At 56.7% G+C, this 88,194-nt stretch carries 88 protein-coding genes and 1 riboswitch (1 of these 89 only partly in view); of the genes, 50 read left to right on the forward strand and 38 right to left on the reverse strand.

Going from position 1 to position 88,194, the window contains the following annotated elements; all coding sequences use genetic code 11:
- The 4 genes in view from C1Y41_RS15395 to C1Y41_RS15410 are tightly spaced (at most 12 nt apart) and all read right to left on the reverse strand, a layout consistent with a single transcriptional unit that may run on beyond the window.
- Positions 1-33: the start of a phytoene desaturase gene (locus C1Y41_RS15395; RefSeq protein WP_104085790.1), read on the reverse strand. Its footprint begins 1,449 nt before the window's first position; only the first 33 of its 1,482 coding nucleotides appear in the window; its start codon is at positions 31-33; the stop codon falls past the left edge of the window.
- Positions 30-1,202: a lycopene beta-cyclase CrtY gene (gene crtY, locus C1Y41_RS15400; RefSeq protein WP_104085791.1), complete on the reverse strand. Its 1,173-nt coding sequence runs from the start codon at positions 1,200-1,202 to the stop codon at positions 30-32. The genes C1Y41_RS15395 and crtY overlap by 4 nt, the downstream gene beginning before the upstream one ends.
- Positions 1,202-2,479: a glycosyltransferase gene (locus C1Y41_RS15405; RefSeq protein ID WP_071668404.1), complete on the reverse strand. Its 1,278-nt coding sequence runs from the start codon at positions 2,477-2,479 to the stop codon at positions 1,202-1,204. Before C1Y41_RS15405 ends, crtY begins: the two co-directional genes overlap by 1 nt.
- Before the next feature lie 12 nt (positions 2,480-2,491).
- Positions 2,492-3,397: a polyprenyl synthetase family protein gene (locus C1Y41_RS15410; RefSeq protein WP_071668403.1), complete on the reverse strand. Its 906-nt coding sequence runs from the start codon at positions 3,395-3,397 to the stop codon at positions 2,492-2,494.
- Positions 3,398-3,726: 329 nt separating this feature from the next.
- Here C1Y41_RS15410 and C1Y41_RS15415 point away from each other — a divergent pair, with 329 nt between their 5' ends.
- Entirely contained in the window at positions 3,727-3,945 is a 219-nt protein-coding gene (locus C1Y41_RS15415) for a hypothetical protein (protein ID WP_040113660.1), read from the forward strand.
- A gap of 38 nt (positions 3,946-3,983) precedes the next feature.
- Here the strand turns inward: C1Y41_RS15415 and C1Y41_RS15420 are convergent, their stop codons facing one another.
- Positions 3,984-4,691: a phage antirepressor KilAC domain-containing protein gene (locus C1Y41_RS15420; protein WP_104085792.1), complete on the reverse strand. Its 708-nt coding sequence runs from the start codon at positions 4,689-4,691 to the stop codon at positions 3,984-3,986.
- 264 nt (positions 4,692-4,955) lie between these two features.
- Here C1Y41_RS15420 and C1Y41_RS15425 point away from each other — a divergent pair, with 264 nt between their 5' ends.
- The gene (locus C1Y41_RS15425; RefSeq protein WP_040113656.1) at positions 4,956-6,149 is read left to right on the forward strand and encodes a zinc-dependent alcohol dehydrogenase; all 1,194 of its coding nucleotides are present in this window, start codon (positions 4,956-4,958) and stop codon (positions 6,147-6,149) included.
- A 41-nt stretch (positions 6,150-6,190) separates the two neighbouring features.
- On the opposite strand, the gene C1Y41_RS15430 is transcribed toward C1Y41_RS15425, so the two are convergent.
- The 3 genes from C1Y41_RS15430 to C1Y41_RS15435 are packed head-to-tail and all read right to left on the reverse strand — an operon-like array spanning position 6,191 to position 7,663.
- Positions 6,191-6,538 (reverse strand): hypothetical protein, encoded by a 348-nt coding sequence (locus C1Y41_RS15430; protein WP_071668401.1) that lies wholly within the window; start codon positions 6,536-6,538, stop codon positions 6,191-6,193.
- 21 nt (positions 6,539-6,559) lie between these two features.
- Positions 6,560-6,733: a hypothetical protein gene (locus C1Y41_RS20145; protein WP_166714220.1), complete on the reverse strand. Its 174-nt coding sequence runs from the start codon at positions 6,731-6,733 to the stop codon at positions 6,560-6,562.
- 36 nt (positions 6,734-6,769) lie between these two features.
- Positions 6,770-7,663 (reverse strand): helix-turn-helix transcriptional regulator, encoded by an 894-nt coding sequence (locus C1Y41_RS15435; protein ID WP_052246563.1) that lies wholly within the window; start codon positions 7,661-7,663, stop codon positions 6,770-6,772.
- Between the two features lie 117 nt (positions 7,664-7,780).
- Between C1Y41_RS15435 and C1Y41_RS15440 the strand changes: the two genes are divergently transcribed.
- On the forward strand, positions 7,781-9,190 hold the full coding sequence (locus C1Y41_RS15440) for an MFS transporter (protein ID WP_104085837.1): 1,410 nt from the start codon (positions 7,781-7,783) through the stop codon (positions 9,188-9,190).
- A 3-nt stretch (positions 9,191-9,193) separates the two neighbouring features.
- Here C1Y41_RS15440 and C1Y41_RS15445 read toward each other — a convergent pair whose 3' ends face one another.
- The 5 genes from C1Y41_RS15445 to C1Y41_RS15465 are packed head-to-tail and all read right to left on the reverse strand — an operon-like array spanning position 9,194 to position 14,212.
- Positions 9,194-10,282, reverse strand: a complete 1,089-nt coding sequence (locus C1Y41_RS15445; protein ID WP_104085793.1) for an ABC transporter ATP-binding protein — start codon at positions 10,280-10,282, stop codon at positions 9,194-9,196.
- A 3-nt stretch (positions 10,283-10,285) separates the two neighbouring features.
- Positions 10,286-11,233: a carbohydrate kinase family protein gene (locus C1Y41_RS15450; protein ID WP_104085794.1), complete on the reverse strand. Its 948-nt coding sequence runs from the start codon at positions 11,231-11,233 to the stop codon at positions 10,286-10,288.
- On the reverse strand, positions 11,230-12,069 hold the full coding sequence (locus C1Y41_RS15455) for a carbohydrate ABC transporter permease (protein ID WP_040113648.1): 840 nt from the start codon (positions 12,067-12,069) through the stop codon (positions 11,230-11,232). Before C1Y41_RS15455 ends, C1Y41_RS15450 begins: the two co-directional genes overlap by 4 nt.
- Positions 12,059-12,967, reverse strand: coding sequence for a carbohydrate ABC transporter permease (locus C1Y41_RS15460; RefSeq protein ID WP_071668397.1), 909 nt, complete (start codon positions 12,965-12,967; stop codon positions 12,059-12,061). Before C1Y41_RS15460 ends, C1Y41_RS15455 begins: the two co-directional genes overlap by 11 nt.
- A 9-nt stretch (positions 12,968-12,976) precedes the next feature.
- A complete protein-coding gene (locus C1Y41_RS15465; protein ID WP_071668396.1) occupies positions 12,977-14,212 on the reverse strand; it encodes an extracellular solute-binding protein in 1,236 nt (411 codons plus the stop codon).
- A gap of 255 nt (positions 14,213-14,467) precedes the next feature.
- Here C1Y41_RS15465 and C1Y41_RS15470 point away from each other — a divergent pair, with 255 nt between their 5' ends.
- Both C1Y41_RS15470 and C1Y41_RS15475 read left to right on the forward strand, forming a co-directional pair.
- Positions 14,468-15,637: an ROK family transcriptional regulator gene (locus C1Y41_RS15470; protein WP_104085795.1), complete on the forward strand. Its 1,170-nt coding sequence runs from the start codon at positions 14,468-14,470 to the stop codon at positions 15,635-15,637.
- A 162-nt stretch (positions 15,638-15,799) separates the two neighbouring features.
- Positions 15,800-16,735, forward strand: coding sequence for an ROK family protein (locus C1Y41_RS15475; protein ID WP_040113640.1), 936 nt, complete (start codon positions 15,800-15,802; stop codon positions 16,733-16,735).
- Here the strand turns inward: C1Y41_RS15475 and C1Y41_RS15480 are convergent.
- Positions 16,729-17,610: a LysR family transcriptional regulator gene (locus C1Y41_RS15480; RefSeq protein WP_071668393.1), complete on the reverse strand. Its 882-nt coding sequence runs from the start codon at positions 17,608-17,610 to the stop codon at positions 16,729-16,731. The two genes, C1Y41_RS15475 and C1Y41_RS15480, sit on opposite strands and share 7 nt — an antisense overlap.
- Before the next feature lie 120 nt (positions 17,611-17,730).
- Here C1Y41_RS15480 and C1Y41_RS15485 point away from each other — a divergent pair, with 120 nt between their 5' ends.
- Complete coding sequence (locus tag C1Y41_RS15485) at positions 17,731-18,456, forward strand: pirin family protein (RefSeq protein WP_040113632.1); 726 nt, start codon at positions 17,731-17,733, stop codon at positions 18,454-18,456.
- A gap of 266 nt (positions 18,457-18,722) precedes the next feature.
- Positions 18,723-18,935: a glycine zipper 2TM domain-containing protein gene (locus C1Y41_RS15490; protein WP_040113630.1), complete on the forward strand. Its 213-nt coding sequence runs from the start codon at positions 18,723-18,725 to the stop codon at positions 18,933-18,935.
- A gap of 116 nt (positions 18,936-19,051) precedes the next feature.
- On the opposite strand, the gene C1Y41_RS15495 is transcribed toward C1Y41_RS15490, so the two are convergent.
- Positions 19,052-19,489, reverse strand: coding sequence for a 6,7-dimethyl-8-ribityllumazine synthase (locus C1Y41_RS15495; protein ID WP_040113628.1), 438 nt, complete (start codon positions 19,487-19,489; stop codon positions 19,052-19,054).
- A gap of 548 nt (positions 19,490-20,037) precedes the next feature.
- Here C1Y41_RS15495 and C1Y41_RS15500 point away from each other — a divergent pair.
- The 8 genes from C1Y41_RS15500 (at position 20,038) to C1Y41_RS15530 (ending at position 24,809) form a co-directional block, all read left to right on the forward strand.
- Positions 20,038-20,283, forward strand: coding sequence for a type II toxin-antitoxin system Phd/YefM family antitoxin (locus C1Y41_RS15500; RefSeq protein ID WP_040113898.1), 246 nt, complete (start codon positions 20,038-20,040; stop codon positions 20,281-20,283).
- On the forward strand, positions 20,276-20,707 hold the full coding sequence (locus C1Y41_RS15505; protein ID WP_104085796.1) for a type II toxin-antitoxin system VapC family toxin: 432 nt from the start codon (positions 20,276-20,278) through the stop codon (positions 20,705-20,707). The genes C1Y41_RS15500 and C1Y41_RS15505 overlap by 8 nt, the downstream gene beginning before the upstream one ends.
- Before the next feature lie 44 nt (positions 20,708-20,751).
- Positions 20,752-20,874, forward strand: a complete 123-nt coding sequence (locus C1Y41_RS20365) for a hypothetical protein (RefSeq protein WP_255402151.1) — start codon at positions 20,752-20,754, stop codon at positions 20,872-20,874.
- Between the two features lie 261 nt (positions 20,875-21,135).
- Positions 21,136-21,256: riboswitch (TPP riboswitch) on the forward strand.
- A gap of 122 nt (positions 21,257-21,378) precedes the next feature.
- The gene (locus C1Y41_RS15510) at positions 21,379-22,323 is read left to right on the forward strand and encodes an FAD-dependent oxidoreductase (protein ID WP_104085797.1); all 945 of its coding nucleotides are present in this window, start codon (positions 21,379-21,381) and stop codon (positions 22,321-22,323) included.
- The gene (gene thiS / locus C1Y41_RS15515) at positions 22,307-22,504 is read left to right on the forward strand and encodes a sulfur carrier protein ThiS (protein WP_040113622.1); all 198 of its coding nucleotides are present in this window, start codon (positions 22,307-22,309) and stop codon (positions 22,502-22,504) included. The genes C1Y41_RS15510 and thiS overlap by 17 nt, the downstream gene beginning before the upstream one ends.
- 3 nt (positions 22,505-22,507) lie before the next feature.
- Positions 22,508-23,266, forward strand: coding sequence for a thiazole synthase (locus C1Y41_RS15520; RefSeq protein WP_040113620.1), 759 nt, complete (start codon positions 22,508-22,510; stop codon positions 23,264-23,266).
- A 10-nt stretch (positions 23,267-23,276) separates the two neighbouring features.
- The gene (locus C1Y41_RS15525; RefSeq protein WP_104085798.1) at positions 23,277-24,245 is read left to right on the forward strand and encodes a HesA/MoeB/ThiF family protein; all 969 of its coding nucleotides are present in this window, start codon (positions 23,277-23,279) and stop codon (positions 24,243-24,245) included.
- A gap of 105 nt (positions 24,246-24,350) precedes the next feature.
- Entirely contained in the window at positions 24,351-24,809 is a 459-nt protein-coding gene (locus tag C1Y41_RS15530) for a hypothetical protein (protein ID WP_104085799.1), read from the forward strand.
- A 403-nt stretch (positions 24,810-25,212) separates the two neighbouring features.
- On the opposite strand, the gene C1Y41_RS15535 is transcribed toward C1Y41_RS15530, so the two are convergent.
- Entirely contained in the window at positions 25,213-26,127 is a 915-nt protein-coding gene (locus C1Y41_RS15535) for a LysR family transcriptional regulator (RefSeq protein WP_040113614.1), read from the reverse strand.
- A gap of 137 nt (positions 26,128-26,264) precedes the next feature.
- Between C1Y41_RS15535 and C1Y41_RS15540 the strand changes: the two genes are divergently transcribed.
- From C1Y41_RS15540 to C1Y41_RS15550, 3 genes are all read left to right on the forward strand, one after another.
- A complete protein-coding gene (locus C1Y41_RS15540) occupies positions 26,265-27,266 on the forward strand; it encodes a zinc-binding alcohol dehydrogenase family protein (RefSeq protein ID WP_071668389.1) in 1,002 nt (333 codons plus the stop codon).
- 218 nt (positions 27,267-27,484) lie between these two features.
- Positions 27,485-28,252, forward strand: coding sequence for a transporter substrate-binding domain-containing protein (locus tag C1Y41_RS15545; RefSeq protein WP_071668388.1), 768 nt, complete (start codon positions 27,485-27,487; stop codon positions 28,250-28,252).
- A gap of 39 nt (positions 28,253-28,291) precedes the next feature.
- Positions 28,292-29,395 carry a DUF2817 domain-containing protein gene (locus tag C1Y41_RS15550; RefSeq protein ID WP_071668387.1) on the forward strand — a complete coding sequence of 368 codons (1,104 nt, stop codon included), beginning with the start codon at positions 28,292-28,294 and terminating at the stop codon, positions 29,393-29,395.
- Here the strand turns inward: C1Y41_RS15550 and C1Y41_RS15555 are convergent.
- Complete coding sequence (locus tag C1Y41_RS15555; RefSeq protein ID WP_104085800.1) at positions 29,357-30,127, reverse strand: 2OG-Fe(II) oxygenase family protein; 771 nt, start codon at positions 30,125-30,127, stop codon at positions 29,357-29,359. The genes C1Y41_RS15550 and C1Y41_RS15555 overlap by 39 nt on opposite strands.
- 97 nt (positions 30,128-30,224) lie before the next feature.
- Here C1Y41_RS15555 and C1Y41_RS15560 point away from each other — a divergent pair, with 97 nt between their 5' ends.
- Genes C1Y41_RS15560 through C1Y41_RS15570 form a run of 3 tightly spaced genes read left to right on the forward strand, consistent with a single transcriptional unit; the run spans position 30,225 to position 32,482 of the window.
- Positions 30,225-31,127 (forward strand): LysR substrate-binding domain-containing protein, encoded by a 903-nt coding sequence (locus C1Y41_RS15560; RefSeq protein ID WP_040113604.1) that lies wholly within the window; start codon positions 30,225-30,227, stop codon positions 31,125-31,127.
- Between the two features lie 56 nt (positions 31,128-31,183).
- Positions 31,184-32,041 (forward strand): AraC family transcriptional regulator, encoded by an 858-nt coding sequence (locus tag C1Y41_RS15565; protein ID WP_071668385.1) that lies wholly within the window; start codon positions 31,184-31,186, stop codon positions 32,039-32,041.
- Positions 32,042-32,074: 33 nt separating this feature from the next.
- Positions 32,075-32,482 carry a DUF2000 domain-containing protein gene (locus C1Y41_RS15570; RefSeq protein ID WP_040113600.1) on the forward strand — a complete coding sequence of 136 codons (408 nt, stop codon included), beginning with the start codon at positions 32,075-32,077 and terminating at the stop codon, positions 32,480-32,482.
- A gap of 20 nt (positions 32,483-32,502) precedes the next feature.
- Here C1Y41_RS15570 and C1Y41_RS15575 read toward each other — a convergent pair whose 3' ends face one another.
- On the reverse strand, positions 32,503-33,537 hold the full coding sequence (locus tag C1Y41_RS15575) for a LacI family DNA-binding transcriptional regulator (RefSeq protein WP_104085801.1): 1,035 nt from the start codon (positions 33,535-33,537) through the stop codon (positions 32,503-32,505).
- A 210-nt stretch (positions 33,538-33,747) separates the two neighbouring features.
- On the opposite strand from C1Y41_RS15575, the gene C1Y41_RS15580 reads away from it, so the two are divergent.
- The 5 genes from C1Y41_RS15580 to C1Y41_RS15600 all read left to right on the forward strand — a co-directional run bounded on the left by C1Y41_RS15580 (position 33,748) and on the right by C1Y41_RS15600 (position 39,985).
- Positions 33,748-34,776 (forward strand): ABC transporter substrate-binding protein, encoded by a 1,029-nt coding sequence (locus C1Y41_RS15580; RefSeq protein WP_040113596.1) that lies wholly within the window; start codon positions 33,748-33,750, stop codon positions 34,774-34,776.
- Positions 34,777-34,850: 74 nt separating this feature from the next.
- A complete protein-coding gene (locus C1Y41_RS15585; RefSeq protein ID WP_104085802.1) occupies positions 34,851-37,073 on the forward strand; it encodes an iron ABC transporter permease in 2,223 nt (740 codons plus the stop codon).
- Positions 37,070-38,131 carry an ABC transporter ATP-binding protein gene (locus tag C1Y41_RS15590; protein ID WP_104085803.1) on the forward strand — a complete coding sequence of 354 codons (1,062 nt, stop codon included), beginning with the start codon at positions 37,070-37,072 and terminating at the stop codon, positions 38,129-38,131. The genes C1Y41_RS15585 and C1Y41_RS15590 overlap by 4 nt, the downstream gene beginning before the upstream one ends.
- 14 nt (positions 38,132-38,145) lie before the next feature.
- Positions 38,146-38,946 carry an inositol monophosphatase family protein gene (locus tag C1Y41_RS15595; RefSeq protein WP_040113590.1) on the forward strand — a complete coding sequence of 267 codons (801 nt, stop codon included), beginning with the start codon at positions 38,146-38,148 and terminating at the stop codon, positions 38,944-38,946.
- A gap of 271 nt (positions 38,947-39,217) precedes the next feature.
- Positions 39,218-39,985 carry an N-acetylmuramoyl-L-alanine amidase gene (locus C1Y41_RS15600; protein WP_040113588.1) on the forward strand — a complete coding sequence of 256 codons (768 nt, stop codon included), beginning with the start codon at positions 39,218-39,220 and terminating at the stop codon, positions 39,983-39,985.
- A 40-nt stretch (positions 39,986-40,025) separates the two neighbouring features.
- On the opposite strand, the gene C1Y41_RS15605 is transcribed toward C1Y41_RS15600, so the two are convergent.
- Complete coding sequence (locus tag C1Y41_RS15605; RefSeq protein WP_104085804.1) at positions 40,026-40,664, reverse strand: LysE family translocator; 639 nt, start codon at positions 40,662-40,664, stop codon at positions 40,026-40,028.
- 263 nt (positions 40,665-40,927) lie between these two features.
- Here C1Y41_RS15605 and C1Y41_RS15610 point away from each other — a divergent pair, with 263 nt between their 5' ends.
- Positions 40,928-42,046: a lactonase family protein gene (locus tag C1Y41_RS15610; protein WP_071668379.1), complete on the forward strand. Its 1,119-nt coding sequence runs from the start codon at positions 40,928-40,930 to the stop codon at positions 42,044-42,046.
- Between the two features lie 4 nt (positions 42,047-42,050).
- On the opposite strand, the gene C1Y41_RS15615 is transcribed toward C1Y41_RS15610, so the two are convergent.
- The gene (locus C1Y41_RS15615; RefSeq protein WP_040113582.1) at positions 42,051-42,953 is read right to left on the reverse strand and encodes a LysR family transcriptional regulator; all 903 of its coding nucleotides are present in this window, start codon (positions 42,951-42,953) and stop codon (positions 42,051-42,053) included.
- 101 nt (positions 42,954-43,054) lie between these two features.
- Here C1Y41_RS15615 and C1Y41_RS15620 point away from each other — a divergent pair, with 101 nt between their 5' ends.
- From C1Y41_RS15620 to C1Y41_RS15635, 5 genes are all read left to right on the forward strand, one after another.
- The gene (locus tag C1Y41_RS15620) at positions 43,055-44,122 is read left to right on the forward strand and encodes an SDR family oxidoreductase (protein ID WP_071668378.1); all 1,068 of its coding nucleotides are present in this window, start codon (positions 43,055-43,057) and stop codon (positions 44,120-44,122) included.
- 240 nt (positions 44,123-44,362) lie between these two features.
- Positions 44,363-44,518 carry a hypothetical protein gene (locus C1Y41_RS20045; RefSeq protein WP_158249873.1) on the forward strand — a complete coding sequence of 52 codons (156 nt, stop codon included), beginning with the start codon at positions 44,363-44,365 and terminating at the stop codon, positions 44,516-44,518.
- Positions 44,519-44,834: 316 nt separating this feature from the next.
- A complete protein-coding gene (locus C1Y41_RS15625; protein ID WP_040113578.1) occupies positions 44,835-45,386 on the forward strand; it encodes a C40 family peptidase in 552 nt (183 codons plus the stop codon).
- A 374-nt stretch (positions 45,387-45,760) separates the two neighbouring features.
- Entirely contained in the window at positions 45,761-45,976 is a 216-nt protein-coding gene (locus tag C1Y41_RS15630; RefSeq protein ID WP_104085805.1) for a YdgH/BhsA/McbA-like domain containing protein, read from the forward strand.
- Positions 45,977-46,400: 424 nt separating this feature from the next.
- Positions 46,401-46,613: a hypothetical protein gene (locus C1Y41_RS15635; RefSeq protein ID WP_040113892.1), complete on the forward strand. Its 213-nt coding sequence runs from the start codon at positions 46,401-46,403 to the stop codon at positions 46,611-46,613.
- A 42-nt stretch (positions 46,614-46,655) separates the two neighbouring features.
- On the opposite strand, the gene C1Y41_RS15640 is transcribed toward C1Y41_RS15635, so the two are convergent.
- The 3 genes from C1Y41_RS15640 to C1Y41_RS15650 form a co-directional block, all read right to left on the reverse strand.
- Entirely contained in the window at positions 46,656-46,934 is a 279-nt protein-coding gene (locus C1Y41_RS15640; protein WP_094111816.1) for a VF530 family DNA-binding protein, read from the reverse strand.
- A 90-nt stretch (positions 46,935-47,024) separates the two neighbouring features.
- Complete coding sequence (blc, locus tag C1Y41_RS15645) at positions 47,025-47,552, reverse strand: outer membrane lipoprotein Blc (RefSeq protein WP_104085806.1); 528 nt, start codon at positions 47,550-47,552, stop codon at positions 47,025-47,027.
- 111 nt (positions 47,553-47,663) lie between these two features.
- On the reverse strand, positions 47,664-48,353 hold the full coding sequence (locus C1Y41_RS15650) for a hypothetical protein (protein ID WP_104085807.1): 690 nt from the start codon (positions 48,351-48,353) through the stop codon (positions 47,664-47,666).
- 206 nt (positions 48,354-48,559) lie between these two features.
- On the opposite strand from C1Y41_RS15650, the gene C1Y41_RS15655 reads away from it, so the two are divergent.
- Positions 48,560-49,396, forward strand: coding sequence for a substrate-binding domain-containing protein (locus C1Y41_RS15655; RefSeq protein ID WP_104085808.1), 837 nt, complete (start codon positions 48,560-48,562; stop codon positions 49,394-49,396).
- 44 nt (positions 49,397-49,440) lie between these two features.
- Here the strand turns inward: C1Y41_RS15655 and C1Y41_RS15660 are convergent, their stop codons facing one another.
- Complete coding sequence (locus tag C1Y41_RS15660; protein WP_104085809.1) at positions 49,441-51,768, reverse strand: FdhF/YdeP family oxidoreductase; 2,328 nt, start codon at positions 51,766-51,768, stop codon at positions 49,441-49,443.
- A 217-nt stretch (positions 51,769-51,985) separates the two neighbouring features.
- Between C1Y41_RS15660 and C1Y41_RS15665 the strand changes: the two genes are divergently transcribed.
- On the forward strand, positions 51,986-53,182 hold the full coding sequence (locus C1Y41_RS15665) for an FAD-dependent oxidoreductase (protein WP_104085810.1): 1,197 nt from the start codon (positions 51,986-51,988) through the stop codon (positions 53,180-53,182).
- A gap of 178 nt (positions 53,183-53,360) precedes the next feature.
- Here the strand turns inward: C1Y41_RS15665 and C1Y41_RS15670 are convergent, their stop codons facing one another.
- Together C1Y41_RS15670 and C1Y41_RS15675 are read right to left on the reverse strand one after the other, a co-directional pair.
- Positions 53,361-53,648: a DUF1330 domain-containing protein gene (locus C1Y41_RS15670; protein ID WP_040113562.1), complete on the reverse strand. Its 288-nt coding sequence runs from the start codon at positions 53,646-53,648 to the stop codon at positions 53,361-53,363.
- 2 nt (positions 53,649-53,650) lie between these two features.
- The gene (locus C1Y41_RS15675; RefSeq protein ID WP_040113561.1) at positions 53,651-54,328 is read right to left on the reverse strand and encodes a GntR family transcriptional regulator; all 678 of its coding nucleotides are present in this window, start codon (positions 54,326-54,328) and stop codon (positions 53,651-53,653) included.
- 534 nt (positions 54,329-54,862) lie between these two features.
- Here C1Y41_RS15675 and C1Y41_RS15680 point away from each other — a divergent pair.
- The 8 genes from C1Y41_RS15680 to C1Y41_RS15715 all read left to right on the forward strand — a co-directional run bounded on the left by C1Y41_RS15680 (position 54,863) and on the right by C1Y41_RS15715 (position 63,064).
- The gene (locus tag C1Y41_RS15680; RefSeq protein ID WP_040113559.1) at positions 54,863-55,465 is read left to right on the forward strand and encodes an amino acid synthesis family protein; all 603 of its coding nucleotides are present in this window, start codon (positions 54,863-54,865) and stop codon (positions 55,463-55,465) included.
- Positions 55,437-56,264 carry an alpha/beta fold hydrolase gene (locus tag C1Y41_RS15685; RefSeq protein ID WP_071668374.1) on the forward strand — a complete coding sequence of 276 codons (828 nt, stop codon included), beginning with the start codon at positions 55,437-55,439 and terminating at the stop codon, positions 56,262-56,264. Before C1Y41_RS15680 ends, C1Y41_RS15685 begins: the two co-directional genes overlap by 29 nt.
- Positions 56,265-56,267: 3 nt before the next feature.
- Positions 56,268-57,209 carry a flavin reductase family protein gene (locus tag C1Y41_RS15690; protein ID WP_104085811.1) on the forward strand — a complete coding sequence of 314 codons (942 nt, stop codon included), beginning with the start codon at positions 56,268-56,270 and terminating at the stop codon, positions 57,207-57,209.
- Entirely contained in the window at positions 57,206-58,243 is a 1,038-nt protein-coding gene (locus C1Y41_RS15695; RefSeq protein ID WP_040113552.1) for an LLM class flavin-dependent oxidoreductase, read from the forward strand. The genes C1Y41_RS15690 and C1Y41_RS15695 overlap by 4 nt, the downstream gene beginning before the upstream one ends.
- 12 nt (positions 58,244-58,255) lie before the next feature.
- Positions 58,256-59,722, forward strand: a complete 1,467-nt coding sequence (locus C1Y41_RS15700) for an aldehyde dehydrogenase (protein WP_040113550.1) — start codon at positions 58,256-58,258, stop codon at positions 59,720-59,722.
- Between the two features lie 183 nt (positions 59,723-59,905).
- On the forward strand, positions 59,906-61,303 hold the full coding sequence (locus C1Y41_RS15705; RefSeq protein WP_071668371.1) for a cytosine permease: 1,398 nt from the start codon (positions 59,906-59,908) through the stop codon (positions 61,301-61,303).
- 223 nt (positions 61,304-61,526) lie between these two features.
- Positions 61,527-62,165 (forward strand): leucine efflux protein LeuE, encoded by a 639-nt coding sequence (gene leuE, locus C1Y41_RS15710; RefSeq protein ID WP_040113891.1) that lies wholly within the window; start codon positions 61,527-61,529, stop codon positions 62,163-62,165.
- Between the two features lie 32 nt (positions 62,166-62,197).
- A complete protein-coding gene (locus tag C1Y41_RS15715; protein WP_104085838.1) occupies positions 62,198-63,064 on the forward strand; it encodes a DMT family transporter in 867 nt (288 codons plus the stop codon).
- Positions 63,065-63,068: 4 nt separating this feature from the next.
- Here the strand turns inward: C1Y41_RS15715 and C1Y41_RS15720 are convergent, their stop codons facing one another.
- On the reverse strand, positions 63,069-64,400 hold the full coding sequence (locus tag C1Y41_RS15720) for an aspartate aminotransferase family protein (protein WP_040113546.1): 1,332 nt from the start codon (positions 64,398-64,400) through the stop codon (positions 63,069-63,071).
- Positions 64,401-64,498: 98 nt separating this feature from the next.
- On the opposite strand from C1Y41_RS15720, the gene C1Y41_RS15725 reads away from it, so the two are divergent.
- The gene (locus C1Y41_RS15725; RefSeq protein WP_104085812.1) at positions 64,499-65,425 is read left to right on the forward strand and encodes a LysR family transcriptional regulator; all 927 of its coding nucleotides are present in this window, start codon (positions 64,499-64,501) and stop codon (positions 65,423-65,425) included.
- Between the two features lie 140 nt (positions 65,426-65,565).
- Here C1Y41_RS15725 and betA read toward each other — a convergent pair whose 3' ends face one another.
- The 3 genes from betA to betI are packed head-to-tail and all read right to left on the reverse strand — an operon-like array spanning position 65,566 to position 69,352.
- Entirely contained in the window at positions 65,566-67,245 is a 1,680-nt protein-coding gene (gene betA, locus C1Y41_RS15730; protein ID WP_071668369.1) for a choline dehydrogenase, read from the reverse strand.
- A 24-nt stretch (positions 67,246-67,269) separates the two neighbouring features.
- Entirely contained in the window at positions 67,270-68,742 is a 1,473-nt protein-coding gene (betB, locus tag C1Y41_RS15735) for a betaine-aldehyde dehydrogenase (RefSeq protein ID WP_104085813.1), read from the reverse strand.
- Between the two features lie 13 nt (positions 68,743-68,755).
- Positions 68,756-69,352: a transcriptional regulator BetI gene (gene betI / locus C1Y41_RS15740; protein ID WP_104085814.1), complete on the reverse strand. Its 597-nt coding sequence runs from the start codon at positions 69,350-69,352 to the stop codon at positions 68,756-68,758.
- Positions 69,353-69,601: 249 nt separating this feature from the next.
- On the opposite strand from betI, the gene C1Y41_RS15745 reads away from it, so the two are divergent.
- Positions 69,602-71,632 carry a choline transporter gene (locus C1Y41_RS15745; RefSeq protein ID WP_104085815.1) on the forward strand — a complete coding sequence of 677 codons (2,031 nt, stop codon included), beginning with the start codon at positions 69,602-69,604 and terminating at the stop codon, positions 71,630-71,632.
- A gap of 105 nt (positions 71,633-71,737) precedes the next feature.
- Positions 71,738-72,715, forward strand: coding sequence for a UV damage endonuclease UvsE (locus C1Y41_RS15750; protein WP_104085816.1), 978 nt, complete (start codon positions 71,738-71,740; stop codon positions 72,713-72,715).
- On the opposite strand, the gene C1Y41_RS15755 is transcribed toward C1Y41_RS15750, so the two are convergent.
- The 6 genes from C1Y41_RS15755 to ascF form a co-directional block, all read right to left on the reverse strand.
- Positions 72,702-73,172, reverse strand: a complete 471-nt coding sequence (locus C1Y41_RS15755) for an OmpA family protein (RefSeq protein WP_369826821.1) — start codon at positions 73,170-73,172, stop codon at positions 72,702-72,704. The two genes, C1Y41_RS15750 and C1Y41_RS15755, sit on opposite strands and share 14 nt — an antisense overlap.
- Positions 73,169-74,383: a diguanylate cyclase domain-containing protein gene (locus tag C1Y41_RS15760; protein ID WP_071668366.1), complete on the reverse strand. Its 1,215-nt coding sequence runs from the start codon at positions 74,381-74,383 to the stop codon at positions 73,169-73,171. The genes C1Y41_RS15755 and C1Y41_RS15760 overlap by 4 nt, the downstream gene beginning before the upstream one ends.
- Position 74,384: 1 nt before the next feature.
- Complete coding sequence (locus C1Y41_RS15765; RefSeq protein ID WP_040113531.1) at positions 74,385-74,942, reverse strand: YfiR family protein; 558 nt, start codon at positions 74,940-74,942, stop codon at positions 74,385-74,387.
- 134 nt (positions 74,943-75,076) lie between these two features.
- On the reverse strand, positions 75,077-77,116 hold the full coding sequence (locus C1Y41_RS15770; RefSeq protein WP_104085817.1) for a hypothetical protein: 2,040 nt from the start codon (positions 77,114-77,116) through the stop codon (positions 75,077-75,079).
- Positions 77,117-77,369: 253 nt separating this feature from the next.
- Positions 77,370-78,806, reverse strand: a complete 1,437-nt coding sequence (locus C1Y41_RS15775; protein WP_071668364.1) for a 6-phospho-beta-glucosidase — start codon at positions 78,804-78,806, stop codon at positions 77,370-77,372.
- 15 nt (positions 78,807-78,821) lie between these two features.
- Positions 78,822-80,264 (reverse strand): PTS cellobiose/arbutin/salicin transporter subunit IIBC, encoded by a 1,443-nt coding sequence (gene ascF, locus C1Y41_RS15780; RefSeq protein ID WP_040113527.1) that lies wholly within the window; start codon positions 80,262-80,264, stop codon positions 78,822-78,824.
- 239 nt (positions 80,265-80,503) lie between these two features.
- Here ascF and C1Y41_RS15785 point away from each other — a divergent pair, with 239 nt between their 5' ends.
- Entirely contained in the window at positions 80,504-81,532 is a 1,029-nt protein-coding gene (locus C1Y41_RS15785) for a LacI family DNA-binding transcriptional regulator (RefSeq protein ID WP_104085818.1), read from the forward strand.
- Here the strand turns inward: C1Y41_RS15785 and C1Y41_RS15790 are convergent.
- Positions 81,526-82,200 (reverse strand): GntR family transcriptional regulator, encoded by a 675-nt coding sequence (locus C1Y41_RS15790; RefSeq protein ID WP_104085819.1) that lies wholly within the window; start codon positions 82,198-82,200, stop codon positions 81,526-81,528. The two genes, C1Y41_RS15785 and C1Y41_RS15790, sit on opposite strands and share 7 nt — an antisense overlap.
- 114 nt (positions 82,201-82,314) lie before the next feature.
- On the opposite strand from C1Y41_RS15790, the gene C1Y41_RS15795 reads away from it, so the two are divergent.
- The 4 genes from C1Y41_RS15795 to C1Y41_RS15810 are packed head-to-tail and all read left to right on the forward strand — an operon-like array spanning position 82,315 to position 86,311.
- Positions 82,315-82,995 (forward strand): DUF2848 domain-containing protein, encoded by a 681-nt coding sequence (locus C1Y41_RS15795; RefSeq protein WP_104085820.1) that lies wholly within the window; start codon positions 82,315-82,317, stop codon positions 82,993-82,995.
- A gap of 14 nt (positions 82,996-83,009) precedes the next feature.
- On the forward strand, positions 83,010-84,359 hold the full coding sequence (locus tag C1Y41_RS15800; RefSeq protein ID WP_104085839.1) for an amidase: 1,350 nt from the start codon (positions 83,010-83,012) through the stop codon (positions 84,357-84,359).
- On the forward strand, positions 84,352-84,987 hold the full coding sequence (locus C1Y41_RS15805) for a DUF4286 family protein (RefSeq protein WP_104085821.1): 636 nt from the start codon (positions 84,352-84,354) through the stop codon (positions 84,985-84,987). The genes C1Y41_RS15800 and C1Y41_RS15805 overlap by 8 nt, the downstream gene beginning before the upstream one ends.
- A complete protein-coding gene (locus C1Y41_RS15810; RefSeq protein WP_040113522.1) occupies positions 84,980-86,311 on the forward strand; it encodes an MFS transporter in 1,332 nt (443 codons plus the stop codon). The genes C1Y41_RS15805 and C1Y41_RS15810 overlap by 8 nt, the downstream gene beginning before the upstream one ends.
- On the opposite strand, the gene C1Y41_RS15815 is transcribed toward C1Y41_RS15810, so the two are convergent.
- Positions 86,306-88,194: bifunctional diguanylate cyclase/phosphodiesterase (locus C1Y41_RS15815; protein ID WP_104085822.1), on the reverse strand; the 1,889-nt coding region annotated here is incomplete at its 5' end. The genes C1Y41_RS15810 and C1Y41_RS15815 overlap by 6 nt on opposite strands.

The following is an 88,194-nucleotide window of genomic DNA, read 5'->3' on the forward strand; positions in this document are numbered from 1 at the left end:
AAAGCCCGCGCCAATCACATAAGTACGTTTCATTCTTTCTTCCCTGGTAGCGAAGGAGTCATCAACAGTGCGCGCAGCGCTTCTCCCACCGGCACCGGTGGTTTACCGCATAATATGCGTGCTTTATCCCTGAGAAAGAGCTCTCCGGCGTAAAAGCGACTGATAAGACCGGCATCAAGCCGGTAAAAACGTTGCATAACCTGCCAGCGTTTTTCCGGCCGTCCGGCAAGGAACAGCATACGATTGAGCAGGCGGAAAAAATGCTGCTCGCGCCACTGGCGGCGGGCAAACTGTTCAATACGCTGGCTGAGCATTTCTGCATTACAGGGCAGAGCAGCCGCGATCTCATCCGCCAGCGCAACGGCAGAGGGCAGCGAATAGCCCGTAGTCGCATGAAACAGTCCGGCGCGCAGCCCGCTGCAGGGCTGACCCTGCTGCTGCTGCCAGAAGCGTTCAATATCACCATCAAGCGTGATCGGCAGGGAACCCTGTTCTTCACGCAACAGGCGGCTTAGCTGCCAGCCCTGCTGCTCTGCATAGTGCATGATGTTTTGTCGTGCCTGTTCGCTATCGAGCGTGGCGTGATTGATATAGTGGGTATCTTCAATCAGCAGCCGTTCAGCGCTGAGCGGCAGGGTATAGACAAAGCGATAGCCGCTGTGCTGATCGACCGTGGCATCCATCAGTACCGGCTGCTGCAGGCCGTGCGGACGCGCCAGATGCCACTCCTGACCGACAAACGACTGATAACCAAGCCGCAGATGTGGCGTGGGCTGCAGGCCGCGTCCATCAATCACGGCGCGGGCGTGCAGCACGTCGCCGTTTTCCAGGGTTACGCTTTGCGGTGTTACGCTGCGCACGGGCGCTGCGGTGCGCAACCTGTCTCCCAGCGTTTCGCGCAGATGGCGGGCGAAGTCCTGTGAGGCGATGGAACAATACTCCCCGCGCAGATTACGCCGCAGCGCCGGAAAGCGGACCTGATAGCCTGGCCAGCGCGCGGATAGCAGCGGCTCCAGCCAGGTAAACTGTGCGTCACTGACATCGTCGCGGTGAAACGACCAGGTATGATTGCCTGCCGGCTGAGCGGCACTCTCCAGCAGCAGAATGTCAGGGGCCGGCTGCAGCTGCATCAGCCGCAGGGCGATCAGCCCGTTTGCCAGCCCGGCCCCCACCAGAATAAGATCGGCATGCGTTTCTGACATCAGGTCGCCTCCGCCAGCACAATCTGTTGCCGGCACAGCGCCTGTTCAGCGATATCAGCCGCACGCTGACAGCCGCCGGCGCGCTGCAGCTGCGCCTGAATCGCGGACATGCGCAGACGGTAGTGAGAATCGGACAGCAGCAGTTGCAAATGTGTCTCCAGCTGATGAGTGCGGCTGAAGCGTGAGGCGCGACGCCCCACGCCATGCCATTCGATACGCGATGCCACACCGGGCTGGTCAAACGCAATAGGCAGCGCCAGCATTGGAATGCCCTGAGCCAGTGCTTCCAGCGCGCTATTCAGTCCGGCGTGCGTAATAAACACCTGGGCATGCTGCAGGGCAGCGTGCTGGTCGAGAAAATCGGTTACCCAGGCCGCCCCGGCCAGCTCCAGCTTGCGTACCTGATGCGCGGTCAGCCCGCCGCAGTGGGCAACAACCAGTGATAATCCGAGATTGCAGCAGGCGCGCGCCAGGCGCAGAAAGAGCCGAAAGCGGCGTCCCTGAAGTGTACCCAGCGAAGCGTAAACCACCGGCTGACGCAGCGCGGGCCACGGCGGCGGCAGATGAGTCGTGATACTCTGCTGACGCAGCGGCCCTACGGCGTGATAGCAGGCGGGAAGCTGATGGCGCGGAAAATCAAATGCCGGCACCAGCTGGCTGATTTGGGCCAGCGATGAGAGACAATCCTGCAGGCCTGAACGTGGCGATAAACCAAATGCGCGCGCATGGTAAGCGATAACGTGGCGATGACGACGCATGATGCGGTCATACATGCGGCTGCTGGCCGCAAAACGCTTCAGCGCCTTCTCATCCTGACCATAGCGAAACGACATCACCGCCAGCGGAATGCCCGCTTCGCGATTAACCGGCAGCGCGCAGGCAACGGAAATAAACGGCAGGCCCAGCGCCTCAGCTACCAGCCCGCCCGCTGCCTCCATCTGATCGGCAATCACGCCATCCACCTGCAGTTTTTTCAATACCGCCGGTAATTCACGACACAGCATATCGGTGGTTTCAGCCATATCATTGATTACACGAAACAGGGAAAGGCCGCCGGGCGCGGCCAGGCGTTGCAGAGCCGCCGCCAGAGAGCCGGCCGGATGAGTTTGTTCACCCACCGGGGTAAAGGCGATGCGTTCATCGGTCAGCAGCGTACGTGCGTCGGCCTGCTGGATAAAGGTAATATGATGCCCGCGGCTGATAAGGGTCTGTGCCAGTGACTGCAGCGCGTGAAAATGGCTATAGAGTGGCGGCGCAATAACGGCAAAATGCCCCATAAATGATCCGCGTTAGTTGAACATTGCCAGCTGCTGATTAAACAGGGCATGCATATATTGACGGGTTGCAACGCCGCGGTGACAGGCGCAGGCAAGATGTTCATCAGCGCTGCGCAGATGCTCACGCAAACGGCGCTCCGCACCGTCAGCACCCAGCATCTGAACCAGCGTCGATTTGCCCTGATCTTTATGAATATCTTTACCGGTATGTTTGCAGCCATCAGCAAGATCGTCCAGGAGCTGAAAAGCCTGGCCCAGATCCTGCGCAAAGTAGCTGAGTTTCTGACGCATTACCGGCGCAGCATCAGTCACAATCGCCGCCATCTGCAGCGCAGCGCGAAAAAGCACGCTGGTTTTCAGTTCGTTGGTTATGGCAATCGCTTCCGGGCTGCGGCTCTGTCCACCTTCATGCAGATCCTGAAACTGACCCTGAACCAGCCCCTGCAAACCTACCGCCGCAGAGAGTTCAGCAATGGCGTCTGTTTTGTGCTGGGAGGGCAAATCCGGCGCGAGCGCGATAACTTCATAAGCGCGGCTGAGCAGCGCGACTGCTGCCAGGATAGCCACGTTTTCGCCAAACTCGCGATGCACGGTGGGACGACCGCGTCGCATCAGCGCATCGTCCATGCAGGGAATATCATCCAGTATCAGCGAGGCCGCATGCACCATTTCAACCGCGCAGGCGAGATCGAGAATGCCACGCTTTGTCAGGTCATAGCCCATGTCACGCGCCGCCAGTAACAGCAGCAGCGGACGTATGCGCTTACCGCTCGGCAGCGTGCCGGCACGCATAGCGGCCCGCACGCGATCGGAGGGCTGTCCGGCTGGCAGTAGCAGCTCAAGATTCTCCTGCAGAGCATGGCAAAGCTGGCGAAGATCGTTTTCCTGATTTGCTGCAATTTCGGCATGGGCGGTCATAGCGGCTATCCATGGTTAATAAACGTGGCGCTTTTTTTATTAACCGTAGACTGCGCAGGGGAAGAATGCCAGCGGTGATGACTCGTTAAGTCTCAGAAACCAATTATTTATATTAATTTACCGTTCCGGCTGGCTGGTATGGCATCAGGCCCGGCAGATCGGAATACATTGCTGTCAGCATCCTCAGAAACAGCAGCGCGCAGAGCAGGGAAGAGAGGCAGAAGAGGTTATTTTTTGACCTGAAAAAACGAACTTGCCGATCGCGATCAAATTTCAGCCATCAGCATTGCAGGAAGATACCTGTAGTCAGGAAATAACCGGAGGCAGCAATGAGCAAATCACTAATGCGTTTATCGGATATGGCGCGCTACCTGGGCGTCTCTCCCGCCGTGCTGATTCGCGCTATCTGTAATCGCGGCACGCTGGAGAAGGTGCCGCTCCCCTCTGCAATTGATGAAGAGCTGCCGCTCTCCAGCCGGTGCTGGTCACCGCAGGAGGTCAGGCAGTTTCGCCATCAGCTACAGCGTCAGCGGCATCAGCACAAGTAAGCAGGCAGAGCCGATGTCTGTTCATCGGCTCTGCTGTATCAGGCGGCGACGCCTGCAGGATGAGAGGCCAGGTGACCCGCCCACAGGCTTGCAACCCATTTCACGCCTTTCGCGGTAAAGCGGGCCTGTGAGAACGCGTGCTGATTTTCACCCGTACCGGTGCGGAAAGAGAAATAGCCCGCCTGCACATGGTGTTTCTGTGGCGCCAGCGTATTTTTCTCCCGGTACATAATATTGCGTTCAAGCAGGAATTGCCGGAAGTCAGTCTCTTTGACCTTCAGCATTTTACAGAGCTGACGAAATCCCAGCGCTTCATTGACCTCAGTGAAACGGTCAAAAAACTCCGCTTTTGGTGCAGAGAGTGCCAGCTGCTGCTCTACGCGCCGCCGCTGTTCAAATTGCTCCGCCCAGGCACGGGCTGCTTCGGCCGGATCCGTGAAGTCCGGCAGCTGAGCGATCTTTTCTTTCTCCTGCCAGCGATCGAGCAGATCGGCAGTAAAGCCGGGCGAAAGTCGGGCTACGGCGAGTAACGAGTCGCGTTTATTGAGCAGAAACTCCTGACGGCTCTCACCTTCATGCTCGTAAAGACTGACCGTAACAGGCTGGGAAAGGCGCTGTGCGGTTTCCAGGCTTTTAATCAGGCGCTTCACTTCGCCGTGCGTGATGCCAGTCAGTCTGGCAAGGTCACGGCTGCTCATCAGCAGAGATGCGGTTTGAGCAGCAAGAATTTCCGTTGAGATCATCATTCGTATCACCTCTTAAAACGTCATTCAGTCATCAAGACTGCTGGATAAGTATACAACTTACTGTAGTTATATCCAGTGTTTTTTTTAACCAATTCGGTAGTTTTTCTGCTGCTGTGCGCCACGTTCCGGCGCAGCTGCAACCCGGTTGCACCACGCGGGCAGAACTGCCGATGCGCTTGCCTAATCAGCAATTGATGCCAGGCTCAGGCAATTCGCCTTAAATAATGTCAGGCACCTGCTGCGCTTATTAATGAGGAGTTAAGAATGAAAGCGTTAACCTATCATGGCCCGCACAAAGTACGCGTTGAAACGGTTCCCGATCCGGTATTGCAGGAAGCGGATGATATTATTCTGCGTGTCACTGCAACCGCTATCTGCGGTTCTGATTTGCATTTATATCGCGGTAAGATCCCAAAAACTGAACATGGCGATATATTTGGTCATGAATTTATGGGTGAAGTGGTGGAAGCTGGCAGTGCCGTGACCAATGTGGCGATTGGCGACCGCGTGGTGGTGCCGTTTGTGGTCGCCTGCGGCGACTGCTTCTTCTGCCATCTGCATCAGTATGCCGCCTGTGAAACCACTAATCCGGGTCGCGGTGCGATACTCAATAAAAAAAATATCACGCCACCCGCCGCCCTGTTTGGGTTTAGTCATCTTTATGGCGGAATACCCGGTGGACAGGCAGAATATGTTCGCGTGCCGAAAGCGAATACCGGCCCGTTCAAAGTGCCGCTGGCGCTGCCGGATGACAAAGTGCTGTTTCTGTCCGATATCCTCCCGACCGCCTGGCAGGCGGTGCAGAATGCCGGGCTGGATAAAGGCTCAAGCGTCGCGATCTTTGGTGCCGGCCCGGTAGGTCTGCTTAGCGCCGCCTGTGCAAGGCTGATGGGTGCCGAAGATATCTTTATGATTGATCATAACGCCTATCGTCTAGAGTTTGCCCGTCAGCGCTATGGCGTTACGCCGATAAATTTTGACGAGATTGACGATCCCGCAGCCTGGATTATTGACCATACCAAAGGGAACCGCGGCGTGGATGCGGTGATTGATGCAGTGGGCTTTGAAGCCAAAGGCAGCCTGACCGAAACCGTCCTCAGCAATCTGAAACTTGAAGGCAGCAGCGGCAAAGCGCTGCGTCAGTGTATTGCGGCCGTACGTCGCGGTGGGGTGGTCAGCGTGCCGGGCGTCTATGCCGGTTTTATCCATGGCTTCATGTTTGGCGATGCGTTCGATAAAGGGCTGACCTTCAAAATGGGACAAACGCACGTGCACGCCTATCTGCCACGGCTGCTGTCGCTGATTGAACAGGGATTATTAACGCCGGAAGAGATTGTTACGCATCATATGCCGCTGGATGCGGCGGCAGAGGGGTATGAGATCTTTGATAAACGCAAAGAGGATTGCCGCAAAATCATTCTGGTGCCGGGAATGAAATCGGCTACTGCTGAAGCCTGACGCTATGGAGGCTGCCGCGTGGCAGCCTGCATAACAGAAATTCAGCGTACGCTGCCTTCGTCACGGTCGCTGAGTTCAGAAAGCGACACTTCAACAAACGGCATGTTATCCAGCCTGTCGCCGTAATCTTCACTGACATCAGGCAGGCTGGTGAACTGACCATCAACAAACAGAAAACTCAGATGCCGTTCAACCTCTTCCAGCAGCTCATCCACCTCTTTTGCGGTTTCACCCTGAGCGTCTTTACCATCCAGTTTCCAGCGAAAATGATTACCCACGATTTCTGCGCTGCCAATATCAACTACTTTGGCATCGATATTTTCTAACAGCAGACGCTGGCGGGCAAAATAAAGCAGATAGGGCATCCGATCGCGATTAATTTCAGACATACATTACTCCTGAATAATATTTCAGTGCGGGAAATAGTTGCGTACAGCATATACCGACCAGTAAACCGCGTTCAGGCCCAGCCAGGCCCAGCAGCCCCAGTAAGCAACGGGTTCACGCCGGGTACGCAATTTAGGCAGAAATGCCAGCAAATAACCCGCCGCCGCAATAAGCGCAACGAAATAAAGAAATTTCATGCTTTCTCCTGATTATTTATCATGAAGTAAGCATAGTCAGATTAACGCATTTGTGGAGCGCAGCGCCTGATATCCGGCAATGAGTTTTTCCAGTGCCGCTGCGCTTGTTTCGTCCGCCGGGACGTAAACCAGCAGGCGGTCACCATTGCGTGAAGCGGACCACCAGTTATTCTGACGCAGCGTAAATTCCCCGGTTTCCGCCCGCCAGAAACGCTTGATCCGATTCTCCACTTTTCCCAGCTCGTAACGCTGCCAGGTCTGTGCAAATTCATCAGAACTGTTAATCAGCCGGGTGAGAAAGCTTTCCCAGTGCGGATCGCCAAGGTGTTCTCCCATCTGGCCGCGAAACATGGCCACCATCTGCGGCATGACTTCATCCCAGTCGCGTATCATGCCGCGCCAGCCGGGATGATTAAACGCCAGCCAGATACAGTTGCGATCCTCAGCCTCTACGCTTGCCAGATCTATACCCATCAGCGCACACCACGCAGCGTTATAGCCAATGATGTCAAAACGCGGTGTCTCAATAATGGCCGGCAGCTGGATAGCATCCAGCATCTGCTGATTATGCTCAGCGAGTTTGCAGCAGGCGGCAACCTGAAGGGCGGGCAGTTTATGACCGGCGAGCGAGAAAAGATGTTGCGTTTCAACGTCATTACACTGCAGTGCTGATGCGATCGCCGTCAGCGTTTTCAGCGACGCTTTAATATCGCGACCCTGTTCCAGCCAGGTGTACCAGGTGACGCCGACATCAGCCAGCTGGGCGACCTCTTCGCGGCGCAGGCCCGGCGTGCGCCGCTGGCGCATACGCGGCAGACCCAGCCTGACAGGATCGAGGTTTTCCCGTCGGGAACGCAAAAAGGCGCCCAGCAGTTTGCGATTCGTATGAACCTCTTTTTCAGCATATTTTACAGCGGGTTGAATCGACATCAGCGTCATTTCTCCGGCCAGACGGGTGGTTTTAATACCATGATAATCAAAAACTGGTACCCGGTTATTTTTCAGCAGATGCTATGCCGCAATGAACACGAAAACAAGGTGAAACTGATGCACACTCCGCAACTTCGTCAGGCGGGACTGATGGTACTGCTGGCCGGGCTGTTACTGCCTATGATCGACTTTTCAATCGTTAACGTGGCGCTGGATGCAATGGCGCATAGCCTGCAGGCAACGCCCACCCAGCTGGCGCTGATTGTTGCTGTCTATGGTATTACTTTTGCCGTTTGCCTCGCGATGGGAGGGCGGCTCGGAGATAACTATGGCCGGCGCCGGGTTTTTATCAGCGGTGTCGGGATCTTTGCCCTGGCTTCGCTGCTGTGCGGTATGGCAAGCGGGGCCGGGATGCTGATGTTTGCCCGCGCGCTGCAGGGAGTGGGTGCGGCACTTATCGTGCCGCAGATCCTGGCAACGCTGCATATTACGCTGCAGGGCAGGGAGCATGCGCGGGCGATTGGTCTTTATGGCGGAATGGGCGGGCTGGCGTTCGTGATTGGTCAGGTGCTGGGCGGCTTTCTTATCAAAGCCGATCCGGGTGGGTATGGCTGGCGCAGCGTGTTTCTGATCAACCTGCCGATCTGTCTGGGCGTACTGGTGGCTGCGCGCCGCTTTATTCCGGAAACCCGCAATGCGACCCGCGTACCGGTTGATATTAGCGGTGCGCTGCTGCTGGGCGGAGCCACAGGCGCACTGTTGCTGAGCCTGGCGCTGGGGCCGGTGCTGAACTGGCGCTGGCCATGCGTGCTGTTACTGCTGCTGGCGCCGCTGTTTTTGCTGCAGCTGCGACGGGTCTCTGTGCGTGCTGAAGCGTCAGGCCGTTCACCGCTGCTGCCCCCGTCACTGCTGCGTTTACCCGGCGTGCGTTTCAGCCTTACGCTTGCCGTTATCTTTTTCTCCTGCTGGAGCGGGTTTATGTTTGTCATGGCTCTGACGCTGCAGTCCGGGCTTGGCTTCAGCGCCTTTGACTCCGGTAACGCTTTCATAGCGCTGGGGGTAGCCTATTTTATCGGTGCCATGCGGTCGACCGCACTGGTCACGCGCTTTGGTACGCGCACAATGCTGCTGGCTGGCTGTGCTATTCAGATCACCGGCCTGCTGGCTCTGATGGCAACCCTGCAGCTCCGGTGGCCGCAGGCGGGTATTCTTGCGCTGGCGCCAGCCACGGCACTCATTGGATTTGGTCAGTCTTTTATCGTCAGTACCTTCTACCGTATTGGCATGCGCGATATTCCGCATCATCAGGCGGGCGCCGGCAGCGCCATGTTGTCGACCGTGCAGCAGTCGGCGATGGGGCTGGGGCCGATGCTGCTGGGCAGCGTATTCAGCCATTTCAGCCAGACCGGATCCTGGCTGAGTGCTATCAGCGGTGCGCTGGGGACTGAACTGCTCTCCATGCTGGTACTGGTGGCGATCGCCTTAATGCAGCATGACAACTTGGCAACCACACCCGCAGAAGGATAACGTTCACGGTAACGGCGGCGCTTCCGGCAGACGCTGGCCACTCTGCGCATCGAACAGGTGGATTTTTTCCATGCGCAGCGCAATCGTCAGCGGATCGCCGCTGCCGGCTGCGTGACGGCCAGGTACCTGCATATGCAGCGTATGCCCGTGCCACGTCAGATGCAGCAGCGTGGATTCTCCGGTGATCTCCGTAACGGCGACCTGCGCCAGACTGCCCTGCGTTGCAGGGATCAGGTCGTGGGGGCGAATGCCAATCATCAGCGCAGCCCCTTCCTGTGCCGCGTGCTGCCAGCGCGGAGGAAGCGGCTGCCAGAGATCTTCACATTCAATGCCCGGCACGCCATCACGCGTTACCAGGTGCGCCGGCAGCAGATTCATCGGAGGCGAGCCGATAAAGCGGGCGACAAACAGATCCGCAGGACGATCGTAAATGCTGAGCGGGGCGCCCTGCTGAACGATCTGACCTTCGCGCATTACTACAATCTGATCGGCCAGCGTCATCGCCTCAACCTGATCGTGTGTGACATAAATCATGGTGGTTTTAAAACGCTGGTGCAGTGCTTTGATTTCCGCCCGCAGCTCCATGCGCAGCTGAGCATCAAGATTAGAGAGCGGTTCATCAAACAGGAAAACCTGAGGATTTCGCACCATCGCCCGGCCCATCGCCACGCGCTGACGCTGGCCGCCGGAGAGGGCGCGCGGGTAGCGCTGCAGCAATTTATCGATACCCAGAATAGCGGCAACGCGCGCAATCTTACTCTGCTGCTCCGCGCGGCCCACCTTTTTAACCTGCATATGAAAGGCGAGGTTTTCAGCCACGGTAAGGTGCGGATAGAGCGCGTAGCTCTGGAACACCATCGCCATGTCGCGGTCGGCCGGATCGCGATCGCCAATCGGTATATCGTTCATCAGAATGGTTCCCTCTGACAAACTATCCAGCCCGGCCAGCAGCCTCAGCAGCGTGGACTTACCGCAGCCGGACGGGCCAACCAGTACGGTAAAACTGCCATCGGGAATGCTGAGACTGAGCGGATGCAATACCGTCTGTTTGCCGTAGCGTCTGGCGACGCTGACGAGCTCAATACTGGCCATAAATTACCTCTCCTCTGCAGAAAATGGCAGCTGTTGCCAGCCGGGATAGCGGCGTGGCTGCGTGCTGATCGCCTGTGATGCCACGGCAATGCCCCACTGCAGCGCGCGGCTCAGCGGCTGCTGATGTAACAGCGCGGTGAGAAAGCCGGCGTTGAAACTGTCACCGGCTCCTATGGTATCCACGACGGTGACGGGAGTGGCAGGCTGTTCCAGCCAATGCGCACCCTGCCAGCAGGCGGCACCGGCACTACCGCGCTTCACCACGCAGCCGCCACGTCCGCTCAGGGTTCCCGCCAGCTGCCGTGCGCTCTCCGGCAGCGTTGCCGCCGCACCGAGGCCCAGCGTCTCTGCTTCATTCAGTAACAGCCAGTCGCAGTACGGCAGCCACTGTGCAACCTGCTGCCGCACCGCCGTATTCCAGCCCTGCGGAGGCCAGCCGGTGTCAACGGCGGTTATAAAGCCGCGCCGCTGCAGTTCTTCCAGCAGTGCGGCATAGTGCGAACTGAGTGCCAGGCAGAGAAAGGTGCCGCACAGCAGAACAATATCTCCCGGTGCAGCACGCAGCGGAATTTGATCCAGTACGTCATCCACGCTGAGTTGCGCCACGTGACCAAAATTGCTCAGAAACGAGCGCTCGTGATCGCTGTGCGTAATGCCAACGGTGACAGACGTTTCGCAGGCGTAGCGTCTCCAGTGCGCCGCACTGTTTGGGAAGTAGCCCGCCAGCCAGGCGCTGAGGCCATCATTCCCCTGATTAGCGACAGCGCGATGGCGAACCTGCATCGCTTCCAGTGCCAGCGCACAGTTACCCGCCGAGCCGCCCGGACGCAGTTCACTCTGAGGGAGCATGACTTCAGTGCCGCGCTGTGGCCAGCTATCCAGCGTACCCAAGATCAAATCGGCGTTAACGTTGCCAGCGACGTAGAGCGTTGCGTTACAGTCAATTGTCATCCTTTACTCCCGCCGCTGGCCAGACCGCTCACCAGCGTTTTCTGCAGCCAGACAGCAATTAACAGAGGGGGAACCGAAGCCAGAATGCCAACCGCAGCAATCAGGCCGTCATCAGTTGCGCGTCCGGCAGTAAAGCCGGCAATGGTCACCGGCAGCGTTTGCGCCGTAATATTGCTGGTGAACAGCAGGGCATAGAAAAATTCATCCCACGCCAGCAGCCAGCCAAACAGCGCTGCGGCGCCCAGAACCGGTTTTGCCAGCGGCAGCGTGATGCGCAGCAGCACCTGCCACACCCGCAGGCCATCAAGCCGCGCAGCCTGTTCAATATCACGCGGCAGAGTGTCAAACTGGTTTTTGAGCATCCAGGTCAGAAACGGCAGGATCAGCGAACAGTAAACGATAATCAGCCCCGGGCGGGTGTTCAGCAGATCCAGCTGCTGCAGCAGAAAGTAGAGCGGCAGTACAAAGGCCACCGGCGGCACCATATAGATGGCCAGTGACGCAAACAGCCAGCCGTCGCGTCCGGGATAGCGCGAAAAGCTGAAAGCGGCCGGGATCGCCAGCAGCAGACAGACCAGCGTTCCTCCCGTCGCCACCAGCAGACTATTACCCAGCGCATGCAGAAACAGGGTTCCCGGTTCACCCGGCGCCAGCGACAAAAGCCGGCCGTAGCGGCTGAAATCCCACTGGCGCGGTATCCACTCCAGCGGCACGCGCGTCAGGTCGCTGGTGGCGCTGACGCTCATCAGAAACAGCCAGCCCATCGGGGCCAGAACCGACAGCGCCACGGCGGCTGCCGCCACATATTTAGCCACAGATATCATCTTACGCTTCATGGGCACTCCCCCGGCGACGCTGCCGCCACAGCATCAGCATATAGAGCGCAATCAGTACGGCACACAGCAGCGTCATCAGGATGGCATAGGCCGCTCCGCTGCCGGCGCGCAGATAGCTGAAGGACTCCTGATAGACGTAGAAACTGAGCGTTTTGGTGCTATCTACCGGCCCGCCCCGGGTCATGACATAGATGATGTCGAATATTTTGAACGCATCAATGGTGCGCAGTACCAGCGCCACGCTTAGCGCTCCGACGATGGCCGGAAAGGTAATGGCGCGAAACCGTCGCCAGGCTGAGGCACCGTCCAGGCGCGCCGCCTCAAAAAGATCGTCCGGAATCGACTGCAGCGCAGCCAGCACCAGCAGCGTAACCAGCGGATAGTTCTTCCACACATCAGCAAACATCACGGCGTTAAGCGCTGAGTCGGGTGAACCCAGCCAGCTGCGATAGCCATCCAGGATACCGAGCTGTGTCAGCAGCGCGTTGACGCTGCCGTAGTCCGGATTAAAATTAAGCCGCCACATCATCGCGTTAACGATTGTCGGCAGCGCCCACGGCAGGATCACCAGCACGCGCAGCACGTTGCGGCCGGTAAACCGCTGATTAAGCAGCAGCGCCACCAGCACGCCAATGACGCCCTCGAAAGCAACCGACACCAGCGTAAAATAGAGCGTGCGCCACAGCGAAAGCCGGAAGTCGGGATCGCTTAAGGCGTACAGGTAGTTCTCCACGCCGATCCAGCCGGGCGCATCGCCGCTGCCTATCAGGGCTGCGTCGGTAAAACTCAGCCAGATGGTCCGCATCAGCGGCCAGGCGGTAAGCAGCAGCATGACCAGCAGCATGGGGGCCAGTAGCACCCATGCCTGCCGTCGCTCACGTTGACGTAAACTCAGCATGCCCGCTCCTTAGCGCAGCCGCGCGGCACTTTTATCGACCGCCTGCATGGCGGCTTCCGGGGTCGCGCCGCCGGTCAGCACCTGCTGCAGCTGCTGCTGCAGCGTGCTGGAGAGACGCGAATAGTCTGCGGTTTCAGGACGTGACAGCATTACGCTCAGCGACGTGTCCGCTGCCTTAATCAGGCTCTCCTGATCTTTCATCACCGCCGCATCCTGATAAGAGCTTTTCCAGATAGGCAGGCTCAGACGGGCATAGTTGTTCTGCACCGGCTGAGAGGTCATGTATCGGATATACTGCCACGCCTGATCGGCATGGGTGCTGCCGCTGGCGATACCGAGCCCCATTGAGCCGTTGACCGCGCCCGCTTTGCCTGGCGCATCGCCGGGTGCAGGCATAATGCCAACCTGACCCGCAACTTTGCTCTGTTTTGCATCGTTGGCCATGTTGTACATATAGGTCCAGTTCAGCGCGAACGCGGCGTCGCCATTGGAGAACGCTTTGCGCACATCTTCTTCCAGATACTCACGTGAGGCGGGGTTAGTCAGTCCGTCATCAAGCGAGCTTTTCATCAGTTTTACCGCCTGCAGTGAAGCGGGGCTGGAGAAGCTAAGCTTGCCATTCTGATAGAACTGCCCGCCAAAGCCGGAGACCAGCGTGGTGTAGTCGCATACCAGCGCTTCCGCCTGAGACCAGCTCCACACCAGCGGATAATTCACGATCTTTTTCTCTTTAATAATGCGCGCGTCATCCATTACCTGCTGCCAGGTTTGCGGCAGGTCGCGGATACCCGCTTTCTCCAGCATCGCTTTGTTGTAATACAGATATTTGGTGTCCAGAATCCACGGCATACCGAGCGTTTTACCGTTGAACACCACGGTTTTAAGCGCGCCGGGGAAAATCTGCGCCTTATCTTCGGCACTGATACGGCTGCTGACATCCTGCAGCAGGTTAAATTTTGTGAATTCCGCCGGCCAGATCGCATCAAACAGCACCACGTCGTAGCCATTTCCGCCCGCACCCCGTGCCGCGACAATCTTGTCGTGCAGCGCTTCATACGGCACAAACTCAAGGTTGACCTTTACGTCCGGATTCGCTTTTTCAAACGCCTGCGTCATGGCGCGAATATCGCTCTCACTATAGGCTGCCTGAGTCATAAACAGCGCATTGAGTGAGGTGGCCGCCGTCGCGCTGGCAGCGCTGGCGAGCAGAAACAGTGCCAAACAACCGTGAACCGATTTTTTCATGATATGTCCGCCTGAAAGCTGTGAGAGATTAATTAAATCAATTTGATTGATTTAATAACGTGCGCAAAAGTGTGCGTCAGTTGCCATGCCACAGAAAGGTAAGCAAGCGATGTGCCAGAAACGATCTGCTGCGGGTCCTGCTTCTACTTTGCACGTTTTCCCGCCGCTGTCAGGTAAACAGGTTGTAAAATGTGCCAGCGATCATAGATATTGTTGCGGTGGCAGAGCGGCTAGGCGTGAAAAGGAAACAGTACGATGAGAACATCAGGGACTAACCTTGAACACGCGCGGGCGCATAACCGGCGCGTGATCATTGAGGCCATTCGCCTGCACGGTGAACTGACACGGGCTGAGCTGGCGCGGCTCACGGCCCTGACCGCGCAAACGGTATCCAATATTGTCGCTGAACTTGAACAGGCTGAACTGCTGATAAGCCACGGACCGCGACGTCAGGGACGCGGACAGCCCGCTATTCCCGTCACGCTGAATCCGGCCAGTGCGTTTTCAATCGGTATTCATCTTGATCACCAGACGCTGCTGATGGTGCTGGTGGATTTAACCGGCGAAATCCATTTTCGCCGTCTCATTATGGTGCAAAAACCGGAGCCTGCTGCCACCCTGGCGCGCATCGCCTCGGTACTGGATGAGATTAAGACGCAGCTGGGTGCGCGCTGGCGCAAAGTGCTGGGTATCGGCGTTGTGATGCCCGGGCCCTTTGGCGTTGAGGGACTCTCTTCACTGGGGCCGACCACGCTGCACGGCTGGGAAGATGTCGATATTGCAGGAGAGCTGGCGGCACTCAGTCAGCTGCCGGTGACGCTGGAAAATGATGCCACGGTAGCGGCAATTGGCGAGCGCTTTCACGGCGTGGCGCGCCATCTTAATTCGTTTATCTATCTCTACATTGGTACCGGGCTGGGTGCAGGTATCATTGTTGATGGTCACGTCTGCAGCGGTGATGCACATAACGCCGGTGAAGTTGGCCATATGGTGGTGGATCCCGGCGGGCGCGACTGCTACTGCGGCAATCAGGGGTGCCTGGAACGCTATGTCTCGCTGCAGGCAGCCTATGAATTCTGCGGGCTTGATCCCATGACCGCGCTGCCGGACGATTTGCTGGCGGTGCCGGCAGAGCTGTTTGACGCGTGGATCGCCACTGCGCTGACGCCGCTGCGCCAGGCCATCAATATGCTGGAGTGCATCTTTGACGCGGAGAGCGTGATTATTGGCGGTATGATCCCCGCTGCCCTGCTGGAGAAAATCGTTGCGCGCCTGCCGCCGCTTTACCAGTCTGTGCGCGGGCGCTACCTGACCGCCACGCGCATACGGACCGGAATGAGCGGCAGTGATACCGCCGCGCTGGGTGCGGCAGCGCTGCCGCTGTTTGATGAGTTTAATCCGCAGTTTCAGGTATTAATGAAATGAGCATGATGATGCGCCAGGCTGGCGCCGGTAATCCTGCGCGGCGTCTGCATACCTTTTAGCCGTTTATTGCGCCGATGCGAAAAAACCTGTGCGGCCCGTTTCCTGCCGGCGTTATTTTATTTACATTGCCAGCAACTTTTTGCTGACCCAGCGGACTCTGCAATGACTATTCCTGCCTTACCGGTAATCTGCCTCGATCTTGGCGGTTCATTTATTAAACTTGGCGTGATGACGCAGGCTGAGCAGATCCAGCTGCTCGATCAGCAGCCGATGCCCGCCCGCTCCTGGGAAGCGTTTTGCGCTACCGTCAGCGATACGATCGCCAGACATCAGGCACATTTCAGCGCGCACTCCCCGGTCGCGGTTTCCACCGCCGGAATTGTCGCGCCACTGAGCGGCGAGATGTTTGCCAGTAACATACCTGCCTTTCACGGACGTCATATGGCGCAGGAGCTTGGCGCATACCTGCAGCGTCCGGTCACGGTCCATAACGATGCCGACTGTTTTGCCGTTGCGGAGGCGCTGGCCGGGGCCGGACAGGGGCATAAAGTGGTGCTGGGCGCTATCCTCGGTTCAGGCGTGGGCGGCGGACTGGTTGCAGATGGCCGGCTGATCACCGGTCAGAATGGCTTAACCGGTGAGTGGGGACATGGCCCGATCACGCTACGCGAAGTTGATATCGCAGGCAAAACGGTTGCCATACCGCGTCAGCCGTGCCCGTGTGGTCAGAGCGGCTGTCTTGATACTTATGGCGGAGCGCGCGGTCTGGAAACCCTGCACCGCGTGCTGCATGATGAAACGCTCAGCAGCAAAGCGATCGTTTCACGCTGGCAGGCAGACGAAAACCAGGCGCAGCAGACGCTGGAGGCGTGGCTCCAGCTGGTGAGTGAGCCGCTGGCCTACACCGTTAACATCACCGGAGCGAGCTGCGTCGCCGTCGGCGGCGGGCTGGCCTCCGTTGTTCCGCTGATAGCTGCCCTTAACGAGGCGGTGCAGCAGCGGGTGCTGCGCCGTACGCCGCAGCCGCTGGTGATCCCCGGCCGCCATGCTCATCAGGGTGGCATGCTGGGTGCAGCGCTGCTGGCGCTGGCTCACTGAGCCGCCAGTTTTTGCTGTAAAAACGCAATAAACTGCCGGTGGATCTCGCTGCGCTGGCGATGCTGCGGGTAGAGCGCATTAAGGTGCAGCGAGGCGGGCTGCCACGCATCCAGCACGCGTATTAATTCACCGCTGGCCAGCGCCGGCGCCACGATAAATTCCGGCAGCAGGATCAGCCCCAGCCCGGCAATCGCCGCATCGCGCAGCATTTCACCATTATTACTGACCATCGGCCCCTGAACTGCCACGACGCTGCGCTGCCCGTCCCTGAACAGCTCCCAGCCCTGCTGACTTTCCCGGCCGTAGCGCAGGCAGCGGTGCAGCGACAGTTCCGCAGGCGTCTCCGGCGCTCCGGCGCCCTGAAGATAGGCAGGGCTGCCGCAGATCAGCCGCCGGAATTCGCCCAGCCTGCGTGCGATCAGGCTGGAGTCGGGCAGGGTGCCGATGCGAATAGCCATATCAAATCCCTCTCCCACCATATCGACATGGCGATCGGCCAGCTCAACCTGAAACTGCAGGCCGGGATGCAGCGTGAGGAATTCAGCAATGTAGGGGGAGAGATGCGTAATGCCAAACGACATCGGCACGCTCAGACGGAAGTTACCCTGCAGAGCCTGATGACGACCTGATACTGCCAGTTCCGCTTCCTGTACATCATCCAGTATGCGCTGTGCGTGATGCGCAAACAGCAGACCATTTTCTGTCACCGAAAGCTTGCGGGTATTCCGGTTGAGCAGGCGGGTGCCCAGCGCCGCTTCCAGCGCCGCCATGCGGCGGCTGACATACTGCTTTGAAAGCATCAGCTGTTCAGCGGCTGCACTGAAGTTGCCCGCATGGATAACAGCAACGTAAATACGAAGATCGTCTATCTGCATAGTGTCCACTAATTCGTGACAGTGATTGTCATGTCAGCACATTGTTGAGCAAATCAGTTTACGTATACTGAATCACATCAGGAAGCAAAATCGTTTCCCTTACTTATTCAGGAGCAGATCATGATTGAACAACGCCTTTCAAATCAGCGCGGCACCGGCGATCACGGCTGGCTGTATTCACGCCACACCTTTTCCTTTGCAGGCTACCGCGATCCACAGCAGGTGGGCTTCTCTGATCTGCTGGTGATTAACGACGACCAGGTTGCACCCGGTCGCGGCTTTGGTGCCCATCCGCACAATAATATGGAGATCATCTCCTATGTGCTGGAAGGTGCTCTGGAGCACAAAGACTCAATGGGTACCGGTTCTGTTATCGTGCCGGGTGATGTGCAGCTGATGAGCGCTGGCAGCGGCGTGACGCACAGCGAGTTTAATCACTCGAAAAGCGACAACGTGCATTTTCTGCAGATCTGGATTGTGCCGGCAGAGCGCAATACCGCGCCAGGCTATCAGCAGGTTTCCGTGGCGGAACAGGATAAGCGCGGCAAACTGCGCCTGATTGTCTCGCCGCAGGGCGAGTCCGGTTCGCTGCAGGTGCGACAGGATATGCGCATCTATGCCGGCCTGTTCAACGATAATGAGCAGCAGACGCTGACGCTGGCAGCCGATCGCTACGCCTATATTCATGTTGCGCGCGGCAGTATTGAGGTTAACGGCGTGCGCTTCAGCGCGGGCGACGGCGCGCGGGTGCGTAATGAAACGGCGCTGACTTTTGCGAATGGTAATGATGCCGAGGTGCTGGTGTTCGATCTGCGTCCGCTTGAAGTGAATCATCCTCAGCGTTAATAGCCAAAAAGGGTAGCGTGCTGCGGCGCGCTACCCTTTATTCATAACTATTCTCCATTATTTCTTCACCATTGGCTGTTTTATCAGCGCTTAATTCGGAACCCGGACAGGGCCAGACTAAAATAAGAATTTTTACCTTTCTTAAATTTCTGCAGCACTTTAAATTCGCATCCTGAGACCCATGCCGCCTGCTGGCAAAGGGCGATCAAATAAATAACAACATTAACCTGATTGCATTCCATTATTAAATGGTAATGAGGATTTTGATGACTTTAAAACGCAGCTTTAATATTGCCGCCGTACTGGTGCTGGCTTTGTCTGTTACCGCATGCAGCGGCATGTCTCATCGTGGTAAAAATACCGCAATTGGTGCTGGCGTTGGCGCGCTGGGCGGTGCCGTGCTGACTGGCGGCAGTACGTTCGGTACGCTGGGCGGGGCGGCTATTGGCGGATTGATTGGCCATGAAGCAAGTCGTTAAACAGTAAATATGACAGGACGCGCATAATGGTATTATTGCGCGTCCTGTAAATAAGCTTATTTCTGCATTGCACGCCATTATTAAACAGGCGGAACAAACGTAATGCTTTATCAGCCTTAATCAATATTAAGCTGATGGATAGCCAGCACGGCTCGTGCAGCTTCTTTTCCTTTCTTAATAAAATGCTCGGTATAAAATGATTCCAGTTCATTGACCGGCTGAAAATTATGTGGCGTCAGTGAAACAGAAAACACCGGTACGTTGGTACTGAGCTGCACGCTCATCAGGCCGTCAACCACTGCCTGCGCAACAAAATCGTGACGGTAAATCCCGCCATCCACGACCAGCGCGGCACAGACAATGGCATCAAAACGACCGGTTTCGGCCAGGCGCTTTGCCAGCAGCGGCATCTCAAAAGCACCGGGCACATCATAGGTTTTCAGCACGCTGTCTGCGCCCTGCTCATTGAATTCACTGACAAATCCTGCCAGCGCATTGTTCACAATATCTTTATGCCAGCCAGCCTTGATAAAGGCGATTCTAATCTGTTCCATAAGTCTTCCGTCATTTGCCAAAGTAGAGTAGGCGGATAATTATCCGTAAAATCTCATCATTTTCATTAACATGAGTGTGTATAACATAGGCTGAGAGCGCGATCCACTCCGTTGCGATGCAGGTTTTTCATGTCATCTTCGGGCCGAAATCACGCTAGCGAATCTTGTGAAAAGTTGGCGCTGAAACTTTCCATTTGAGCCCGGTCTTCTCGCGTGCGCGGGTAAAGGCAACCATGATCTGATTTAAGCTCAACGCCGGGACCACGCGATCTGAGTCGTTGCTGAGCGCTCAAAGCTGATCAAGAACATCCAGGACTGAACGTTTTGCACCCATTAGCATGTTGGCCATATCAATGACGATTTTCATCCCTGTTTAACTTTGTTCGATGCAAATTTTCCGATCCCGAATATTCGTCTATTTCATAGAATAAACATCGGTTATCAAATAAGATTATTAATATCAGTTGCTTATACAAAATATGGCCACTTGACCACTTTTATCAGGTAGGTGATAATATGACCTCATGACCGCAATTAATGAGGTTAATATGAAAGTCCTGAATGTAGCCGAATCGAAAGCTCGTTACTCTCAGATTTTGAGTTCAGCGAGTAGCGGTGAAAGTTTCATCATTGCTAACCACGGCGATCCGATAGCCATGATCGTTCCTTATAAATCAGCGCCTCTGTTAAACCGTGTTGGCTTTTTAGATCATAAAAAGTATGCCATTCCTGATAATTTCAACGATTTCATGTCAGATGAAATCCAGTCGATGTTTGAAGGTGGCAATGACTAGTCCTGTAAGAACGCGGAACATCTTTAATCGCTATCTTCTTGATACTCACTATCTTATCTGGGCTTGCGCAGACTCTAAGCGTCTTCCGCAAGCCTGTTTCGATCTGATTGTTGATCCCTTAAACGAGCTATATTTTTCCGCCGCATCTATTCATGAAATCGCCATAAAATTCGCGTTAGGTAAACCTCATTTTACGGTTGATCCAGAGGAGATTTTGCGCGGCTTGCTCGCAAACGGTTATAACGAACTTCCCATTTCATCACATCACACCGTAAGTCTTAAACGTTTGCCTCGTGATATGCACGGCGATCCGTTTGACCGGCTGATCGTTGCTCAGGCGAACATGGAGGCGCTGACCTTAATCACGGATGATGAAAAAATTATTCGATATTGTTCAGATTACATTCCGATAAAAACGTTCTGATAAAAACACACCCGTCCCGAGCGGGTTTTTTATGGGCTAAATTCATGCATGAAACAATGACCGGGATCGAGCTGGGTGGCGTGCCCGATCGCACCTTCGGCAAAGTTTATTACCGCAGCATTACCGACCCACAGGAAGCAGCCAAAGCCCTCGCCACGACGAATTAAGGCTTTGAGTCTTTCATAATCCCAGACGTAAACGTGGCATTACATTCGCTGTTTTCCGTAGAAAATATATTAATTTAATGTGATCTGATTTCTGGTCTCAGACGCCGATAAGCCAGAAAACCGCGTTCAAAACGGCTTCTAAGTTATTGTTTAAAAGTGTTGAGAAACCGTAAACAGTCGTTTTTTGCAGTGCAAGATTTAAGCGCCTGAAGAGAGCCTTAAAAGGCACTCCTTGACGGCGTGATGCGGCTTGAATAAAACTAAAGATGTCGGGGGAGTCTCGCCACAGAGACTGAGAGGCTGATAGCGCAACCGCGCGGTTCAGCGACCCTTTGAACCTGACCCAGTTGATACTGGCGTAGGAAGACTGAGGGCGCCAGACCGGTGCCGTCCGGGATGTTGCAGCAAACGGCTGCACCTCCTTATCTCCCTTCCTGTATCCGCGGGTCTCAGTCAACACTGAGAGGCCGATGTGACCCTTCTTTTTTATCCGGAACACAGACAATGAGCCGCTGGAGCGTGTTAGGCGCAGGCGTCAGCGGACTATGCGTGGCCACCCTGCTGGCGGAGCGTGGTGAATCAGTTGAAGTCATCGATGACGCGCAGCGTCCGCCCGCATCCTGGTATGCCGGTGGCATGCTGGCGCCCTGGTGTGAAGCAGAAAGCGCCCCCGCCGAGGTTATTTCACTGGGTCAGCATGCCGCTCGCTGGTGGCAGCAGCGCGTAAGCTGCGTTGAGCATCAGGGCACGCTGGTGCTGGCTCCGCCACGCGACAGTCAGGAGCTGAACCGTTTTGCGCGCCTGACTCACGCGCATCAGTGGGTCAATCCGGCAGAGGTAGAGCCGGCGCTGGAGGATCGCTTCGCACGGGGGCTGCTGTTTGCGGGCGAAGCACATCTCGATCCCCGGCTGGCGCTCACTGAGCTGCGCCAGAAGCTTGAGGCGCACGGTGCAACGTTCCATCACTCCGCGCCTTCCGGCCAGATCATCGATTGTCGTGGCATTCATGCCCGCGACGCGCTGCCCTCGTTGCGGGCCGTGCGCGGTGAAATGATTATCTTACAGAGTCGGGATCTGCACTTTTCGCGACCGCTTCGTCTGCTGCATCCGCGTTTTCCCTGCTATCTGGTTCCGCGGCGTAACGGCTGCTTTATGCTGGGTGCCACCATGGTCGAGAGCGATGATGGCAGCGCCATCAGCGCCCGCGCCATGATGGAGTTGCTGAGCGCCGCCTGGGCGATACATCCGGCGCTGGCTGAAGCGCGCATTATCGAGAGCGCCAGCGGCCTGCGGCCCGCCTGGCCGGATAACCTGCCCGAAATTCGTTATGAAAACGGTATTTATTATCTTAACGGCATGTATCGCCACGGCTTTCTGCTGGCGCCGATGCTGGCAGAGCAGCTGATGCAAAAACTGATTCAGGAGACCCCTTATGCAAATCCAGCTTAACGGACAGATCGTTGAAACCCAGGCGCAGACAGTCAGCGAACTGCTGCAGGAGCAGCAAATCGATGCCAGCTGCGTGGCGACAGCGCTGAATGGCAACTTCGTGCCCAGAAGCGCTTACTCCCGTCAGCCGCTTGCGGCAGGCTGCCAGCTGGAAGTCCTGTCACCGATGCAGGGAGGGTAACGCATGTTTTACGACTTTACGGGCACATCGCGCTTTCTGCTGGGTACAGCAGGGTATCCGTCACCGGCCATTCTGCAGCAGGCGATAGCGGCGGCGGGCAGTGAAATTATTACCGTAAGCCTGCGGCGGGAGGGCAGTGCGGGTGCCGCGTTTCGCGACCTGCTGGCCAGCCTTAACGTTCGCGTACTGCCCAATACCGCAGGTTGCCACACGGTGAAAGAGGCGGTAACCACGGCGCATATGGCGCGCGAGCTGTTCAATACGGCCTGGATCAAACTTGAGGTGATTGGGCATGCCGATACGCTGCAGCCCGATCCGTTTGCGCTGGTGGAAGCCGCACGCATCCTGTGTGCTGAAGGATTTAGCGTATTTCCCTATACCACGGAAGATCTGATTGTTGGCGAGAAACTGCTGGCTGCCGGCTGCGAGCTACTGATGCCCTGGGGCGCACCGATTGGCTCAGGGCAGGGCCTGCGTAATATTGACGGATTGCGCGCCATGCGGGCGTGGTTCCCGGATACGCCGCTGATTATCGATGCCGGGATCGGTGCTCCTTCCCAGGCGGCGCAGGCGATGGAGCTGGGCTTTGACGGCATTCTGCTTAATACCGCCGTCGCGAAAGCGGGCGATCCCATCCGCATGGCAGCGGCGTTCAGCCAGGCCATTGCTGCGGGGCGCAGCGCCTGTGAGGCAGGGCTGATGGAAAAGCGCGATATGGCGATGGCATCAACGCCGGTATTCGGTCTGGCCACACTAAGCTGAGGAGAACAGGATGGAACGCTATCAGCGGCAGATGGTACTGCCGGAAATCGGTGCGTCAGGGCAGCGTAAGCTGGCGCAGGCGCGCGTGCTGGTAGCCGGCGCGGGCGGTCTGAGCGCGACGCTTCTGCCGCAGCTGGTGGGGGCCGGCGTGGGGACGCTGCGTATTTATGATGCCGATGAAGTGGCGCTGCATAATCTGCATCGCCAGACGCTCTTTACGCAGCAGGATATCGGGCAGTCAAAAGTGCTCAGCGCGCGTCAGGCGCTGACGCAGCGCAATCCTGAGGTCAATATCGAAACCTGCGCACAGGCCCTGACGGCCAGCAACATCGCGCAGGCTATGGCTGACTGTTCGCTGGTCATCGACGCGGCCGACAATTTTGCCGTGACCTGGCAGCTTTCAGACGCCTGCTATGCGACCGGTACACCGTTTATCAGCGCTTCAGTGCTGGGCCGGCAGGGCTACGCGGGCGGATTTTGCGGAGGTGCGCCCAGCTACCGGGCGCTGTTTCCCCGGCTGCCGCGTACGGCTGCCAGCTGCAACACGGCAGGGGTGATGGGGCCGGCTGTGGCCGCGCTTGGCGCCATACAGGCGCAGATGGCGCTTACGGTGCTGCTTGATCTGCAGCCGTCTCCGCTGGGATTACTGGTCAACTGCGATTTTGTGAACTGGCACTTTCGCGCGTTTCGCTTTGATGAAGCGCAGGAGCCTGTCGTGCCGGGCGTGCCCTTTATCGACTGCTCGCTGCTTACCCCGGCAGATTGTATTGTCGAGCTACGCAGCCGGGATGAAGCGCCCCACAGCGTGGCAAGCCAGGCTGAGCGTATTTTGCTGGCAGATCTGGCGGCCTGGCAGCCACCCTATGGGCGGCGCATCGTGCTGGTTTGCGCCAGCGGTATACGCGCCGCACAGGCGGCCAGCGAGCTGGCGGAGCGGGGCTATACGGACCTGGCGATTCTGGCGGCCAGCAGCAGTTAGCCGGCGGCAGGTTTTTCGGAAAATACTGGAATCCTGTGACTGTTATCACATGAGAAGCCACGCTAAACTAAACGCTTCTCATTTTGCTAAGGGATGATCGTCACAATGCTTTCACGTTTTACACTGGCTTCTTTAACCGCTGCCTTACTGCTTACCGGCTGCGCCCGTCATCACGCTGATGAGATTGCCAGCACCGCGCCGGCAGAGGTGAGTGCTGCCGCACCGATTGAGAACAGCAACACCGACACGCCCTTTGCCAGCGGACCTACGGTAATCAACGTTTCACACCTGGTTACGCGCACGGATGATGGATCGGCAGTGTATGTTACCGTTGACGGCCAGGAAGCGGGCATGCTGAAAAAAGGTGAGAATAAAGAGATCCGCGTGGCGGCAGGCAAGCATGAAATCGGCGGCTATGTACAGACGCTGTTTGGTTTTGGCAAAGTCACCATTCCGGGCGTTGATATCACCACGGATACGGCTAAGCCGAAACATGTGGTTTATTCAGTGACCCGCCAGCGTCCGCAGTTCAGTGAAAGCAGTACGCCTCCCGATAACTCCTGAGAAAGTGCGGTGCTGCAGCACCGCTCCCTCCCGCGATATTCATCTGGCTGTCTGACATCAGCTCAGCAGCGCATGAATAACATCAATGACATTGATTACCACAATAAACAGCACGAGGTGTGTGAGCAGGTTGCGCGATCGGGGTCTGGAATAAGACATTATCTATCCTGAATAGTTAGCCTGACAAATATGTGCTGTGGCTTACTATTACTGATTCAGAATAAGAATACCATGCCAGGCCATCTTAAACCGGAGGCGGACAAGGGTTACGCGTCAGGAAAAGCTGACCGGCTCTGGTTTGATAGCGTAAAGGCAGCAGAGAATAGAGAGGAATCCGAACGGGATTATTCGTGATGCTGGCGCTGATAAGCGTGAGAGTAGCGGTTAACCGCTGGCTCACTCATTAATCTTTGCCCGGCAGCGACACGCTGTTTTGCAGATGCTCACGTAAGTGATGGTGCAGGGCGCGAATCGCTGGCGAGAATTGCCTGCGGTGCGGACAGATCAGATGCAGTGGCGTCGCCTCACCTTTTACCTCAGGCAGAATCAACTCCAGCCTCCCCTGATGTACATCCTCAGCCACATCCAGCCAGGACTTATAGGCGATACCCATTCCTGCCAGCGCCCAGCGGCGTGCGACTTCCGCGTCATCACACATAAGGCGGCTTTTTACCGTGATAAGCTGCGCGCCCTCCGCCTGCGGAAAGCTCCATTTATCATATACGTGGCCTCCCATCATAAACGGCAGACAGTGATGGCGGGTGAGATCGGTCAGCGCGGCAGGCCGGCCATGTTCAATAAGATAATCGGGTGATGCGACCAGTACCCGCCGGTTATTTTCAGCCAGCGGCAGCGCAACGTAGCTGCTCTCCTCTAATTTGCCGTAGCGAATAGCGATATCTACCGGATCGCGGAAGACGTTACTGACCTGATCGGAGAGTGAAAGGCGCAGCTGCAATCCGGTATGCTGACGGCAGAAACGGGTCAGTAACGGCAGCAGGATATGCCGCCCGATATCGGATGGCATCGCAATTTTCAGTTCACCGCGCAGTTCGTCGTCATGACGCTGCAGACTCTCTGCACCTGCCTGCATCAGCGCCAGCATCTCCTGTGCAAAAGGCAGATAGCGCTCACCCTCGGCGGTCAGCCGCAGACTGCGCGTTGAGCGCGCAAACAGGCGGCGATCGAGATCGCGCTCCAGCCGCTGAATTGCCGCGCTGACCTGACCCGGCAGCAGGTTTGCTTCGCGCGCGGCACGGGAGAAGCTGCCCAGCGCAGCTGAGCGGACAAACAGCGTAATATCTTCGAGACGAACCATGACGTTTTTACCTGGCAAACCGGATTTTCACTCTACGAGTGAAAGTCTTCCCCTGCAACGTCGATTTTTCCATGCGCCATTGCCCGCTATGCTTGATGGGTATTCAGAAAATCTGTCAATCACCATGGAGATAAGGCATGAAAGCCATTGTTTATAGTCAGAACGGCTTACCCATTTCGGATGAAAATGCGCTGTATGACGCTGATGTCGCCAAACCTCAGCCCGGCGCCCGCGATCTGCTGGTCAAAATCAATGCCATTGCGGTGAATCCGGTCGACACCAAAGTACGTAAAGGCGCCGCCACTGAGCAGCCGCGCATTCTGGGCTGGGATGCAGTCGGTGTGGTAGAGGCGGTGGGTGAAGCGGTTACGCTGTTCCGCCCGGGCGATGAGGTGTTTTATGCCGGCGATATCAGCCGGGCCGGCAGCTATGCAGAGTATGGTCTGGTGGATGAGCGCATCGCCGGCCACAAACCGCGCTCCCTGAGCGATGCCGATGCGGCTGCGCTGCCGCTGACGTCACTCACCGCATGGGAGCTGCTGTTTGACCGTCTTGAGGTGCAGGCGGATGAGAACGCAGCGCTGCTGATTGTGGGCGCGGGCGGGGGAGTGGGTTCTATTCTCACCCAGCTGGCACGCAAACTCACCGGGCTGACAATTATCGGTACGGCATCCCGTCCTGAGACTGAAGAGTGGGTGCAGCAGCAGGGCGCGCACCACGTTATCAATCATCACCAGCCGCTGGCGGAGCAGCTGCGTGCGCTCGGCATCGACACGGTGAAATATGTTGCGTCGCTGACCCATACCGACAGCTACTATACGCAGCTGATTGAGGTGCTGGCGCCGCAGGGCAAGCTGGCGCTGATTGACGATCCGGAGACGCTGGATGCCATGCCGCTTAAGCGTAAAGCGATCTCATTACACTGGGAGCTGATGTTTACGCGCTCGCTGTTTGAAACGCCGGATATGCAGCGCCAGCATGAGATTCTGCAGCGTATCAGCCAGCTGATTGATGATGGCACCCTGCAGACCACCGCCGGGGAGCATCTTGGCAGCATCAATGCGGCTAACCTGCGCAAAGCGCATGCGTTGATCGAGAGCGGACGCGCGCGCGGCAAGCTGGTGCTTAGCGGTTTCTGATAACGTGATTCACCCGGCACGGAGCGGCCGCTTCGTGCCGGGTTTCAGTCAGGAAAACGTCACCCGCCGCCTTAAGTTAATCTGATGGCCGTCGTAATTTTCGCTAACCCCCTAACTATTATAAGAATTTGCTCTGCAAATCGCGGCTGCCGCTCTGGCTGAATGCTGCGGGTCATGATATGACTGCTCTCTGTGCTTTCAGCCTTCCGGAGAGAATTATGTATAAGCGAATTTCACTGGCTCTGCTGCTCTCGTACTGCGCTATTCAGTCAGCCGCGGCGCAACAGACGCTGCGTTTTGGCGTCGATCCCACCTTTCCCCCTTTTGAATCCAAAGCCAGCGATGGCTCCCTGCAGGGGTTTGACATCGATCTCGGCAACGCCATTTGTGCCCAGGCCAAAGTGAGCTGCAAATGGGTTCAGATTGGCTTTGATGGCTCTATTCCGGCGCTGCAGGCAAAGAAGTTTGACGCGATTTTGTCAGCCATGTCGATGACGGAGAAACGACGCGAGCAGGTTGCATTCAGCGATATGCTTTATGTCACCCCCAGCGCGCTCATCACCCCGGCTGACAGCGCCCTGACTGATGATATCGCCACGCTGCGCGGTAAAAACATCGGCGTAGCGCAGGGGACTATTCAGGAAACCTACGCGCAGACTTACTGGGCACCCAAAGGCGTCAGCGTGGTCTCCTATCCCAACCAGATGGAGATTTATCCCGATCTCGTTGCCGGACGCCTTGATGGCACGCTGGCAAATGCGGTGTCTGCCGATCAGGGCTTCCTGAATACCGCAGAAGGAAAGAAATATGTGAATAAAGTGACCCTGACCGATAAAGCTGTATTAGGTAACGGCGTGGGAATCGGGCTGCGCAAAGATGATGTCGCAAATCTTAAACTGATTAATGCGGCCTTGGCAGAACTGCACCGCAACGGTACCTACGATCGCCTGGCGCAGAAGTATTTCAAATATAAAGTTTATCCCTGATCGGGATGTGTGAATCCGTTATCTGCCAGCAGGAGAATTATGCGTAACCTGACCGATTACCGCACGCAACGGGCCCGCTTCCTGGCTGCCGTTGAGCATAAAAAAGGGGCGCTGCACACCTGGCAGCATCCGTTATGCGGTCCGGCCGGTGAAGCGCTGTTTACCGATCTTGCCGTGATTGGCAACCCGCACGCCTCGCGCGTCATGCTGATTATCTCCGGCACGCACGGCGTGGAGGGATATTACGGGTCGGATAATCAGATAGAGTGGCTGAACAGTCTCGATGCGGCCCGCTTACCGGCAGAGTGTGCTGTGATGCTGATTCATCTGCTGAACCCGTGGGGAGCGGCGCATCTGCGACGCGTCAATGAAGATAATATCGACCTGAACCGCAATTTTATTCCGTTCAGCGCGCCGCTGCCGGATAACGCTGACTATGCACGCTATCACGCGTTTTATCACGGCGAGCGGGCAGAGGCGGATCGGCTGCTGGCTGCCGCGCTGCAGCGCGACGGCTGGCCGGCGATCAAGCGGGTGGTGGAGGCCGGACAGTATCAGCACGCTGATGGTCTGTTTTATGGCGGAGAGCACGCCACCTGGTCGCAGCAGACGCTGCAGAAGATCGTAACCGGCCATCTGCTGCGGGCAGAACAGATCCTGAGTTTCGATCTGCATACCGGCGCAGGCGCATGGGGACATCCGATGCTGCTGGGCATTGCGCAGAAGCGGGTTCCTGTGCACGCCTGGGGACGCGAGCTGTATGGTGAATGGCTGACGCTGATCGATACCGGCAGCGGGCAGGAGAGCGCCACCGGCATCACGGCAACGGCCACCGGTTACGTTTCGCAGTTTCTGCTGGATCAGCTGCCGCACGGTGCCATCCTGCCGCTGGTGGTGGAGTGTGGCACTTACGCGGGTGAGGAGATGCACCGGCGGGTGCGGGACGATCACTGGTTGCACTTAGAGGGCGATGTGCAGAGTGCGGCCGGGCAGGCCCTCAAACAGCAGCTGGTTGAGGGATTCTGGCCACAGGACCGCGACTGGCGCGAGCTGACGGCATTCCGCACGCAGCAAATTTTCCGGCGCGGCTGGCAGGCGCTGCTGTCACAGCCGGCCATAAAACGTCATGCGGGCGGTCTCTGACAAGGCAATTCCCGGCTGCGTATTGTAAGCGAGCACCGCCAGCATGCGGGTGATATCACCTTCGGTCGGCGTCACGCGATGGAGCGAATTGCGTCCGCGAAACAGCACCAGATCGCCCGCCTCAATCGCCAGCGCATCCGGCGTGCAGGCTTCATTGAGCACAGCGGCGACGCCATCGTAGTTCATCTCGCCCGCGTCAGCATCGCGCAGATCGCGTACGTACTGAAATATGCCGCCCGCCTGCGGCTTCTGCAGCAGCAGAGTAATGGCAAAGGAGGAGTTGTCGAAATGCCAGCCCAGCTCCTGCCCCTGTGCGGCATAGTGCAGGTTGATTGACGAGAGCGGATCGGCATAAGGATAGAGGGCGCTCTCGTTCAGCACCTCGCAGAGAAACTGTTTAAACAGCGTATCGTTGTACAGCTGACGCAGCGGTGAGTCGTGAGCAATCGCCTCATCGGTAATACAGCCTTTGGTGCTGATGACATCGCGGTTACGGGGATGATCTGCGCTCAATGTCTCGTCTGTTTTCAGCAGATAGACGTTATGGTTGCTGCGCGTATGCCAGGCAAGATGGCGCTGCGCGTTCCCTTCTGTAATGATAGCCTGCAGCGCTGCCGGCTGCAGAAATTGCCGCAGCACCAGGGCGCCGTGTTGTTCCAGCTGCGCGCGACACTGCGCGCGCCAGTCAGCGTCCGCCAGAGGATGCAGGTCAAAACGTATTAATCCAGACATAGTGCGTTTCCCGGTAGCAACAGTGTCATAAAACTCTACGATGCTGCGGCGGGAATGCGTAGCGATAAATCATTACTGCCCTGCTAAGGAAACGTTAATGTCCGTCAGTGCTTCGCGTCTGCCAAAAATCAGCCTTATTCTCGCGTTCAAAGCTGCTGCAGAGCTGGGCAGTCTTGCAAAAGCAGCCGCGCACCTGGCGCTGACGCCGGCGGCGATCAGCCAGCAGATCCGCCAGCTGGAGACGCTGCTGGGTCACGCTCTGTTTGTGCGCACGCAAAACGGGGTCATGCTGACAGAGAGCGGCCGGGCCTATCTGCGCTATGTTTCAGAAGCGTTTGATATCCTGCGGATGGGACAGCTCAGTCTGCGCCAGGCGGCCAGCCGGCCTGCGCTGACTCTGTACGCACTGCCGGCGCTGGCGTCAAAGTGGCTGATGCCGCAGCTGAACCACTGGCGCGCGTGCTGTCCCGCGAGCGACCTCTGCCTGCATGGCACCCATGCACAGGTCGATTTCAGCGCCACGCCGGCTGATTTCGCTATCGTATTCGGTGACGATCGCTATCCGCAGCTGGAGAAACAGCGGCTGTTTCATGACGAGGTGCTGCCGGTAGCCAGCCCGGCGCTGCTGCAGCGCTTCCCGCGCGATCGGCTATTTAACCAGGCGCCGCTGATCCATCTCGACTGGGGCAATGAGGGGCGTTTTCTGCCGGACTGGCAAAGCTGGCTGCAGGCGCGCGGCCACGGCGAACCCGCGCAGCAGCCCGCTTTCACCTTTAACCTCACGTCGCTGGCGATAGATGCTGCGGTTGCGGGGGCCGGGCTGCTGCTGGGCCAGCGGCGTCTTATTGCCGCTGAGCTGGCGCGGGGCGATCTGGCGATCGCAGATAGCTTCAGCCTGCCGCTCAGTAAGCCCTACTATCTCGCCTGGCCGCAGCGCACGCTGCAGCAGCCCGACGCCCGGGCGCTGATAGAGTGGCTCACTGCGCTTGCGGCCGCCTGATTTTACCCGCACGCTGTAGCCAGATAATCTGCACCGCTGCCGGAAGGGACGAGACTATGTCAGAAAATAAAGATTGGGTTGAGCTGCGACGCGACCAGGAGACCGGCATTGAGAGTATCAACGCCCACTTCAGCGGTCACGCTTACGACGCACACGATCACGATGAGCTGCTGGTCGGGGTGACCCGGCAGGGCCTGCAGCGCTTTAACTGCCGCCGTGCCTTGCATACCAGTACGCCCGGCCGCGTCATACTTATTGAGCCGGGCGCAGTGCATGATGGCCACGCGCCGGAGGCTGCGGGTTTTACCTATGTCATGCTTTACCTGCCGCAGCCGTGGGTGGCTGACATGATGCAGCAGCGCGGACAGGGAGATATCGCCCGGATCGGCGGCGCATTCCGGCATACGCTGACGGATGACGTGCAGCTTGCCCGCGCCACGGAAGAGGCGTGGTATGCCATTCACCAGCGCGAAGGGCGTCTGGCGCGCGATCAGACGCTGGAGCAGTTGATAACGCTTCTGTCGCGGCATCTTGAGCGGCGTCCGGAGCGACCTGATACGGTGGCACAGCGTCAGATGCTGCTGCTGCGTGATTATCTGCATGACTTTATGGCACAGGATATCGGACTCGACGAACTCTCGCGTCTTGCCGGGCTCGATCGTTTTCGCCTGACGCGTCAGTTTCGGCAGGCATTTGGTCAGTCGCCGCACGCTTATCTGGTGCGCCTGCGGCTGCGCGCGGCGCGCGCGCTGCTGGCGCAGGGCGTGGCACCGGTTGAAGTCGCTGCCCGCACCGGGTTTGCCGATCAGAGTCATCTCGGCCGCTGGTTCCGGCGCGCCTGGCATATGACGCCGGCAACGTATCAGCGCGCGTGCACAAATCTTCTATACGGCATACCGCCGCATCAGGAATGATAGCCTTTTCCGTCTGAAAGAGAGCTGTGTTCTATGTCTGATACCAAAATTGCCCTGATCGTACGCGATGATTTAGCCACCTGGCAGCGTCTGAACGTGGTGGCGTTTATCGCTACCGGCCTTGCCGCCGGGGCACCGGAGATGCTGGGGGAACCCTACATCGATGCGCAGGGACGTCACTATGGCCGGATCGCCGGACAGCCGATGCGGGTATTTTCCGGCAATCTCGCTGGCCTGCAGCGCGCGCATCGCCAGGGGCTGGAGCGTGAACTGACGCTGATACCCTATGTAGAAGCGATGTTTTCTACCGGCAACGACGCGGCTAACCGCGAGGTGTTTCTGGCAGAAAACGCGCAGGAGATGAATCTGGTTGGCCTGGCGCTTTTTGGTCCGAAAAAAGCGGTCGACAAAGCGATCAAAGGGCTGGCGCTGCATGAGTAGTCAGCCTGGCTGACGCGGCGTCATCCGCCGCGCACCGAGCCGCGCCAGATCACCTCTGCCTGATAAAGACGCGACGCGGGCGGCTCTCCATCCGTACCGGAGGCGTCATGCTCGCCCGATTCCGTGGCGCTAAGCCAGGCCACGGCGTCACGTGCAAACTGCTCTACTGGCTGTGCAAAGGTTGTCAGGTTATAGGACGCCCAGCCCGCCTGCGCAATGTTGTCATAGCCGAACAGGCAGAGATCGTCTGGCACCCGTAGCCGGAAGCGGTGACGCGCTTCATCCATCACGCCGCAGGCGATAAGGTCTGTCACGCAAAATATCGCATCAGGCCGCTGCGCGCGCGTCAGCAGACGGTGTGCCAGAATCTGTCCGCTTTCATATGAGGTTGTACCAAATCTCTCAACGGTAACGTGCAGGCCAGCGTCTTGCGCAACGGCCAGAAACGCCGCTTCACGCTTCTGCAGGCTGGGCGTGCCGGCCAGCGAGTTAGCAAAGGCAAGATGGCGGCAGCCTGCGCGCTGAAAGGCCATAACAGCGGTTTCAGCAGCGCTTTGCGCGTCCAGATGAATGCTGAGCGAGCCTGGCAGCGTTTCATCGCGGTTAATCAGAATGATGCGCTGTCCGTGCCGGTAGCACTGGGCGGTGATGGCACGGTCCGGCATGCCTGACAGGATAATCGAGGCGTCGGCGCGGAAATTGATCGCCTGCAGCAGCGCGGCCGACACGCTGCTGTCAGAGCGATCGGTATTGATCACCATCGCCACTTTGCCCGCCTCCTGCAAAAATTGTGTCAGCCAGCGCACCAGCGTCGCGCGGTAGGGCGTGGCGATCTCTGAGACAATCAGACAGACAATGCCGCTGCGGTTACGCACCAGGCCGCGTGCCAGATGATTTACGTGATACCCTAGCTCTTCTGCGGCTTTCATTACTCTGGCCCGCGTAGCGGCAGAGACGCTGGCACCCGGCGTAAAAGCACGTGAAACGGCTGACCGGGAGACTCCGGCCCGCGCTGCCACATCCTGCGCGCTGACGCCCGCTTTATCGTTATGCATGGTTACATCCTCAACTCCTGTCGCTTAACTGAGTCTGCCGCAAATTGCAAAGCTGTGCAAATTATCCTTCGGCTTAAATGTTGCATTTTTGTGACACAGGCAGTCAATTGCAGAGTACAGCGTTTGACAGCCTATTTTCTGTCCGTTACTAATTTGCACACACGTGCAAATAACAATTAATGCGCACCCTCTGCCCGACAGGAGACTACTATGCGAACCCTATCCCTTGCCGTTGCTCTCACCCTCTCAGCGGCTGGCCTGCCGATAACCGCCTCAGCTGCAGGCAATCTTAATATGATCTGTTCAGCGGATGTCGTGGTGTGCGAACAGATGACGCGTATTTTCAGCCAGAGCCATCCTGACATCAAAGTGAGCATGGTGCGGCTGTCAGCCGGTGAAGCCTACGCTCGTCTGCGCAGTGAAGCGCGTAATCCGCGTACCGATATCTGGTGGGCCGGCACCGGCGATCCGCATATGCAGGCGGCGGCGGAAGGACTGACGCAGGTCTACAAATCACCGCTGCTCGATCAGCAGCAGCCGTGGGCACAGAAACAGGCGGAAAATGCCGGTTATCGCACCGTGGGGATCTATGCGGGGGCGCTGGGCTGGGGATACAACACGAAACTGCTGGCAGAGAAAAAACTGAAAGAACCCACCTGCTGGGCGGACCTGCTTGACCCGGCCTTTAAAGGCGAAATTCAGATCGCTAATCCGAATTCATCCGGCACGGCATACAACACGCTGGCCACGCTGGTGCAGATTATGGGTGAGGACAAGGCTTTTGATTATCTGAAAAAACTCAATGCCAATATCTCACAATATACCAAATCGGGTTCGGCACCGGTGAAAGCCGCAGCGCGCGGTGAAGCGACGGTCGGTATTGTGTTTATGCACGATGCCGTCGCCATGCAGGTTGATGGATTCCCGATAAAAACCGTTGCGCCGTGTGAAGGCACCGGCTACGAAATCGGCTCGATGTCAATTGTGAAAGGCGCACGCAATCTGGCCAATGCCAAAGTCTGGTATGACTGGGCGCTCAGCGCAGAAGCGCAGTCGCATATGAAAGAGGCGAAGTCATTCCAGCTGCCCTCTAACCGCACTGCGGAAATCTCAGAATATGCGCCGCGTTTTGAGAACATCAAACTGATCGATTACGACTTTAAAACCTATGGCGATACGGCCAAACGTAAAGCGCTGCTCGGCCGCTGGGATAAAGAGATCGGCTCTGGCGCGCAGTAAGCCCATCTATGCAGACAGATATTCCGGGCTGGTGCAGATCGCGCCAGCCCGCTCCCTCCCGTTCGAGGTGTTATATGAATGCACATAATCGCCGTCTGACAGGCGCTCTGCTATCGGGGGCCGTAGCGCTGGCGCTGCTGCCCTGGTACAGCCTGGAAGCGGGTTTTTTTGATACCGGCTGGATCCTGTCGCTCTGGCGTGATGAGGCCAGCGCGCCGGCGCTGTGGCAGCTCGCGGCACATCCGTGGCTGTGGGGCGCGCTGACGCTCTGGCTGTTATGCGGTGTCAGTGGCCTGCTGCCGGGCAGACAGCGCAGCGCGCTGCTGCTGTTATTCAGCGCGCTGGGGATTCTGTTTCTGGTGATTGAGGGCCATGCCATTGGCTACAGCGGCTGGAGCTGGCTGTGGCTGGAGAATCAGTTTGGCACGCTGGAACAGGGGCAGCCTGCAATGGGAGCTGGCGCAATTTTACTGCTGACCACCTTTCTGCTGCTTTTTGCCTTTGCGCTGGCCGAGCGCGGCGTGCTGAGAGGAGATGCCTTTGTGGTGGCAGCGCTGGTGCTGATCACCGCGCTGGTCAGCGTATTTGTGCTCTACCCGGTGCTGAGTATGTTTGTGGTCTCCGTACAGGACGTTGACGGCAGCTTTCAACCCGATGGCCTGTTAGCTAACCTGCAGGATCCCTCAATCTGGAGCCTCTCCTGTCTGGCGGGCGGCAGCTGCGGGACAGCCTGGCGCACGCTCTGGCTGGCGCTGATGACGGCGACCGGCTCCACGCTGCTGGGGCTCGCTTTCGCGCTCGCCGCCACGCGCACGCCGCTGCCCTGTAAAAAAGCGCTGCGCATGCTGACCATTCTGCCCATTATCACGCCACCGTTTGTTATCGGACTGGCGCTGATCCTGCTGTTTGGCCGTTCGGGAGTGGTGACAGAACATCTGGCCGCGCTGTTTGGCATAGAGCCCGGTCGCTGGCTCTATGGCCTGACCGGGATCTGGATCGCGCAGGTGCTCTCTTTTACACCCATCGCTTTTCTGGTGCTGATTGGCGTAGCCGAGGGCGTCAGCCCCTCGCTGGAAGAGGCGTCGCAGACGCTGCGTGCCGATCGCTGGCGCACCTTCAGCCGCGTTTCGCTGCCGCTGATGGCGCCGGGCCTGGCAAACGCCTTTCTGATCAGCTTCATCGAAAGCATGGCCGATTTCGGCAACCCGATGGTGCTGGGTGGCAGCCACGGCGTGCTCTCGACAGAAATTTTCTTCTCGGTGGTAGGCGCCCAGAACGATCCGAGCCGCGCGGCGGTGCTGGCGATGATCCTGCTCTGCTTCACGCTGGCGGCCTTTGTGCTGCAGCGCCTGTGGCTGGGGGGCAAAAACTTTGCCACCGTAACCGGTAAAGGGGATGGTGGCCAGCACAGCCAGCTGCCGCGGCTGCTGCGCGGCGGCGTCTATGGGCTGGTGATCCCGTGGGGCCTCTTTACCCTGGTGGTCTACGGCATGATTCTGGTCGGAGGTTTTGTGCAGTCGTGGGGCCTGAACAGTGCGCTGACGATTGAGCACTACGTGCGCGCTTTCCGCGTGAGCATCAGCGACGGACACCTGCTGTGGAGCGGGGTGGCATGGAACTCCTTCTGGACCACGCTGGAGATAGCGCTGATCGCCGCGCCGCTCACCGCAATTGTCGGGCTGCTGACCGCCTGGCTGATTGTGCGCCAGAAGTTTGCCGGGCGGCAGACGTTTGAGTTTCTGCTGATGCTGAGCTTTGCCATTCCCGGTACGGTTATCGGCGTGAGCTATGTTATGGCTTATAACCTGCCGCCGCTGGAGATCACCGGGACGGCGATGATCCTGATCGCCTGTTTTGTCTTCCGTAATATGCCGGTGGGCGTGCGCGGCGGCATTGCCGCCATGAGCCAGCTCGATAAAAGTCTGGATGAAGCGTCGCTGACGCTGGGTGCCAGCAGTTTCCGCACGCTGCGCAAAGTGGTACTGCCTCTGCTGAAACCGGCCATCAGCGCCGCGCTGGTCTACGCCTTTGTGCGCGCGATTACCTCTATCAGCGCCGTGATTTTCCTTGTCAGCGCGCAGTACAACATGGCGACGTCCTACATCGTTGGCCTGGTGGAGAACGGAGAATATGGTGTGGCTATCGCGTACTCCACCGTACTGATTTTTGTCATGCTGCTGATTATTGGCCTGTTCCAGTGGCTGGTGGGTGAGCGCCGGCTGCGCCGCGTGGCGCGCCCGGTAGATGTCGCCGCTCCGCCCGTTGCTCCATCCTTAACCCAGGAGAGTGCTGTATGAGTGCCATCAAAGCAGGTTCCGTTGTATTTGAACACGTCACTAAGCGTTTTGCCGGGTTTAACGCGCTGCCGGATCTCTCGCTCACCGTGGAGCCGGGTACGCTGGTGACGCTGCTGGGTCCTTCCGGCTGCGGTAAAACCACGACGCTGCGCCTGCTCGCTGGGCTGGAACATCCTACCTCCGGACGGATACTGATTGGCGGGAAAGACGTCACCCATCTGCCCGCTAACGAACGCGATGTGGCGATGGTTTTTCAAAGCTACGCGCTGTTCCCCCATATGAGCGCGCTGGAAAATATCATGTACGGGCTACAGTCGTCCGGGATGACGAAGCGTGAGGCGCAGGATCGCGCGCGTGAAGGCCTGAAACTGGTAGGACTGGAGAGTCAGGGACAGCGTCTGCCTTCAGAATTGTCAGGTGGCCAGCAGCAGCGCATTGCGGTGGCGCGCGCGCTGGTGCTGGAGCCGCAGGTGCTGTTGCTGGATGAGCCGCTTTCTAACCTGGATGAACGGCTGCGTCGCCGGGTGCGGACCGATATCCGTGATTTGCAGCAGCGGCTTGGCTTTACGGCAGTGTATGTCACGCACGATCAGGAAGAGGCGCTGGCGGTATCCGACAAAATTATTGTCATGAAAGAGGGAGATATCGCTCAGCAGGGCGCGCCGGAAACGCTCTATCGTAGTCCGGCCTCCGAGTTTATTGCCGATTTTATGGGAGAGGCGAATATCCTGCCGTGTGAAGTTGAAGAGGTCGCAGAGAGTGAGGCGCTGATTCGGCTGGGAAATCAGCGCTATCGCGTGCCGGACAACGGCGTCCTCGCCGGCACCGCCCGTCTCTCCGTGCGCCCGCAGTTTATTACGCTCAGCACTCACCGCGCCGGGGCGCTGACGGGGGAGATCACGCACTGCACCTGGTTGGGCGACCATATCGAATATGAAGTGACCACTGAGCTGGGCGCCTTGTTTATCGTCGATGCACAGATGGAGCAGCAGCTGCCGCTGGCGGCACGGGTCGGCGTCGATTTCAAACCACAGGGGCTGGCTCTGATTGCCGGCTGACAAGAGGAAGCGTCATGAGTGAGACAGTAAGCAGTGCGCTACAAGCGCGACGGGAGCTGGCTGAGCAGGTTGCGCGGGCGGGGGGTGAAAAGGCTCTGGCCTGGTTCCGGCAGCGCGATTCGCTGGTGGTGGAAACGAAATACGATCTGCAGGATGTGGTCTCACGCGCCGATCGCGAAGTTGAGCAGCTGATAGCAGAGCAGATCCGCCTCCGGTTTCCGCAGGATGGTTTTCTGGGAGAGGAGTATGGCCTGCAGCCTGGTTCGTCAGGTTATACCTGGGTGGTTGACCCTATCGATGGCACCAGCCCGTTTCTGAACGGTATGCCTAACTGGTGCGTGTCGGTGGCCGTACTGCACGAGGGGATACCGGTGGTTGGCATTATTTATGCGCCGGTTTATGAAGAGTGTTATGCCGCCTCCCTCGGCGCTGGCGCCACGCTGAATGGCACAACACTGCAGGTTGATCCCGCACGCACTTTGCAGAATCACGTGACAGGTTTTGGTGCAAACAGCCACGTCAGCCCGGAAGAGGTGGGCAGGCTGCTCGCGTCGCTGCTGGCGGCGGGCGGCAACTTTATCCGTATTGGCTCAGGCGCTCTGATGCTGGCCTGGGTCGCTGCAGGACGGGTGGTAGGCTATTTTGAACCCTATATGCACGCCTGGGATTGTCTGGCGGGATATTGTCTGGTGAAAGAGGCGGGGGGCTGGTATCACCCGTTTAATACCGAAGGCGATCGCCTGCTGAAAGGCGCTCAGGTGCTGGCAGTGGCGCCAGGCGCTGAAACCGAGCTCAGGCAGATTGCCGGCGTGTAACTACCGTTAGCGGATGCAAATTATTGCATCCGTTTTTTAACGTAACCGGAACGCTGGTATGCCAGCATATTGCATCAGTAAATATCCGATTCATCAGGCTATTTTTTATTAATAAAAATATAACAAGAAAATATAGCGTAAAGGCGTGAAATAGCGCTTAAAAAACTCCGTAATTAAAATTGTATAAATTTGTCATCGCAAACCTTCGTTTTATTTTTGTTTAATATAGGTGCTATAAAAATGATTTCTCTTACACGAAAAGGAGAATATCATGATTAAAATTGATTATAACAGCTATCGTTCTGTAAAAGGCTTTAACCGCCGCGTACGCTTTCTTATTATGCATTACACTGCATTAAATTTTAACGGTTCAGTGAATGCGCTAACGGGCGCTTCCGTCAGCGCCCACTATCTGGTCCCGGATTTTACAGACAAAACGTATATCGACGCCGGATTTACCGATGAACGTATATTTAACCTGGTGGATGAGCACGAGCGCGCATGGCATGCCGGCGTCAGCACATGGGCCGGACGAACAAATATTAATGACTCATCCATCGGCATAGAAATTGTTAATGAGGCTAAAAGTAGCAGTGAAGGATTTATTTTTCCTCCTTATCCCGACAGTCAAATCGAGGCGATAATTTCTCTGGCATATAATATTCTGCAGCGTTATCCCGATATTACACCTACGCAGGTAGTAGGGCACAGCGATATTGCTCCGGGTCGCAAAAGCGATCCGGGCGCAAGCTTTCCGTGGCAGCGATTATATGAAGCGGGCGTGGGTGCCTGGTATGATGAAAGTACGAAACAGATGTATAGGGAGCGTTTTGCTGCCGGATTGCCGGATAAAAATGAAATTATCAGCAAATTTAAAACATATGGCTATAACACGCAGGAGGCTGCATCCGCTCACGGCTATCGTGTGCTGGTCAGGGCGTTTCAGCTGCATTTTCGTCAGCAGGATTATGCGGGCGTAATGGATGCAGAAACGGCCGCAATCCTCTATGCGCTGGTAGATAAATATTTTGCTGGCTAACAGGCGCTGCTCTGCCGCACAGATAGCGGCAGAGCACGCTTCAGGATACGACAAACTCCTGATACCCGGAGTAGATCACATACACCGCGAAATAGCTGAAAATCAGCGCTGAGGCGAGATAAGAGAGCCTCAGCAGCTTCCCACCCAGCATTTTGCCGCCCAGCGCGCCGGTCAGGCAAATCACGCCGCTCCAGAGCAAACCTGCAATAAAGAAGCCGCTCAGGAATTCTGCCGTGGCGCCTGCTCCCTGGTTACCCATACGCGCAATCAGCGCGCCACCCACGCTGGCAAACCAGAGAATGGCGGTAGGCGATGACATTGCCAGCACCACTCCGCGCCGGAATTCCCGTGACAGCGGCTGTCGGGGCGCGGTTTCAGCTGCCGGCATGGCAACAGACTTTATCAGTGCGGCGTAAAGCATACGCCCGGCAAACCCGATCAGTAGCAGGCCACCGCCAATCCATAATGCCCAGCGCACAGGCGCAAATTGCAGCACCATAGCCATACCCGCCAGCGCCAGCAGGGCATAGATCAAATCGCCAATGCAGGTGCCGACACCCAGCCAGAAACCCTGCAGAAAACCACGCTGCATCGCCAGGGTCAGCATGGCGATATTGGCAAGACCAATATCGAGACATAAGGAGAGGCTAAGCAAAAATCCATTTGAAAACGGCAACATAGATCCGTCCCGGGCAGTAAAAAAGCTATTAAATCATCTCTGGCAGGCAGTGTTAATCGCAGAATCAGATTGTTGACTAACTCCTATAGACGGCTTGCAGAATCGTTGCCAGATTGTCCGTTTCCTGACTACGCTGTATCACACCTCTGGTCTGCAGGATAAACATAACGATGTCTATACCTTTCAAACCCGCTGCGTCTGGCGCATTGACGCCGCTTTCCGTAGCACTGTCACTGGCTCTTTTTACTTTTGGGGGAAATGTAATGGCACAAAATAGCGAAGATCAAATCGCCCTGGTGGGCACCTGGACCAGCGTGCCTGATGCTCCGGCGGCTGAAAAACCGGCGCAGCCAAGCGAGGGGCTCTACCGGCTGAAGCTGAACCGTGACGGCACGCTTACTCCGCTGGATGTGGTGAAGATGAAGAGTCCGTCATGGCTGGTGAAATCTGCCGACGGGCGTTTTCTCTATACCACCAACGAAGAGAAGGCAGGCAGCGTAACCGCACTGTCGGTTGCGGCTGATGGCACCGTAAAAGTGATCAACACGATAACCAGCCACGGCGATGAGCCAACACACGCCACGCTCAGCCCCGATGGCCGCTATCTGCTGGTCGCCAACTATTCCGGTAATAAAGGCGGTGCAGGCATTGCCGTACTGCCGGTGAACCAGGATGGATCGCTGGGTGCGCCGGTGCAGCACTTTCCGTTTGCTGAAGGCAGCGGCGTCGTGGACGAGCGTCAGGAGAGCGGACATGCTCATTCAGTCACGTTTACGCCGGATGGAAAGACGCTTTATGCCGCTGACCTGGGGGGTGACAAGCTTTATGCTTATCGCTACGACGCGCATTCAGCCACGCCGCTGCAGCCGGATCCGGCACGCGACATGACCTTTTCACCCGGTGCCGGGCCGCGTCATATGGTATTTTCAGCCGATGGTCACTACGCCTGGGTCATTGCAGAAATGGCGGCGGTGGTCGAAACCTGGCGGTTTACGGGAGAAAAACCGGAACGCATTGCGAGTACGGACATAGCGCCCGATAACGCTACGGCGGATCAGAGAAGCGGCGGCGCAATCATGCTCAGCCCGCAGGGCAAATTTCTGATTGTGTCCAACCGCGGTTCGCATAACCATCTGCTGGTATTCCGGATTGGGCGTGACGGCAAACCGGAGGCGCCCGTACGCTACCCGGCAGGCGGCATTGAGCCGCGGGCGTTATCTTTTGACGCCACCGGCCGCTATCTGTACGTGACCAATGTCTTCACTAACGCCATTTCGCTGTTTTCTTTCGACGAAGAGAGCGGCGAGCTGGAGGCGAAAGGGAAGGCGGCAGAAATTGCCACGCCAACTGATATCAAATTTGTGACCACAGAACGTCCCTGAGCGGCTAACGGATAGGCAACTGTTCAAGCGCCGTCAGCAGCGCATCAACTTTCGGTAACAGCTGCTTGCGGCGCGGCCAGATCAGCGACAGCGCAAAGCCGTCTGGCTGCTGCTGTGGGAGAATAATTTCGAGCTCGCCACGCTGCAGCGGCCCGGCGATGAGCCAGGAGGGCATCTGCGCCACGCCTAATCCGGCACAGACTGCCTGCACCTGTGCATCCACATCGCCCAGCGCCATACGATGCGGGACATTACGCCAGTAAGCGTGCCCCTCTGCGGTAGTCAGCAGCCAGGGCTTGGTGGTGCCATCAACCCGTTCATACATTACCGCCGGATGCAGCAGCAGCTCATTTTCCGTTGCGGGATAGCCGTGATGTGCCAGATAGTCCGGCGCTGCGCAAAATACCATACGTTCACGCCCGAGATGACGGCAGCCCAGTGACGCGGGCAGATCCGGCGAGCCGCCGATGCGCACGGCCAGATCGATTCCCTCCTCAAACAGATCGATAAAGCGATCGGAAAACGTCAGGCTTAGCTCCACTTCCGCGTGCTGCTGGCAAAAAGCGATCAGCAGCGGCATCACCGCCAGCCGGCCGTAGGTGCTGGGCAGGGCCAGTCGCAGGCGCCCTGACGGGATCGTTCGCTGCGCGGCCAGTACCGATTCCGCTTCGGCCAGCTCCTCCATGACGCGCAGGCAGGTCTGATAGTAGGCGCTGCCGGCATCGGTCAGCTTCAGACTGCGCGTGGTGCGCTCCAGCAGGCGTGAGCCGAGACGCGTTTCCAGCCGGGTAACACTTTTACTGATCGCTGAACCGGTCAGATGCAGCCGCTGCGCCGCCGCAGCAAAGCTGCCGCATTCCACGCTGGCAACAAAAGGAACAATATCTTTCAGGCGATGATCGTGCATCTATTCATGAACTCAATTCAGAAATGAAGTGAATTTTTACCAGAGATAAGAACTGATTTCTCTATTAGGCTAAATATTAATAAACCGACGGGAGGATAATGATGAAAAAACAGGCACTCATTGTAGGGATCAGTGGCGTTATCGGACGTGCGCTGGCAGAACAGCTGCAGAAAGAGGGCTGGGACGTTACCGGCTTATCGCGCGGACGTGGTGCAGTACCGGATGGCTGCCGTAGCCTGACTGCTGACCTTACCGACAGCGACGCGGTACGCGATGCGCTGGCGCAGGAAAAACCCGATGCGCTGTTTTTCAGCGTCTGGGCACGTCAGGAAAATGAGAAAGAGAACATTCGCGTTAATGGCGGCATGGTGCGTAACGTCATTGAGGCGCTGGGCGAACGGCTGCAGGGTGCTCACGTGGCGCTGGTAACCGGCCTTAAGCACTATCTGGGGCCTTTTGAAGCCTATGGTAAAGGAGCCGTACCGGTTACGCCGTTCCGCGAAGAGCAGGGCCGCCAGCCGGTAGATAACTTCTATTATGCTCAGGAGGATGAGCTGTTTGCCGGGGCCGAAAAATATGATTATCGCTGGAGCGTGCACCGTCCGCACACCATCGTCGGCTTTGCACTGGGTAATGCGATGAATATGGGCCAGACGCTGGCCGTCTATGCCACCCTGTGCCGTGAGAAAGGCTGGCCGTTTATCTTCCCCGGCTCGCCTGAGCAGTGGAATGGTTTGGTCGATGTGACGGATGCTGGTTTGCTGGCTGAGCAGCTGGTCTGGGCGGCTACAGCAGAAGGCGCAGCGAATCAGGACTTTAACGCAGTAAACGGCGACGTTTTCCGCTGGAACTGGATGTGGCCGCAGCTGGCAGCCTATTTTGGTATCGAAGCTGCAGACTTGCCGGCTCAGACGCTGCCGCTGGAAGAGAGAATGCAGGAGGCGGCTGAAATCTGGCAGGAGATCGCTGCACGCTATCAGTTACGTGAGGCGGATATCAGTAAGCTGGCGTCATGGTGGCATACCGATGCCGATCTCGGTCGCCCGATGGAAGTGTTTACAGATATGAGCAAAAGCCGCAAAGCAGGTTTTACCGGCTATCGTTCGTCCGTTGACTCTTTTATCCAGCTGTTCGATCGCCTCAAAGCGGAAAATATCATCCCGCGCTGATGCACTCAGGTTCTGCCGCCGCCTCTGGCGAGCGGCAGACGTTGCGCATAAACGCTATTTTTTACCGCACTGTTTTTATTTTGTAAAACTGACGTGCCTGGTCTGTTTTCAGCCTGTGAAGTTACGTGCAAAACGCACAAATGCCTTAAGCCAGCGGCAGATTAGTGCGGTTCGTTTATTTATTTTTAGTACCAGATCCTTACAATAACCCGCTGATACATTTCACCAGGTTATTGCGTTATGACAACACTTCTGAAAAACAACAACAGTGACACACAGCAACTTTTGGCCGTCATCGAACATGCTGTCAGCGATCCGGTTCCGCTGGTTCAGTCTCTGCCTGAGAATTTCTGGCAGCAAATTGAGTCGCTGGCCGTCGCCGCTGCAGAAGAGTAGCGATTGAGTCCCGGCTGGCTGTCAGAGTTAACCGGGACATCCTCTTTATCACTTCACAAGACGGCTGAAATTTTTCTTTTCCCTCCTCCTCTTTTCTCAAACACCCGCTAAAATTAGCTCGTTCAGCACGCGCGACCCACGGCACCTGTCAAAATTACTGTTTATCCTGTTTTTATACGTATAAACATGATGTTACCTTTATGTAAATTAAGGTAAATAACAGGGAGAGAGTGAGGATTTTCCCGCTGCGGGTTTAACTGTGCTGCTTTTTTACGGTATAAATCTTTCACCAATAAGCCGGGCGAAACGACAACCCATGACTATCACCGCAAGCCGTACTCTTTTTACCAGTCTGCTGCTCTTTACGCTGGCTGGATGCGCGAAAAAGCATCATGAAGCGCCTCCGCCTGACAGCGCTGAAATGAATCTCTCTGGTGATAAACAGCCCGATTTAATCCCGGTTATTGCTGCACTGCACGATCAGATGCACTCCTGGCAGGGCACAAAATATCAGTGGGGCGGCACGCAGCTCTCCGGCGTGGACTGTTCAGGCTTTGTCTGGCGCACGCTGAAAGATCGCTTTAATATTCCGATGGAGCGCGTGACGACACGTGAACTCATCGCCATGGGCAAGCCGGTCGATCAGGCCCATCTGCAGCCGGGCGATCTGGTCTTTTTCCGCATCAGGCATGAGCTGCATGTCGGCTTCTATGATACTGACCGCCAGTTCCTGCATGCGTCGGTGAGTCAGGGTGTGATGCGTTCATCCCTCAACAATCCTTACTGGAAGTCTGTCTATCTCCAGGCGCGGCGACTGCCCCGCGAACAGGGTTCGCAAATCAGCTTCAACTATAAAAACAAAGTCTGAGCGCTACCTGCTTCTCTGATCCAGGAATAACAGCCGTACCCCTCTCCGCCTGCTGAGAAAAACCGCCTGATGGCGGTTTTTTTACGCCTGTTTTTATTCAAAAAATATGAACATAAACGGCAAAATGCTTAGCTTTTAAACTCTCCTCAACACCTTTATTCTCTCTTCATCGCAACAGAGGCAGCGCTGATAGCGTTTCCGGAGTGATTCTCCAGCTGCTTTCTTAAGTGAAATAAACTGCTTGACTTGCTTGTGAATTTAGTTAGCAAGATCACAGTAAAAGCATTAATTATCAAAATGTATATAGTTTACAGTGTTACTATATTTCTCATCAAAGGCGTGCGGCCTTTAAAACAGATATTAAGGAAAAAATTATGAAAACCATGAAAGCTCTCTCAATTGCTGCTTTAACCGCTCTGACCCTGGTATCCGGCGCAAGCTTTGCACAGAGCATCTCTGTGACCTCCGGTACGCTGGATGGTGCAGAAGCGAAAATTGCCGCTCAGGCGCAGGAGCAGGGCGCGCAGTACAAAATTACTGAAGCCAATACAAACAACCGTGTGCATATGACCGCTGAGCTCTATAAATAATCTGGCGTGAATAAGCGTTAAGGCCGCCTTCGGGCGGCTTTGCTGTTCTTATGGTTAAAAAATAACCAATCAATGGCGGCGTATCTGCCATGCGGCCTGCAGAAGGTTATCCACAGGTTTGCGCCTGCTCTTTTCACGCGGAATGTGGATAAACCCGCAAGCATAATCCATCCCCTTTGCCAGATAAGGCGCACTTAGCACTGTGCCGGGCCAGTCTATCTGTTCGCCTCATTTTTATTCTATTTTATTCCCTGACTGCAGAACGCATAGCAATGACACGCTTCAACGCGAATTTTAACCTTTAGTAACTTATTTCTGGTTACACATTATTGCGGCGCAACTCAGGTAATTCATTCGATATTCCGGAATTTCATTACTATATTCAGCATGAATGCAATCTGCATTTATTTTCGGGGATAAGAATATGCGTAAAATAGCGTTTGCTTTATTAACTGCCGGCGTGCTGTTATCAGCGACTGCTCAGGTTCAGGCTAAAGGCTGTCTGAAAGGGGCTGCGGTAGGCGGTGTGGCAGGGCATCTTAAGCATCACGGTGTAGCCGGTGCGGCAGCAGGATGTGCAGTAGGTCATCACATGGCGAATAAAAAAGAGAAAGAAGCGAATAAAAATACGCAGTAATACTTATTGGGCAGGGCGCTATTTAGCCCTGCCTGAGAACGCTCAGTGCTCCTCTTTATTTCCCTGCGTCCACGGATTAAATCCGGCGTCAGCAAGATCTTTCTCAGGCTGTTCAGTTAACATCTCCCGATAGAGCGCTTCAACTTCTGTACGCGCCCAGGGTGTACGTCGCAAAAATTTAAGGCTCGACTTTATACTGGGATCGCTTTTAAAGCAGTTAATATTGATCTTTTTTGCCAGTTCTGCCCAGCCGTAATGTTCTGCCAGCGCAGTCACTATCATTTCCAGCGTTACGCCGTGCAGAGGGTCATTTGAATGCATATCAGGTTGCGTCTCACAGGGCAAAAAGGGGCGCCAAGGTTACCGTAAACATACGGTAACCGCAAACCACCCCGCGGTGAAACGTGTTTGTCAGGATTGATCGACCCAGATGAGTTTATCGGTGGCAAAGCCCAGCTCCCTGGCAAGATTAACGTAGTCACGTTTAACCTGCTCCGGGATCTGCGGCTGGCGCGACAGTATCCACAAGTAGCTGCGATTCGGGCCGCTGACCAGCGCATACTGATAATCTTCATCCAGCGCGATAACGTTGTAGCCGCCGTAAAAAGGCCCGAAGAACGAAACCTTCAGCGCCGCAACGTCAGAGCGTCCGGTGAAATAGGCTTTACCCTCGCTTTCACTCCAGGATTTCTTCTCCGGATCGTAACCGCGATTGATAACAACCAGTCCGCCATTGCTGCGCTTTTTATACGTGGCGGTCACGTGATCTTTACCACGCTCAAAGCGATGATCGAGACGCGCAATTTCATACCACTTGCCCAGATAGCGCTGTGCATCAAAACCGGTAACCGGCTTAACACCTTTGGGCGGGGTAGGCGATTTGCAGGCCACCAGCGTCAGTGAAAGCGCGGTGACAGCAACCAGAGGCCAAATCTTCATTGTCTCTCCTTACACAACATCGTAAAAATCCCATGCTGAGTATAGTTAAGGATTGACGAGGCGTGGCGGGCGCGGGCAGATGCGTTCCGCTCGCGCCTTTGCCTGCAAGGACTATGGCGTTTTCTCGTCGTCCGCCGGGAACTGAGGTTCATCAATGGCAATCGACTTACCGGACTTCAGCAGCTGAATATCGAGCATGACGTAAGTCATGGTGGTGATAAACAGAGAGATAACGCTGCCAATAACGCCGCTGGTGGTAAAGGTAAAGAAGTTATACATCACTACCCAGGTGACACAGATAAACAGCGCCAGCGCTACGCTGATAGCGGACTGTGAATAATTGGTCGTGCGCGCGCCCATTTCGTTGATCTGCATACTGAGGTTGCACCCTGTGTATTTCTCAAGTACCCAGATGCCCTGGTCCCAGCTGCGCAGACGACGCGCGCTGCCGCGTGTCACAAACAGAAACAGCAGTGAGATAAACAGGCCTGAGAAAGCGATCAGCACCGGTACTGCCGCCAGAGCATAAGCGATACTTTTATGCAGCGAATCCTGTGCCAGACCGGTGAGATCCAGGGTTAACGACGCGCCGAGTACGCCATATAAAAACAGAAACAGCACCAGATAGAGCGCGTTACGTTTCCAGTCGAGATCGGCTTCGTGGTTTTTCTGCTGACGAGCGACAACCAGAGCCTGCTGCAGGCGCTGCGCTTCAGCAGAGCTGGCGTCGATGGTGTCAGGTTCACTGCCCAGCAGTCGGTGGATAAAAGGCCGATCGGCCGGATCGATAATCACGTGCATAAGGGTTCCGCAAACAGAAGATAAGTGGCAACAGTGTAACAGTTGCCGGCTCGAAGTGATCGTTAAGGCGCGGCTGAAAGCCGTCCGGTGCACCGGTCTTAATCAGAGCGTACCGCCGGTTGTTGGCGATAGCGCATTATTCGGGTAACGTGGAATACTCACCGTTTTATTCATCAGGCCAGCCTGGACTGGCAGGAGCCTCTTTGATGTCAGCTTCCTCTTCACTTGTCGCGCTGATCTGTCGCGCGCCTGAAAATGCGGCAACCGCGCGTCAGCTCAGCGCATTCAGCGCTCAGCTCAACAAACGCGGCATGGTCAGCCTATTGATTCATGCGCAGTCACGCGAGGAGCTGCAGCAGGCGCTGCATAATGCCGCCGCGCTGCCGGTTACGCATCTGCTGTATCTCTCATCTGTCTGCGACGATGAGCAGACTCTGGCCGCAGAGATCCTGCCTGCGGTCGCGCAGCTTCATGCTGATGCACTGGCCAGCGATCGCTACAGCGCCGGCGAAGCGCTCGCCCTGCTGCTGCTTTCGCAGGGGCATCAGCGGACAGGCTTTATGCACGCCGGTGACACGCCGGCTATAAGCCAGCAGCTGGCAGGCGTGAATGCCGCTTTGCAGACGCAGGAGAAAGAGATACAGCTTTTACTGACGGCCGGCAGTGAGCAGCGCGAAGCGGCGTATCAAAGTATGATGACCTACCTGAAGAAAACCCGTGCCGCTGAACGTATTAACGCGCTGGTGTGCAGCAGCGATGAGCTGGCGTTTGGCGCGCTACAGGCCGTGCGTGATTTTGGTCAGGGTGCGCACGTGGCGGTAACGGGCTATGGCAGCGTGCCCGAAGCGGCAACATCCACCTGGCATCTTACCCGCTGGGCACCGCGCAGCGAGTTACAGATCGCAGAAACGCTGAACCGGTTACTGGAGCAGCGTGCTGACAGCAGCGTCTGGCAGCAGGGTGCACTGGAAGTGCGGCATTCCCATCAGGGAAAATATATCCCGGGCGAAATGTCGCAATGTGGCTGCGCGATTCGCCACTAAAGCGCGGCTCCGGACAGCATGAATGCGTATCCGGAGCCCTGCACTTAACGCAGCACGCCGCTGCTGTCAGCCTGCGTGGCATCGGAAGGCTCAATCACCACCGGAATACTTTTATACGCGGGAATACCGCTTTGCGTATCGTGGCTGTCGAGCGGCACCATGATATTCGCTTCCGGATAGTAAGCGGCTACCGAACCGGGCGCCATGTCATAAATCACGAGGGTCAGGTTCTCCATACGGCGCTGCGTGCGGTTGCCCTGCGGATCGAGCGCGGTCATATTGACCGTATCGCCGGAGCGCAGCTGCCGGCTCTCCGCTTCATCGGCAGAAATAAAGAGTACGTCGCGCCGGCCGGTAATGCCGCGATAACGATCGTTCAGCCCGTAAAGCGTCGTGTTGTATTGATCGTGACTGCGCAGCGTGGTCAGCACCAGATCGTGACACTGTAGCGAGCGCGGATCCTCATTGATGCCCTGCATCACTTTAAACTGCGCGCGCTTCGACGGCGTCAGCCAGACACGTTCAGAAGCCGCGTTGTACAGGCGGAAACCGCCAGGCTGCATTACGCGCTGGTTAAAGTTCTCAAAAGCGGGGAAGACGGCTTCAATCGCATCACGAATGTTACTGTAGTCGCTGACCATTTTATCCCAGTTTACGCGGGAAGCCGGCAGCGTCGCTTTTGCCAGCCCTGCTACCAGCGCCGGTTCCGATTTTAGATGCGGCGAGGCAGGCTCCAGCGTGCCGCGCGAGGCGTGCACCATCGACATCGAATCTTCCACGGTGACGCTCTGGTCGCCCGACGCCTGGCGATCCCGCTCCGTGCGGCCCAGCACAGGCAGCAGGTAACTATGTTTAGCCATCAACAGATGAGAGCGGTTGAGCTTCGTCGCCATATGCACCACCAGATCGAGCTTGCGCATCGCTTCAAAGGTGATTTGCGGATCGGAGATCGCTTCAGCAAGGTTGCCGCCCAGGCAAAGCAGCGCCTTTGAGCGTCCGTCACGAATCGCCTGAATCGCCGCCACCGCGCCGTGCCCGTGCTGCTGCGGGGGCGTGAAGCCAAAGACCTTCTGCAGGCTGTCCAGCAGCGTCTGCGAGGGGATCTCTGTAATGCCCACGGTGCGATCGCCCTGTACGTTGGAGTGTCCGCGCAGCGGGCAGATGCCTGCGCCGCGCCGGCCAATATTGCCGCGCAGCAGTAGCAGGTTCGCAATCTGCTGCACATTTTGCGTGCCGTACTGATGCTGGGTGATGCCCATTCCGTAGCAGATAATGGTGTTTTCCGCGGCGGCGTAGAGGTGGGCAATATTCTGGATTTCGGCGATATCCATGCCGGAGACTTTCAGAATATGATCCCAGCTGGTGTCATCCAGATCCGCTTTCAGCGCCGCGAAGCCTTCAGTATGTTCACGGATAAACGTCTCATCCAGAACCGGCGGCTCGCCGGCTTCAAGCGCGTTATCATGCATAGCCAGCAGCGTTTTCATCACCCCTTTGAGCATGGCCGCATCGCCGCCAACGCGCACTTTATAGTAGGTTGAGGCCAGCTGCGTGGACCCCATCGAGAGCATTTCAATCGGGCTTTGCGGAGAGGTAAAACGCTCCAGCCCGCGCTCGCGCAGCGGGTTAATGGCCACAATTTTTGCACCACGCTTAGAGACCTCCCGCAGCGTCCCCAGCATACGCGGATGGTTGGTGCCAGGGTTGTGACCAATACAGATCACCAGATCGGCGTGATCGAAATCCTCCAGCTCTACCGTGCCTTTGCCGACGCCGATGGATTCAGGCAGGCCTACGCTGGTGGGCTCATGGCACATATTGGAGCAGTCGGGAAAATTGTTGGTGCCATATTCGCGGGCAAACAGCTGCCAGAGAAAGGCCGCTTCATTGGAAGCGCGTCCGGAAGTATAAAATTCCACGCTATCGGGATCGTCATAACCGCGCAGCAGCGCGCCAATCTCCTGCAGCGCGGTTTCCCACTCAATGGGCTGATAAGTATCGCTGACGGCATCATATTTCATCGGATGCGTGAGCCGGCCTTCACCTTCCAGTTCAAACGCGCTGCGCTGCCAGAGTTCGCTGACGGTGTGCGCGGCGAAAAAGGCGGGCGTGGTGCGTTTGCTGGTCGCTTCCCAGGAGACAGCTTTGGCACCATTTTCACAAAACTCAAACGACGAGGCGTGACGCGGATCGGGCCAGGCGCAGCCCGGACAGTCAAATCCCTCCGGCTGATTGACCTTAAATAACGCAATCACATCCTGTTTCACCGCCATCTGACGGCGAATGGCATCTGCTACCGCTTTCAGTGCACCCCAGCCGCCGGCTGAGCCGCCATAAGGTTTAATGCCGACATCCCGATTCTGCTCTTTCATGGCTGCTTATCTCGCGTAAAAAATTATCTCATAAGCCTGGAATAAGCTGCCGGGTCCGCAAGGAAACTATTTAAAACAGGTTATTTTAATGTTTACAGAATATTGCAGCGCTGCGATTGCTAAACGGGCATATAAGCGCATCGGATTCTCGCCTTACCGCTCTAACATGCTATATAAATGATAATTATTATCAGTAAATTGATGCGGAACTGACAGAATGCACAACGGTAAAACTCTCCATACTGACTGCTGTATTGCAGGCGGCGGTCCGGCCGGATTGATGCTGGGATACCTGCTGGCGCGTGCCGGCGTAAATGTGATTGTGATTGAAAAACATGCTGACTTTTTGCGTGATTTTCGCGGTGACACTATTCATCCTTCAACGCTGGAAGTGATGCACCAGCTTGGTCTGCTGGATGAGCTGTTAACGCTGCCGCATCAGCGGGCTGAAAAGCTGCAGGCGGAAGTGGGTGGGGAAGAGATCACCATGGCGGACTTTTCCCGCCTGCCGGTGCGCTGCCGTTTTATCGCCTTTATGCCGCAGTGGGATTTTCTTGATTTTCTGGCGCGCAAAGCCCGCGCGTATGACAATTTTACGCTGCTGCAGGAGACCGGCTTTGCTGACTTTATCAGAGAGGGCGACCGGGTTACCGGCCTGACGACGTTACAGGGAGAGACTATTCACGCACCGCTTGTGATCGGGGCAGATGGCCGTCATTCACAGGTACGCGCCAAAGCCGGATTGACCAGCCAGAGTTTTGGCGCACCGCGTGACGTGCTGTGGTTTTCACTTCCTAAGCATCCCGACGATCCGGCGCTCGGCATGGGCCATAAAGGACCGAAGCAGAATTTTATTGTGATCGATCGCGGTGACTACTGGCAGTGCGGCTATACCATCGAAAAAGGTGAGTTTGAACGGCTCAAAGCGGGCGATGTCGCTGCGTTTATTACGCGGCTTGCTGAGGTGGCCCCCTTTAGCGAAGCGCGGCTTCAGGTGCTGACGCACTGGGAAATGTTCCGCCTGCTGTCGATCCGGATCGATCGGCTCGACAGCTGGTGCCGTCCAGAGGTGCTGTGCATCGGAGATGCGGCGCATGCGATGTCGCCCATCGGTGGCGTAGGGGTGAATCTGGCTATCCAGGATGCGGTGGCCACCGCTAATCTGCTCACGCCTTCACTGCTCAGGGGCAGGGTGAGCCTGAAAACGCTACAGAAAGTCCAGCGGCGGCGTCAGTTTCCGACGGTTGCCACGCAGTTTCTGCAGATAAAGATGAGCAGTAAAAAACGCACGCGCAGCGCGCCGTCAAAAGTGCCGCAGTTCATCAGCCGCTACCCGTTCCTGCGTCACCTGTTTGGGCGTCTTATCGGACTGGGATTTCGCCCGGAACGCCCGCGTCTGACCGGCAAAGTCTGAATTTCAGACAAAAAAAAGCCCGCGAGGCGGGCAGGCGAACGATAACCGGTAAACTTTCTCGTCAGCAACGCATTGCTGTTTAGCGTCACTATAATAGCAACGTTTCAGCGAACGTACGAATTTTGTTCGATGAGTTAATTTTGCTGAACAGATAAGTAATTTATGCAGCCGGGCCGGTTCAGGCTAATCCTTCGGTAATGACAATCGTTGCGTCAGCAATATCAGCACGCGCGGCACGCGCCTGCTGATATTCGGGTGAGTGGTAACACGCCACGGCCGTCTGATAATCGGGAAACGCGATTAACACATGCCGGCCATAGCTCTCGCCTTCCAGCGTCAGCGCCTGCTCGCTCCGCGCGAGAAATGTTGCCTGATATTTATTAAAGGCCGCCGGTGCAAGATCCCGGTAACGCTGATAGCGCTCAGCATCATGCACCGTCACGTGTGCTATCCAGTAAGCGGTCATGGTTACTCCTCCGTTGTCAGAATCGTTTTTGCCAGCTGCGCAGCTTCCGTCAGATGCTGTATCACCGCTTCTCTGGCCTGCTGCGGATCGCTGGCTTCAACTGCTGCACAGATACGCGACATACGTTCAAATCCGGCAACCTGGCGTTCAGGGCTGCGCAGCGTCATGGCGCGCAGCCGGCTGATACGGCTGTTGAGCCGCTGCACGATTTCCCAGGCGATATGATGCTCCGCAATCGAAAACAGCGTTTCATAAAACGCCTGAGACGCTTCAACCCGTTCAATATCGTCATGATGTTCAGATGCTCTGGCAATTCGCATCAGCCGGGTGTGCAGCTTCTGCTTATCTTCCGTTGTGGCTTTGCGGGCGCAATCTTCTGCAGCTGCAGATTCAAGCAGCTGACGTATGCTGTAGATCTGCTGCGCAATCTCCCAGGTGAGCCGCGCCACAATAGGCCCTTTTTTAGGCAGGTTTTCGATCAGTCCTTCCGCTTCAAGATAACGGATCACTTCCCGCACCACGGTACGACTGACGCCCAGCTCATCACACAATGAGCGTTCAACCAGACGATCGCCTGCTTTAAAATAGCCTGAGATGATTGCCTGTCTTACTTTGACCAGCGCCAGTTCCCGCAGTGTCACCGGCGTGTTTTCAATCCTTAAGGAGTGAATCGCAATCATGATCTTCCCTATTGTCCCGCGTTAAGAACCGTTGCGCGAAGCCCCCTGCGCGCGCTCTTTTTTACTATTAGCACTGTTCCGGCAGTTAACGCAACGTCGCGGACGTGGCTGCAACAGAGTCTGAGGTCATAAAGCCCTCAGCGGCGCTGTGATTTAGTCTGACGCCGCCATACCCGGAATTTGTTATTGCTCACATTTTTATCACTTAGCGCTGAAGTATTCCCTTTTCCCGCGCGGGCTTTAAAAATAATGCAAATTTATCAATCACATGATTTTTTTTCCGCTGCGCTGGCCTGCATCACTTTTATGATGCCAGTCACACTCCGATAGCTGATTTTCTACCCGCTAAAACCTGCACTGGCAGCCCGCTAAAAATGGCCCAGGACCGCGTCTGGCGCATCCTGGCGCATAAAAAGCAGGCAGTTAAGGTATGACTGTATGATGGTATACCATGTTTTGACATCCCAAAAGCGGCGATGCTATACCCCTTTCACCAGTAGCAATTAACAAACCGTTAACTTGAAAGGGGTTTACATGCATCCGGATATTCGTAAAACCGTCGTCACCACTGAAACCGTGTATACCGATGGCGGCAAAGCGGCGGGCACGCCGCTGGTGATGATTGCCGCTGCAGCCGTGGTCAAAAATCCGTGGGCTGGCAGAGGCTTTGTTGAAGATCTGGCACCAGAAATCCGTGAGATGGCGCCGGTATTAGGCGAATTGCTGACCGGATTAATCGTTAAAGAAGCGGGGGGCGGCGATCGCGTGGTCGCCTATGGCAAATGTGCCGTTACCGGACTGAACGGCGAGCTGGAGCACGCCTCAGCGCTGATTCATACGCTGCATTTTGGTAATCACTACCGTTCTGCGGTGCAGGGCAAAACCTATCTGGCATTCAACAATACGCGCGGCCCGGCCAACACCCCGATTCTCGTCCCGATGATGGGAACAGAAGATGAGGGCTCGCGCGAACATTATCTGACCATGCAGTTCACCATCAATGATGCTCCGTTCAGCGACGAGATCGTGATTGCGCTGGGCGCTGCGCTGGGCGGCCGCCCGCATCATCGCATCGGTAACCGTTATCTTGATCTTAAAGAGCTTGGCCATGATCAGAAAAATCCAGCCGCTGTCTGAGGCGTCAGCGCAGGTCAGCTATCTCGAAGCGGGAGCCGGCACTCCGCTGGTGCTGATTCACGGCGTGGGCATGAATGCGGAAGCCTGGTTTCCCCAGATAGCGGTACTGAGCCGCCATTTTCGGGTTATCGCAGTGGATATGCCCGGGCATGGCGACAGCACAGGCTTCGGGCATCACGCGACGCTGACCGACTACGTTTCCTGGCTGGCAGCCTTTCTCGCCACTCAGCCAGAGCAGCGTTTTGCGGTTGCCGGGCACTCAATGGGTGCCCTGATCACCGCCGGACTGGCAATTGATTATCCGCACTCTGTCAGCCGCGCCATCGTCATGAGCGGCGTCTTCAGGCGCTCAGCTGCGGCCCGCGCTGCGGTCCTGCAGCGCGCTCACGAGCTGGCAAGCGGTGATGTCCAGCTGGATGCGCCACTGGAGCGCTGGTTCAGCGCCACCCCGGAGGAGCAGCCGCTGCGTCACAGAGTCGGCGAGTGGCTGCAGCAGGTCAGCCCGGCAGGCTATGCGCGCGCCTATCAGGCGTTTGCTGAAGGCGACTCGCTGTATGCCGATCGCTGGGCAGAGATGCGCTGTCCGGTGCTGGTCATGACGGGCGAACTGGATGCCAACTCCAGTCCGGAAATGACACGCCAGATGGCCGGCGCAGCACCTTACGGTGAGGCGGTGGTTATCGATAACGCCAGACACATGTTGAATCTGACCGATGCTGAACGGGTCACGCAAGAGATGCTCTCTTTCCTTGAGCCGGTTGCAGCCCCCGTCACGTCACAAGAGCCTATTCAGGAGTAACTTATGGACGCAGATAAACGCAGAGAGTTGCGCGACGCCTTTGGCGCCTTTATGACGGGCGTAACCGTGGTCACGACCCGGGATGCTAAAGGTGAGCCGATTGGTTTCACCGCAAACTCTTTTTCATCGGTATCACTCGACCCGGCGCTGCTGCTGGTCAGCATCGACAAACGTTCGGCTAACTTTGAACATTTTACGCAGTGCCGCCATTTTGCCGTCAATATTCTGGCAGAACAGCAGAAAGAGACGTCAAACGTGTTTGCGCAGAAAATTGCCGACCGGTTTGCGCGCGTCAGCTGGCATCGCGGAGAGCAGGGCACGCCGCTGATTGATGAGAGTTCGGCCTGGTTTGAGTGTTCGCTGCATCAGGTGATTGACGCGGGAGACCACGCAATTCTGATTGGTAACGTGCTGCAGTTCGCTTCCAGCGGCACGGCGGGTCTGGGCTACTATCGCGGCGCCTATTTTACCCCTTATCAGCAGGCAGAGTCGCTGATTAGCGGGCCGGATGTTGTGGTCAGTGCGCTTATCGAGTCCGCCGGTAAGGTGCTGCTGGTCAGGCAGTCAGAGGGGTATGAGCTACCGGCACAAACCATGCGCGGCCGCAGCGTCGATGAAACGCTGACGCAGGTATTCAGCACGCTGCAGATTGCCGCCAGTCCGGGCTTTATCTACTCCATGTGGGAGGATCGGCAGAAAAAGCAGCAGCATATTGTCTTTTTATGCGCTCAGCCCACCGGCGGTACGCTACCCGCAGTTGACCAGGGAGAGTGGCGCGATCTGCAGGATCTGGCTGCAGTACCGGTGGCTAACGGTGCGCTGCAGGCGCTGCTGGGACGCTACATGCGTGAATATGCGGCGGGTAATTATGGCCTCTATTACGGCGATGAAGCGCAAGGTTCGGTGCGCCAGTTCTCTGTGTCAGCCCATCAGGAGGTGGTATGAAGCTTTCTCTGTTTCTGCATATGGAGCGCGTCTCGGCTGATGATGCACAGGATAAGCTCTACGAAGAGATGATGACGCTGTGCGAAATCGCCGATCGCGGCGGGCTGCATGCGATCTGGACCGGTGAGCATCACGGTATGAACTTCACCATTGCACCGAACCCTTTCATCAATCTGGTGGATATTGCGCACCGCACCCGACATGTGCGCCTCGGTACCGGCACCATTATTGCGCCGTTTACCCATCCGATTCGCCTTGCCGGTGAGGCGGCAATGACCGATATCATCACTAACGGACGGCTGGAGCTGGGTATTGCGCGCGGCGCCTATGCGTTTGAGTATGAGCGTCTGCTGCCGGGCCTTGATGCCTGGGGAGCCGGTCAGCGCATGCGGGAGCTGGTGCCGGCAGTAAAAGCGCTCTGGCGCGGTGATTATGCTCATCAGGGCGAGTTCTGGCAGTTCCCGTCCACTACGTCCTCGCCGTTACCCAAACAGCAGCCGCATCCCCCCATCTGGGTGGCTGCCCGCGATCCCAACAGCCATGAGTTTGCCGTTAAGCAGGGTTGTAACGTGCAGTGCACGCCGCTGCATCAGGGAGACGAGGAGATTGTGCGCCTGATTACCACGTTTAAAGAGGCGTGCCGGGAATACGCTCCGGAGCAGCCGCTAAAAATTATGCTGCTGCAGCACGGTTTCGTGGCGGCGGATGAAGCGGATGCACAGCAGGCAGCGCAGGAGCTGAACCGCTTCTACCACTACTTTGGCGCCTGGTTTAAAAACGAGCGTCCGGTGACGCAGGGGCTTATTGCGCCACTCAGTGATGAAGAGATTGCCGCTAACACTTATTACAGCGCGGAAAAAATGCGCCAGAACCTGGCTATCGGTACGGCGGACGAAGTGATCGCCCGGCTGAAAAACTATGAAGCACTGGGCTATGACGAATATGCGCTATGGCTCGACAGCGGTATGACCTTTGAGCGCAAAAAAGCTTCGCTGATGCGCTTTATTGAGCAGGTCGTTCCGGAATTCCACTAAGCGGAGAGAGAGATGGACGCGTTTAAACTCTATATTGACGGGCAGTTTGTAACCGGCGCAGCCTCGTTCACATCCCTGAATCCGGCGACCGCAGAGCCCTGGGCAACCATCGCCGGCGCAGAACAGCAGGAGACTGACCGCGCGGTGGAGGCGGCTGCCCGCGCGTTTACGTCAGAGGCATGGCGCGCGCTTACCGCCAGCGCGCGCGGTAAACTGCTGCTGCGGCTGGCCGATCTGATTGAGCGGGATGCGGCGCGGCTGGCACGCATTGAAACGCTGGATACCGGCAAAATTATTCGCGAGACGCAGGCGCAGATCGCCTATGTGGCGGAGTATTACCGCTATTACGCGGGCATGGCCGACAAAATGGAGGGGGCCACGTTAAGTATCGATAAGCCCGATATGGAAACGTGGGTCAGACGTGAGCCGGTGGGCGTGGTGGCGGCAATCATCCCCTGGAACAGCCAGCTGTTTCTGTCAGCGGTTAAAATCGGCCCGGCGATCGCCGCTGGCTGTACGCTGGTAGTGAAGGCAGCAGAGGTGGCTCCGGCTCCCCTTCTGGCGCTGGCAGAACTGATTGATGAAGCGGGTTTTCCGCCCGGCGTGATTAACGTCATCACCGGCTTTGCTGAGCAGTGCGGTGCACGGCTCACCGCACACCCGCTTATCGATCATATAGCTTTTACCGGCGGCGCAGAAACCGCACGCCATATTATACGCGGCAGCGCGGAGAATCTCGCCAGCACCTCACTGGAGCTGGGGGGCAAGTCACCGTTTATTGTTTTTGCCGATGCCGATCTGGAGAGTGCGGCGAACGCTCAGGTGGCTGCGATCTTCTCAGCCTCGGGTCAGAGCTGCGTTGCAGGCTCGCGCCTGCTGGTAGAAGCCAGTATTAAAGAGGCGTTTATTGAAAGGCTGGTGAGTAAAGTGCGCAGCATTGTGATCGGCTGTCCGCAGCAGCCTGAAACGCAGTTTGGCCCGCTCTGCACGCTGCGCCAGAAACAGAACATTGAACAGGTCGTCAGCCGCACGCTGGAGCAGGGCGCTAAGCTGATTATCGGGCATGAGCCTGTTCACAAGCCTGGCTTCTATTATCCGCCTACTATTCTTGATTGCAGCAGCGTACCGGCAGCAGAGAGTGTCGTGCAGGAGCTGTTTGGTCCGGTGCTTTCGGTGCTGACTTTCAGCGGGGAAGCGGACGCGCTGCGGCTGGCTAACGGCACCGAATATGGTCTTGCCGCCGGCGTCTTTACGCAAAATCTGACGCGCGCGCATCGCATCACGCGCCAGCTGCGCAGCGGTGTGGTCTGGCTGAACACCTATCGGGCAGTCTCACCGCTGGCACCCTTTGGGGGCTATGGCAAATCAGGATTCGGGCGCGAGGGCGGCACTGACGCCGCGCTGGAGTACACCACAACCAAAACGGTATGGCTGCGCACCAGCGATGAGCCCATCGACGATCCATTTATCATGCGTTAATTCCCTTTCCGGCGCTGGCCATTCACATCCCCGCCCGCCGGATCGCTAAATATCAGGAGTCTTACCGCCAGCAGTTTCTCCTGCGAGAAGACGAGACGCACATCGTCGGGATGGCTATGGCATGACAACGCCAGTGATGTATCTGCAACACATAATAATTCTGCATCTCAACTGGAGGGTAAGGTGGAAAAATCATCACGTCAGGGGCCGTTTATCGAGAACAAGTCGGTGGATTATGTGCCGGTGTCTGAGCGGCACGGCAAATCGCACAGCCTGTTCACGCTCTGGTTCTGTACCAATATTGCTCCGCTGGCGGTGGTCAGCGGGGCGATCGCAACCGAAACGTTTCATCTTAATGTAATTTCCGCGCTCTCTGCGATTATCGCCGGCCATCTCTTTGGTGGCATCTTTCTTGCGCTGACCTCAGCGCAGGGGCCGAAAACCGGCATTCCGCAGATGGTACAGAGCCGCGCGCAGTTCGGGCGCTATGGTTCGCTGCTGGTAATCAGTTTTACTACCGTGATCTATCTGGGGTTCTTTATCTCCAATATCTCGCTTTCGGGCCGGGTAATTAACAATGTCATTCCGGCGCTGCCGGTGGCGAGCGCAACGATTTTAGGCGCCGTGCTGGCAACAGCGATCGGCGTGATAGGTTACCGCTTTATTCACCGGATCAATAAAATTGGCGCATGGATCATGGGCGCGGCCCTGCTGCTGGGACTGACGCTGATGCTATCGCAGCCACTACCGGCAGACTTCTGGCAGCGCGGATCGCTGAGCGCGGCAGGCTGGTTCGGGACCTTTTGCATTGGTGCGGTGTGGCAAATCAGCTTTTCACCTTATACCTCAGATTATTCGCGCTATCTGCCTGCGGATGTGGGGATCGCCCGTCCTTTCTGGGCGACTTACCTCGGCGCCTGCGGCGGAACTATCCTGGCGTTTGTCTTTGGCATGATGGCCGTCAGTATTGCTCCGGCGGATGACGCCATGATGGCGGTGCGTCATGCCACCGGCTGGCTGGGACCGCTGCTGATGATCCTGTTTCTGGTGAATATCATCTGTCATAACTCCATGAACCTGTACGGGGCGGTGTTATCGCTGATAACGGCCGTGCAGACCTTCCGTCCGCACTGGACGCCGGGGGCGGCGGTGCGGCTGGTGGTGTCCGCTCTGGTATTGACAGGCAGCATTTTGATTGCGCTGGCGGCGTCGCAGAACTTTGTCGCATTTTTTATCAACCTGATTCTGGCGCTGATCGCCGTACTGATCCCGTGGATTGTGATCAACCTGCTCGACTTCTACTACGTCAATAAACAGCACTACGACGTGGCAGCCATATTTCAGGCGGACGGAGGACGCTATGGGCGGCTTAATACACAGGCGCTGCTGGTCTATTTTGCCGGGATCCTGGTGCAGGTTCCTTTCATCGAAAATGCGTTTTTCTCCGGTCCCTATGCAAAACTGATCCCGGGCGTGGATATCTCATGGATTATCAGTCTGGTTGTAACCAGCATCGCCTATCCGCTGTTTCATCGCAGGCATCAGCCGGTATTGACCGTACTGCCTGAAAGCAAAGTGTAATAACCGGGCAGGGATGCCCCGGTCTGCTTCCCGCTTTAGCAACGAACGTGCTGTTGTCTGCGACCTTCTCATGCACGGCAACCGCACGCAACAGAGGTGCGATTTATGCGGGATACCTGCTAACATAGCGCGCGGCAGCGGCGCGCTGTCGTCTGGTTAACCCGGTATAAATATTATGATTACGCCGTGCGAATAACGCGCGGCGAATGGAGCTATGGCACTGATGTTGCAAGATTTAGGCATTATCGATTTATGGACGTTTCTGGCAGGTGCGCTGGTGATTATTCTGTTACCCGGCCCGAACAGCCTCTATGTTTTACGCACCGGCATGGGCCGCGGCATGAAAGCTGCGTCTAAAGCGATTGCGGGCGTCATGGCAGGCGATCTGATCCTGATTTTTCTTGCCTGGGCAGGGGTTGCTACGCTGATCCGCACCAGCCCGCACATTTTTATGATGGTGCGCTATCTGGGCGCGATGTTTTTACTTTATCTGGGTATCAAAATCATCATGGGCGCACTGCGCCAGCGCGCGGATGCGCAGCCTGCTGAGCCGGTCAAAGCAGAAAACTACTTTCTGCGTGCGGTACTGCTGGGGGTGACTAACCCTAAAGCTATCCTGTTCTACGTCTCTTTCTTTATTCAGTTTATCGACCCCAAAGTCACTCATACCGCGCCGGCGTTCGCCACGCTGGGTGCGCTGATCCAGCTTATCAGCTTCAGCTACTACTCCGTGCTGCTGGTGGCGGGCGCGGTGATGGTCCGCTTCCTGCGCAGCCGCACGCGGCTGGTTAAATTTGCCAACATGCTGACCGGTATGCTGTTCTTTGGTTTTGCCGTCCGGCTGGTGAGCGCCCAGAGCTGATGGCAAACACGCACGCTGCGGAGAGATAAATGATAGCCAGACAACGTCAGGCGGATGCCCTGCTGGTGAGCACCACGCTCATCGCGGCATTTGGCTGGATCTGCTCACGCGAAGCGATAGCTGGTATGCCCGCGCTGGCCTTTGTTGCGCTGCGCTTTCTTTCGGCCAGCGTGGTACTGCTGCTGCTGTGCCGTGCCGCCGAGCTGCGCCATACGCTGCGGAATATCAGGCCGGTTCTGATGAGCGGGCTGCTGCAGTCTGCTTATATGCTGCTGTGGATTTATGCCGTCGCCACCACGCGCTCGCTGGGTGAGGGGGCTTTTATTATGAGCCTCTCAATGCTGTTTGTGCCGCTTTTTGCCTGGGTTATTCTGCGCAGCCGGCCGGCGCGTGCGTTCTGGCTCTCCCTGCCGGTGGGCATCGCGGGGCTGGCGCTGCTGACGCTCAGGCAGGATCTCCATTTTGAACTGAGCCAGCTCCTGTTCCTCGGCGCCGCGCTGGTTCAGGCAGTCTACTTCTGTTTCACCACCCGCTTTGCCGCGACGGTCCCTGTCTGTCCGCTGGCCACGGTACAGCTCGCCTGCACCGGTGCGGTGGCGGGCGTGCTGTCGCTGTTTTCTGAAAGCTGGCCGCAGGAGATCACGCTGGCTTCCTGGAGCTGGCTGGCGGCCAGCGCGCTGCTGGCGACCAGCCTGCGCTTCTGGCTGCAGCTGAAAGGACAGAGCATGACCAGCGCGGCAAATGCCGCACTGATCATGATCCTGGAACCGCTGCTGACGGTGCTGGCGGCGGCCCTCTGGTATGGCGAAGCGATGTCGGCCCGGCAGATGCTCGGCTGCCTGCTGATATTACTGTCGCTGCTCTATTACCGTCTGCAGCAGGCGAAAGCGCTGGCGTAATCGCTTAAGCAAGGCGATACAGCGCATCGCTTACCGCATTAAACAGCCTGTCAAGTTCGTCAGGCTGAGCAGAAAACATCGGACCAAACTGCAGCGTGTCGCCGCCAAAGCGAACATAGAATCCCGCCTTCCATAACAGCATGCCCGCTTCAAAAGGGCGCAGCGTGGCATCACCTTCACGCGGCGCCAGCTGAATCGCCCCGACCAGCCCGCAGTTGCGAATATCCACCACGTGCGGACAACCGCGCAGCGCGTGGAGCTGCTGTTCAAACAGCGGTGCCAGTTCAGCCGACTGCGCTATCAGCGACTCCTTTTCCAGCAGGTCAAGCGTGGCGATAGCCGCTGCGCAGGCGACCGGATGGGCGGAATAGGTATAGCCATGCGCAAACTCCACCGCATGCTCTGGCAGCGGCTGTGACATATAGGCGTGATAGATTTCGCTGCTGGCGGCCACGCCCCCCAGCGGGATGGCGCCGTTGGTGATCTGCTTGGCAAAGTTAAGCAGATCCGGCGTCACGCCAAAGTACTCTGCGCCGGTCCAGCGTCCCATGCGGCCAAAGCCGGTGATCACCTCATCAAAAATCAGCAGGATGTTGTGCTGCGTGCAGATCTCACGCAGGCGCTGCAGATAACCCCGTGGCGGAATGATGGCTCCGGCGGAGCCGGAAAGCGGCTCAACAATCAGCGCGGCGATGTTTGACGCATCGTGCAGCTCAATCAGTTTCAGCATCTCATTGGCCAGCGCCTCGCCGCCGGTTTCAGCCTGACCCGGCGTGAAGGCGAGGTCGCTTTGCAGCGTATGCGGCAGGTGATCCACATCCATAAACTGACCAAACATTTTGCGGTTGCCGCCAATGCCGCCGAGGCTGGTGCCGGCGATGTTCACACCGTGATAACCGCGGGCGCGACCGATCAGTTTGGTTTTGGCCGGCTGGCCTTTGGCGCGCCAGTAGCCGCGCGCCATTTTTACCGCGGTGTCTGCCGCTTCAGAACCGGAGCCGGTGAAAAAGATATGGTTGAGATCGCCCGGCATGTACTGCGTGATACGTTCTGCCAGCTGAAACGAGAGCGGATGGCCATACTGAAAGCCGGGGGAGTAATCAAGCACGCCGAGCTGCCGGCTTACCGCCTGCTGGATCTCACTGCGCGTGTGACCAGCGCCACAGGTCCACAGCCCTGACAGACTGTCATAAATGTGTCGCCCTTGATCATCGGTAAGCCAGCGTCCCTCCGCTGCCACGATAAAGCGCGGATCGCGCTGGAAATTACGATTGGCGCTGGAGGGCATCCAGTGCGACTGCAGGTTCAGGGAAGCGGTATCTATGCGTTCGGACATGGCGGGTTCTCCAGAGTGTATAGCCAGAGTTTGCAATCAGGCATCGGTTAAGTTAAATGCTAATTAACTTAAGTTTAGTCAGCGGAAAACTCACCTGAATGAAACCTAAAACCCTGGCGCAGGTTACCGATTTCGATCTGCGTCTGCTGCGGCTGTTTAAAGTCGTTAGCGAATGCGGCAGCTTTACGGCTGCCGAGAGCAGGCTGGGCATTACCCGTTCGGCGATCAGCCTGCATATGAGCGATCTGGAGAAGCGTCTCGGGATGCGGCTCTGTCAGCGCGGAAGGGCGGGATTTGCCCTGACGGATGAGGGGCGCGAGATCCTGCGCCACAGCGCCAGCCTGATGGCGGCGGTTGAGGATTTTCGCCAGCAAATAAATCAGATGCATAAACAGCTGCGCGGTGAACTTAATATCGGCATTATCAATAATCTGGTGACGCAGCCGCGTATGCAGATTACGCAGGCGCTGGAAGCGTTACGCGAAAAGGGTGCGGAAGTCCGCATTAATATCAGTATGCTTACGGCCGCTGATATTGAGCAGGGTTTGCTTGACGGACGTCTGCACGTGGGCGCACTGCCCTATACCGCGCCGGTGTCGGGCCTGGTCTATATGCCGCTCTATGAAGAGATCTCCTGTCTTTACTGCAGCAGTACGCACCCGCTTTTCAGCCAGGCGCATGAGGCGGATCCAGCGGTGCTGCATCGCTATGAAGCGATAGCGCCTGGCTACCGTCTGAGCGCGGAAGCCGCTGCCCTGCATCGGTCGCTTAACTGTACGGCCACAGCCTCTGACCGGGAAGGTATCGCTTTTCTGATCTTAACCGGACGCTATATCGGCTTTCTGCCCGATCACTATGCGGCACGCTGGTGTGAGCTGCAGCAGATGCGTGCAATTGCGCCTTCGCGGCTGCGCTTCGGCAGCCAAATCGCGATTGTGACCCGGCAGGGAGAGCGCCGGAATGCCATTCTGCAGCATTTTCTGGCAGCAGCAGGCGCGGAAAATGAAGCTGCCACACTATCATAATTACAACATACTGTTAGTTGATCAACTAACTCATTAAGCTTCAGTGTCGGCTGGTCCGATCGGGCATTCGTCGTGGCATGTTTCACAGCGAGGATAAGACGGTATGAAGCAGGGCAGCATTGCGCTGCCCTGCAGAGAGGTTATGCCCGTACAGGCTCACCGCGCACCGGGCGCTCGCCGGCAACATAGTAGTCGGCAGTGCTGCGTGGCAGCGGATCGCGACCGCGAATGTTATCCGCAATCTTCTCGCCAATCATAATGGTTGTCGCATTCAGGTTGCCGGTAATGATCAGCGGCATGATGGAGGCATCGACCACGCGCAGCCCCTGCAGGCCATGCACGCGACCTTCACCATCGACCACGGCCATCTCATCGCTGCCCATTTTACAGGTGCCGCAAGGGTGGTAAGCGGTTTCACCATGGTTACGCACAAACTCATCCAGCTGCTCATCGGTCTGGCAGTCGATTCCCGGACTGATTTCGCGACCGCGATATTTATCCAGCGCCGGCTGGTTGATGATTTGACGCGTAATGCGAATCGCATCGCGGAACTCATGCCAGTCCTGTTCATGCGACATGTAGTTGAACAGAATGGCCGGATGGCGGCGCGGATCACGTGATTTGATCCGCACGTGACCCCGGCTTGGCGAACGCATAGAGCCAACATGGCACTGGAAGCCGTGCGCTTCAACCGCGTTAGAGCCGTTGTAGTTAATGGCAACCGGCAGGAAGTGATACTGGATGTTAGGCCAGTCGAACTCTTCCCGGCTGCGAATAAAGCCGCCGCCTTCAAACTGGTTGCTGGCGCCGACGCCGGTACCGTTGAACAGCCATTCGGCGCCGATTTTCGGCTGGTTCCACCACTTCAGCGCCGGATAAAGAGAGACCGGCTCTTTGCACTCATACTGCAGATACATCTCCAGGTGGTCCTGCAGATTCTCACCCACGCCGGGCAGGTCGTGCACGACCGGAATATCAAACTGCTGCAACAGCTCTGCCGGACCGACACCTGAACGCTGCAGGATCTGCGGCGAGGCGATGGCGCCAGCGCACAGCAGTACTTCACGCCGCGCATAGACCGTTTTCGGGGTGTTACTGCCGCCCTCAAGGTATTCAACGCCGGTCGCGCGCTTGCCGTCAAACAGAATGCGATCGGTGGTCGCATGGGTAATGATCTTCAGGTTCGGACGTTTCTTCGCGGTATCAAGATAGCCGCGTGCTGTGCTGGAACGGCGGCCTTTTGGCGTAACAAAGCGATCCATCGGGCCAAAGCCTTCCTGCTGATAGCCGTTCAGATCGTCGGTGCGCGGATAACCCGCCTGCACGCCTGCTTCAATCATTGCCGCAAACAGGACGTTGTTATCCGGCTTACAGGTGGTGATGCTGACCGGACCTTCGCCGCCGTGATAGTCATTTGCGCCGATATCACGCGTTTCTGACTTGCGATAGTAGGGCAGGCAGTCGAGATAGCTCCACTGCTCAAGACCGGGCGCTTTGGCCCAGTTATCGAGATCCATCGCATTGCCGCGGATATAGCACATGCCGTTGATCAGCGAAGAGCCACCCAGCCCTTTACCGCGCCCGCACTCCATGCGGCGGTTATTCATATAAGGTTCCGGCTCGGTCTCATACGCCCAGTTGTAGCGCTTACCCTGCAGCGGGTAAGCCAGGGCCGCAGGCATCTGAGTGCGGAAGTCAAAGCGGTAATCGGGACCACCCGCCTCCAGCAGCAGTACGTTGACATTGCTATCTTCGGTCAGACGGGTAGCCAGTACGTTTCCTGCGGATCCGGCTCCGATAATGACGTAATCAAATTCCATTAGTCGCTCCTCAGGTAAGCTCAATTAAAATACTGACTGAAAACGGGTCATTTCGATCTGCACCGATTTAACCTGGGTGTAATTCTGCAGCGTCATCACGCCGTTTTCACGGCCGATGCCGGAGTGCTTATAGCCGCCTACCGGCATTTCAGCGGCGGATTCACCCCAGGTGTTGATCCAGCAAATACCGGCTTCAATCTGGTGAATAACGCGGTGCGCGCGGTTAAGATCCTGCGTGACCACGCCCGCGGCCAGACCATATTCGGTGGCATTAGCGCGACGCACGACCTCTTCTTCGCTCTCATAGGTGAGAATGGACATTACCGGGCCAAAAATCTCTTCCTGTACGATGGTCATTTCGTCGCGGCAGTCGGTAAAGACGGTTGGTTCAACCCACGCGCCCTGATCAAATTCAGCGCCGCTCATGCGCTTACCGCCGCACAGCAGCGTAGCCCCTTCGCTGATGCCCGATTCGATATAGCGCATTACGTTGTCGCGATGGGCAAAGCTCACCAGCGGACCAAAGTTCGTGGCCGGATCGGCGAGGTCGCCCGCTTTGATACGCGCCACGCGTTCGCTGATTTTGGCCTCGAATTCCGCTTTTATCGCTGCGGGAATAAAGACGCGGGTGCCGTTGGTGCAGACCTGACCGGAGCTGTAGAAGTTTGCCATCATGGCGATGTCAGCAGCGAGGTCGAGATCGGCATCATCAAAGATAATCAGCGGAGATTTACCGCCCAGCTCCATCGTGACATCTTTCAGTGTCGAGCCGGCAGCGTTTGCCATCACTTTCTTACCGCTGGCCACGCCGCCGGTGAAGGAAACTTTGTCGATACCAGGATGATCGGTCAGCAGCTGACCGGTCACCGCGCCGCGTCCGTTCAGCACGTTGAAAACACCATCCGGCACGCCGGCCGCGGTGTAGATCTCAGCCAGCTTCAGCGCGGTCAGCGGAGTGACTTCACTGGGTTTGAAAATCATGGCGTTACCCGCAGCCAGTGCCGGTGCCGATTTCCACAGCGCAATCTGGATGGGATAGTTCCACGCGCCGATCCCGGCCACCACGCCGAGCGGTTCGCGGCGGGTATAGACAAAAGAGGTGTCGCGCAGCGGGATCTGCTGGCCTTCCAGTGAAGGGATCAGCCCGGCATAGTACTCCAGTACATCAGCACCGGTGACAATATCTACCGCCTGGGTTTCGCTGAACGGTTTACCGGTGTCCAGCGTTTCGAGTTCCGCCAGTTCGTCATTACGTTCACGCAGGATCTCCACCGCACGCCGTAAGATGCGCGAGCGCTCCATCGCCGTCATCGCAGCCCAGATTTTCTGGCCTTTTTTCGCGGCTTCAACGGCGCGATCGACATCCGCACGCTCAGCTTCATGGACTTCTGCCAGCACATCGCCATTAGCAGGATTGATACTCTGGAAGGTGTTACCTGCTGCAGAGGGGACAAATTTGCCATCAATGTAGAGGTGCTGTTCGGTGAATCGGGACATGGTTTCTCCTTCCTCAGTGATTCGGTGAGTCAGCCAGTTGCTGACGAATAAATTGGGTGGTAAGCGTTCTGGCAATCGCTAAATCAAAGGGCTTGCCACTCAATGCGGCACGCAGCCACAAGCCATCAATCATAGAAGCCAAACCGTAAGCTGCCAGTCGGGCCTGCTCGCGCGGCATTTCCCGGCGAAACTCTGCAGCCAGGCTGGAGAACAGGCGGCGACTGCTGACCCGCTCTAACCGGCCCAGCTGCGGCTGATGCATGCTGCTTGCCCAGAAGTCGAGCCACGCTTTCATGGCGGCACTGTGCAGCTGGGTATCATCAAAGTTACCTTCCACAATGGCCAGCAGGCGCGCTTCGATGCTGGCGTCTGCCAGCGGTTTAAGCCGCATGGAAACGGCTTCGCGCAGCTGGCGCGTGACATCACGCATGGTGGCTTCGAGCAGGCCATTTTTATCTTTGAAATAGTGACTGATGATGCCGGTAGAGACGCCAGCCCGTCGGGCAATTTGCGCGATGGTGGCGTAGTTAATCCCTACGTCGTTGATGGTATCAAGCGTCGCATCAATCAGTTGCCGGCGACGTATCGGCTGCATTCCTACCTTTGGCATCACTACCGCTCCACCTCAAATCGAGACACCTATTAAAACTTTTTTTGATTGCACGTTCAATATAAAAAAGAAAGTTGTTAGGATGGTGTGCTTCGTTTGTTACAAAAGCCAAACGGTGAGCTACGCTTGGTAGCGATTTATCACCGTGCCCAACTAACGGAGGTAAAGCAGAGAGTACAACAACAAGATCAGCCACACTGATCGCATCAATTTATTGAGTAGTTACAGGAAATTAACCAGAGGTTATCGATGATTAATCCACCTGCCAGTGAAAAGGACAGAATTAATCCCGTGGTGTTCTTCACCTCGGCCGGACTGATTCTGACATTTTCACTTGTCACCATTCTCTATAGCGACCTTGCGGGCGCCTGGATCCAGACAGCAGTAAACTGGGTCTCAACCACGTTTGGCTGGTATTACATGCTGGCCGCCACGCTCTATATCGTTTTTGTGGTCTATATGGCCTGCTCGCGCTATGGCGCGATTAAGCTCGGGCCGGAGCAATCCAAACCGGAGTTCAGCCTGCTGAGCTGGTCGGCGATGCTGTTTGCCGCCGGTATCGGAATCGATTTGATGTTTTTCTCCGTTGCAGAGCCGGTGTCGCAATATATGCAGCCGCCGGAGGGGGCCGGACAAACCATAGAAGCGGCGCGTCAGGCGATGGTCTGGACGCTGTTTCACTACGGGCTGACCGGCTGGTCAATGTACGCATTGATGGGGATCGCGCTCGGTTACTTCAGCTACCGCTATAATCTGCCGCTCACCATTCGCTCAGCGCTCTATCCGATCTTTGGTAAACGCATCAATGGACCGATTGGCCATACCGTGGATATCGCTGCGGTAGTCGGCACCATTTTTGGTATCGCTACCACGCTGGGTATCGGGGTAGTGCAGCTGAACTATGGCCTGAAGGTGCTGTTTGACGTCCCTGAAGGACTGACCGCGCAGATGGCGCTGATTGTCCTGTCGGTGATCATTGCGACGATCTCCGTCACATCGGGCGTCGACAAAGGTATCCGGATCCTGTCTGAGCTGAACGTGGCGCTGGCGCTCGGCTTGATCCTGTTTGTGCTGTTTATGGGCAAAACAGACTTCCTGCTGAACGCGCTGGTGCTGAACGTTGGCGACTATATCAACCGCTTTATGGGGATGACGCTGAATACCTTTGCGTTCGATCGTCCGACCCAGTGGATGAACAGCTGGACGCTGTTTTTCTGGGCGTGGTGGGTCGCCTGGTCGCCGTTTGTTGGCCTGTTCCTGGCGCGTATCTCACGCGGCCGCACCATTCGCCAGTTTGTGCTCGGCACGCTGATCATTCCCTTTACGTTTACGCTGCTGTGGCTCTCTGTATTCGGTAACGCCTCGCTGTATGAAATTATTCACGGCGATGCCGGCTTTGCGCAGGAAGTGATGGCGCATGCCGAACGCGGTTTCTACAGTCTGCTGGCGCAATATCCGGCGTTTAAACTCAGCGCGTCCGTTGCCACCATTACCGGGATGCTGTTCTACGTTACCTCAGCAGATTCCGGTTCGCTGGTGCTGGGTAACTTCACCTCAAAGCTCAAGGATATCAACAGCGATGCGCCTAACTGGCTGCGCATCTTCTGGTCAATTGCGATTGGGGTGCTGACCATGGGCATGCTGATGACCAACGGGATTTCTGCACTGCAGAACACCACGGTCATCATGGGGCTGCCGTTTAGCTTTGTGATCTTCTTTGTGATGGCCGGCCTGTGGAAATCGCTGAAGGTAGAAGATCATCGCCGCGCCAGTGCCGTGCGTGAAACCGCGCCTTATATTCCCTCAAGCAGCGATCGCCTGAGCTGGAAGAAGAGGCTGTCGCGCCTGATGAACTATCCGGGCACGCGCTATACGCAGCGGATGATGGAGACCGTGATCTATCCGGCTATGGAAGATGTGGCAAAAGAGCTGGAGCTGCGCGGGGCGCGCGTCATGCTGGAGAAAATGCCGGCTGAAGAGGGACAGGCGCTGGGGCACCTTGAGCTGCGCGTTGATCTGGGTGAAGAGCAGAGCTTTATGTATCAGGTCTGGCCACAGCAATATTCAATTCCCGGCTTTACCTACCGCGCCCGCAGCGGTAAATCGCACTACTACCGGCTGGAGACCTTTTTACTGGAAGGAAGCCAGGGCAACGATTTGATGGACTACAACAAGGAGCAGGTGATTATCGATATTCTCGATCACTATGAGCGTCACCTGAACTTTATCCATCTGCATCGTGAAGCACCGGGCAGTAATCTGACCTTCCCCGAGATGTAACCCTCCGGGCAGCTGCGACCATGCAGCTGCCCGTTTTCTTTTCTCTCCGCCTCGCGCATTCCTGTCTGAGAGCTAGACTCACTAGCTGCTGTTAAGGGGAATTCTATGAAACTGGGTTTTGCGTGTAAGTATTTCGATCATGAGGCGAAGCAGCCTTTTCCATTCAAAAGCACCACCCGTACCCGCTTTCTGGGCATGCAGGGTGATGCCGCCGCCACGCTGCTAATTGGGCTGGCCCGTACTAACCTCACCAATCTTTATGCTCTGCTGGAACAGCTCGCCACGCTGCCTGATGCACTGCGCATGATGCGTATCGGCAGCGATCTGCTGCCGCTCTATACCGTTCCGCAGGCTACGCCACTCTACCGCGAGGCGATGCCGGAGCTGGCGCCGCTCTTTGCCCGCTGTGGCGAACTGGCGCGCGCCAGCAATATTCGGCTCTCGTTTCATCCCGGACAATATACCGTGCTGGCGTCTGATAATGAGGGGGTGGTGGAGCGTGCAATTGAGGATGTTGAATATCATGCCACCTGTGCCGTTCTGATGGGCTATGGACAGCGTTTTCAGGATTTTAAAATCAATATCCATATGAACGGCAAAAAGGGGTTTGCTGGTTTTCGCGATGCATTTATGCGGCTCAGCCCTGAGGCGCGTAATATGCTCACGGTAGAGAATGATGAGGTTTCCTGCGCGCTGGATGATGTGCTTCAGGCGCGCGAGCTGTGCGCGGTGGTGCTGGATATTCACCATCACTGGGTAAAAGAGAATGCCTTTATCAAACCTGACGATGGCCGGATTGCACAGATTATCGACTCCTGGCGCGGCGTGCGTCCGGTACTGCACTACTCGATTGCGCAGGAAGGATTGATCCCCGATAGCGGTTTTCCCGATCAGAACGCGCTGGCAGCCTCCAAAATGAAGCTGCGCGCGCATTCGGACTACTTCTTTAATCAGACGCTAAACGACTGGGCGCTCTCGTTTGACCGGTTCGATATCATGTGCGAAGTCAAAATGAAAAACCTCGCCCGCGACCGGCTCTATTTCTATGCGCTGGAGCGCGGTGGTCACGCTACGGCGCCGTGATCACAATAGCGACGCGGCGGTTCTGCGCACGCCCCTGCGAGGTACTGTTGCTGGCAACCGGCACCCGCATACCCAGCCCGCGCGTCACAATATTCGCGCGCGGGACGCCGCTGCCGGCGGCCCACTGCTGCGCGACGGCATTGGCGCGTTTAAGTGAAAGCTGCTGATTATAGCCCGCTTCACCGTAGTTATCGGTATGACCATCAATGCGCAGATGCGTAATACCGGTAGCTGCCAGCAGGCTTGCCGTGGAGGCGATGCGCTGTTTACTGGCCGCGGTAAGGTCTGACTCATTAATGCCAAACAGGATGCGGTTGGGTAATCCCAGCCCCCAGCCTTCGCTGTTCTGACTAAAGCCCTCCTGCTGCAGCGCTGCAACCTGGGCACGGGTAAAGCCGCCGGACTGGCAGCCCGCGCAGGTGAGTATCAGCGCCATCAGGCAACAATAGATTTTCACAGCCGATCCTTATTCAGTTTTTTGTTTTTATACATATGCAAATCTGCCCGCTCCAGCAGTGAGGCCACGCTGTCGCCAGATTGCGCCCAGGCGTAGCCGATGGTGACTGAGGTGGTAATAGTGCGGTCTTCACTGAGCGCGATAGGCTGGCGTACCGCATGCTGTATGGCATCCCGGAGCGCCTGCAGCCGGGCAGGCGTAGTGCGGCTGGTGAGGACAATCGCAAACTCATCGCCGCCCATGCGTGCAACCAGATCGCCTTCAGAGACCAGGGCGGCCAGGCGTTCGCCGGTTGCTTTCAGCACTTCATCCCCGGCAGCGTGTCCCCAGCTGTCATTAATGTATTTAAAGCGGTCACCATCCAGAAACAGCAGCGCAAAGCGCGGCGGCGTTAACGGACGATCGAGCAATTGCGCCAGCCGCGCTACAAAAGCAGAACGGTTCGCCAGACCGGTAAGCGGATCCGTCAGGGCTTTTTCTGCCAGCGAGCGGTTATCGCGCAGCAGCGATGCTTTCAGCGTCTGCATCTCACTCAGCAGCGCGTTCAGATCGCTGGAGAGCAGCTGAAACTCATTGATCGGCTCAGGCGGCACGCGCTGAGCAAAATCACCGGTGCGGATCACATAGTGAATCGCGCGCGTGATAGTGCGCATGGAGAGCAGAATGCCGCGATGCAGGAACTCACTCAGCATAAAAGAGATCACCAGCACGCACAGCATACCGCAGGTCAGGATCAGGATGGAGTAGTGGATAAATTCGCTGGCGCCGTTCACCGTTCCGGCCAGCGTCAGGCTGCCGGCCCGCGTGCCCGCGTGCTGTATCTCCACGGTAATCGGGCTGGCGTAGATCCACTGCCGCAGCTGTTTTTCATAGAAGCCGCTGTGCTCGCGGCGGTTGACCCAGTCAACCAGTACGGTATGGCTGGCGGTGACCAGCTGCGCCGACGCAAACATCCCTTTGTCACCCAGCATGGCAATCTTACTGTGCGCATCATAGCTGTCTTCAAATACCGTTGCCGCAGTAAGACTGGTGCTCAGCGTGGTTGCCGTCAGCGCCAGATTGCGGTTTTCGTAACGCTTAATAAAGTAGAGAGAGGTCGAGGTCATCAGCAGCCAGCACAGCAGCAGGATCACCGCCGCATTTATGGTGCTGATGCGGCGCAGGCGACCGCGCAGTGATGAACCCTGACGTTTTCTCAGTAAAAATTTCATCTTATTGGTTCTCTTTACGCGACAGCATCAGCACATCGGGACTGACTTTGACGCCGCTGCGTGCCAGTGAATCGAGATTCACCGAAAAACGGGTACGTTCCTCACCAAAAATCATACAGAAAGTGGCGCCGGTTGCGCAGTCAGGGTTATTTTCCGCCATGCTGAGCACCGCTTTATCAGGCATTGCTGCCAGAGCAGCGTGCTGCTGAGCCGGAGTTTCCGTGCCGAAATAGACCGCGTCGCAGTGCAGCGCGGATAACCTGCCAGCGCTGTCAGCGCGCACGACGCTGAACGGCGTGGCAGGCGGCGCGTCGGCTGATGAAAGCGTGAGGTGTCGGGCGGAGGCCAGGATGCAGAGCTGCGGCACCTGCACCGGAGGTGGCCAGCGGGTAAAACTCAGGATACCGCTGACAATGCGGTTAGCGCGATTGTCAGCGGCAGTATGCTCAGCGGCGTATGCCATCGGCCAGCTAAGCAGCACCAGCAGCGCAGGCAGTGCGCAGCACAGCCAAAGGCAGGATCCTTTTGAATACGGGGCAGGAAATCCTTTTATCTGCATGGCACTCTTCCTGATCAGTAAAGCCGGGATAGTACCATTTACGCCATGAAATGCGTAACCAGTACGGGATGAAGCTTTTTAACCGGTCTATTGCCACCGCTCATTTGTAGCCACAGGTTGTGCGAGCCGCGACGTTAACTCCACGCCAGCGGCCGAACCGCGGCCAGCGTTTGCGGGCAGACGATGCCTGCATGTTTCAGCATCTTGCGTGATAACTCAGCAGTACAGTCATAAGTATTCACTACCGTTGATCTATTTTGAAAACGATTTTGCCAGTCAGTGAATTGTTTTTTAGAGGCAAATATTTCATGGCTAAACTCTGCAGCCTGTAGCATTAGCGCGTGAGCATAGGCACGCAGAGTCACAGGAGATGAGTCTTCAGTGCCAAAATAAAAACTGGAAGAGAGACGGGCAAATACTCCCGCAAGGCAAAGAAAATATTCTGCTTTTGCTCGCGGGAAAGCATCCGCAATTTCAAAGGCTTCCAGAATTGCCTGCACATGCTGTGATGTAAGCTGGCTCCACTCCTTTCCGGGGCTCAGCACATGATGAAACTGCGCTTCCAGCGCGATTTGTATCTCGTTATCGACCATTTTTTCAGATGAATTCTTTTTCTCCGTTGCGCGTACAAAAGCTTCTCTGAACTCACCCAGTTCAAGCAGGTTCAGCAATCTGCCAAAACTGATTTTTTGGCTTTCCGCCAGAAAAGGAGCGAGAAATTGGGGGAAATCGCGGCGAAAGAGGTTTTCCAGATTAATATCAACCATTCTTAGACAGCTATGTGGAGTGCTCATTTGATAAAAATGGTTCCAGACAGGATTTAGCGGATCGGGCCTCAGCATGCCGCGCATAGTGTCAAGGCTCATTAACAGCACCGGCCCATCTGAATTTACGGGTAGTAGTACCAGATTAACGGCATCGCTCTCCAGCAGGTTCACCAGTGCAGGTTCAGAAAGCGGGTTGGAGCGGTCAAAATGCTCGAATCTGGTATAGGGTGCAGCCCGGCTCTTATTAAGATATCTGTGGTAAGAGAGTTGAGCACGAGCAGCCAGTTTTTTATCAAAACTATCTATTCCTGAGAAAGCATCTATCAAATAGTGAAAGGTCGGGTTATCACGTGTCTGAAATATTGTGTGATTTTCAAGGAAGCTAAATAACTTTTCCGCTTCGTGAAGCAGTGAGGTAACGTTTTTATCAGCTCCAGGATGATTATATGGTTGTAAACATTCATTAATGATGCTGGCAAGCCACTCTCTGATTTTTGAGTCAAAAATAAATGGCTCTTTGCTAAACACTTCAAGTATTGGCAGTGCCGTGCTGACTAGTTGCTGTAATATAATGTGCTGACGAGATAATTCCTCTATTATTTCATAAGCCAGCTGGATTTTTAAATCGGCAAATCGATTATTGATGCTCTGCAATGCCGTTAATGGCGTTCTTTTGGTGTTGTTATGATGATTAAAGAATAAAATGATATCCCTCTCATCGTCAGAGAGTCTGGAAAAATCAAGCTGCATTGAACTATTTTCAAATATGACTTGTGAAAGATCATGCTCTGTGATATCTCGTTTCCCAAGAGAGCTGTAGCTAAAATCAGCCTTTTCGAACATATCTTTGGGGATATATATATCATCCAATTTCAGCTTGCGAAAATTGATATGCTTATCTTTAGTTAAAAGAGAGTCGGTTGCCGGGAGTTTTTTATGCTCACGCAGAAGGCGTGCTCGCTGATCGAGCGTAATTCTGAAACTGCACAATTCTTCATAGCTATTTCGTCTGAAATCTGGTGTTCCACCGGCATTAAATAAATTAACGGCTTCATCGACCATATGTAATGGAAGGGGGGCGTCCATGGAAATAACATCAGGCAATTTGTATCTTAATGAGCCACGCACAGTCCCTTCATTATCCACCTCTCTTCTTTTAATATTGCACCGCCCAAGAGAGATGCCTGAAGTATGTTCACGGTAAAGAGTTGCTATTAAATGTGACTTTTTCATGAAAGTATACTTAGTGCTTTCTTTTTCAAAGAGTTGCCAAGCATTTACTACGGACTTTAAACGGGCCCAGATTGATTCAGGCGGGTTTAATATATCTACCAGCGCATTTATCTCTGGCCGGAAATGCGCTGTTGCTTCGCAAAGTGAAAGTTTATTAAGAGGGTTTTTTTCCATAGTTAATATCGCCCTGAGGTTGGTGTGAAAATTATGCCTTTACTGTTTTGCAGTTAGAGGGAGGGTTAGTGAGTCGGTAATACAATTCCTGGATGCCGCCAAAGGGGTATAAAACCGGATGTGAAGAGAGTAACCACGTTAGATGAACGCCTAATACAGTAAATCGCTCATAAAAAAATTAATTATGTGGTTTATTGTGAAATAGCAGATCTATTTCGGGGGAGCAGCAGGCCAGCTGGCTGGCCTGCGCATATTATTCAGAACTGAGGTCGCGTCCGTTACTGGCGATGACTTTTTTATACCACCAGAAGGATTTTTTGCGCGTGCGCTGCAGGGTGCCGTTGCCCATGTCATCCCGATCAACGTAGACCAGGCCATAACGCTTACTCATCTCACCTGTAGAAGCGGCGACCAGATCGATACAGCCCCAGGTGGTGTAGCCCATCACCGGTATGCCATCGGCGATAGCCTCTGCCATAGCCTCAATATGCTGCTGCAGATAGCTGATGCGGTAGTCATCATGAATTTCACCGGCGGCGGTAAGCTCATCACGTGCGCCGAGGCCATTCTCCACCAGAAACAGCGGCTTCTGATAACGGTCATACATCATATTCATGGTGATGCGCAGGCCCAGCGGATCAATTCCCCAGCCCCAGGCGCTGCGCGCAATGTGCGGGTTGGTCAGCGATTTAACAACGTTGGCGGCGCTGCTGTTCTGCTCATTCATCTCTGCCGAGGCGCAGCGCGAGGCGTAATAGCTGAAGGAGATAAAATCTACCGTGTGACGCAGAATGGCTGCGTCTTCATCCGTTATTTCAAGGGTTACGCCTTTTTCACGGAACAGTCGTGCGCTGTAGGCAGGGTAGGCTCCGCGAGCCTGAACATCAATAAAGAACAGGTTTTCACGATCTTTCTGCAGCGCGGCCCAGACATCCTCTGGCTTGCACGACCATGGATAAAAGTTACCGCCCGCCAGCATACAGCCCACCTGGTTCTGCGGATTAACCTCATGCGCAATCTTTGTCACCAGCGCGCTGGCGACCAGTTCATGATGCGCCGCCTGATACTTCACCTGCTCATGATTCTCGCCGGGTTCAAATACCAGGCCAGCGCCTGAGAAGGGACTGTGCAGCAGGATATTGATTTCATTGAAGGTCAGCCAGTACTTCACCAGGCCATCAAACGCTTCAAAGCAGGTTCGCGCGTACCGCGCAAAGAAATCGATCATTTTACGATTGCGCCATGAGCCATATTCAATGACCAGATGCATTGGCACATCAAAGTGAGAGAGCGTAACCAGCGGCTCAATGCCATATTTTCGGCACTCAGTGAATACTTTATGATAAAAAGCGATCCCGTCCGCATTCGGCGTCAGCTCATCGCCGTCGGGAAAGAGCCGGCTCCAGGCGATAGAGGTACGAAAAACGGTAAAGCCCATCTCTGCCATCAGCGCGATATCTTCTTTATAGCGATGATAAAAATCGATAGCGTCATGGCTGGGATAGAACTCCTCTTCGCGCAGCGTAAACCGCTTCTCCAGCCCCAGCTTAACCGCCATACGGTTAGCGCCGTGCGGGATCATATCCACCGTGGTCAGCCCTTTACCATCGGCCAGGTAACTTCCTTCAGACTGGTTGGCGGCTAAAGCGCCGCCCCATAAAAAACCGGCCGGGAATGGCGTGTCAGACATAAAAAACCTCAATCATTAACGGGTAGGGATGGCGACATTGCCGGTGGCCGGCTGCGGCTTTTCTGCTGGTGTGGTAACAGGAATATCCTCAAAGCCGAGCAGCAGCGTCAGCACAAATGAAACCACCACGGAAAGCACCATAACGCCGCCCACCCAGACAATGCTCATGGGGTTAGCAGGATCAAAAAACTGGACGCTGGTAAACAGGCCCGGTGAGGCCATAGAGTGGCTGGCGAGTCCGCCGATGCCGGCCACCGCGCCGCAGATAAAACCGCTGATCAGACTGGCGATCAGCGGACGGCGCAGCCGCACGGCCACACCGTACAGCGCCGGCTCGGAAATACCGGCGACAATGGCAGAGGCGGCGGCGGCAAAAGCGGTCTGACGCAGCTCCGGGTTTTTGGTTTTAAACGCGACTGCCAGCGACGCGCCGCCAAGCGAGAGGTTGGCACCAATCTCTGACGGCATCACCATGCCCTCTTTGCCGGTTTCAGCGATGGTCTGAATGATAGTAGGGGTAAAAACGCGGTGCATACCGGTCATCACCAGCAGCGGCCAGAGTGCGCCCATAATGGCGACTGAGAGCCAGCCCAGATAGCCGTGAATGGTGTAGACCAGCGCAGAGATGCCGCTGCCGATCCAGATCCCCAGTGGCCCGACAAGCAGAATGGCTACCGGCGCGGCCAGCAGGACGATCAGCATCGGCTTGAGGAAATTTTTCGTCACGGCAGGGGTGATGCGATCAACCCAGCGTTCGATCCAGGAGAGGATCCAGGTCATTACCAGCGCGGGGATCACGGTATAGGTATATTTCACCGCCGTTACCGGAATAAACGCGAACTCCACCGTCTGGCCCTGCGCGGCTTTCGCCATCAGGTCGATAAAATTGGGGTGTACCAGCACTCCGGCAATGGCGATCGCCAGCGACATATTGGTATTGAATTTAAGCGCGGCTGAAGCCGCAACCATCACCGGCAGGAAAAAGAAAGCGCCGTCGCCGATAACGTTGAGAATGATCAGCGTTGAACTGCCTTTCTCCAGCACGCCACCCATCTCCAGCATCATCGCCAGCAGCTTAACCATTGAGCCACCGATGATAGCCGGAATCAGCGGTGACATCGTGCCCACCAGTGCATCAAGAATGCCGGCTCCGATGCGGCGCAGCGTGATTTTCCGCGCCGGCGCGGCTGCGGTGGCAGAAGCGCCGGGCGTGCCGAGCTGCTGCACCGCCTGGTAAGCGAGGTTTACGTCATTGCCAATGATCACCTGACACTGTGTGTCGGTATAGACCACACCCATTACGCCCGGGATCGCTTTTAGCGCGGCATCATTAATCTTTTCGCGTGCGTGCACCACAAAACGCAGTCGCGTCATACAGTGGGTCACCGCCGTAACGTTCTCCAGGCCGCCAAGCGCAGCAACAATGGAGCGGGCGGCGTCTGCATATTTATTCGCCATGATTTCTGTCTCAGTTTTCAGGGTAAGATTGTCCGGCAGCAGGCTGCCTGTTTTTTATTCATGAGAAACCGGTTTCACAAAATCATGAGATGTGCATTATGTTCAGGCAAGAGAATTAAAATTTAATATCTGCAATTGTGACGCAGATCGGATCTCGCCCGGCGGGACAAAAGATAAATTTCTTTGCCTGTCCCGAGACTTAGGTAAACTCAGCGCAGGAGAGCTTAAACAGGCAGATTATGACCACTATCACCGAAGTAGCGAAACGCGCGGGTGTCTCAAAAGCGACAGTGTCACGTGTTCTGTCAGGTAACGGCTATGTCAGCCAGGATACGCGGGAAAAAGTGTATGCGGCCATCGCTGAAACCGGCTTCCGGCCCAATCTGCTGGCGCGCAATCTGGCGACGCGCTCCAGCCAGACAATCGGGCTGGTCATTACCAATACGCTCTATAGCGGCAGCTACTTTACCGAGATGATGCAGCATTCAGCGCGCATGCTTGAACAGCAGGGGCGCCAGCTGCTGCTGGTGGACGGCAAGCACAGCGCGGCAGAAGAGCGGGCCGCCATTGAGTTTTTGCTCGATCTGCGCTGCGATGGCGTCATCATCTATCCGCGCTTTCTTTCCATCGAAGAGATGGACAGCATTATTGCTCAGCACCGGCATCCGATTTTGGTCATCAACCGCCGCCTGCGTCAGCATACCAGCTACTGCATTTTTGCCGATCAACACGCCACCAGCGCGGCAGCCGTTGAGCAGCTTATTCTGCTGGGGCATCGCGAGATTGCGTTTATCACCGGATCGCTTGATTCGCCTACCGGACGCGAGCGTCTGGCGGGCTATCAGACGGCGCTGGCGAAGCATGGCATTGCGTTCGATTCGACACGGGTGGTGGAAGGGCGCTGGCAGGCGGAACAGGGCGTCATGGCTATTGAGCAGCTGCTGACGCAGCACGTCCGCTTCAGCGCGGTGGTGGCAAGTAATGATGAAATGGCGATTGGCGCACTCAGGGCGCTGGCCGTCCGGGGGATTGCCGTGCCGCAGCAGGTGGCGGTGGTGGGATTTGATGATATTCCACTGGCACCCTATACCCTTCCGGCGCTGTCGAGCGTGAAAATGCCGGTGACAGAGATGATCCATGAAACCATCGCCCGTCTGGTCGCCATGCTTGACGGCGGCGATATCAGGCCAGGCGCGCCGCACACCGGCACGCTTATCCGGCGTGAATCCCTGGCTGCAGGTCCCTGGCTATCCCGCGCGACTCAGTGATTAAGCAGCGCCTGACGGAAAGAGAGAATATGTACCCGCGTCGCCGCTTCCGCCTGTTGCACGTCACCCTGCTCCAGCGCCAGGATGATCGCTTCATGCTCGGCGATCACCTCTTCCATATGCCGGACGCTGGAGAGCGTGGTTGCCCAGAAGCGCTGTGCCTGAGCATGAATAATGCTCAGAATGTCGGTCAGACGCCGGTTTCCGGCAATCTCCGCCAGCCCCTGATGAAATTCACGATCCAGCAGCATCATCGTCTCTCGCTCATGCGCCGCGCTGGCGCGCGCGATTTGCTGATTGAGCTGACGCAACGTAGCAATCTGCGCGTCACTGATGCGCGCCGCGGCCAGCCTGACGCATAGCGCTTCATTCACCAGCCTGACCTCAATCAGTTCAAGCGCATCATCAATAGAGAGCGGCGAAACCATCACACCTTTACGGGGAATGATCTGCAGCAGGCCCTCCGTCGCCAGCCGGTGCACCGCCTGATTAACCGGCGTGCGGCCCATCTGCAGATCTTCCATCACCTGCGCCGTGTTCAGATAGTCGCCGGGTTTATAGCGCAGCGTGATCAGGCGATGTTTAAACGCCAGATAGGCGCGCTCATTTAATGAAAGCGTCTTTCCCTCCGCCTGCGGGTTCACATTTTCAGCCATTACATCACTCATTGCGCACATCCTTTTTTGGGTACTGAGACATATTACACAAAAACCTGGCATGAAAATGGCTACTTTGAAATCACAGTGAAATTTCACAATCATTTCAAGTCAGGAGAACCGACCATGCAGCTACGTTTCAACACGCAGGAAAACCCGCCCCTGTCGCTGGACGTCACCATCAACCGGCTGGTCATTGCGGGCTGGGCCGGGCGCGATCGGGAAGCCGTATTGCACCATATCCGTGAGCTGGAGGCGCTGGGCGTGCCCGCTCCTGGTGCAGTACCGCTGTTCTATCGCGCCACGCCAGGGCTGCTGAGCCAGCAGGCGAACGTGGATGTGGTGGGAGAGCAGACGTCAGGGGAAGCTGAGCCGTTTGTCTTTTTTCACAAGGGGGAGTGCTGGGTTTCGCTTATCTCTGACCACACCGATCGCCATCTGGAAACCTTCAGCGTGGCGCTTTCAAAACAGGTATGTGTGAAGCCAGTCGCGCAGCAGGCGTGGCGCATGGCGGAGGTTGCCGCGCACTGGGATCGGCTGGAGCTGCGTGCCTGGATAATGGAAAACGGCGACTGGGTCACCTACCAGTCCGGCACGCTTGATGCACTCCTCTCTCCGCTGGAGCTGATTGCGCGCTTCTCAGGTAAAACGGCTGAAGAGGAGGGATTTGCGATCTCCTGCGGCACATTATCGGCTATTGGCGGTATTCGTCCCGCCGTGGCGTTTCGCATGGCGCTGCACGACCCGGTGCTGAACCGCACGCTGGAACACAGCTATTCGCTGTCCACTCTGCCGGTGATTGCCTGATGGAGACGCGCCTTATGACAACCTTATGGCAGGCAAGCCAGCAGCTGCAGGCGGGCGAAACCACATCGGTGGCGCTGACGGCACAGGCGCTGGCGGCGATTCAGGCGGAGCAGGGCGAGGGCGCGCGCGCGTTTACTCAGGTATGGGCGGAGCAGGCGCAGCAGCTGGCCATCGCTGCCGATGCGCGCCGGGCACGCGGCGCGGCGCGCTCACCACTTGATGGCGTGCCGGTCAGTATTAAAGATTTGTTCGACGTTGCAGGCTCCCCCACGCTCGCCGGATCGCGGCTGCCCGGCCTCCCGCGCGCGACGGCTGACGCCACTATTGTGCAGCGCCTGCTGCAGGCGGGCGCTGTGATCGTGGGCAAAACCACTATGACGGAATTTGCCTTTTCCGGGCTGGGCATTAATCCGCATTACGGCACGCCAGCTAACCCGTGGCGGCGGCAGGAAAAACGCATTCCGGGCGGTTCATCATCCGGTGCGGCGGTCGCGGTTGCGGACGGTATGTCAGCTGGCTCCGCAGGCACGGATACCGGCGGCTCAGTACGTATTCCGGCCGCACTCTGCGGTCTGACCGGCTTTAAGCCCAGCGCCAGCCGTATCGATCAGCAGGGCACGCTGCCGCTGGCACCGTCGCTCGACAGTATCGGCACGATTGCTCATGACGTGCGGAGCTGCTGGCTGCTGGACAGCGTTATCGCCGATGCACCGCTGACGCTCGGGCCGCGCAGTCTGGCTGACGCACATTTTCTTATTCCTCAAACCCGCGTGCTCGACGGTCTGGATGAGGGCGTCAGCGCTGCCTGGCAGCGCGCGCTCAGGATACTGCGCGAGGCGGGTGCGACGCTGACAGAGCAGCCGATGCCTCTGCTGAACGAGCTCGATACCCTCAACGCGCGCGGCGGTATCACCGCGTATGAAGCCTGGCAGTGGCACCAGGCGTGGGTGGAGAGAGCCCCGGCAGAGTACGATCCGCAGGTGCTGCTGCGGATCCGGCGCGGCAGCGCGCTGACGGCGCAGGATGCGGAGCAGCTGTATCAGCTGCGCCGGACGTGGCAGCAGCAGGTCAGCGATTTCCTGTTGCCCTTTGACGCGCTGCTGATGCCCACCGTGCCGCTGATCGCACCCACCATTGCCGAACTGGATGATGAAGAGCGCTACCGCGAAGTCAACCTGCTGATGCTGCGCAACACCTGCGTCATCAACATGCTGGATGGCTGCGCCATTTCACTGCCCTGCCATACGCCCGGCGAGGCACCTGCCGGCCTGATGCTGGCGTCAGTTCACAACCAGGATGCAGCGCTGCTTAGCTGGGCCGCTGCTGCCGAATCTGCCCTGCAACGAGGTTTACATCATGAATAATCCCCACGGTATGCTGTTTGTCGCCACCAGCGTGGCACCCGAAGATGATGCTGATTTTAACCAATGGTATGACCATGAACATGTTGAAGAGCGCGTCGCCATCGAAGGCTTTCTCAGCGGTACGCGTTATCGTGCCGTAGCGGCAGCGCGCCGCTATCTGGGGCTTTATGAAACTGCATCGCTGGAGACTTTTACCAGCGCCGCCTACCACGCCGCCTTTACGCGCCAGACGGAATGGTCAGTCACTAATCTCAACCGGATGATTAATCCGAAGCGAAGGGTTTGCGCAGTGACACACCGGCATGGCCGGGGTCAGGGCGCGCATCTCGCTATTCTGACCCTGCCCGCAGACGCTGAAGGCACGGCGCTGCAGGCGTGGCAGCAGCAGCTGCCGCAGGTGCCGGGCTATATCTCCTCCTGCCTGCTGACGCCGGATGTGTCACTCAGCACGCCGTTGCCGCGCGAAACCGATGCCGATCGTCCGATGCACGCCATGCTGCTACTGCACTGCGCTGATGAAACCGCCTCTGTCACGCTGGCTGATATGGCCGCGCACACTTTCAATGCTGATGCAGAGCGCTACGCGCTGAGCTGGCAGCTTACCCGACAGGAGATCTCCTATGAGTAATAATGACTCTGCACTGTCACAGGTTTCACAGCCTGACGTCACACACTCTGCCGCTACGGGCGCCAGTAAAACCCGGCGGCTGGCAGCCGCCAGCTCTATCGGTACGGCGCTGGAGTGGTACGATTTTACCGTCTACAACATCATGGCGGCGCTGGTGTTTAACCATGTGTTTTTCCCCAGCTTCGATCCGCTGGTCGGCACCATTCTGGCGTTCTCCACGTATGCCGTTGGCTATGTCTCCCGTCCGGTAGGCGGCTTTATCTTTGGGCATCTTGGCGACGTGGCCGGACGCAAAGCGGTGCTGGTCACTACGCTGGTTATCATGGGCGTCACGACCGCGCTGATGGGTATGCTGCCCGGCTACGCCAGCTGGGGGATCTGGAGTCCGGTGCTGCTGGTCGCGCTGCGGTTTATTCAGGGCATAGCGCTGGGCGGGGAATGGGCCGGTGCGGTGCTGCTCTCGATGGAGCATGGTGACGCCAGCAAGCGCGGGCGTAACGCCTCGTTTGCGCAGGTAGGGCCGTCGTGCGGTACGCTGATCGGCACCGGCTTTATTACGCTTGTGACCCTGTCACTGAGCGGCGAGGCGTTTCAGGCATGGGGCTGGCGTATACCCTTTCTGCTCAGCCTGCTGCTGGTGATGTTTGGGCTGTGGCTGCGCCGCGGCGTAGATGAGACACCCACCTTTAAGGCGATGAAACAGGCAGATAAAACCACGCAGGCTCCGCTTAAAGAGGTGTTTACTCATCATCCGCGCGCGCTGCTGATTGCCGGTGGTTCACGCATCGGATCTGACGTGCTGTATGCGCTGGTGGTGGTCTTTACGCTGACCTACGTCACCACGGTGCTGGAGCTGCCGCGTCCGGTAGCGCTGCTGGCGACTATGCTCGGCGCCATCGGCAATGCGATTACGGTGCCGATGTTTGGTGCTTTATCCGATCGGCTGGGGCGTCGCCCGGTCTATATCGCTGGCGCACTGCTGGGCGTGATCTGGAGCTTTGTCTTTTTTGTTCTGCTCGACAGCTCGCAGCCGGTACTGATTGTGCTGGCGGTAATCGTCGGGTTACTGATCCATGCGATTATGTATGGTCCGCAGGCGGCTTTCGTGACCGAACAGTTTCCCGGCCACGTCCGCTACGCCGGCTCTTCGCTCGCCTATACGCTGGCCGGTATCATCGGCGGCGGCTTCGCGCCGCTGATCATCACCTCGCTTTACCGTGAGTCGGGCAACACGCTCTGGGTATCACTTTACGTGTCGCTGGCGCTGCTGATCACGCTGCTTGCCCTGTGGAAAGCGAAAGAGACGGCGCATAAACCGCTATAAATGTCGCTGGCGAGGGACCGCCGCATTTTTCCGCATCGGACTATCTTCCGGCAGCACCATCGCAATCTGCACCAGCGGACCCGGACGTCCGATATAGTAACCCTGTACCGCGTCGCAGGAGAGCGCCTGCAGCTGCGCCATATGTCCGGGAGTTTCCACCCCTTCAGCCGTAACCGACAGTGAATAGGCTTTACCCAGCCCAATCATATTTTCTACTACCTGACGCGCCTGCGGGGATTCACCCAGCGGGAAAATAAACGATTTATCGATCTTGAGGCCATCAAACGGAAACGCGCGCAGATAGCAGAGCGAGGCGTAACCGGTGCCGAAATCGTCAATCAGGAATTTTACGCCGAGCGCTTTAACCGCCTGCATCGTCGCCAGCGTTTTCTCCGGATCGCTCAGCAGCGCGTTTTCCGTCACTTCTATCTCCAGCCGGTGATTGGGCAGGCCGCTGAGCTGCAGCACCTGGGCAATACGTGACGGCAGCGCATCATTCTGGAGTTCCGTCGCTGAGATATTAACTGACACAGAGAGCGCCGGCTCAAACTTAACAATATCGCTGCAGGCGCGCAGCAGCACCCAGTCGCTCAGCGCGCCAATCAGGCCGGTCTCTTCCGCCAGTGGGATGAACTGATCGGGCATCAGCAGACCCAGCCGCGGATGCTGCCAGCGTACCAGCGCCTCAACTGCCGTAACCTGTCCGGCTGCCAGCTCATAGCGCGCCTGGTAAACCAGCGCCAGCTGCTCGCTGTTAATCGCATCGCGCAGCTCATGCTCCAGCTCGCGGCGCTGCACAATCTTCTCTTCCATATCGCGATCGAAAAAGACCCACTGATTGCGTCCGCTGTTTTTCGCCTTATACAGCGCGATATCGGCATAACGCAGCAGATCGCTGGCGTTATCGGCGTCCTGCGGCGCCAGCGCAATGCCGAGACTGGCGCCAATGTGCAGCGTGTTGTCACACACCTCAAACGCATCGTTGATACGTGCTATCAGCTGCTGACACAGCGCGATAATACGATCGCGGCTGTTCATTTCAGGCAGGATCGCCACAAACTCATCGCCCCCCAGGCGTGCCGCCAGTCCGTGACTGCCGAGACAGGCGCGGATACGGTCCGATACCTCATGCAGAACTTTGTCGCCTGCGGTGTGACCGTAGATATCGTTGACCGGCTTAAATTTATCCAGATCGATCATGATAATCGCCAGGCGATGTTGCGGATCGGACGGCAGGCTGAGTTTGCCCGTCAGAAACTCCTGCATCTGCACCCGGTTAGCCAGCCCGGTCAGCTCATCAAAATGGGAGAGGTAGTGCGCCCGCGCCTGCGCCTCATACTCGAGCGTGATATCCGTAGCGCTGCCGCGGAAACCGCTGACGCCCTGGGTCAGCATCACCTCTTTCAGCGTCAGGTTACAGTAGCGCACGTGCCCCTGCGCGGAGCGGTAGCGGCAACCGGTCAGCGTCAACTGACCACCGGATTGCTGAAACAGCGTCAGACGGCTGCGATATTTCGCGTAATCCAGCAGAAAATCCGCCAGCGTACGCTGTATCCACTCCTGACTGCTGAAACCGGTGACGACCGGAAACCGCCCTGAAATCCAGACAAAGCGCAGCTGGCTGTCCATTTCCCAGATCCAGTCCGTAGTGGTTTCGGCGATGTCACGGAAGCGTCGTTCGCTGGCGCTCAGGGCGAGCTGGCTCTGTCCCAGTAGCCAGGCGCTCTCATCATTAAGCTGCGCTTTACGCAGCGCGCTGCGCATCAGCATCAGCGCGGTAAACAGTGAGAGCAGCATAATCAGCACCAGCAGAGGCAGCAATCCGGTCAGCAGCGCGCCGCCAGGATTTGCGCTGCGCCAGACCAGCGCAACGCGCTTGTCAC

The organism is Pantoea sp. ICBG 1758 (genome assembly GCF_002928325.1).
GTDB lineage: Bacteria > Pseudomonadota > Gammaproteobacteria > Enterobacterales > Enterobacteriaceae > Pantoea > Pantoea eucrina.

Bases quoted from the DNA above. Each gene is read 5' to 3' on its own strand.
- crtY (WP_104085791.1), bottom strand. From the start codon at position 1,202: ATGTCAGAAACGCATGCCGATCTTATTCTGGTGGGGGCCGGGCTGGCA.
- C1Y41_RS15405 (WP_071668404.1), bottom strand. From the start codon at position 2,479: ATGGGGCATTTTGCCGTTATTGCGCCGCCACTCTATAGCCATTTTCAC.
- C1Y41_RS15410 (WP_071668403.1), bottom strand. From the start codon at position 3,397: ATGACCGCCCATGCCGAAATTGCAGCAAATCAGGAAAACGATCTTCGC.
- C1Y41_RS15415 (WP_040113660.1), top strand. From the start codon at position 3,727: ATGAGCAAATCACTAATGCGTTTATCGGATATGGCGCGCTACCTGGGC.
- C1Y41_RS15420 (WP_104085792.1), bottom strand. From the start codon at position 4,691: ATGATGATCTCAACGGAAATTCTTGCTGCTCAAACCGCATCTCTGCTG.
- C1Y41_RS15425 (WP_040113656.1), top strand. From the start codon at position 4,956: ATGAAAGCGTTAACCTATCATGGCCCGCACAAAGTACGCGTTGAAACG.
- C1Y41_RS15430 (WP_071668401.1), bottom strand. From the start codon at position 6,538: ATGTCTGAAATTAATCGCGATCGGATGCCCTATCTGCTTTATTTTGCC.
- C1Y41_RS20145 (WP_166714220.1), bottom strand. From the start codon at position 6,733: ATGAAATTTCTTTATTTCGTTGCGCTTATTGCGGCGGCGGGTTATTTG.
- C1Y41_RS15435 (WP_052246563.1), bottom strand. From the start codon at position 7,663: ATGTCGATTCAACCCGCTGTAAAATATGCTGAAAAAGAGGTTCATACG.
- C1Y41_RS15440 (WP_104085837.1), top strand. From the start codon at position 7,781: ATGCACACTCCGCAACTTCGTCAGGCGGGACTGATGGTACTGCTGGCC.
- C1Y41_RS15445 (WP_104085793.1), bottom strand. From the start codon at position 10,282: ATGGCCAGTATTGAGCTCGTCAGCGTCGCCAGACGCTACGGCAAACAG.
- C1Y41_RS15450 (WP_104085794.1), bottom strand. From the start codon at position 11,233: ATGACAATTGACTGTAACGCAACGCTCTACGTCGCTGGCAACGTTAAC.
- C1Y41_RS15455 (WP_040113648.1), bottom strand. From the start codon at position 12,069: ATGAAGCGTAAGATGATATCTGTGGCTAAATATGTGGCGGCAGCCGCC.
- C1Y41_RS15460 (WP_071668397.1), bottom strand. From the start codon at position 12,967: ATGCTGAGTTTACGTCAACGTGAGCGACGGCAGGCATGGGTGCTACTG.
- C1Y41_RS15465 (WP_071668396.1), bottom strand. From the start codon at position 14,212: ATGAAAAAATCGGTTCACGGTTGTTTGGCACTGTTTCTGCTCGCCAGC.
- C1Y41_RS15470 (WP_104085795.1), top strand. From the start codon at position 14,468: ATGAGAACATCAGGGACTAACCTTGAACACGCGCGGGCGCATAACCGG.
- C1Y41_RS15475 (WP_040113640.1), top strand. From the start codon at position 15,800: ATGACTATTCCTGCCTTACCGGTAATCTGCCTCGATCTTGGCGGTTCA.
- C1Y41_RS15480 (WP_071668393.1), bottom strand. From the start codon at position 17,610: ATGCAGATAGACGATCTTCGTATTTACGTTGCTGTTATCCATGCGGGC.
- C1Y41_RS15485 (WP_040113632.1), top strand. From the start codon at position 17,731: ATGATTGAACAACGCCTTTCAAATCAGCGCGGCACCGGCGATCACGGC.
- C1Y41_RS15490 (WP_040113630.1), top strand. From the start codon at position 18,723: ATGACTTTAAAACGCAGCTTTAATATTGCCGCCGTACTGGTGCTGGCT.
- C1Y41_RS15495 (WP_040113628.1), bottom strand. From the start codon at position 19,489: ATGGAACAGATTAGAATCGCCTTTATCAAGGCTGGCTGGCATAAAGAT.
- C1Y41_RS15500 (WP_040113898.1), top strand. From the start codon at position 20,038: ATGAAAGTCCTGAATGTAGCCGAATCGAAAGCTCGTTACTCTCAGATT.
- C1Y41_RS15505 (WP_104085796.1), top strand. From the start codon at position 20,276: ATGACTAGTCCTGTAAGAACGCGGAACATCTTTAATCGCTATCTTCTT.
- C1Y41_RS20365 (WP_255402151.1), top strand. From the start codon at position 20,752: ATGCATGAAACAATGACCGGGATCGAGCTGGGTGGCGTGCCCGATCGC.
- C1Y41_RS15510 (WP_104085797.1), top strand. From the start codon at position 21,379: ATGAGCCGCTGGAGCGTGTTAGGCGCAGGCGTCAGCGGACTATGCGTG.
- thiS (WP_040113622.1), top strand. From the start codon at position 22,307: ATGCAAATCCAGCTTAACGGACAGATCGTTGAAACCCAGGCGCAGACA.
- C1Y41_RS15520 (WP_040113620.1), top strand. From the start codon at position 22,508: ATGTTTTACGACTTTACGGGCACATCGCGCTTTCTGCTGGGTACAGCA.
- C1Y41_RS15525 (WP_104085798.1), top strand. From the start codon at position 23,277: ATGGAACGCTATCAGCGGCAGATGGTACTGCCGGAAATCGGTGCGTCA.
- C1Y41_RS15530 (WP_104085799.1), top strand. From the start codon at position 24,351: ATGCTTTCACGTTTTACACTGGCTTCTTTAACCGCTGCCTTACTGCTT.
- C1Y41_RS15535 (WP_040113614.1), bottom strand. From the start codon at position 26,127: ATGGTTCGTCTCGAAGATATTACGCTGTTTGTCCGCTCAGCTGCGCTG.
- C1Y41_RS15540 (WP_071668389.1), top strand. From the start codon at position 26,265: ATGAAAGCCATTGTTTATAGTCAGAACGGCTTACCCATTTCGGATGAA.
- C1Y41_RS15545 (WP_071668388.1), top strand. From the start codon at position 27,485: ATGTATAAGCGAATTTCACTGGCTCTGCTGCTCTCGTACTGCGCTATT.
- C1Y41_RS15550 (WP_071668387.1), top strand. From the start codon at position 28,292: ATGCGTAACCTGACCGATTACCGCACGCAACGGGCCCGCTTCCTGGCT.
- C1Y41_RS15555 (WP_104085800.1), bottom strand. From the start codon at position 30,127: ATGTCTGGATTAATACGTTTTGACCTGCATCCTCTGGCGGACGCTGAC.
- C1Y41_RS15560 (WP_040113604.1), top strand. From the start codon at position 30,225: ATGTCCGTCAGTGCTTCGCGTCTGCCAAAAATCAGCCTTATTCTCGCG.
- C1Y41_RS15565 (WP_071668385.1), top strand. From the start codon at position 31,184: ATGTCAGAAAATAAAGATTGGGTTGAGCTGCGACGCGACCAGGAGACC.
- C1Y41_RS15570 (WP_040113600.1), top strand. From the start codon at position 32,075: ATGTCTGATACCAAAATTGCCCTGATCGTACGCGATGATTTAGCCACC.
- C1Y41_RS15575 (WP_104085801.1), bottom strand. From the start codon at position 33,537: ATGCATAACGATAAAGCGGGCGTCAGCGCGCAGGATGTGGCAGCGCGG.
- C1Y41_RS15580 (WP_040113596.1), top strand. From the start codon at position 33,748: ATGCGAACCCTATCCCTTGCCGTTGCTCTCACCCTCTCAGCGGCTGGC.
- C1Y41_RS15585 (WP_104085802.1), top strand. From the start codon at position 34,851: ATGAATGCACATAATCGCCGTCTGACAGGCGCTCTGCTATCGGGGGCC.
- C1Y41_RS15590 (WP_104085803.1), top strand. From the start codon at position 37,070: ATGAGTGCCATCAAAGCAGGTTCCGTTGTATTTGAACACGTCACTAAG.
- C1Y41_RS15595 (WP_040113590.1), top strand. From the start codon at position 38,146: ATGAGTGAGACAGTAAGCAGTGCGCTACAAGCGCGACGGGAGCTGGCT.
- C1Y41_RS15600 (WP_040113588.1), top strand. From the start codon at position 39,218: ATGATTAAAATTGATTATAACAGCTATCGTTCTGTAAAAGGCTTTAAC.
- C1Y41_RS15605 (WP_104085804.1), bottom strand. From the start codon at position 40,664: ATGTTGCCGTTTTCAAATGGATTTTTGCTTAGCCTCTCCTTATGTCTC.
- C1Y41_RS15610 (WP_071668379.1), top strand. From the start codon at position 40,928: ATGGCACAAAATAGCGAAGATCAAATCGCCCTGGTGGGCACCTGGACC.
- C1Y41_RS15615 (WP_040113582.1), bottom strand. From the start codon at position 42,953: ATGCACGATCATCGCCTGAAAGATATTGTTCCTTTTGTTGCCAGCGTG.
- C1Y41_RS15620 (WP_071668378.1), top strand. From the start codon at position 43,055: ATGAAAAAACAGGCACTCATTGTAGGGATCAGTGGCGTTATCGGACGT.
- C1Y41_RS20045 (WP_158249873.1), top strand. From the start codon at position 44,363: ATGACAACACTTCTGAAAAACAACAACAGTGACACACAGCAACTTTTG.
- C1Y41_RS15625 (WP_040113578.1), top strand. From the start codon at position 44,835: ATGACTATCACCGCAAGCCGTACTCTTTTTACCAGTCTGCTGCTCTTT.
- C1Y41_RS15630 (WP_104085805.1), top strand. From the start codon at position 45,761: ATGAAAACCATGAAAGCTCTCTCAATTGCTGCTTTAACCGCTCTGACC.
- C1Y41_RS15635 (WP_040113892.1), top strand. From the start codon at position 46,401: ATGCGTAAAATAGCGTTTGCTTTATTAACTGCCGGCGTGCTGTTATCA.
- C1Y41_RS15640 (WP_094111816.1), bottom strand. From the start codon at position 46,934: ATGCATTCAAATGACCCTCTGCACGGCGTAACGCTGGAAATGATAGTG.
- blc (WP_104085806.1), bottom strand. From the start codon at position 47,552: ATGAAGATTTGGCCTCTGGTTGCTGTCACCGCGCTTTCACTGACGCTG.
- C1Y41_RS15650 (WP_104085807.1), bottom strand. From the start codon at position 48,353: ATGCACGTGATTATCGATCCGGCCGATCGGCCTTTTATCCACCGACTG.
- C1Y41_RS15655 (WP_104085808.1), top strand. From the start codon at position 48,560: ATGTCAGCTTCCTCTTCACTTGTCGCGCTGATCTGTCGCGCGCCTGAA.
- C1Y41_RS15660 (WP_104085809.1), bottom strand. From the start codon at position 51,768: ATGAAAGAGCAGAATCGGGATGTCGGCATTAAACCTTATGGCGGCTCA.
- C1Y41_RS15665 (WP_104085810.1), top strand. From the start codon at position 51,986: ATGCACAACGGTAAAACTCTCCATACTGACTGCTGTATTGCAGGCGGC.
- C1Y41_RS15670 (WP_040113562.1), bottom strand. From the start codon at position 53,648: ATGACCGCTTACTGGATAGCACACGTGACGGTGCATGATGCTGAGCGC.
- C1Y41_RS15675 (WP_040113561.1), bottom strand. From the start codon at position 54,328: ATGATTGCGATTCACTCCTTAAGGATTGAAAACACGCCGGTGACACTG.
- C1Y41_RS15680 (WP_040113559.1), top strand. From the start codon at position 54,863: ATGCATCCGGATATTCGTAAAACCGTCGTCACCACTGAAACCGTGTAT.
- C1Y41_RS15685 (WP_071668374.1), top strand. From the start codon at position 55,437: ATGATCAGAAAAATCCAGCCGCTGTCTGAGGCGTCAGCGCAGGTCAGC.
- C1Y41_RS15690 (WP_104085811.1), top strand. From the start codon at position 56,268: ATGGACGCAGATAAACGCAGAGAGTTGCGCGACGCCTTTGGCGCCTTT.
- C1Y41_RS15695 (WP_040113552.1), top strand. From the start codon at position 57,206: ATGAAGCTTTCTCTGTTTCTGCATATGGAGCGCGTCTCGGCTGATGAT.
- C1Y41_RS15700 (WP_040113550.1), top strand. From the start codon at position 58,256: ATGGACGCGTTTAAACTCTATATTGACGGGCAGTTTGTAACCGGCGCA.
- leuE (WP_040113891.1), top strand. From the start codon at position 61,527: ATGTTGCAAGATTTAGGCATTATCGATTTATGGACGTTTCTGGCAGGT.
- C1Y41_RS15720 (WP_040113546.1), bottom strand. From the start codon at position 64,400: ATGTCCGAACGCATAGATACCGCTTCCCTGAACCTGCAGTCGCACTGG.
- C1Y41_RS15725 (WP_104085812.1), top strand. From the start codon at position 64,499: ATGAAACCTAAAACCCTGGCGCAGGTTACCGATTTCGATCTGCGTCTG.
- betA (WP_071668369.1), bottom strand. From the start codon at position 67,245: ATGGAATTTGATTACGTCATTATCGGAGCCGGATCCGCAGGAAACGTA.
- betB (WP_104085813.1), bottom strand. From the start codon at position 68,742: ATGTCCCGATTCACCGAACAGCACCTCTACATTGATGGCAAATTTGTC.
- betI (WP_104085814.1), bottom strand. From the start codon at position 69,352: ATGCCAAAGGTAGGAATGCAGCCGATACGTCGCCGGCAACTGATTGAT.
- C1Y41_RS15745 (WP_104085815.1), top strand. From the start codon at position 69,602: ATGATTAATCCACCTGCCAGTGAAAAGGACAGAATTAATCCCGTGGTG.
- C1Y41_RS15750 (WP_104085816.1), top strand. From the start codon at position 71,738: ATGAAACTGGGTTTTGCGTGTAAGTATTTCGATCATGAGGCGAAGCAG.
- C1Y41_RS15760 (WP_071668366.1), bottom strand. From the start codon at position 74,383: ATGAAATTTTTACTGAGAAAACGTCAGGGTTCATCACTGCGCGGTCGC.
- C1Y41_RS15765 (WP_040113531.1), bottom strand. From the start codon at position 74,942: ATGCAGATAAAAGGATTTCCTGCCCCGTATTCAAAAGGATCCTGCCTT.
- C1Y41_RS15770 (WP_104085817.1), bottom strand. From the start codon at position 77,116: ATGGAAAAAAACCCTCTTAATAAACTTTCACTTTGCGAAGCAACAGCG.
- C1Y41_RS15775 (WP_071668364.1), bottom strand. From the start codon at position 78,806: ATGTCTGACACGCCATTCCCGGCCGGTTTTTTATGGGGCGGCGCTTTA.
- ascF (WP_040113527.1), bottom strand. From the start codon at position 80,264: ATGGCGAATAAATATGCAGACGCCGCCCGCTCCATTGTTGCTGCGCTT.
- C1Y41_RS15785 (WP_104085818.1), top strand. From the start codon at position 80,504: ATGACCACTATCACCGAAGTAGCGAAACGCGCGGGTGTCTCAAAAGCG.
- C1Y41_RS15790 (WP_104085819.1), bottom strand. From the start codon at position 82,200: ATGAGTGATGTAATGGCTGAAAATGTGAACCCGCAGGCGGAGGGAAAG.
- C1Y41_RS15795 (WP_104085820.1), top strand. From the start codon at position 82,315: ATGCAGCTACGTTTCAACACGCAGGAAAACCCGCCCCTGTCGCTGGAC.
- C1Y41_RS15800 (WP_104085839.1), top strand. From the start codon at position 83,010: ATGACAACCTTATGGCAGGCAAGCCAGCAGCTGCAGGCGGGCGAAACC.
- C1Y41_RS15805 (WP_104085821.1), top strand. From the start codon at position 84,352: ATGAATAATCCCCACGGTATGCTGTTTGTCGCCACCAGCGTGGCACCC.
- C1Y41_RS15810 (WP_040113522.1), top strand. From the start codon at position 84,980: ATGAGTAATAATGACTCTGCACTGTCACAGGTTTCACAGCCTGACGTC.